Below are 115,343 nucleotides of genomic sequence, written 5' to 3'. Positions count from 1 at the left end.
AACTAAACTTTCTATATATTTTAGACCTAAAGAAGATGAGGCTTTCTTCTTTAATAAATCTATTATTTTATTGTATTCTAGAACTCTTAACGATTTCTCATTCATTTTTCTATATTCACCATCCTCAATATTTTAACTTTTTTCTTTAATATTTAAAATGTATGCTTTCCAAGCATTTTCAATAAAAACTGCAAGTTTTATTTCTTTTTTATTTCTAAATTTATTATATTTTTTCTCTTTTAGATATATTTTAAACATATTTTGTATTATACTATGTATGTAGCTATCTATATATTATACATAAACATGCTTTATTTGTAATATAATCTGTTAAAAAATCTTCTTTAATATTTTTTAAAGGAGTTTATTTTAGCTTATTTTATAAAAATAGCTACTTATATAGATAAATTAAGGAGGAACACAAGTCATGGGAAACGTATTAGAAGGATTAAAGCCAGAAAATGTTTTTAAAAACTTTGAGAAAATATCTCAAATTCCTAGAGGTTCTGGAAACGAGAAAGGCATAAGTGATTATTTACTTAGCTTTGGTAAAAATTTAGGGCTTGAAACTATCCAGGATGAAAGTTTAAACATAATAATAAGAAAGCCTGCTACAAAAGGATATGAAAATTGTCCAGGAGTAGTTCTTCAAGGACATATGGATATGGTTTGTGAAAAAGAAAAGAATGTTGAACATGATTTTCTTAAAGACCCTATAAAATTAAGAATTAATGGTGATATGATATACGCTACTGGAACTACTCTTGGAGCTGACAATGGTATCGCTGTTGCTATGGGTATGGCTATATTAGAAGATAATACTTTAGAGCATCCAGCATTAGAAGTTTTAGTTACTGTTAATGAAGAAGATGGTATGAATGGTGCTGATGCATTAGACCCAAGCTTAATCAAAGGTCAATATATCCTAAACATGGACTCCGAGGAAGAAGGATATCTATTAGTTAGTTGTGCTGGTGGTAAAACTTGTGTTGTTAGTCTACCTGTTGAGTACAAAGAAGTTGGAGCTGACAAGCAAGCTTTATTAGTTGAAGTTACTGGATTATTAGGTGGACATTCTGGTATGGAAATTGTTTTACAAAGAGCAAATGCTAACAAAGCAATAGCTAGAGTATTAAGCGTACTAGATGTTGATTACGAATTAGTTTCAGTTGATGGTGGTACTAAGCATAATGCTATACCTCGTGAAGCTAAATGTATAATAGCTGTTGATAAAGCTGATGTTGAATCTGCTAAAAAACAAATAAATGATATTTTAACTGCATTTAAACATGAGTTTACTACTTCTGACCCTGATATGGCTTATTCAGTAGTTGAAACTTCTGCAACTAAAGCTCTTACTAAAGACTGCAAAGAAAAAGTTATTCAAATGTCAAGCTTAACTCCTCATGGTGTTCAATCTGTAAGTCTTGATATAGAAGGATTAGTTGAAAGTTCTACTAACTTTGCTATAATTGAAACTAAAGAATCAACTATTGAATTCTTAACTTCTGTTAGAAGTTCTGTTATGTCTATTAGAGATGAGATAGCTGATAGAATAAGACTTTTAGCTCAAGCTTTAGGTGCTGACTATGGTCTTACATCTCAATATCCAGCTTGGGAATTTAAAAAAGGTTCTAAATTAGAAAAAATATGTAGTGAAACTTATGAGAAATTAACTGGTAAAGTTCCTACTGTTATGGCTCTACATGCTGGTCTTGAGTGTGGATTATTACTTGATAAACTTCCTCATGCTGAAGCTATCTCTATAGGACCAGATATGTTTGATGTTCATACTCCAAAAGAACACGTTAGTATACCTTCTATTGCTAATGTTTGGGATTATGTTATTGAAATATTAAAATCTATGAACCAATATTAAGACTAAGTTTTAAGAAGCAGATTTTAATTCTAAGTAAATCTATATAAAATTAACCTGTAAATTAATACTAATGTTAGCATCAAGTTTAATTTTAGTGTTAATTTATAGAAATAAAGCCTAATGATGATAATAACATACGTCATTGGGCTTTATTATTTTTACTTTAAAAAGATTTATTAGATACTTTTTATTTAAAAATTTATTATATTTTTATACTGAATCTTATATAAATTAATACATCTCTTTTATGTACAATTATACAAAACTCGTTCAATTGTATCTTATTTACAATTTTTATAGTAAATCTTACTAAAAATTATACTCCTACTATTTTAAATTTATTTCTTCCTTGCTTCTTAGAATCATAAAGAGCATCATCTGCCATTTGATATAATTCGTCATATTTCTGTCCATATTTTGTTATTACTACACCCATACTTATAGATATGCTTTTTCCACTTGGCAGTTTTATGAGGTGAATTTGTTTATATACTTCATTACATTTATTGACAAGTTCTTCCTTATTTATTATATCTTTAATATAGATACTAAACTCGTCTCCACCCAATCGACCAACAATATCATTTTTTTCAAAACTTCTAGCAAGTACTTTTGCAACATCAATTAATATTTTATCTCCAATTAAATGCCCATAAGTATCATTAATAGACTTAAAATAATCAATATCTAAAATTAACAAAGCTCCATTTTTGTTAGGAGATAAATTAGATAAACTTTCTGTAGTTAACTTTCTAATATATGCTGAATTAAGAATATTTGTTAAGCCATCTTTTTGAACCTTATCCAGTAACTTATCTTTTTCCTCTTTTTCAGAATCAATATTAGATATTTTTCCAATTACATACACTGGTACACTTTTTTCATTATAAATTATTTTTGAAGTAATTCTAATCCAGTGACAACTACCATCAGCGCATATAGAATACATTTCAGTCGTCCCATTCTCCTGTGACTTGATTACATCAAAAAACTTTTTATTATGTTCTATTTCAATCTCACTCATAGCACTCTTACTTATACCATAATAAGTACTAATTCCTTTCCCTTTCATAGAAACTATCAATTTATCTCGTTTATAATCATATTCAAAAAAGTATTCACTTGCCATTTCATAAACTTCAGCATGCTTTTTAAGTTCCAAAGATATTTTCTGATTCATACTTTTACGTGTATGCAGGCTCCATGCCATACCTCCAATAATGCAAAGTAATAAACTAGCAACTATTAAAATAGTTTCAATTGGATTTTGTTGCATAATATAAAGTAGTGAAAAGTCTTGTCTATATGTAGTGTTTTGATAGATAATTGATTGCATCTTTTCTGATGGAATGCTTATAATAGCTTTATTAAATATACCCAATAATTCCTGCTTACTTGGTTTAACTATTCCAAAGCAAATACTCTGTGATTCATAAGTCTGTGGAACTAAACGTACGTTTTTGTACTTAGGTTGATTAATATAGTACTGTATAGAATATCCTTCTCCATAAGTATAATCTGCAAACCCTTTGTTAACAGCTTCTATACACTCTTCCAAAGTATCATACCATATGACATCCCCATTAAAATAATTATCATAACCAGTCCCTTTAGGTAGAGCTAGACGTTTTCCATCTAAACTATTTTCATTTAATTTGTTATTAATCATCATAATATATTGGGTGGAAACAAATGGTCGAGACATAGTCACATTGTGTTTACGAGAATCTTCATAATCATAAATCATTCCTGCTACAATATCAATTTCATGATTTTTAGTCATTTTATCCAAATCTTTTTGTGACTTTACAGGCACCAGTTCAAACTTCAATCTAGTTTTATCAGATATGTGATTTAATAAATCTATTGATATACCCTTTAATTCTCCTGTTTTTTTATCTATGTTTTGAAATGGTGGCTTATTTAAAAGTACTCCAACTTTTAATGTATCTATATCTTTAATATATGTAGTTTCATCATCAGACAAAATCATCTTACTATTTTCTGGTGTAAAATATTTTTCATACAAAGCAGTCGAAAAATATGGGTCTGTCTGTTCGATATTATTAATTGCTGAATTGAGTCTTTGAGTTAAGTCTGTACTTCCTTTAGGTGTAATAAAATAGAATGGCTTTGGTGAGAATTTAGCTATAGTACGCACACCTTCCATTGGACTCACACTCACATTAAGCAGTGCATCTGCTTCACCAACCTTTAGTGCTTGTAATTGTTCTTCTTGTGACTTACAATATACCAATTTAGGTGATATTAAATTCATCTTGCAATATTCATTTAATTCTTTAAGCCTAGTATTAGAATTCTCTATTACAGCAATACGAATTTCTTTCATAGCTTCTAACCTTATACTATCAATAGCTGTATTTTCATATAATACTTGTAATACTGTATTTACTACTCCATAACTATTACCTGCATAATTATACAATTTTTCCATCTGCTCATTGTATAACATGCTTCCCATTATATCAATCTCACCTTTTTCTAACATGTTCATTAGTTTTGTAAGAACTTCATTTTCATCACCAGATACTTGAACAAATTCATAATTCCATCCAGTATATTGTGCAATTTCTAACAGATATTCGTATGTATATCCAGAGTACTTACCTTGTTTATCTAGTTCAGTTAACCCTTTTTGAATAGGATAAGCAACCCGAATAGTACGATTATCACTACCTAGAGCATTGACATTAAAAGGAAATATGCAAGAAGTGAATATGGATGCAATTACAATAATTAATAAAAGTAATTTTTTTGAATTCACTACACTAATCCTCCATATAATTAAGATTTACAATGCAAATTACTACTTAAACTTTTAGATATGAAAAAGTAGATTAGCATAAAAAAGGATATAAAAATTTACTTAAAAATTTAAATATCCTCACCATATACAATATACCTAGATTATAACTGATTTATTTGATTATTACAACAAATTTACTATATTAAATGTATACATTATCTTGTGCTAATCTCAAGTATATAATACATTCTAAGTTCTATCTTATTTCAAATTTAGCACTATTTCTATTTACAGTTCTCTTATATTTTACACTTGGGTATCCCAATATAAATGAAGTTATAACTGCTTCATTATCATTCATTCCCAATAATTCCTTTAACTTTGGCTCTACATTTGATGCCATAACAAAGAATCCATTGTAGCACATTCCTAATCCTTGAGAATAAGCCATAAGCTCCATATTAGACGCAGCTAATCCACCATCTACATATACACTTCCTCCTAAAGAAGTATCACCAACAACTACCATAAGTAATGGTGCATCATAGAATAGAGAATCATATCCTTCTTCTTTATATCTTTTGTACATTCTCTTAAATGTATTTTTATATATAGAACGTACAGGGTCTTCATCATCAGTATTTAATGCCAAGTTATAAAGCCCTTCTATTGCTAATTCTTTTACTTCTTTTAGTTTTTCTTTTACTAATATGTATCTTATCGGTTGTCTATTTCCACCTGTTGGTGTGTATCTTCCTGCTTCTACTATGTTTTTTATTTTTTCTTCTTCTACCTCTATGTCTTTATAGCTTCTTATACTTCTTCTAAATTTGATAAAGTTTAGTAATTTTTCAGGCTCTAGTTCAAAATTTTCATGATTGAATTCTAATACTTCATTTTTATCAAATCCCTGCATTTCTATTGCATCTGTTGGACATATAGCCATACAGTGACCACAATTAATACAGAGAATATTTTTCACCTTTGCTTTATCTTCTTTAACCCTTATTGCATTTACAAGGCAGTCCGACTCACACATACCACATCCTACACATTTGTCTAAATTTATGTCTATCATTCCAGATTATTCCTCCATTTTAAAATTTTTACTCTAGTATAAATCAAATAGTTGTCCTAGTCAATTTTTATTTTTTTAACAATACAGAGGCTTTAATTTTTTAATTAATCTAAAAAATTTACACTGTAATCTTTCAATTTACCATTATCATATGTTATCTTTGCACTAAAAATTTTGCCTTTTTTAGCCCAATCTAAAAATAATCTGTCGCCTTCCCACATATTTAAGTCAAATATTTTATCATTATCAACCCAAAGTAACTTGCCTTCTTTACAATTATCTAAATCTTTGTTAGATAAAGTTCCTTCAAATTCATCTGAAAAATACAAAAACATATACCAATCTTCTTCATCTTTAAATTTTGGAAAAGTTATCAATCCTTTGTATGTTAATGACTTAAGAGTAAGACCTGTTTCTTCTTTAACTTCTCTAACTATACATTCTTCTGGTGTTTCTCCCTGCTCAAATTTTCCACCAACACCTACATACTTACCTTCATGTACATCATCTTTCTTCTTATTTCTATACAACATTAAAGTCTTACTATCTTTTTCTATATAACAAATAGTCGTAAGTTTCATATACTTCGCCTTACTTTCTCTTTTCTATTTTTCATTTACTTATTTTATATATTTAAGTTTATTACTATAACTACTGATGCAAAGAATCACTATAATTACTCATTGCAGTCAATTATTAACAAGTTGACCTTAAGTTTATATTAATTATAGTCATTTATTTAAACTAATTATTTATCAATTCACATTTTTAAATTTATTGTTATTTTCCTTATTTACTCATTTTCATTGTTTTCAAGTACATCACTAATATTTTTCATTGCATTAAGAGAAAGCTCTGCAAATTCATCAAATGGAATCCCTATATCTTCTATACTTCTCATTGCATCTCTATTTACATTTGAAGCAAATCTTGTTTCTTTCATTCTTTTAATTACAGATTTTGTCTTTACACTCATAAGTTTTTTATCTGGATAAACTAAAGCTATTGCAGTTATAAATCCAGTTATAGGGTCTGCTGCATATATAGCTTTTTCCATTAAACTAGTTCTTGTAACCCCCATACCATCATGATGACCAAGTATTGCTCTATACATTTCTTCATCACCAAAATTTTCTTTTTTAAGAAGTTCTACAGTTGTTGTTGCATGACCTTCACAGATTTCTCCTGGCTTTCTTCCAACTATATCTGAATCCAAATCATGTAAAAGACCTGCAACCGCCCATTTTTCTTCTTTCTCTGGCTCTAGTCTTTTGGCTAAATCTTTCATAACTGCTTCAACTGCATAACAATGTTTTCTCATTCTATCAGTTTCTAAATACTTAAATAAAATGTCTAAAGCTTCTTCTCTCATTTTCAGTAATCCCCCTGTTTTTTCATAGATATGATATTTTTATATATTAATACACATAAATTCAAGAGTTTTTATATATTTATGTATATTTTTCATGTTATATCTATTCTACACCTTTATAGTAGTGTCCTGCAACTGTTCCAATTTCATCCAATTGCTTATATAAGTTAGTAGCTTTTTCTCCAAGTTTATAATTATTGTTTAAAACCTCAATATGAGCTTCAATAACTTTCTCTACCATTTCACTATTTTCCACTGTAAAATCTATTCTAAATACATCTACTCCAATCTCATCTAATTCATAAAGATTGTCCAACATACAGGTTACCTTTGAATTGTAAATAGTGCTTCTACAGAATATATCTTGTGTTATCCTATAACTTGCATCTGTAAAATCTCTTAGAGCATAACTGCTCTCCTTACATTTAGCTACTCTCTTATCTTTTTTACAATCTCTAACAACAACCCCCATAGGGCAGTATTCTGTGACCATCATAGGCGTATATCCATATATCACTGCTTCAATTTCTGCATCTGTATATTTTAATGTTTGTTCAATTTCACTTAAATTTAACTCCTGTGATAAACAAACCGTACTTGCTCCTGTATCCCTAAAGTGATTTATACTTTCACTATTAAAAGTATTCAAATAGCAATCTATATTTAGATTTTTATCTTTAAAATAATCCATAGAACCCCAATTACCAATTTGAATTTTATTAAGCCCTTTTATATTATCTAATACTTCAAACTGTTTGTATTCTCTATTTCTAATAATTCTTGGTGCTGAATAGATTAATCTATCTTCAAAGCTAGATGTTCTTTCACTTGAAACATTTACATCATCTATATTTAATGAAGAATTTACACTATCTATATTTGAACTTAAATTAACTGATTCTTTAGAAATACTTGAAGCTATTTCCAAAGCTTCAAATAGCGTATTTATATCTTCATAATAAATTAAATCTACATTATATTTTAGTACTGCTTCTAATTGCTCTAAATTCTTAACTTTAACTCTAAGTTTAGGAGTTGTATTAAATTCTTTATGTCGATTTATTTTAGCTGGTTTATATTTTAATTTACTTTCCTTAAATCTTCTCTCTTTTATCCTTATTCTTTCCTCATCCAAAAGCTCAATACAATCTCTTCTCATTTGATTTAATATACTTATAGGTATACTTACACCTTCGTCTAAATCAATGTCTATATCTTTTAATTTATAAGGCGTGTTTCCAAGTTTTTGAATCTGTGTTTCGATTTTTTCTTCACTTAAAGCAACTTTTATAGCTTTTTCAGCTACCTTTTCACCCTCTACAACTGCTTTATTACCACAAAAATCACTTATAGAGAGTACTGGCTTTTCACCCAATTTAATACTTACTTTTGCATTTATGTTAGTTTTTATAAGTTCTTTATCTTGATGAAATGTAGACTGTACTTTGTCCATTAATTCACTGTCTGAAGTCTTGAATATAAGTTGATTTCTCTTTGCTTCCCCAATAAAATCTAATTCGATTAAATCTCCTTTGTGTGCTATTGTAGTTATCTCTCCATCTTTTATAATTCTTCCAATAGTTCCTCCACCTAAGTTGATTCCATCTCCTTTTTTAAGGGTATTCTCTAGTATCACTCTAAGTCTCTTTGTTTTTCTATTATGGTCTAAGACTTTTCCAACATATAGACCTTGATTGTTAGGTCTATCAGAATTCATTATATCCTTACCAACTTCACCTAATATATATCCTTTAGTAAATTTTCTATTGAAGATAGTATACAAATTATTTATTATTTCCTCAGAAATATTTATTTTATTCTCACTTATAAACTCATTAATCGCTTCTCTATATCCTGAAACTACAGTAGCTACATATTCTGGCTTTTTCATTCTTCCTTCAATTTTTAGAGATAATACCCCTGCTTCGATTATTTTGTCTAAATCTTCTATAGTACTTAAATCTCTAGGGCTTAATAAGTAATCTCCATTACTATTTACAACTTCACCTGTATTTATATCTATTAACTCATATTTTTGTCTACATGGTTGTGCACATCTTCCTCTGTTTCCAGACCTGTTTCCTATCATACTACTCATAAGACATTGACCTGAATAACATACACATAAAGCCCCATGCACAAATACTTCTACATCTACAGTTGTATTTTCACAAATCCATTTTATCTCATCAACATTTAATTCTCTTGCCAAAACTACCCTATCAAATCCTACGCTTTTAAGGTATTTTACATCTTCTAGCGAATGAGCTACCATCTGAGTACTTGCATGTAATTCAAAATCAGGTAGTAATTTTTTTATAAGCCTTGCCATACCTATATCTTGAACTATTAATGCATCAATATCTATATCATATAAAAATTTTACATACTCGACAAAATCTTCTATCTCATACTGTTTTATCAATGTATTTACAGTGACAAATACTTGTACTCCTCTTATATGACAATATTTAACAGCTTCAATCAACTCATTTCTATCAAAGTTATTTGCAGATGCTCTCGCACTAAAGTCTTTTCCACCTAAGTACACAGCATTTGCCCCATTTTGTACTGCTGCTTTCAAGGAATCAAAAGAGCCAACTGGTGCAAGTAATTCTATTTTTTTCATATTTTTCTCCTCTATATATACTTGTTAAACTTAATGTTATCATGTCTATAATTTACACATTTACACTAAATTTATATACTACTTACTATATTTAAAGTATATCAAATAATGACTCTATTGTTTTGTTAATTTAAATTAAAAGAATCATCTTTATTGATAAACATAACTATAAAGACTACTGATAAAATAAGGAAACATATTAATATAGATTTTTCCACAAAAATCTTTGTAAAAACAGTTCCCAAAATAGCTCCCAAAATAAAGAATATAATAATAGCATAATACTGCAAACTCTTCTTTATCATAAAAATATTTTTAGTTTGCACATAATGAAATAGTGTTTCTGTAGCACTTCTTAAATTACCAGTACACATTGTTGTTGCAAATGTGTTGCCATTTACCTTTCTAAAACTCTCAACTTGCATTGAACAAATGAAAGATATAGCAACATTTACAAACATATTAAATTTTCCTTGAGGAATAAAAGAAACAATAAGTATAGTAATCATTTCAATTCCAATGATAACTTGTCGCCAATGAATCTTTCTATTATTATTTTTAAAATGATTTCTTATTTTTTCTGCTATCAACACCCCTAAAATAAAAGCCAAAATAGGAATAAAATAATAAAAAGATTTCCTGACATTACCTTCTGCTATGTTAAGACCAAATAAAACTATATTTCCAGTCTGTGCATTAGCAAATACTTTTCCTCTTACTACATAAGTATAAATATCTAAAAATCCTCCTGTTATTGCCAATAAAGCGCATAAGAAGAATGATTCAGACATCTGGCTCTGTTTTGTCATATATAAACATCTCACTTTCTATTGATAGATACCAAATCAAAATTCTTTTAGATATTATTTTTTATTTTAATATTTTAAAAAAATTTTATATTTACATATTATTTATACACTAGTTATATGTATACATTACATGTTATTTATATTTATTATTTATAAATTAAAAGAAGCTGTCTCAAAAAACAAGAGACAGCAAATCTTTTAATTTATTCCACGTTTTTTACATCATTATTTAACCCTGTACATTTTAGCTGTAAATCATAAGCCTTGTTTTGAAACTCAGAAGCTAAATTTTCAGCTATAGTAGCTCTTTCATTTGATTCTTCAAGCTGAGCAGTTAACTCTTCTATCTTGTTTTTATAAGCATCTAACTCGGCTTTAGAGCCTTCTGTTGTATTACTAAGTTCAAATATTTCTTGCTTTTTATTTTCTATAATCTCAATTAACTCTTTCATTTTAGCTTCAGTTTCACGATTTTCTGCTTCTTTTTCTGCTATTGTAAGTTTTAAAGATTTGATTTCTAATTGAAGTTCTTCGTTGGATGAACCAACCTTCTTGCTCAATTCTTCATTAGCTTTAATCAACCTCTCATTTTCATCTGAACATTCAAATAAAAGGTCTGATATATTTAATGCAGTTAATATTGCAGCAACTGATAAGCTTAGCTTCGGGTTTTGACGTGTTATCTTATCCATTTCTTTGTCAACAAAATCAGCAATACTAATCATAAATTTCTCTGACTTGTCTCCAACCATTGGATACTCAGCGCCATGGATTTTTACCATTACTTTGTTCATCCTAACCTCCCCGACATTAGTTGTTAATTTGATCTTAAGTTAGCATTCAATTTTTTGCTTAATTCACTTAATATCTTATCATGCACCTTAGCTACTTCTTCATCTGTTAGAGTTTTATCTTTACTTCTATAAGTTATTGAATATGCAATTGATTTATATCCAGCTTCTATTTGAGAACCTTTGTAAACATCAAATAATTTGTAGCTTTCTACTAATCCTTGGCCATTTTCCTTTATTATATCTTCTATTTGTTTTACAAATACATCATCCTTAACAATAAGAGCTATATCTCTAGATGTAGATGGATATTTTGGTAATGGTACATAATTCTTTGTTCTATCAGAATTATCAAATACAAAATCAATATCTATTTCAGCAACATAAACTCTTTGCCCTAGATTGTAGTTTTCTATAACATCTGGATGCAATTCACCTAATGTACCTACATATTTATTATTATACACTATTTTAGCACATCTACCAGGGTGGAAGGTAGTATTATTATCTTGAGGTTCAATTTCATAATCTTTAAATCCTACATTTACAAGTACAGTTTCTATAGCTCCCTTTAATGCAAAGAAATCTACATCTTTACCATACATACCTACACACATTCTATTTGCTTCCATAGGAAGTTCTGAATCTTGTGGTGTGAATATATGTCCACACTCAAATGCTGATACTTCTTCTATCTTATGAGATATATTAGTTGATAAAACATCTAACATATTTGGTATTAAAGTAGTTCTCATTACAGAAGTTTCTTCTCCTAATGGGTTCATCAACTTAACAAAGTTTCTCTTTATATTACCTTCTGGTACTCTTATCTTGTCAACTCCCTTAGGGCTTACAAATGAATATGTTAATATTTCATTTAATCCTACAGCAGTTGAATTATTTTTTAGCGCTTCCATGAATTTTTGTTTTGGAGTTTTAACCCCTGCTGTTGTATTTCCTTCTAATTGTACAGAAGGTATATTTTCAAATCCATAAATTCTAGCTATTTCTTCCCATACATCAGCTTCTTGCTCCATATCTGTTCTGAAACTTGGTACATCTACTTCTAGCTTATCATCAGCAATTAAATTGCATTTAAATTCTAATGATTCTAAAATTCCTACAAATTGTTCCATTGGTACATCTACACCTAAAAGATGGTTGATTCTTTGAGGATTTACTACTAATTTTTTAGGTTCTGGTTTATTTGGATATACATCAACAGTTCCTTTTAATACTTTTCCAGCACCTAACATTTCAACAAGTTGTACAGCTCTATTTGCTGCTATTTCTGCAAGATTAGGGTCTAAGGCTTTTTCATTTCTTGAAGATGCTTCTGACCTAATTCCCACTTTTTTAGCTGTCATTCTTATGTTTTCTGGCTTGAAATTGGCACTTTCGAAAAGTACAGTCTTTGTCTTGTCAGTTATTTCTGAGTTTGCACCACCCATTACACCAGCTAGACCAAGTGATTTTTCTCCATTTGTTATAACTAACATATCTTTGTCTAATGTTCTTTCAACATCATCTAGTGTTACAAGCTTTTCTCCATCTTTAGCAGTTCTTACTACTATTCTTCCTGTTTCTACTTGATTTATATCAAAAGCATGAAGTGGTTGACCAAGCTCTAACATTACAAAGTTTGTTATATCAACTATGTTACTTATAGGTCTTACACCTGCTTCTGTAAGTCTTCTTTGCATCCAGTATGGAGAAGGTTCTATTTTTACATCAGTTACCATTCTAGCAACATATCTTCTACATAAATCTGGATTATCTATCTCAACTTTGAAGTCTATTTCCTCGTCACTTTCTTTTACTTCTATTTCAGGATATTTTACTTTTGTTCCTATAGTTGCAGCTGCTTCTCTAGCTATCCCCATCATACATTTGCAGTCAGGTCTGTTTGAAGTTAATTCAAAATCTATTAAAGCATCATTTAATCCTAAAACATCTTTTACATCTTTTCCTAATTCATAAGAGTCTTCGTGGTCTAAAATATATATACCACCTCTTTTGTATTCTTCAATATAATGTTCATCTATACCTAATTCAGCTGCTGAACACATCATACCATCTGATAATTCACCTCTGAAGTCAGTCTGTTTAATTTCAACTCCTCCAGGTAATTTAGAACCATTTACAGCTACTGGAATATAATCTCCTTCTGATATATTTGTAGCTCCTGTAACTATTTGAACAACTTTATCTCCAACATCTACTTTAGTTACAACTAACTTATCAGCATTTGGATGTTGTTTTATTTCTAAAATCTTTCCAACTAATATATTTTCTACTTCTTCACCATAATAATCTATTGTTTCAACTTTAGTTCCTGTCATTGTCATTTTATCAGCGAACTCTTTTACATCCATGTCTATATCGACATAGTCTCTAAGCCATTTTAAAGATACTAACATCTACACACCCTCCTAATTAAAATTGATTTAAGAATCTCATATCATTTTCGAATAATAATCTAATATCATCTATTTCATATTTAAGCATTGCAAGTCTTTCAACCCCAACTCCAAATGCAAATCCACTGTAAACTTCTGGGTCTATTCCACAATTTCTAAGTACATTTGGATGAACCATACCTGAACCTAATATTTCTATCCAACCTTCATACTTACACATTGGGCAACCTTTACCACCACATTTGAAACAAGTAACATCAACCTCTGCACTTGGTTCTGTAAATGGGAAGTTATGAGGTCTAAACTTAGTTTTGATATCAGAACCAAACAATTTTTCAACGAAGATATCCATAGTTCCTTTAAATTCTGCCATAGTAACATCTTTTCCAACAACAAGTCCTTCTATTTGATGGAACATTGGTGAATGTGTCGCATCTGGTGAATCAAATCTAAAGCATCTACCTGGTGCTATTACTTTAATTGGTAACTCTTGGCTTCTCATAGATCTTACTTGAACTGGAGACGTTTGAGTTCTAAGTAATACACCATCATTGATATAGAATGTATCACTCATATCTCTTGATGGATGGTCTTTAGGAGCATTTAATGCATCAAAGTTATTTTCAACTGTTTCAACTTCTGGACCTTCTGCTATAGAGAATCCCATTCCGATAAATATATCTGTTACTTCATCTATAATTTGAGTTATTGGATGTTTCTTTCCAACTTTCAATACTTTTCCAGGTTGAGTAACATCTATTACTTCTTCTCTTAACTTTCTTTCTTTTTCAATAGCATTTATTTCTTCTTTTTTAGAATTTATGCTAAGTTCAATATTCTCTCTTACATCATTGGCAACTTTTCCAACTACTGGTCTTTCTTCAGCAGATAATTTACCCATCTCTTTAAGTATGGCAGTTATCTCACCTTTTTTTCCTAAATACTTAACTCTTAAACTTTCTACATTTTCTATGCTTTGTGCCTCTTTTATTTCAGCTAAAGCTGCTTCACGTAAAGCAAGTAATTTTTCTTGCACACATATCACCCTTTCGTTTTTTTGTATAAAAAAAGCCCCTCAATCCCTGTCTAGGGACGAAAGGCTATAGTTTCGCGGTACCACCCTAGTAGTTTAACAATCTAAAAATCATCAAACCACCTCTAACAAACTTAACGCGTTTTTCACGTCAAAGCCTACTATCAAATTTCAGCTTTGTTACTCTAGAGGGAACTTCTCCTGACCTCTTAGAAAACACTCCCAGCCTAGGTGTTTATCTCTTTACTAAGTTTAATCAAAATACTTTCCTCTTTCATTGCATTTACAATATTATATTGTTTATTTTAGTATTATATCATTTATATCTACATTTTGTGATTATCTATATGATTATTTTATTGTGACTATTTTAAAATACAATCATATAATATTTTTATCAATCATGCTTAAAATATATTGACTATTTTTGATACTCTACTATTTAATTCAAGATTATAACACGACATTATATTTATTACAATACATTAAATTAAGTATTTTTTTATTTCATACATCAATATAGCAGAACTTATTGCTGCATTTAACGACTCAGATTTGCCATATATAGGTATTTTAACCAAAATATCAGATTCTGATACAAGCTCTTCATTTATCCCATTTGCTTCGTTTCCTATCACCAAAGCTACTTTTGAACCGTAGTCTATTTTGTCATAAAAATTATCTGTATTTAAATAACTTGAAACTATATTAAATCCTTGTGATTTAAGTATATCCACAGTTTCATCTTGTATGGCATTGATTATATTCATATCGAAAATAGAGCCCATAGTTGACCTAATTACTTTTGGATTGTATATATCGACGCATCCCTTTAGTGCTATTATTGCATCTACTCCAGCAGAGTCAGCAGTCCTTATTATTGTTCCCATATTTCCCGGGTCTTGTATTCTGTCTAAAATTAATACAAACTTATCTTTTTCATTTATACTTTCTTTTAAATTTTTTTCCTTAAATGAAACTACACCTATTATACCTTGAGTATTTTCTGTGTCTACAAGTTCCTTAAAGTTTTTATTAGTAGTCTTATATATATTTGTGTTTTTTTTATCTAAGTTTTCTAATAATTCCATGTGTTCCTTTTTATTTTCAAAATCCTCATTGATAAATACATAATCAAGATTTGCATTACATTCAAGTGCAAGCACTACTATTCTGTACCCTTCTATTATGAACTTTGATTCTTTTGTTCTATTTTTTGACTTTAATAATGCTTTAGTATATTTTAATCTTTCATTATCCTTACTGCTTATAGTTGTAATCATTTTATATAAATGCTAACTTGATATTAGCACAACCTCCTTATCATTCTTTATCCTACTTCTAAAATCTTTATTTCTATTAAAATTCTATTCTCGATTGAAACTCTATTCTCGATTAAAATAAAAATAGTATCATATAACTATTCATAATTATATGATACTATCTACTTTCATTGCAATCAAATATATCTTAAATAATAAACTATCTTCTTCTAATTATACCCTTATTTCCAGATGTAATAGCTGTTATGCTAGTGTTTTGACCAATTATAACCAATATACTTCCAGCTGTAAGTTCCTCATCAGGAGAAGGTGTCACATTTATATTTTTACCAGTCTTGATGGCAAGCACAGTTATCTCATATCTAGCTCTAAGCTCAAGTTCTACAAGTGTTTTACCAACCCAACCATTTGGAGTTACGATTTCAACAATTGAATATTCTGGGTCAAGTTCAATATGGTCTAATATATTGTCAGAAACTAAATTATGTGCAACTCTTACTCCCATATCTCTTTCTGGAAATACAACTCTATCTGCACCAATCTTATAAAGAACTTTGGCTTGCAATTCATCTTTTGCCTTACATATTATTAACTCTACACCCATTTCTTTGGCTATAAGAGTCGCCATTATAGATGCTCTTATATCAGAACCTATTGCAACTACTGCTACATCAAAGTTACCTAAACCCAATGATCTTAATGCTTGTTCCTCAGTAACATCCACTATAAGTGAATGAGTTACTTTATCAGATATACTTTGAACTGAATCTTCATTTTTGTCTATTGCCATTACTTGATGTCCTAAAAGATGCATAGTAGATGCAACTGAACTTCCGAATCTCCCACATCCAATGACTATATATTGCTTCATCTCGAAACTTCCTCCCTAATACACAATTTGTATAATATCTATTAAATTAACTTTTATATAGATAAATTAATTTTAATATTTTTATTTTATTAATCATAGCTAAATTTATTTGCTAGATTATTTCTATCATTAATTGATTTATTTAATTGATTATATCTAAGTTCATTTTCCTAGATTATATATCATTATTAATAGATTTATCTAATAAATGGTACTCTAACCAACCATAATCTTGCCTTCTGCGTATCTAACTGGCTGACTCTTTCTTCTACCTCCAGAAAGTATAGCCATAAATAAAGTAAGAGAACCAACTCTCCCCATAAACATAAAGATTATTATTATAACCTTACCTAAAGCATTTAGATTTGCACTTCCAGCTAAACTTGAACCAACTGTAGCTAGTGCTGATGTAACCTCAAATGCTGATTGAACTAGTGTAAACTTAGGTTGAGTTATTGAAATAATCAAAGTTCCAAAAATAACTGCGGATATACTAATTACAAATATCCCTAGAGATTTTTTTATAGTTGTTGGAGCCAGTCTTCTCTCAAAAGTTTCTATATCAGATTTTCCTGATAAAAAACTTCTAACTGTAATTATTAAAACTGCTAATGTTGTTGTTTTGATACCTCCACCAGTAGATGCAGGTGATGCTCCAATAAACATCAAAATTATCATTATAAATACACTACTTTCTTGTAAAGTAGCTAAATCAAGTGTATTAAAACCAGCAGTTCTTGCTGTTACTGATTGAAATATCGCTGATAATATTTTCCCTTTTACAGGTAAATCTGCCATAGTGGCCTTTTGGTTAAACTCTATAAGAAAAATAAATATTGCACCTACTAAAATAAGTATTGCAGTTGAAAATAAAACAACTTTAGAATGCACATTTAATTTTGAAAATCTTCTTTTTCTTACAATATCAAGAACAACTGGAAATCCTAATCCACCTAACACTATAAGTGCACAAATAGTCATTGATACTATAAAATTGTTTACATAAGAATTTAGCGATGTAAATGGCCCACTTACACTACCCATTAAGTCAAATCCGGCATTACAAAACCCTGATATTGCGTGAAATACGCTATACCATATCCCTCTAGATAAACCAAATTGTGGAATAAAGACAGTTGATAAGACTAGTGCTCCTATTCCCTCTATGGTTATAGTTATTATTAATACAAACCTTGTAAGTTTTACTAGCCCTGATAAGTCTGCTTGGTTTAATGATTCTTGTATCAATAATCTTTCTCTTAGTTGTATTTTTTTTCGTGCCATAAGTGAAAACATTGTAGCTACGGTCATAAATCCAAGACCACCAATTTGTATCAATGTTATTATTACTATCTGTCCAAATAAACTCCAATAAGTTGCTGTATCTACCATAACTAGACCAGTAACACAAACCGCTGAAGTAGCTGTAAATAGAGCATTTAATAAACCTATACTCTCTCTACTCTGTGACGATATCGGGAGTGTTAACAATATTGCTCCAATTAAAATAGTTGCTGCAAACCCAGATACTATTATTTGAGTAGGTCGCATTCCATCTGCGTAGAGAATAAGTCTTCTAACTATTGTTTTCAACTTTCTTTATACCTCCTTAACATAAAATCATTACTGTTAAGACCTTTAATTTGTTTATTTTTAGAGTTTTCCTCTAAATTATTACTCTATTATAGTATAAATATTGTATAAAGACAATGATATGAATTTTTATAAATTTTGTTTAGAATATTGCAAATTTTTATATATGTCTTTTAATTTCAATTACATCAAAAATTTCTATATTTTTTGCATATAATAAGTCTAATAGTAGAATAGTTTTTCGTATTTTATACTTAAAATTTATTTATCATTTTACCAATACAATTTTCATATATTTTCTTGAAGTTAAATTTTTATATTATCTATAATCTTGTCCATATTTTTATATTAAATTTTCTTAATATGCATTTTTTATATTTAATATAGTAAAATAACTAATAACTATATCCATGATTGGAGGATTTCTATGATTAAATCCAAGAAAAGATTATTTATTTCTCTAATTTTAATTGTAATTTTTATTATATTTGCATTATACATAAAAAATTATACTAATGATTCAAAAAAAGATTCAGTTAGAGGAACTATTCCTTTTGAAAAAATGGAATATAAGCGTCCTGACATAAAGTCAGTATGCGAAAATATTAACACATATAACGATAAACTTTTAACATGTAAAAATGCCAAAGAGCAATTGAACGTATTTAGTAATGTCGATAAGATTTACCAAGACTTTTATAGTACACTTACTATAGCAAAACTTAGAAATAATATTGATTCATCAGATGAATTTTACTCTAAAGAATACAAATACCTTATGAGTAAATCTGTGGATGTCGATATGGCATACAAAGATTTTCAGGATACATTTGTAAATTCTAAGTTTTCTAAAGAACTAAAAAAAGAAATTGGAAAAGATGGATTTAATTATTTAAAAAACATTGGAAAGCTTAATTCAGAAGAAGTAGAAAGCCTACTTAAAAAAGAGCAAGACTTAGTTGTTAAATATGAAGACTTATTATCTAAGTCTACTGTATCAGTAGATGGAATGGAAATAGACTTTGAAGAAGCCATGTCAAAACCCAATCTCACTTATGAAGAATATGTAAAAATCTATTCAGATTACTTAAAAAAATACAACCCTATATTTGGTAATATTTTTTTAGAACTTGTACAGACGAGAACTGAAATAGCAACTAAGCTAGGCTTTAAGAATTATACAGATTATGCTTATTTAAATTTAAATAAAGATTACTCCCAAGAGGATGCAAGAAAATTTAGAAGTGAAGTAAAAGAGTACATAGTTCCATTATATAGGAAAGTTACATCACAACCTTCTGACTCTTCTATTTATATTAAGGCATATAAGAATCGTTCATTTAGAAAATTTGATAAAGTACTTGAAGATATATCTCCAAAATTAAAAGAGTGTTTTAACTACATGAAAAAGTATGACTTATACGATTATTCCTCTGGGAAAAATAAATCACCTGGAGGTTATACTACTTATATAACCAAGTACAAAGCACCCTTTTTATTTAATACATGGGACAATTCTTTTTTAGGTGTTACTAGCTTTGCTCATGAGTTTGGTCATTTTTTTAATTACTACAACAGTATTAACTCAAATAATACAATACAGCCAAGTATTGATATATGCGAAGTTCATTCAACATCTTTAGAAATTTTATTTTACAAGTATTTTGATGAATTCTTTGGAAAACAATCTGAAGCAATAAAAAAAGAACACTTATCGATTGTTTTAAACACAATTATTGATGCTTGTCTTTACGATGAGTTTCAAGAAATTATATATAAAAACCCATATATGAGCTTAAATGATATAAATAAACTATTTTTTGATTTAGAAGAAGAATATGGAGTATCTAATAAGATACTTAAAGATAAAAATGCTCCATTTTGGATACTTGTATCTCATAATTTCCAAGTTCCTTTTTACTATTTAAGTTATGGTCTTGCATCTGATGTATCTCTTCAAATATGGGAGTTATCACAAGGTGACTATAGAAAAGCTGTTGATGTATATATGGATTTTTTAAATCAAAATACAGATGCAGGATTTAAAGATGTAGTAGAAAAAGTTAATCTACAATCTCCTTTTGAAAGTGGAAACTTAGAGGAAATAAGCTCAGCTTTATATGATTATTTTGGTATAGAGAACCCTCTCAAACTAGAAAATGCTTCTTAGTATTTAATAACTTATGATATATCTAATAAATATTTATTAATACTTATTAACTCATGTTATGTCTAGTACGTACTTATTAATACTTATTAACTTATGTTATATCTAGTAAATATTTTCCATACTTAGTAACATATAATAAAACCGTCAGAAATTTTATAAACCTTTACCTTTATTACTTCTGGCGGTTTCATATGTTTGACTGATTAGATTAATATTTAATAACACTTGCACCAATAGTTATAAGTTTCATTTCACATCATCTCATTTGATAATATTTTCTATTAAAATATCAATAAATTTATCTCTCTGATGTTTAACTTTTATATTTGTACCACTATATAATTGAAATGATTCTGGTGATAAAGCCGCCATTTGTATAGGTAAAATAATTTGTAAGGCAATAGTTCTTAAACTCATTTCGTCTTTTTCGTCCCCAAATATATTACGAAGCATAGAAATGATAGCAAGTTGTGCCTGCATATTTCCATTGATTATACATTGATTCAATATAAAAGATAGTACCTTATCATAACCTACCTCCAAAACATTTACATTTTTCGTTCTAAACATGTTCAGTATAATATTTTTTTATTATTTGTCAATATATAATTTTTAGTTGACTCTACCACTATGATATGGTTTATATTGATATTGAGCTCAAAAATAACACCTTTATAAAGGAGATGTAAATATGTTTAAGATAGGCGATTTTTCAAAACTTAGTAAAATTAGTATTCGCATGCTACGTCACTATGATGAAATTGGACTTTTAACACCAACTCATATAAATAAAATTAATGGTTATAGATACTACAGTGCAAATCAACTTTCCACTACAAATAGAATCCATGCCTTAAAAGATATGGGATTTAGCTTATCTTCTATCAAAGAAATTTTGACGGAATACAATGATAGAGAAAGCTTGATAAGGTATTTAAATATTCACTATTCTCAAGTAAGAGAACATCTAGAAGACACGCAAAAAAAACTATTAAAAATAGAAACTACTATGGAGAGAATTGGAAGGACTGATATTATGAAAAATTATGATGTAACTATAAAAGACTTTGCTCCAAAATATATGATGACTTTAAGAAAAACTATACCTACTTATCAAGATGAAGGAATGCTATGGCATCAATTATTCTCAGAAACAAAAGGGCATAATGTACAAGTTGATGTTCCTAACTATTCTAAAGCAGTCTTTTATGATGTTGGGTATAAAGAAAATTATGTTGATGTTGAAATACAACTTGCTGTATCTGGAAATTATAAAGATACTGAAAATGTTAAGTTTAGAACTGTTCCAAGTGTAACTGCTGCAACTGCTATTGTAAAAGGAAACTTCAATCAACTTACAGATGCTTGTGAAGCTATTGGTAATTGGATATCTGACAATAACTATGATGTAGACGGCCCTATGTTTAATATTTATCATATAGGACCTGGTCAAGACAGTAATTCTGATAATTGGGTAACAGAAGTATGCTTTCCAGTTAGAAAAAATAAGTTTCAATGATGTTTTATTTATATAATATTTGTATTCTAGCTCTTGTTGTACTTTTTTATAAGTCTTTTAAACATAGATTCATACTTTAAGTACTACTTTTGAATAAACATCCCAATTAATGACTAAGAAATTGCTATAACCATAAATTACAATAGGCTTTAGATTCTTTAGGTTTTTCAAACTTTGCTAGAATGTCTGACAAGCTTCCTAACTAATAGGAACTTGTTGGACCTCACATTTTATTTCTTTACTGAGTATAAATATCCTTTGCTAAACTTACAACCTAGGGAATAATATTTATTTTTATTCTAATCTCTTATTTTCCAGACATCGAACTACTAATAGCAAAAGTATATTTTTTCATAGCATTGTTAGCTACTCTATTGAAAGTATCATATTCACATTCTCACCTTCTGGATAATCACCTTGACCCCATTTATCGAAGTATTTCCCATAATACTCTTTAGGATTAAAACAATCACTTACCACAAAACCACATTTTTCATAGGCCTTTATAGCACGAGAATTTTTAATCCATGGTCGAATAATAAATGTGCCTACCTCATAGTCTCTAGTCAAGCTGTCAATTAACAACTTCATAGCTTTTGAACCAATCCCCTTCCCAGTATATTTCATTGAACGCAACCACATATCTAGCTCCATATTAGGTATCTTACCATCATTGTATGCATGAGAAATGGTACCCACAATTTGATTATCATATTCTATAAGCAAGTATTTATTAATACCAGGATTACTACTAAAAAAGTAAGATTCTTCATCATGAATGTCAGACCAGTCAAAATCCTCTTTATTGTCAAACATTGACTTCCATATCTCATCTTCCTCAAATGCCATATCATATATTAGTTTTCTATCATAATCTTCAGCATAAAAAAGTTTTATTTTATCTCTCATTACATATAAATCTCGCTTCATAAAAATCACTACCTTCATATAAACAATATTATAAATTAAATAGCTGTCTCTCTATTCTGATACAAAATTATTAATTTCGCTTTGCAATTTACTTAAGAACATTTTAGTTGCCTTAGAAAAAACCTGATACTTTTTCCAGACAATATTTAAGTGTGCTTCTAATCTCGGTTCTAAAGGTCTAAAACAAAGATTGCTATTACCTGTTGTATTGATTAGCTTATCCAAGCAAAGAGCATACCCAACCCCTTCATCTACCATAAGAGAAGCATTGTAGACAAGATTATAAGTTGCCACTATATTAAATGCTTGAAAATCTTGCCCAGACCAACCAGAAATTACATTTTGAACCAATGTTTGACGTGAAGTTAAGATAGGAATTTCCTTCAAATCATCTGGACATACCGTTTTCTTTTGAGCAAGCTCACAATCTTTTTTCATAAGCAATCCCCATACATCATTAACAGGAAGTTTGATATAATCATACTTTTCCATGTTGGCAGGTTCGATTAAAATTCCAAAATCTAAAAGCCCTTTATCTAGTCTTTCCGTTACATCATCAGCATTTCCACTAAATAGATGATAACGGATATGAGGGTATTCTTTCTTCAATTCTTTCGCAGTTTTGGCAATAAAACGCATAGCATCTGTTTCTCCCCCACCAATATAAACATTTCCTCGTATATCATCACAATCATTGTTAAAATCTGAAGTAGTTTTATCTGTTAAGTCAATTATTTCCTGTGCACGTTTACGTAAAAATAAGCCATCCTCTGTAAGTGTGATTTTTCTGTTACCACGCAAAAACAACTTTTTCCCAAGTTCATCTTCAAGTTCCATAAGTTGTTTTGAAAGCGTAGGTTGTGTCACATTAAGTGATTGAGCTGCACTTGTAATACTTTCCTCTTTTGCAACTGCCAAGAAATATCTCAATACTCTAAGTTCCATTATCTATACCTCCTATTTATAGTGTACTTTTCCCTACTATGCCTGTCAACTATGGGAAGGCATTCTTTATAAGTATTTGCTATTATATTGTTTCGTTAATATAATAAACGTATAGAAACTATGATATAAATTTTAATAAAAACAATAACATAAAAAGGAGAAAAAAATATGAATTTTAATATGTATATACCAACTCGTTTTATCTTTGGAAATGGACGCTTAGATGAATTACATCAACAAAAACTACCTGGAAAGAAAGCCTTGCTTGTTATTTCAAGTGGAAAATCAACTAAAGAAAATGGTGCACTTGCCCGAACAGAAAAACAGTTAAAAATGGCAGGAGTAGAATTTGTGTTATTCAATGAAATAGACGCAAATCCTAATAAAAATTCTATCATGAACGGGGCTTTCTGTGCTCGTAAAACAGAATGCGATTTTATCATTGCCTTAGGTGGTGGAAGTGTCATGGACGCTTCAAAGGCAATTGCAATGATGGTGACAAATGATGGTGACTTATGGGATTATGTAAATGGAGGTACTGGAAAGGCTCAACCATTACAAAGTGAACCACTACCAGTTGTTTGTATTACAACCACTGCTGGAACAGGTAGTGAAGCTGACCAATGGGGAGTTGTTACAAATGAAGAAACCCATGAGAAAATTGGTGTTGGTGGTTATGACTCTTTATTCCCTGTTTTGTCCATAATTGACCCAGAATTAATGAAATCTGTACCACCTGAATTTACTGCTTATCAAGGATTTGATACTTTATTCCATGCCGTGGAAAGCTATATATCTTCTTTTTCCAGTGTTATGAGCGATATGTATGCTTTAACTGCTATCGAAAATGTAGGCAACTATCTTGCACATGCAGTAAAAAATGGTAATGATATGAAAGCAAGAGAACACATGGCTTTTGCAAATACAATTGCAGGAATTGTCATGACAATCAGTGTCACTACAGCACAGCATTCTTTAGAACAAGCTATGTCTGGTTATTACCCAAGACTTCCTCATGGTGCAGGTTTGATTATGATTTCTAAAGCTTTCTTTGGATTTTTTATAGAAAAACATGCTTGTGATGAACGCTTTGTACGCATGGCACAGGCATTGGGAATGAAAGATGCTAACAAAGCAGAAGATTTTATTACGGCTCTTAGCAAATTACAAGAAGCTTGTGGGGTTGCAGATTTAAAAATGTCCGATTATGGAATTACACCAGGAGATTTTAATCTAATAGCAAAAAGTGCACGAGAAACAATGGGAGGTTTATTTGCAGCAAATCCTTGTGAAATGACACATGAGGATTGTGTAGAAGTATTGAAAAAATCTTACAGTTAATCAGAAAGGATGTGCAAAATGAACTTGAACTTAAATACATTTTTAGAACACCTTAATCAAGGACTTACTGTTGTTGGAGGTTCAAAGTTACATCAGTTTATGAGTGAACTTAGCAATGAAGCCATGAAAATTACATCTAAATTAAACAATCATTATCATGAGCCGGAAGAAATTAGAACATTATTTTCAGAGTTAATTGGAAAACAGGTAGATGAAACATTTAACATGTTCCCTCCATTTTATACTGACTGTGGAAAAAATATAACAATAGGTAGAAATGTTTTTATAAATTCAGGATGTCGATTTCAAGACCAAGGTGGTATTACTATAGGAGACAATTCGTTAATTGGTCATAATGTAGTATTGGCAACTTTGAATCATGATTTTGCTCCAAGCAAACGAAGCACTATGCACCCAAAACCTATTAAAATAGGGAAAAGTGTCTGGGTTGGTGCTAATGTCACAATAACTCCTGGTGTAATAGTAGGAGATGGGGCAATTATAGCAGCTGGAGCTGTTGTAACAAAAGATGTGACACCTAATACATTGGTGGGAGGTGTACCAGCAAAGTTTATAAAAAAAATTGAGGAGGAATAAATAAATGAACAAAAAAGTCTTAATTATATCTACAAGCTTTCGCAAAGACGGAAATTCTGAAATGTTAGCAGATATGTTTTTAAAAGGAGCAAAAGAATCAGGAAATATTGTTGAAAAAATCTGTTTGTATGATAAAACTATTCACTTTTGTAAAGGATGTCTTGCTTGTCAGAATACAAAAACAGGACATTGTATAATGCAAGATGATGCCGATATGATTGTACAAAAGATGATGACTGCTGATGTAATTGTTTTTTCAACTCCAATCTATTTTTATGAAATGAGTGGACAGATGAAAACATTACTTGATCGTTCTAATCCACTATTTCCCTTAGAGTATTCTTTTAGAGATATTTATCTTCTAGCAACTGCTGCTGATAAAGAGGAACATGCAATGGATGGTGCAGTGAAAGGATTGCAGGGCTGGATTGATTGTTTTGAAAATGCAACACTTAAAGATGTTTTGCGCGGTACAGGTGCAGATGAATATGGTTCTATCTCTGCTTTACCTAATCTATTAAGTAAAGCATATCAAATGGGAAAGGTAGTATAATCATATGAAGCAATGTAATCATATAAAAAAGATTATAACCCTCATGTTAACTGCACTCTGTAGCTTTGCACTATTAGGTTGTACAAGTATTCCAGCCTCAAAACAAACAGTAAAACAAGAATCTAAAAATAATACTTTGACTGCAACTCCTATTTCTTATAAAGAAAAAGAAGTAATAACACCAACTGAAAATAAACCAATTAAAAATAACATTATAACTGCCAATCTTAAAATTGGAGATAAAGACTTTGTATTGAAACTTTATAATAATTCCTCTGTACAGGCATTAATAAAAAAAATGCCACTTACAATAGATATGAAAGATTTAAATAAAAACGAAAAATACAATTACTTTATAAAAGATTTGCCATCAAATGCAGAATCCGTAAAAAATATTAAAACTGGTGATTTTATGCTCTACGGCTCTGATTGTTTGGTTCTATTTTATAAAGATTTTCAAACCTCATATAACTACACTAAACTGGGGTATATTGAAGATACCAGTAAGCTTGCTGAAATATTAGGAAGTGGAAACATACAAATAGTACTTAGTATTATTGATTAAAATAATAGTGTCATCATGGCAAATGCATCTACTATGATGACACTATTAAACCAAACGTTCTCTAACTTACAATTCTATTTTTCCCATTATTTTTAGCTATGTAAAGTTTTGTATCAGCTCCTTTTACTATCTTCTCCATAGTCATATTTTCAACATACTCCTCTACACCACCGCTGACTGTAATTTTGTCCACTAAATCAAATAATTTTTTGTCACTAGAAACATGTATGCGAATACGCTCTGCTACCTCAACCGCTTTAGATTTAGTAAAGCTAGGCATTACCACTATAAACTCTTCTCCTCCATATCTTGAAACAATTCCATCATTTCCAACCTCTTCAATTAAAATCTCACTAAATCGAATTAATACATTATTTCCACATAGATGACCATATTTATCATTTATTTTTTTAAAATCATCTATATCAAATAACACAATGGACATAATTCTTTCTTCCAATGGTTTTTTTAATATATCGGACATATATTGTATTAAATATCTTCTATTATATAACTTTGTCAAATCATCTATAATTGCCTGCTTTTCAAGTCTTTGGTTCAATTTATATACTTTATCACGCTCATGAGAATACTCTTGTAAAACCACAATCATTACTATACATAAAAACAATGAAACTATAATAAAATTACTTATCGTATCTGATGCACGAGATTCACCTATAGACACAATTAAGTTTGGGTAATTAAATGCCAAAAATATACATATACTATACACAAGTGTAGATACAAATATTATAACTATTCTCTTAAGACCATTAAGAGTCAATGATATAACACATATTCCCAACAAGAAATAAAACATCATACCACTATCCACTCCACCACTTATAAAAAAGAGTACTGGAAATAAGAATATATTAAGTCCTATATTAATTACTAGGCACCCTCTATCAATATCTTGTGTTTTAAGAGAATAGATTGCCAATATTGACATGATACAAAAACAAGAAAAACTCCCCCATACAGATATACTAGGAAGATTACTAAAAAGAGCTGCAACAAAGGCTAAAAAGGAACAAACAACTCCAGCAAAACAAAAAAGATAAAAAAGTCTTTCTTGTAAGTTTAATTTTTTATTGAAATACTTCTCCATATAATCTTTAATAGACTGTTGTATAGATGCCAAATATTTAATCTCCTCCTTTATTAAGATATTTTAATTTAATTATACTTATAATATTATATCATATAATAAGTATGTTTAAATAATAGCTTGTATATCCAATATATGGAATTAAATTTATCTAATAAGTATATATAATAATAAAAGTATGTAGAAAAATATTAAAAGTAAAACTTATAAAAAATAACAGACAATTACATGTATAAAATAACAAAGCAAAGCACTCATATTATATTAAAGTGTCTTGCTTTGTTTATATATTCTATAAAAATTTATAACCTATAATTTTTATTCCAACTCAAATGCCTCTGTATAAAGACTATAATAAACAAAAAATGTAAAGGAAAAATATATTCGATTCTTTATAGATAAATTTACTGGTTTGTAAATAGAAAAAAGGGGTTTAAATAGAAAAAAAGAAGAACATCAAATATAAAGGTTCTTCTCTTTCATCTTAGTATACTATTTTTTAGTGTTTTAACTATATTCAAATATATTTTTTATATAAATATATTCTTACTAATAAATCTAATATTACATTGTACCTAATTGTATAATTATGGTATAAATTTGCTTTGTTTTTATTGATTTACTGCTTTATCAATTTACTTATTTATTGTATTAATTCATCTTTATTGTCTCACTTAATATTTATTGTTCTACTTCATTTTTATCGCCTTACTATATTTATTGATAATATTCCATGTCCCATTTTCTTTTCTTAATTCAAGACTTATTTTTGAATAATACTCTCCATCTTCACTAGATTGTGTCACTATAACTTTATTTCCAGACTTATTCTTATAGGTACGTTCTTTTATCTTATTTTTGGTATGCCCAACTACAATAGCATCTATTCCATCTACTGTAGTAGCAAGTTTTTTTATCTCGCTACTTGGATTTTTTAAATTTATATTATCACTATCTGAATGTACAACTGTGACAATTACATCTGGATTTTCTTTTTGCATAACCTTTACCCACTCATTTGCATCCTTCACTAAGTCATTAGTATATAATCTATTTGTTTTTTTAGAATTTTTTTCTGAACTCGAATCATTGGTATTTTTTTCATCTTTATCTATAGTAAGCCCCAATATTCCAACCTTTATATCACCTTCCTTAGTCTCAACTTTATGCATTATATAAGGTTTTACATAATTTTCTCCAGACTCATCATATATATTAGCTGATAAAACAGGAATTTTCATTTCCTCAAAGTTTTCTATAATAGAATCCAATGTAGACTTTTTTTCTTCAAAATCATTTTTTTCAGATAGAAGTTCATGACTACCAAGTACTACAGCATCATAGCCGAGATAAACAATAGGCCATTCGTTTATTCTTTTATGAATACCTTTTTTTGTATTATACTGCCATTCTTTAGACCATCTAGTCATTTCTTTTGTATTAGCATCAAAAAAGTCTCCAGTATCAATAAAGATTGGCTGTACAGCTCTATATCTTTCATTAAATAAACTAACTGCCATTTCATCTGAAAAATTTGAATGTAAACCAGATGTCGTAATTATATTTACTTCTTTTCCAAATACCTTTAATTCACTATGCTTATCTTTTATAAACCACTTATCATTCTTCTTATCCAACTTAAAATTAATCTTTGATACACTATCACCATGAGCTCCAGGCTGTGTCACTATCACTTCTTCACCAGATTTATTTTTAAATGTATGTTGCTCTATCTTTTCATGCGTATGACCAGCTACAATAGCATCTATTCCTTCTACTGTTGTTGCCAGCTCCTTTATTCTATTTCCTGGGTTTTTAGGATTTTTAGGCTCTTCACCTGAATGTACAATGGCAACGATTATATCTGGACTTTCTTTTTTCATGATTTTTACCCATTTTTGGGCGTCTTCCACCAAATCATTTGCATATAATTTACCTTTATATTGTGCTTGTTCTTCAAGTGCTCTAGCTTTTTTATCTTGCTCAAAGCTTTTAAATCTTGAACGTTCTCCTACTTCTTTTATAGTAAGCCCTAGTATTCCTACCTTTACATTCCCTTTTTCTGTTTTGACATCTTTCATTATGTACGGTTTTACATAGTTTTTTCCAGATTGTTCATATATATTTGCAGACACTAATGGTATGTTGTTATTTTTAAAATCAGAAACTAACCTATCAAGACCTTGCTTATCATTAGAAACGAACTCATGATTTCCAAATGTAACTGCATCATATTTTAATTTTGCCATTTCTTTAGCTATAGGAACTTCTCCTTCACGTGGCTCAGCTATTTTTTTAAATTCCGGCATCCCATCATTAAATCGTACTAGTTTTTGACCAGTAAACCATCCATTCATATCAATACTTTGTATGTCAAAAAAATCGCCTGCATCAACCATTAGCAAGTTTTCATCGTATTTTCTCTCTTCTTGCACATAAGAAACTAGGTTTTCTGGGACTATTGAGTGTAAGTCGCTTGTACCAAGTACATTGATTTCTATATCTTTAGTACTTTCACAGCCCACTAATAATATTATTAGAAATATTATTGATGTAACTATAATAAATTTTATTTTCATAAAAGCCTCCCCCTTAATTTTTTTGATGATAATAAAATTTACTCTTATACCTTATCTTTACTATATAAGTTTGTACTGTTTATTATACTAAAAAAACTATATGTAAATTCCTTTTTAAATAAATCTACATATAGTTCTTGATATTTTTCAGTTATAAAACAAGGCTTACTCTAGTATGCTAAAATTATTCAACCTCAATTGTTTTACTAGATTTATCATTAATAACCCATGAACCCTTTTCTTTTTTCACTTTAAAAGTAATTTTAGAATAATATTTACCATGTTCACCTGGTTGTGTCACTATAACTTTACCTCCAGACTTATTCTTATAGTCATGTTCATCTATCTTTTCATGAGTATGACTAGCAACAATAGCATCAATCCCATCTACTGTAGTTGCTAGTTCTTTTACTCTATTTCCTGGATGCTTGGGATTTTTAGGCTCTTCTCCTGAATGTACAACTGCAACTATTATATCTGGATTTTCTTCTTTCATCACTTTTACCCACTTCTTTGCATCTTCTACTAAATCATTTGCATATAATTTACCTTTATATTGAAATTGCTCTTGTAAATTTACATTTTTAAGACCTTTACCTACCTCTTTTATCGTAAGACCCAATATTCCTACTTTTACATTTCCTTCATTTGTCTCCACATCTTGTATGACATATGGTTTAACATAGTTTTGTCCAGATTGTTTATATATGTTTGCTGATAATACAGAAATTGTTGTCTGTTCAAAATCCTCTACAACGGCATCTAAAAGACGCTCATCTGCCCAAAATTCATCTTTCTCGGATACAAACTCATGATTGCCAAGTACTACTGCATCATACATGCCCTGATTCATAGCTATTGCCATTGGGCATCTACTAATCACTGTATCAGTATTATTATCCCTTATAGCCTTCCACTCTTTATACCATTCAATCATTTCATCTGTTTGAGGGTCTAAAAAGTCTCCTGCATCTACTACAACAGGTTCAATTGGCTTACTTCGTTCATTAACAAGGCTTACTAATAATTTGTCAGAAAAATGTGAATGTAAATCTGCAGTAGCAACTATATTTATTTCTTTATCAACTATTTTTAATTTGCTAGTTTTTTCCTTTATACCCCATTTACCATTCTTCTTATCTAATTTAAAGCTAATCTCTGACACACTATCTGCATGCGAACCTGGTTGTGTAACAATTACTTCTTTCCCAGATTTATTTTTATATGTATGTTGCTTTATTTTCTTATGAGTATGACCTGCTACTATTGCATCTATTCCATCTACTGTAGTTGCTAGTTCCTTTATTCTATTTCCTGTATTATCAGAACTCTTAGATTCTTCCCCAGAATGTACAACTGCAACTACTATATCTGGATTTTCTTTCTTCATCACTTTTATCCATTTCTTTGCATCTTCTACTAAATCATTTGCATATAATTTACCTTTATACTCAGCTTGCTCTCCAAGTTCTCTTGATTTAGTTTCTTTTTCAATATCTTCAAATCCTGAACTTTTCCCCACTTCTTTTATAGTAAGACCTAGTATTCCTACTTTTACATCACCTTTATCTGTCTTAACATTTTTCATCACATATGGTTGTATGTAGTTTTTTCCAGATTGTTCATATATATTTGCTGATACTACTGGTATATTATTATTTTTAAAATCAGAAACTAATTTATCAAGACCTTGCTTATCATTTGAAATAAATTCATTATCGCCAAGTACTACAGCATCATATCTCAATGGTATCATGTCTTTAACTATAGGTACTTCATCTTGACTATTCTTAACTATGTCTTCATATTCTGCTGTACCACTCTCTCTAATATTAACTAGTTTTTTGCCAGAGGTCCATTCCCACATTTCTTTACTCTGTTCACCAAAAAAATCTCCTGCATCTACCATAAGTATATTTTCATTCTTTGCTCTTTCTTCATTTACATATGAAACTAGAGAATCTGTCACAACTGAATGCAAATCACCTGTTCCTAATATTTTTACTTCTGTATCTGATACATTAACTTTTGTATCTTCTATTTTAGTTTCTTTATTTTTAGTACTTTGACATGCCACAAGCAATCCCACTAAAAACACTATCAATACCATTATAATAAATTTTATTTTCATAAAAGCCCCCCTCATAAATTTTTAGATTATAATAAAATTTAATATCATGCTTTATTTTAAACTATAGCAGGTTATAGGATTATGAGCAACATTCATTGGACTAGTAGATTATTACCTGTAAATATATCTATAATTTAAAGATATACATTTCATTTCTTATGTCATGGTATTTAAACATACTTAATAATATATTTAAATATACTATTAGAAAACTTTAAATAGATACTTCAAATAACAAACTTTTATTTAACACAGATAGCTATGATGAGATTGTAGCGATATTAAAATATATGGAGAAAATCGAGTATAAAATATTATTTGAACAGTTAAGTAACCAGAATAGTTGTAAAATTGATAAAGGGACTTGTGTATTTTTGACTGTATTACGTATATTTTATCTTATATTCAAAATATAGAAATACAAAGTAATTTTATATCCTCAGATATGATTGTTGCATATGTAAGCATCCTCAATATGCATGCTTATAGGAACTTCATTGTACCACTTCACTTTCTTATGTTAAAAGGTACAATGAAATTCTATTTTATTTATACTATCCTTTATAAATTAGAGCATTACTTCTTAGGATTTATAAGTTCATCAAGCAACATTGGAAGTAACTCGTCTATTTGTTCATCATTAAATTGGCAAGTCCCAACAGCTTTGTGACCTCCACCGCCATACTTAAGCATTAGACTACCAACATCAACATTTGAAGTTCTATTTAAAATACTATATCCTACAGCTACAGAACACCCTTTCCCACCTTTTCCATTTACAATCCAAGCAGAAATATTTTGTTCTGGATACATACTGTAAATCATGAAACGATTACCTGTATAAATTGGCTCTACTCCACGTAAATCAGAAATAATAACATCTCCTTCTGTACGTGTGTATTTAGCAACCATTTCTTTAAATTTATCTGTTTGCTCAAAATAAACTTCTATACGTTCCTTTACATCTGACAGATTTAAAATTTCTTCTGTATCTAAAGTTCTACATGCATCAATTAACTTTTCCATCAATTGATAGTTAGATATAGTAAAGTTTCTCCAACGCCCCAACCCTGTTCTTGGGTCCATAAGATAACCAATTAAAATCCATCCAGTTGGATTTTGTACCTCTTCTATAGTAAGATTTCCAGAATCAACTTTGTCTACTGCTTCTAACATTTCATTAAAATGAGAAAATTTTTCATTTCCACCATAATACTCATAAATAATTCTTGCACAAGAAGGAGCAATGCGACTTTCGCCTCTATACCTTCCTTTAAGCTCATTTCGCTCAAATTCACTAGAATGATGGTCAAACCAAAGACCACACCCTTCTACAAATGGTACATTGGCAAGACAATCATTTTCTGTCACCTCAACCAACCCATCTTGTAAATCCTTAGGATGAGCAAATTTCCAATCATCAATAATACCTGCTTCTTTTAATAATGCACCACAAACTAATCCATCAAAATCAGAACGTGTAATCAATCTCATATGTTTCAACCCCTTTGCTTTAAATATATGCCTATAGATATTGTAATTTTTTCCTTAAATATATAATATCACTTTACATGTCAGCTTGATATACATTTCAATATATACTAACAAAACTTATTTTTTGGACTATAAATAGCTTTATTTATTATCTAAAGTACAACGTTGTCTTTTACTAGGAATATAGTTATAACTTGCCTAACAACCAAAATTAAATCAAAATAAAATACTTATATTTTGTTGTAGTCTTAAATATAACCTATATCACGTTATATCAATTCATCATATAAATTTTATAAATTAACATAAAAATATCACTTATGTAAAGTTTAACATGCTAAAATAAAGATAGCAATTTGATATAGAAATCAAACTGCTATCTTTATTTTAAAACTACCCTCAATATTTTATTTAATCATACTAGCTTATATATTGTTTACACTGCACTTCAACAATTTTACTTTATTCTTCTTTAGGAGGTGCAATTATTAATCCTATAGAGTGCATTTTGCGTCCTTCTCCTGATGAGTTATTTCTTAAAGGTTCTAGTATATCACCAATCTTTCTAGCTACTTCAGTTATTTCTTCTAGATTCGCATATATTGGACAGACAGAAAAAACAGAGCCATCTTTTAAAATATCTTTTTCTTCTCTTTTAGCATAATCATAAAACTCCTTCATAAATGCCATCATATATTGAGTAAACAGCTGTACATATGCTTCTGCTGAGTTTTCATTTATCATTTTTTTTGCATCATCATCAATATCTGACTTAACAGCATATACCTTTTCAACAGTTCCTCGTATTTTATTTTCTTCAACTACCTTTAGAATATTATCCTTTAACATTTTATCAAGATAACGATAAAGTGTAGCTTGTGATATATCCTTAAACTTCTCTGCTAATTGCTTTGCTGTAGTTTGCTTATTTGAATAAATCTCAAGTAACAACTTGCATTTAACTGGATTTATGAAGCAATCCATAAGTTTATCATTCATATTATACTACCTCCTCATTATTATTAATAAGATAATATTATTATATTGATAATATTTAATCAAGTTTATTAAAAATTTTATATAAACAAATAATATTCAAAAAATAAAAAAAGCCCTTGAATTATGTAAATAATTCAAGGGCTTTTTTTATCATGATTTAATACTAAGCTAATTTTGCTTTAGCAACTTCTGCTAATTTAGCAAATCCATCTGGATCTTGTATAGCCATTTCAGATAACATTTTTCTGTTAACTTCAATACCAGATAATTTTAATCCATTCATTAATCTTGAATAAGATATTCCATTCATTCTAGCTGCTGCATTTATTCTTTGTATCCAAAGTTTTCTGAAGTCTCTTTTCTTTAACTTTCTTCCTATATAAGCATTTTTTAATGCCTTCATTACGAATGTATTTGCTGGTCTATATAATTTGCTTCTAGATCCTCTGAATCCTTTTGCAAGTTTTAATATTTTTTTATGCTTCTTACGAGCGTTCATAGCTTTTTTAACTCTTGCCATCGTTATGACCTCCTTTTATATCCCTCTTCTATAGTTATTGTTTATAATCCGTATCCTATCCTAGTATGGTAATAATTGTGCTATTCTCTTAGCATCTCCATCACTTACTAGAGTTGATTTTCTTAAGTTCATCTTAGTTTTTGCAGATTTTTTAGTTAATATATGTTTTTTATAAGCTTTAGCTCTCTTTAACTTTCCTGTTCCTGTTTTCTTTAATCTCTTTGCTGCACCTCTATGAGTTTTCATTTTAGGCATGACAAATTCCTCCTCTCAGTTAATCATCTATTTTTTTGGATCTATAATTACAACCATATTATTACCCTCAAATGCAGGGGCTTTTGTTGGTTCTCCAAACTCTTTTATTATCTCTAAAAACTTTAACATAACTTCTCTACCTATATCTTTATGTCCTAGTTCTCTACCTCTAAATCTAAGTTCAACTTTGACTTTATCCCCTTTTTTAAGGAATTTTATAGCATTATTAGCTTTCGTATTTAAATCATTTTGTTCAATACCTGGTCTAAGTCTTACTTCTTTTACAACTATAGTCTTTTGTTTTTTCTTAGCTTCTTTATCTTTTCTCGCTTGCTCATATCTAAACTTTCCATAATCCATTATCTTACACACTGGTGGATTTGCATTTGGCGAGATTTGAACTAAATCTAAGTTTTTACTAGTAGCCATTGCTTGAGCTTCTTTAGTAGGCATTACTCCAAGTTGTTCACCTGTAGGTGAAAGGACTCTTATTTCCTTGTCTTTTATTTGTTCATTGATTGCTAATTCTTTGCTAATTGTAGGACACCTCCAAAATTTTTATAAAATATAAAATAAAAAGCGGATGACATAATCATCCGCAATATAAGTTACCAAATTTAAACAAGCTTAAATTACTATTAAGCTTTAACTTATATTTACCTTACTAACCATCGGCGTAAGGTGAGAAGCGGACTTCTTCTTTGTTTTATTCTTACCCTATCTACTATATCATTTTATCAAATTTTTTGCAACTATTTTTTTAAGTTTAATAAATTTTTACTAAATTAACTGCTTTTTTATTTAAACCTACATATATTTATTATAAGGTACATAATATTTGCATTTAATTATTTCTTCCTAATACTTATTATATGCTTGTACTATTTATTTTGCTCTTATTTTTCAAAATTTAATTAAAAAAATTCAAACTTCAACTTTAAAATCTTTTATTATCCTACTACTCTATATAGTAAATACCTAAAAACACTTCTTTAGCCAATTTTATACTGAATACTTTACTTTACATCCTTTAATATCTATATTATGGTTTTTTCATCATTTCAATTTTATCTTGATTTGTCGTATTTTTTTAGTATATAAAGTTAATTTGCACATATTTATAAATGACTTTTTTCAGTTAAATTTATGAATTTATTTTTATTTAGATTGCATGTATATTTTTTCCATAAAAAATAAATAATAAAAAATAGTAAATATGGAAAATATAAAATTGATTAACAATAATTAATTACCTGAGGTGTGAATATGAAAATGCTAAACAACTTTTTTAAAAAAATTAACAATCCAGTTCCTGTCTTTGCACAGACAAAAATGGAAAGAGAAAATCAAACAGATGATTCACTTTCTACAAAACCAAAAACTACATTTAGAGATGTAGCTGGATTAGACGAAGTAAAAGAAGAACTATTTGAAATAGTTGATTTTATGAAGTCTCCACAAAAGTATCAAAAAATGGGTGCAAAAATACCTAAAGGGGTATTATTTTATGGTCCTCCAGGAACAGGAAAAACATTACTTGCATCTGCTGTAGCTGGTGAAACAAACTCATCATTTTTCAATGTTACAGGTTCTGAGTTCGTTGAAAAATACGTAGGTGTAGGAGCAAAAAGGGTAAGAACTCTATTTGAAAAAGCTAGAAAAGAAGCTCCAAGTATAATATTTATAGACGAAATAGATGCTGTAGGAGCAAAAAGACATCTTGAAAGTAACAATGAGAAAGACCAAACGTTAAACCAACTTTTAGTTGAAATGGATGGATTTAATAAAGACTCCAATGTATTAATAATAGGTGCTACCAATAGACTTGACTTATTAGATGAAGCTTTACTTAGACCAGGAAGATTTGACAGACACATTCATATAGGTGCACCAAATTATCATACTAGATTTGAAATTCTAAAGGTACATACAGATGACAAGCCTATAGACAAATCTGTAAATCTAGAACTTTTAGCTAAAAAAACTCACGGTTTCAACGGAGCCCATCTTTCAAATATAGCAAATGAAGCAGCTATATTTGCAGTTAGAGATGACAGTGAATATATTACAGCAGAACACTTCGACAAAGCACTTGAAAGAGTTATTGCAGGATTAGAATCTAAAAACTCTTCATTAGTTGAAAAAGAGAAAAAGATAGTAGCTTATCATGAGGCTGGACATGCTCTTGTAAGTGATATCGTTGGAATTTGTCCTATACAAAAAATATCTATAGTGCCTAGAGGACAAGCATTAGGTTATGTTCTTCAATTACCTGATGAAGATAGATATATTTATACTAGAGATGAACTGATTGGAAAAATAAAAATATTACTTGCTGGAAAAGCATCAGAAGAATTAATATTTAATCATAAATCTACGGGAGCAAAGGATGACTTAAAGAAAGTTACTGAGATAGCTAACCAAATGGTTTGTGAGTATGGTATGAGTAACTTAGGATTTATGACTATTGATGGAAATGATAAGACTTTCTTATGTGATAAAATTCAAAAAGAAGCTAATCGTATAGTTGAAAGTTGTTATAAGGAAACTTTAGAGATGTTAAAGGATAATCTTGAAGATTTACATTCTGTTTCTAAATTCCTATTTGAAAAAGAAACTATGACTCATGAAGAATTAAAAGATTTAATAGGAAAAGAAGCTGTAAATTAATTTGATAGTATTTTAAATAATTCTTACATTAAAATTAATAATTAATCTTAAAAAGAATTTAAATATTTAAAATGTACCAAAATACTTTAAGATGATATGTCTTGAGGCTGTAGATAGATTTGTGTAAAAACAAATTTACCTACAGCCTCTTCATTAATTTTATAGCCTCTGACTACTCTATTCTTTCTTCAAAATCCTATATTTGTGATTTGTCTTTATCAGTTACATCTATAGCAATTAGATTTTTGTATATTAAAGCTACACAACTTTATCCTTATGTAAATATGATAATCTCTTAATGTAAACATGACAATCTCTTATCTGATTTTAAGAATCATTTAGAGATTGTCTCTTTTTATTTATATGATTAATAATAAATGCTATCTTCCTGTAAACATAAGATTAACATTACTATGATATTGTTTTGTATATAAATACCAATAGACTAATATATAAGACACTAATAAAAAGTAAATTTTAAATGTTAAACACATAAATAATACATATAAAAAGGGTGAAATATCATGAATAAAAAATTAAATGCAAGAATTATATCTACAGGAATGGTTATGACTACACTAGTTACAGGAGTTGCTCAGGCACAAGAAACTGCTCAAGGTAATACTAATATAGAAAAGTCAGAAAAAACAACACAATCTAAAAGTAGAAAAGAAATTAAAACTAGTAGTACTACATATAGTCAACTAGCTGATTTTCTTTTACAATCAGCTAAATCATATAATTCTAATATAGATAAAAAGAAAATCCTGTCTGGATACGAAAAGAAAGAAAATCAAAAAGTTAATAGACTAGATGGTCTTATCATGATAAGTAGAGCTTTTGGAACTTTATCAGCTCCAAAAGGTCAAAATGAAAGAGTGGCAGATAAAAATGTAAGTTTTACAGATATCCCTGTTTCTGCTAAGTCTCATATAGATAACTTAATAAAGGGTGGAGTTATGGTTAACACTAAAGACAAAAAACTTCATGGTAGTGATGTTATTACTGTAGGAGAAGTTGATACTATGGTTAGACGTATCTGGGCATTTAAAGGTAGCAATCCAAAAGATGATTTTTATAATTTTGTAAATAAAAAGTCTTTGGAAGAATCAAAGCTTCCAAGTGACGAAGCAGTATCTGGTGGTTATGTTGATATTGAAAATGAGAACACAAAAAAAATTAATGCTATTATTAAAAAGATAGTAGAAGGGAATCATAAAAAAGGTAGTGAAGAGCAAAAGATTAAAGATTTCTATCTTAATATACTAGACATGAAAAGCAGAAATGAACTTGGAAATAAACCAATAAAAAAATATCTTGATGCTATAGATAAAGCAAAGAATGTAAAAGAACTTAGCGATATTCAAAAAAAATCACTTGAAGAAATAGGAACTGGTGGTTTGGTTACTCTTTCTTTAATGCAAGACAATGTAGGTGAAGCAAAATATGCTTTATATATAGGAACAATAGCTGATACACATTTATTTAGCTCCTATTCAAATGATGAAGTAATAGAAAATAGTAAAACATTTTTTAAAAAACTGTTAATTTTAAGTGGAGAAAGTGAAGCACAAGCTAGTAAGCATGTTGATGAGTATATAAACTTTGTAAAAAAAGTATCTGGAGGTGAAGAAAATATTGATAAGAGGATGACTTTAAAAGAGATGGAAGAAAAAATGCCAAACTTAGAGTTGTCTAAAATGCTTACTGCTGCTGGATATACTAATCTTCCTAAAGAAATCAAGCTAATGAATCCAAAAGATTTAGAACTATTTAATAAGGCATATACTAATAATAATTTAGAAGTTTTAAAAACACTTTTTAAAATAAAACTTTCTGAAGAAAATGCGCAATTTTTAGACCAAAAATATCTAAATGTTTGGGCTGAAAATTTTAATCCTGGTGCAGATGCTTCACAAAGTAAAATAACTGAAAAAGATGCATCAGTATTAACATCAGAAAGGTTCAATTCATATCTTGGAAAATTATTTGTAGAGAAATATTTTCCTGAAAAATCAAAGAAAGATATTGAAGATATGATTAAATCTTTTGTAGAATTATATAAAGAAAGAATTAAAAAACTTGACTGGATGAGTGAATCTACCAAAAAAGAAGCTATAAAAAAACTTGATAAAATGACATTTGTAGTTGGCTATCCTGATAAATGGGAATCTGATACAGAAAATGTAGACATTAAAAGTAAAGAAAATGGTGGAAATTATTTTGATAATATAACTGCTTTTAAACTTGCACGTCTAAAAAAGGATGCTGAAGATACAGGTAAGGTAGTACCAAAAGATAGATTTAATTTAGCAACATTTACTGTAAATGCAGTGTATGGAATGTATGATAATGCAATGACTTTCCCAGCAGGTATTTTACAAGCACCTTTATATGACCCAAAGGCATCAAGAGAAGAAAATCTAGGTGCAATAGGTGCAATAATAGGTCATGAAATTTCTCATGCATTTGACAACAGTGGAGCCAAATATGATTCAAGTGGGAAAAAACATGATTGGTGGACTAAGGATGATTACAGAGAATTTCAAGAACGTTGTAATGATGTAGTTAATTTCTATGATGGATGGGAAATAGCTCCAGGTGTAAAAGCAAATGGTAAGATAAGTTTAGGTGAAAATATTGCAGATATAGGTGGTGTAGGAGCAGCCTTGGGAATTTTATCAAAGATGGAAAATCCAAATTATGATAAGTTCTTCAAGAGTTATGCAAAGTCATATATTAGATTATACACAAGAGAATATGCAAAGAACTCTACAGGAGATGAGCATAGTCCAAATACTTTAAGAGTAAATCGTGTCTTATCAAATTTCGAAGAATTCTATAAAACGTATAATATAACAAAGAATGATGGTATGTATGTAGCTCCTGAGGATAGAGTAAATTTATGGGATAATCTAGACACTAATGTAAAATCTAAAAAAATGACTGGAGATGACAGATTCGAAACAGCAGTAAAAGTATCTAAAGAAGGCTGGAAAACTTCAAATACTGTAATAATTGTAAACGGTACTGATAAGCACTTAGTAGATGGATTATCGTCTACTCCACTTGCAAATACAAAAAATGCACCAATGTTACTTTCTAATGGAAATAATGTAGATAAATCAACAATGGATGAAATTAAAAGATTAAAAGCATCTAATGTAATAGTTGTAGGTGGTGAAGCTTCAATATCCAATTCAGTTGTTAACCAACTAAAAGGTGTTAATAAATCTATGAATGTAAAAAGAATAGGTGGGAAATCAAGATATGAAACGTCTTTAAATATAGCTAAAGAAATGTCTGGTAATAACAATATTGATACAATATATGTAAGTGCTGGAGATGGAGAAGCTGATGCACTCTCTATTTCATCAGTAGCAGGAAAAAATAACTCTCCTATAATACTTACACAAAAAGATGGTTTAGATAAAGATACATATGATTATATTAAATCTAAAAAAATAAAAACTTCTTACTTTATAGGTGGGGAAACTAAAATCTCTCAAAAAGCTATAGAACAAATTAATAATGTAACTTCAAATGATGTATCAAAAAATAGAATTGCTGGAAATGACAGACAAGAAACTAATGCCCATGTTATTGAACGTTTCTATAAAGATAATAGCATAAATGGGGTGATATTAGCTAAGGAAAATAATCTGATTGATGCTTTATCAGTAGGTCCATTTGCCTCAAAGGAAAATATGCCAGTTGTAATAGCCACAAGTAGTTTAAATAAAGAGCAAGAAAATATATTAGATAAAAAAAACTCAGAAAAAGTATATCAAGTAGGTGGTGGCATAAAATTATCTGTACTTAATAAATTGAGACTTTTATTAAACAAATAATATAAATAAAAAAATATACTATAAATATAGGTTTACTAAATTAATCACAAGTATTCAAGAAAGTATTCTTCATTTTGAATTTGAAGAATACTTTTCTTGTTTATACAGTATTATTAGTATATCTTTAATATAATTTTATCCTAAATGGTAGAATCTCTTTTAATTAATTCAGGCTTAAGCATTTCAACTACTGGCTCACAATCATCTTCTTCTAATAAGATTTTAAGTATATTAATCGTTTTTCCAATTAATAAGTCTAATGGTTGTCTAATCGTTGTTAAACTATAACTTTTCCATGAAGCCATCTGAATATCATCATATCCCATTACTGATAAATCCTCTGGTATCTTCAATTTATACTCAAATCTTGCAGCATCCATTACACCCATAGCTATCAAATCACTTGTACAAAAAATTGCTGTTGGAGGACTTGATAATGCTAACATTCTCTTTCCAGCTTCATATCCAGAATCATAATCATAATTTGCAGATTCTTCTTTAAGATTGTGAATTCCGTTTTGTCTTAATTTAGAATAAAATCCAATTTTCTTTTCCATTTCCTCACTTGTTTCTCTTGTAAATTGAATGTATCCTATATTTTTATGTCCCCTATCAATTAGGTATTCAGCAGCCATTCCTCCACCTTCAATTGGGTCTACATAAACTGTACTTATTTTTATACCTGGTATAAAACGATTAAAAAGAATCACAGGAATATTATTTTCTTCACATGTCTCAGCCATTACCTTATTCATAGCTGAAGCTGTAATAATCACAGCTTCCACTTGAAACTGAATTACTCTTGAAATTATATTATCTATTCTTTCTTGTCTAGGAACCTTAAAAACAAGACACTGTTTACCTATTTCTTGAATCTTTTCCACGAATAAGTTAATAATTCTGTTGTAAAACGGACCTAGATTATCACCAACTATCAATCCTATAACATTTGTTTTGCCACTAATCATTCCTCTTGCAACTAAATTAGGAACATATCCAATTTCATCTGCTACACGGAAAATTTTTTCTCTTACTTCAGGTTTTACACCTTTTCCATTTGCACTACCAAATGCCCTTGAAACTGATGACTGCGATACTCCTGCTAATTTTGCAACATCTTTTGAAGTAGCCGATTTATTATAATGAACTTTCTTTTGATTCATTTAGTATTTCTCCTTAAACATCTTGTATTTCTTTTTAAACATCTTGCATTTCTTTTTAACGCCCTTTACTTCTTATTAAACATCTTGCATTTCTCATTAAAATTGTATTAAAAATAAGATTATATATTGGACAACGAAAAAAACTAACACAATTAACTCTTGTTTACCTAAAGAAAATGGCAATACAGACACTCCATCTACTTTATCTATTCCTTGTGAAATAAGTTCTTTTCTCATACCAAATACAGTATATTTTTTAATATCTTCTATATTATGATTATTCTTTAAAATGATACTAAAAATATATCCAAATATTAATGTTATTGTAGCACCTATTGCTGGATTCCACAACCAACTCACATTATATTTATTAGAAATAAAAAATCCTAAAACTAATCCTATGATAAAACCAATAGATACCCCTTTATCATGAGTTTTGTATGTAAACATAGCCAATATAAATGCACCCGTAGCTGGACCAGCAAAATATGAAATATAGTTACCAACAAGGTCAAGAATTGATTTGATGCTTCCTCCAAATCCCATAATAATAAAACATGTCATAACAATACCTATAATCATTGTTATAATCATCGTGACTTTTAATGACGATTCCTCATTATCTTTTTTAAAATAAAACTCATAAATATCCTTTGTAAAAACAGTTGTCATACTATTTAATATAGAGTCAATACTAGACATAGCCGCTGCAAATACACCAGCAATAATAATTCCAATTGCCCCTACTGGAAGTTCGTTCAAAATAAAAGTAATCATTATTTCATTTGAAGTTTCAAATGTTCTTCCCTTATAATAAACAAATAAAATCACTCCTACTAATAACATAAAATAGTAAGCTAAATTCATAACAAATGCACTAACTACAAAAGAATTTTTGGCTCCTTTTAAAGATTTAGATGTCAAAACTCTTTGAACTTGAGATTGGTCAAAGCAAAAATATCTTATCCACATTACAGTTCCGCCAATCAGAGTAGCCCAAAAAGTATTTGTAATTGAAACATCCATATTAAAATCAAATGTATTTAATTTACCACTCTGTTGTGCAATTTGCAATGTATCAAAAAAGCCAAGATTCATTCCTTTTAGTGCTGTCATACTTACTATAAATACAGCACCTATTACTACTAACATTTGAATACTATCAGTCCATATAACTGCTTTAATTCCCCCTAGTAGTGTATATATAATTGCTACACATACAACTATTGGAACCAAAATATAAAGTGACCAACCAGTGATTATTTGAATAATAAGTACTGGTATATACACCATAGAACTCGCTTGAATCAATGAATTGATAAAAAATTGAATAATAGTTAAGCCCCTTGAATAATTGCCTAAACGAAGTCCCATATATTCATATACAGATGTTATTTTTAATCTATAAATAACTGGGGTGGTAATGCTCAGTGCAAAAAATATTGCTAAAGGGACTGTAATGTTAACCATTACTGGATACATTCCATCCATATATGCCCATCCAGGCCCCCCTATAAATCCATTAGCACTAATCATAGTAGCAGCAACTGACAAAGCGATTGGAATCCATGGCATTGACCTACCTGCTAAGAAATAATCTTCTTGATTTTTATTATCTTTTCCTGAATAATAACCAATAACCAACATTAACAGCAAATATCCTACTATAATACACACATCAATTACTGAAATCATAAGCCACCCCTTTCTAACCAACAAAATAGTTCTTAGAATTCTACTCTTTCTTGTTTAATGTTTCTGGTAAGAACAGCCATACAATAGCACCTGCTACAAATACTGCTGTTGATATATAAAAAATAGTTGTCATACCTAAAGCACCAGAAGCTGTACCAGCTATTGCAGGAATTGCAAATGTAGATATAATTCTTCCTCCATTAAATGACATTCCAGAGGACAATGAACGATATTTACTTGGGAATAACTCTGTATAGTATGCTCCCCATGCTCCAGAATACCCAACAGCAATTCCTAATAATACTGATATCATATAAAATGCTGTTGTATTATTTCCTCCTAGTTTTGTATATATAAATACAAATACTGCTGCTAATGCCATCCCTATAAAAGGTACTTTTCTTCCAAATTTATCTGCTATTGAACCCCAAAATAAATATCCTACTAACTGCCCAATTCCTTGTAAACTATATATAGAACCTGCTACTGCTGCTGTCATTCCTATCCCTGTTACCAAATATGTAGTTGCATTGTTTGAAAATGCTGAGTATGCTGTGAAGTTAGCACCTGATAAAATAATTGTTCCTAGTCCAATCCACAAATATTTCCCCTTATACATACTTACATAGCTAATTTTTTCACCTGTTTCTTTTCCTTTTTTAACTAATTCTCTTGTATACTCTGAATCATCTGGTACAAAGAAAAATGCCAAAATAGCTCCAACTATAGGTGGTATAATCGCAGTATACATTAATATTTGCCAATTTGCATCACCTAAAAATCCATACACTTTCCCACCAAAAATCATAGCTAGTGAAAATAATGCAGTTAATACAGCAGCTAACTTACCACGATATTTGCTTGGAAACATATCTGCAACTAGAGGCATAGCTGTTCCAAATACACCACCCAATACTACCCCTGTGCATAAACGTGCAATTTTCCACAATATAATATTTGTAGGAGATAACATTGGAATAAAAGTCGTCAACCCAATTAATAAAGCTACACTAATTAAAGTTTTCTTTTTACCAAGCTTTGTAGAAATTACTCCAAAAATGAATGTACCTGGAATTGTACCAAAGGACATGACAGCAAATATTTCTTCTGTCTGTTTTAATGAAAACCCAAATCCACCTTCTGCCAAAGTATAAATCATTGTTGGTTTAATAAAGGTACCTACCATAAAGTTATAGCAATAGAAAAAGTATATTAAAGCAATCGAAAAAAATGCAATTCCCCTTTTTAGATTTGAATAATCTTTTCCTAGTATAATATCATTTTCTATCACATCTGTTGTTTTCATATTATTCATAATTACCCCTCCCTTACTATTAAGCATACTATTGCTAAAACTTTAAATTTTTACTTTTCATACATATTTCTTGCTTAAATTATATAACAAGAATACTTATTATATAATTTCTAAAAATATTTATACTCTAAACTATCTTACTCTTCTACACCCATGTACATCTGCTTCAAAACATCCATACCATCAAAAGTCATCCATTCTTCCTTTACCTTACCTTGTAGTACATGATAATGATTAATTCCCATTACCTCTACATGCTTACCAGAAGGTTGTCCAAAAAATCCAATGCCTTCATTTATTCCACGTAGTCTCCATCTCACAGATACATCATATCCTTCATTTTTTTCCTTTTGATTACAAGTTACTCTTTCTACTTCATAACTGCCATTTGGAATTGAAGCAAGTAAACTTACAATCATTCCTTGAATCTCATCATACCCATTTAAATCTTTATCACATATGAAATGTACTACTGCATTATCGTGATAGTACTTTTTAACTTCATTTATATATTTATAATTGTAAATACGACTTGTCATCTCAAGCATCATTTCACCAACAGAATCATCTTTAGCTTGATACTTTGCTGGCATAAATTGACCATCCATAGACTCACAAATACCATAAGTTGATTGTAAACTCAATACTTTAGATGCACTTGCCTTTGCCATATTTTTTGCCACTTCTTGAGGATTTAACCCTAACTGAGTAACAATCCATAGATTATCTCTAACTAGCCATTCTTCATGGATTCTATTATTCGTAGTAGCACAATCAATTACAGTTCTAAAATTTATCTTTTTTCCAGTTGCTGGAGCAAAATTACTGTCACCTAAATTAGTTGCTGTAGACAAAACACGATGAGAAGACAAAAAACCATCAGCACCAAAATTAGACCATATTACATTTTGACCAATCAGCCTTCTATCTGGAAACGCATGTAAAGTTTGAAGAGTATTTGAGATAACATCTTTTATACCAACTAAATTAGAAGAACCACAGTGCATTGTTACATTATTGTGATATGTATCATAAATAACTCCAATACCTTTTTCTTCCCAAATATTATGTGTAATTTTCATAATATAGTCTACAAAATCTCTATATTTGGAATCAAATCCAGGTAACTTCTGCTCCCTTTTTGTTTGATTTGAAAAATCATTATAATCCATTACTCCAACAGGTGTTACTTCTAGTGAATCTCCATAGTAAATTTTTGTAGACTCCATATTTGTTTCTCCCTTCAATGTAATTTCTTCAGCTTTTTTAATAGTATTATTCTCATTGATTTTATCTATATTAGCTTTATTTACTTCAACATTATTAGCTTTATTTACTCCAACATTACTTAATTTAATCTCATTTATATCAACTTCTTTTGCTTTTGCTTTTTCTTTATCTTGTTCTCTTACATCATTTTTATCAATATACTTCAATTTACATTATCTCCTTTCTTGAATACGTATTCAAAATTAATTATTAAAAATTAAACATTAAAAATACTTTTAGTTCTTTCAAGAATATCAAGACCTTGTTGTTTTAACCAGTATGGAATATCAATCAACACCCAATTTTCTTTAAGTTTATCTCCTTTACGATAGTAAACATCAACGACTTGCATATCTGCCTTAACCTCTCCACCTGGCAATCCTAAAAATCCTCCACATGGGATATTGCTTAAGTTAGGCCATCCAAAGAAACAAGCAAAATTACCTTCTGCGAATCTACATACATGTCCATTAAAAGTCTTTCCTTTTAAATTATTTCTAAATGGCAATTGATGTTGTTCTTGATATCTAGGTATAGTATAAGAAGCTCCAATCCCCCCTGGTCCATACCAAATCATATCTTTAGCCCATGATTTTTCAAGTATCTCTGGTGGGCATCCCATAGAACCACTGTCATTTAGTTCAGACAAATCATCTACCATTTTATTGACTAATGCTAAAGTCTTAACCCCCTCTACTTCATCTGCATCTTCAAAAAGTAATCCATTATGGTCAATTGGTCCTGGATATACAAAATATGAACCTGTTTGTGGTGGCAATGGATTGACACCTGCCTGAATCATAAATCCAATTATATCTACAAATAATCCAGTTTTGGAAATTCTACCATCCTGCACACAGTTAAATTCCGCATATCTTAAGCTAATCATCTTGCGAGTATGCTTAATCCCAAGCCAATCATTATCAAAAAGTCCCATAAAATGACCCATACTCATTACCCACTCACTGTTATCAATTTCATTAGTACCTGCAATGAAGATATCTTGTCGTCTTTGCATATTACTCAATGAATGCTTTAAAGGCTTCCAAAATATATCTGCTACATTTTCAACTCCTTTTTGTTCACGAAATGGATATACGCCTCTCCAGTCATAATCTGACTTCATGTGCTGTTTTAAAATTTTTTTAATTTCATCTCCATTGGCATTTTCTAATGCTTCAAAGTAATTTCTTACAACTCTTTTTGATTCTTGATATTTTCCCATGATTATATCCTCCCAAATTTATAAAGTATAATCTAACTTTATTGACTTGTCATTGCATACGTTTTCTTTTTTACAACCTTTTTATCTATTTTTAGGCTATTTTATGAATACATATGCATTTTTCTAAATATTAACATATATCTAAAAAATTGTAAAGAAAATGTTATCATAAAAATGTAAATTGTAACTTATATCTACTCAAATTTATATGTTTTTAATCATTCCTAATAAAACTAATCTTTATCTCCCATATTTATTGAAATACTTGCACCAATAAACAACTATAAAAAAATAAAGGTGACAGTCTTTTTAAAGCTATCACCTTTTTGATTTAGTCAATAATATGTTTTTATTTGTATTCTGATATTTATTTTTTAACCTTTAATTTAATTGTTTATTTATTGAATTTCTAACCCTATTTTTTATCAGTATCTTTTTTTTCACCTTTAATTTCTTCTTTAGTATTATTTTTCTTAACCTCTTCTACTTGTTCATCAGTTGCTGTTTTAGATTCATAAATTTTTTCATATTCTTTTATATTATTTTTCTCAGTATCTGATTTATTTTCAGACACTATTTTTTCATCTACATTTTGGTTTTCAAATCTTCCACATTTCTGATATTCATTGTTTTCTTGATAATTTTTAGCATCAAATTCTTCATTTTCTTTAAATTCTCTGTAAGTTCTTTCATGACCACTTGGTGCAAATCCTTCATGACCTCTATATTCTCTATTGCCATGACCTCCTTCGTATCCTCTTGGTGCAAATCCTTCATTGCCTCTGCATCCTGCATGTTCATGAAATTGCTTGTATCCTCTTGGTCCAAAGCCTTCATGACACATCATTTCAAATATTTTGCACCCTTCACATACATGATTCCATGGATGTCTATGAGGACCTCCATATCCCACTTGAGCATGATGTTGTGAATATTTACTATCTTCTCCATGATGTTCTTGGTGTTTATGATGTCCTCTCATTTCAAAATCTCCATATCCTCTAAATCCTTCTCTTTTATCTTTGTAATAATTCATATTAACTCCTCCCAATTAACTCGATTTTTTCTATTAATTTATTTTTTAAATTTTATTAAGGTACCTTATCTATTTTTAATTATAAAGGTACCTTATAATTTTGTCAACACTATTTTTAAGGTACCTTTGTATTTTCTTCAATTTCTTTTATTTTCTATTTTCAAAATGAAAAAAATTAGGGATACTCCTACTAATAAAATAATTATTTAAAAAAAGTGAACCATTTATAGTAAAATTTTATCTAATAAGTGTAAGGCAAAAAAGTAGCGCTACGATTTGCATAGAAAGGTAGGAGTACAATTGGATAAAACTACATTTATTAATAATATTCTTGAGTCAGAACAGACTTTGTATCGCATATCTAAGTCTATTTTAGGAAATGACCAAGATTGTGAGGATGCTGTCAACAATGCTATTTTAAAGGCATATGAAAAATTAGACTCACTAAAAGAACAACAATATTTTAAGACTTGGTTGATTAGAATAGTCATAAATGAATGTAATTCATTAAGACGTAAACAGTTTAACCTTCTACCCTTTGAAGAAATTCTCAAGAACAAAAAAGTAGAAGAAGATGATGATTACAGTGATTTATATATTGCTATTCAAGGTTTATCTAAAAAAATTAAGATTCCAATAGTTCTTTATTATATCGAGGGATATTCAATAGATGAGATTAAAGAAATATTAGATATACCTCAAGGAACTGTAAAAAGCAGATTATCAAGAGGTAGAAAATTATTAAAAACTAAATTAGAAAATGTGGAGGTAATGTATGAACAAAAACAAATTAAATAATTCATTTCCGAAAGCTCCAGAAAGCTTTCATAATAGATTAAATAAAACATTAAATAGTCTACCAGAAAGAGGGGAAAATTATAAAATGATTAATAATAAAAAACATAAATTACCATTTAATTTATCATTCAAAAAAGGATTAATTGCAACTTTTGCTGTTACTCTACTTTTGGGTACAACAGTTCTTGCTACAGGAGAGATATCTAGTATAATTGGAAAATCAAGTACTAGGGCTACCTATACATCTATCCCAACTACAGAACAAGTAAAAAAAGACTTTAAATTTGCCCCTAATATAGTTTCTGAATTTAGTAATGGATATAAATTTAAAGGAGCTTATACTATAAATGAAAAAGGACTTGATAAGGAAGATAACATTTTAGGCGAATTAAAAGCACTTGATTTTACCTATGAAAATGGTAATGATGAAATATCTCTTAAAACATCAAATAATGTACTTGGAAAAGATTCTGAGAATATAAAAGTTGTAGATACATACAAAGATGTAAATATTTCTTATGAGGAATTCAAGCAAAAGTATGTACCAGAAGGTTATAAAATGACAGAACAGGATAAACTTGATGAAAAATCAGGTAAATATGTATTTAGTGAGTGGTCAGGTGATGTGGAAGTTAATGAATATAAATATTTGAGCTGGAAACAAAATGGAGTTTATTACTCATTTATAGTTCAGGACTCAGATTTATCTATGAATAATTTAGTAGAGATGGCTCATGAAGTAATAGATACAAAATAAAGATAAGTAATATAAAACATAACTAACAATTGAATTATTTATGAGTCTATTATTTGTGACTTTAATTTATTTATTAGTAAACATAACCATCTATTTTATATTAATATTTTTTTTAGAATTTATATATCAGATTTTAACTATTTAACTGCTATACAAATTCTAACTAAATAATACTACTAAAAAAGCCCTTAAAAACCATCTATTTTGAATTTTAAGGGCTTTAACTTTATCATAAAATACTCATATAAATATTCATTACAAGTACATAATAAATATATAATAATCCTAAAAAATTAGAAAAGAATTAAAATTTCATTATTTTAATATTATTTTAATATTATTTTAATATTGTTTTAATATCGTTTTAATATTACTTTAATCTTACTTTAATATTGTTTTAATAAAGAACTTATCTCATCTAAATAATATATGTTTAGTACATGAAGAGCTCTTGTACAACAAGTATAAAGGAGCAACCTTTCATCTTCATTATTATAATTTTTATTGCTTGCATTATATATAATAACCACATCAAATTCAAGCCCTTTAGATAGGTATGAGGGCATTATTAACACACCACTTATATACTCATCATCATCTTTTGTTATACACTGTACATCAACATCATTCTCTTTTAAGAACTCGTATACTTCTCTAGCTTCACGAACTGTTTTTGTTATGATACCAACAGAGTTATAATTTTTCTTTTTATAACTTTTTATATCTTCAATAAGTTTTTTATTCAGTTGATTTTTATCTTTAAAACCGATTATCTTAGGCTCATCACCATGTCTTTCAACATATTCATCATTTATATATTCAGTAAGAAGTTTTCTTGAAAATCTAGTAATTTCCATTGTTGAACGATAGGTTTTACTTAGATTTATTATACAAGTATCATTCTTTAATATATCATGAATATTATTGTAATCTCCAATATTCATAAATGGATTGATTGATTGGTTGATATCTCCTAATATAGTCATATTTGCAGAATTAAAGAGTTTATAAAATATTTCATATTGTAATGGACTGTAATCCTGTGCTTCATCTATGATTACATATTTAATTTGTGATGTATTTGGGATACCTCCAAGAACCCCTTTTAAATATAAAAGAGCAACTTGGTCCTCATAATAAAGGCTCTTTACACTCAAATTATCCATTGTATAAGTTCTTATATTATCTATAAGATTTTTATCATACTCAATATTCGTTTTATCTAAAAACAGCTCCAAATTCTCAAATAGATTTTTATAAGTGTCTATCAAGTCTAGCTCTGTCATTTTTAAAACTTTAGAATAGATTTCTTTCAAATTTTCTTTTACAATAAGAGTACTTTTTTCTATCATTTCTTCTTTTTCTATATAATCTCCAGATTCTTCAAGTTCTTTAAATATTTCATCAACCCAAATTTTTTCATATGGTTCAATTAGAAACATTATTCTTGATTTTATCTTTTCTAATCTTCTCTTGATTGGTAGATTTGAATAATCATTGGAAAACAAATCTTGCAAATCCTTAGATGAAATTATCAACTTGCCTCTCACAATAATATCTTCAAAGCATCTATCCTCTGTCTCTAGATGAGTTATATATTTTTTTAATATATCCACAAACTCTGAAGATGTTTTAAATTCTATATTTTCTATCCTATCTCTATATGTTATTTTTTGATTATTATCAAATATATACTCCATCATTTCTGATGGACTTTCTTTTTTAAAATCATTTCCTAATTCTTGATGCATATAGTCTTTAAATGTGGTCTGGCAAATATTATCTTCACCAAGTTGTGGTAATACATTTGATATATAATCGTTAAATATGTTATTTGGAGAAAATATTATTATATTTTTAGATGTTATTTTATCTTTATGTCTATATAGTAAATATGCAATTCTATGAAGTGCTATAGATGTTTTTCCACTTCCAGCGGCCCCTTGTACAATTAAGTTTTTATAATTTTCATTACGAATCACTTGATTCTGCTCTCTTTGAATAGTTGTAACTATAGTTTTCATTTTCTCATCAGAGTTTTTGCCTAAAAGTTCTTGTAAGACATCATCATCAATATTTAGATTGCTGTCAAACATATACTCAATTTTTCTATCTTTTATTTTATATTGTCTTTTCTTAGTTATTTCTCCAGAGATTAATCCTTCTGGGCAATCATAACTTGCTTGTCCAATCTCATAGTCGTAAAACATACTTGAAATAGGAGCTCGCCAATCATATACAAGAAAATCATAATCATCATCAATGAGATTTGATAGCCCAATATAACACTTTTGAGTATCAACTTCATTATCTTCAGTAAAGTCAATTCGTCCGAAATAAGGAGATTCAATCATTTTTTCGTATTTATCTTTGAGCTTTTCAGTAAATTCATGGCTCCTTTTTTGATGCTTCATAACATCCATAAATGACATAAACTCAGAAAGTTGTTCTAATCCATTTTCAATAGAAATAGCCCCCAAATCACTCCATAATTCCCTTTGAGTTTCTATAGCATCTTTTTTTAGTTTATCCTTTTCTCTACGTTTTTCCTCAAGCTGTTTGTTAGCTTCTTTAAGAACTTTTTGGAGCCATTCATTTTCAAGATTCAATTCAAAATCATTTAGATTCATATTATAATCCTCCTCAATTGAAATTAACGTTTAATCCGCTATATCAATTATATAGAAATGAGGATATATTCATAGTCTTAAAAAAACTTTTTATTTATGATATAATTATAGTGGGAAGATAGATAGTTTCTAATCTTCATTAACATCCTTTTCGCTATACTTTTCATCCTTAGATACATTCTGCTCATCAAATTTCTTATTCTTGAAAAACTCTGGATGTTCTTTTGCTATCTGTTCAAAAAATCCTGGATGCTGTTTCGTCATTTGTTCAAAGAATTCTTCTCTATTAAAAAAAGCTTGAAATGCTTCCATATGTGGATTGTAAAACTCTTTTTCTTCTTGAGAACTTGGATGTGGTTCCTCATGTGGATTTGGATGTGAACCCATATGCCCCATTCCAAAACCTTCTCTTCCATTAAAACTTAAGCGTTGACCAGGATATGGTCTTGAGTGTGCTCCCATATGCGCCCCATCAAAATTAATATTATCATCATTTTTTATAGTTCTCTCCAACTCATTAGTAATCTTAGTAAGAATATCACTTAGAATACTTTTTTCTTCTTTTTCTAAAATATCGAATATTTTATTAGTTGGGTCTTCTTCCTGCTCAATTTTATTAATTTCATCCATACCCTTTGATGTCAGTCTTACTACCATTACTCTACGGTCTTTTTCTGAAGGTGTACGAGTAATAAATCCTTGATTTTCTAGTTTTGAAAGCAACTCGCCTAAAGATTGAGGTCTCATATCAAGCAAATAAGATAGTTCTTTTTGAGTAATTTCTGGTTTTATTTTTAGCATAGATAATACTCTTCCTTGACCTCTATGCGTTCCTCTAAAAAAACCATGTGATTTATGATTTTGAAGGTGAAATTTATGTAGTAACGATTGTACTTTAAAAAATTGCTCTAATAAATTTTCATCTTGAGTTTCATTCATGATTTTTACCTCCTAAATTAATTATTAATTTTGTAATCATACATTTTACTAATTATATGATTTTTTTCGAATAAGTCCTTTAAAAAGGTACCTTACTTGTATTGAGTATAAGAGCAACCCTTCGATTTGTCAAATATTTTAACACTTTATTACACTTTAACTGTACTATATTTTAAACTTTTACTAATATTATGCCCCGATTATACTCTACTCATATTTCTTATGTTTAAGCTTTTCTCTCAGGCATTTTGTAGCCTTCTAAAGCTTTATTAATATAATCATTAAAAGGTTTCATAAGTAAGAATTTATCAGTAACCATTTTACAAAATTCATATAAATTGTCTAAGTCACTATCCTGTAAGTGATATTCAATATACCAGCTTTTGTGTTTTAAATACTCTCCTTTAGTAAAATCTTTTGGATATCCTCTTGGAATATTTTTTAGTTTTTCGCCATCTAAAGTAAAATTCTCTGAAAATTTATGATTATACAAAATAGATTCTAATTCAACTGAATGTTTAAGTATATAATCCCTCACTCTTGTTGTTGCATCTGAAAGCTGTGGTGTAAAAAGTCCTGCTCCTAAAAATATATTTTGTGGAGAAATATCTATGTAATACCCTACTGGAATTGGTACTCGTCCAGCAGATGAAATATGTGCTCTAAATGATGGGTTATAAGGTGATTTATCATTACTAAAACGAGTATCTCTATTCAACCTAAATATTAAATCTTTTGCATTTAGATGTGCAATAGATTTATCTTGATAAGCTAAAGTATTAATTATATCTTGTACCAACTGTTCAAATTGCAATGTAGCTTCTTTTTTCCATTCTTTGTTTTCCATCATCCACTCTCTTGAATTATTGTTTTTCAGTGCATTTAAAAACTCTAATATACAATTTTTTTTCATAATTTTCTCTCCCTTTTATATTAATTTTATTAATATTTTTAAAAATTATTTAAATACTTGATTGATACTCAAATACCATATAGCTATTTTAAAATACTCATTAATTAATTTTTAAAATTACATATCTAAATAACTTCTAATATCCATACTTAATACTTATTAAAGTTTTGCATCATATTTTAAAAACTTTCTAAGTATTTATAAATTTTTAATTATTGAGTAGCAGTCTGACTGTAAAAAATCTATTAGAAATTTTTTTAATTTTTCACTAGAATAATATGATGGAAGTCTTGAAAATACTGTTGAAAAATTTTCAGCTTCCTCCATAGCAGATTTAAATTTAAATATAGTATTATCATCATCTTTTTCTAGACTAGAATACTCCAAGTTTTTAGGATTTATACGGTGATTAACTATTGCATAATTAATACGCTTCTTGCACTGACATACCCCTTTTCCACTTAATCCACAATACTCATCTAAAAATGAGGCCATTTTCTTCCTAATTCGTGATAGCCTCTGTCTATATGCTTCAGAAGATATATCCAAAATATCAGCAGCAACTTTACTATTTAGTTTAAACATTGTACCTAAAATAAAAATGCATCTACTCTCTACATCCAAGCATTGTAACATTACATTTGTACATGAATATTTTAGTTCTTCTTCAATAATAGAAGTTTCAACATTTTGAGATAAATCAGGTATATCTTTTGATTTGCCATTTTTGATATCAGCTCCATAATATTCAAAACTTAAATGCTGTTTAGAAAACATACTTTTTTTATAATTTTGTAAATGATTGTATGCTATTCTAAATACCCATGTAGAAAAAGAACTTTCTTTTCTAAATGTAGATAGATGAGTAATTACACGTATCATAATTTCTTGACTGGCATCCTCTGCATCCTGTACAGTACCTAACATTCTTAAGGATAAATTAAATACTAAATCCTGTACATCCAATAACAAAATTTCAAGAGATTTTTTGTCTCCTAAAATAGCTCTATCTATCAAATTTTCTATTTCATCTTTTTTTACATTATTTTGTGTACTTTCACTCATAATTTCACCCCCATATTAAATTAGACAATTTAAAAAGTACTTTGTGACATAAAATTTTTATTTTTAGTATATTATTACAAAATAAAAATACCCAATCAACCTAAATAGTCCAATTGGGTATAAATTCTCTAAAAAATCATTTTGTATTTAAATAATTATCTTTGTATTTGAATAATTATTTTTATATTTGAATTTTTATCTAACTCTAATCTTTATCTAATTCAAATCTTTATCAAGCTCTAGTCTTTATCTAACTCCAACTTTTATTTAACTCTAGCTATTAGAGAAATTGTATTAAAATACTTACCATCTTCTACTTCCATCATTTTTTTATCATTTTTTGCATAAGAATTATCGCAGTTTAGCCAATCTTGCCATGCTTCTTCATGACAACTTAAAGCTTCACATTTCTCTAAAATCACAGACTCTGATTCTGACCAAAGCTCATTCCACCATTTAAGAGAATGAAAATTCATGTTATCTTGCCAAAATGGAATAAGTTCATCAGGTATACAATCTACAAAATCTTGTTTTAATCCTGGCATTGCCATTGCAATTATTCCACCCTCTTTTACAAGAGGTGATATGTGATTTTCTAAAAAACCTTCTTTATTTCCAAAGTAGTGATAAGAATGAACACTTATTACTGCATCAAAAAAACCTTCTGCGTAAGGTAATTCATGTGCCTCTGCTTGTATTGGAAATATTTTATTATCTAAATTAAAGTCCTTAAATCTTTCATAATTCTCAGTTGGTTCTATCCACAAATCTGTTGCAAATACAGTTGCATCAAATTCATTTGCTAAAAATATAGAAGATATACCTCTTCCACATCCTAAATCTAAAATACGCATTCCCTTTTCTAATTTTATCTTATTTGTCAGTTCCTCTAGTATTTTTATACAATTAGGTCCCATCATATTTTTCATGAGGAACTCTTTGTCATACTTATTACTTTTCGTAAATACCATTCTATCTTTCCTTTCCTTATAAATTATTATTTATTTAAATTGTTTATATTTTAATGTATATACTAATTAATCTATTTAGTTTAGCGGATATTTGACACTTTACCTTTTATTATACCATTTATTCTCATAAATATAATAATTCTATTATTTTAAAATTAATATTTATAATAATTTAAAATAAATACTTATAAAATATAGTTTATCATAATAATACTATAAAAAAACATCGAAAAATAAGTATTCTATAGTGAAATAGGAAAAATAACCTTGATATATGTTAGCTATAAAATATGAACAAATAAAGAAGCAGATATGAATAGATTTTGGAATATCTAAAAAATCTAACTCCAAGACAATTTTTTTAAATTCTCCAGAGAGTATTACGATACTACATTATAAAGCTAATTAAGATATTATTCTAAAAACAATAAAATAGGCAGTCAGTAAACACAAATTTTTACTGACTGCCTATTTTTGTTTAATATCTATTATAAATCTTCTAAATAATACTTTCCTTCCAAGAATTCTGATTCTAGCCCTAGATTTTTGAAGTAATTAACTAAAGACATACATGCAAATTTTTCTGTAGAATAATGAGTAGCACCTATAACATTAATTAAATTCTCTTTTGCAATTCTATGAAATTCTAATACTGGTTCAAAATGTTTTAAAGGCTTGGTAAATCCAGTAATATATAAATTTATACCAAGCTCATCAACTTCACTTGCTACAAATGGGTAACTTCCTCCCCCTGCTGCAATAGCTACTAAACCATCTTTTAAAACAGAGCTTCCATAATCATATAGTTCCAACTGCTTTTTTAACAAGCTCCTTAATCTCTCCTACTGACTTTAAGGATGTTTTACATATAACTCCTACCTTGATTTTATCATCATATTTGCAGAATGGTTTGACAATTTCAAGACCTAAAGCATTTGCAAAACTAACAGAAGTTGAATAATCACTATAATTGTCTAATGGAGAATGTAATACATAAAAAGAAATTCTACGTTTTTTCATCTCTTCCATATAAGATAGTGGAATATCATGAAATGGAAAACCTTCATCAGATGCTATATACCCCATTGCATGGTGTGAAAAAAGTAATATATCTCTTTCATCTTTATCTATGATTTGCTGAATTATTTCTTTATCTGGAAAAGTAACTGTATATACTTTATTAATGTCTTGAGCATTATCTAATACTAAACCTATGTATTTTTTCTTAAACTCTGGAGTAATAAAATCATTTTCAAAATTCATAAAACTCCAATCATCATCAATATTTTTAATATCAAATTCTAAGTCTAACTTTTTATAAAGTTCTTTTGCTTTAATACTAATCACTCCTTTACAATAATATTTAACTAATATCTATTTATACAAAAGTTCTATAGTATACTTATACTTTAAAAATCAACTATATCTCAAAACACTATAAATATTCACTTATTTTAAAGAATAGTTTATTTTTCTAGTATACATTCTATCTCAATACTCTTGTCTAGAAATATCTTTTCATTTTAATTTACATCATTAATCTTGTCAAATACGATTATTTTATATGATTAGATTTTTTAGAGGCTTTTTCTTAACTTCAATAATCTTTAAAATATCATCAAGCTCTTTCTCATTCTCCACTCTATAATTTATCCATCCTCCACTTCCACAAGGGTATCGCTTATCCCAAAATTCATTTGTCTTTGGCAATAAGTTATCCAGTATATCTAATAGCTTGTCTACATCATTACTTCCAATTTGAATAGTTGCCGTAAAGCAATCTTTCTCAAAAAACACATAAAATAGATGCATTGTTTTATGTGAATACTTATATCCCCAGCCATAATTATTTCCAAAAGGAAATCTTAATTCTTTACGCAAATCATATTTTTTATCTAATAAATTCTCAAGATGCAAAATAAGATTAAAATGTTTTTTGCCAACATACTCAGAAATCTCTTTTTCTGATGGCATGACACTTTTATTCAACATTCTTTCATACAATTTTAATCACCACTTTTGATTTATTTTTAATCTAAAAATACTAGTAACAAAATTATTCACTCCTTTTACATTCCTCTACAAATTCAATTGGATGTTGAATAATCTTAGAAACTTCTTCTACAGAATACCCTTCATCTAAGTATCTTCTGGCTATAACTTCCATAGCTTCTCCTACCTCAATAATATGCTTATCAGGGTCATAAATACGCACTACTCTCTGTTTCCATTCATATTTTAGTGGTTGGTGAACATACTCTACATCTTTATATGATTTAAGTTTTTCAATAAATTTATCAAAATCATCAGCTTCAAAATAAAGTTCCATATTGTGTGATTTTTTCACAACTGTATCTGGATTTAGTCCTGTTAACCATGCGAAATCCTCTTGTATTGCAAATCCTCCACTAAAAGTTATATTTTTCCCTAAATCTAACACAACTTTTTGGTCAAACAATTCTCCATAAAACTTTTTTGACACTTCTACATCATTTACTGCCAATAATGAACATTGATATTTCATAAATATCCCCCCTAATTTTTATTATTATTTTATTGTACCAATTTAAACTTGAAAGCTATATGTCATATTTATAAAAATTATGAAATTATGTATTCTACACAACTACAATCCATATGCAAAAAGCTACCCTAAAATATAGTTATTTAATTGATAACTAAAGGTAGCTTTTTATATTGAATTAATAGAATTGTCCATCATTAATTTACACTCATATTTAATTTTATTTTGGTTCATATTACAATCCACTTATAATTTATAATTTTCAAATACAGATATACTACATATCATAAATATACTGTATATGATTTATGTTTATATTATACAAAATTTTGCTTTAATTTTGCTTTAAGATTGTATTTTTATAATATTTAATTTACATATAATCTATTAAATTACATAAATCACCAATCTAATGTTTTACTTATATTATACAAGCTCACAAAATTTCTAAAAATAAGTTTTCATATTTTTAGATATCATGTTTTATTTTACAAATAGCTACTATTTTTCTTTAATCTTATTTTCTTATTTTTATTTAATACTTCTTAACCACTCTTCAATAAAAAGTATATCTTTTTCACTTATATTATCATCTGCATGAAGTGATAATAATAAGCTTTTTATAGAGGAATCATGAATATTACTAAAAAATTCTCTCGTTTCAACATTCAAGTAGTCCTTTTTATTAATTAAAATCTCATACTGTGTATGTTTATTTACCTTTTTAGAACTTAAAAATCCTTTAACTACTAATCTAGATAAAATAGTTAAAGTTGTCGTTTGCTTCCATTGATATTTTTGCTCCATAGCTAAAATAATATCTTTTGATGTTATTTTGGAATCTACTTTCCATATAAATTTCATTATCTTCAATTCTGATTGTGGCAACTTTTTTATTGGCATAATAAACCTTTGCTACTCAGAATACAGACAAGCAATATTCACAGTAAAACTTTCATCAATTTAATTGATGTTATATTCATTTAAATTACTGTAATTTTATAAGATTTTCTCAATCTTAAATTCTAAAGTTAGCTATTTGTACATAATAAACATGTGTAAATAGTGTCAGAATTACTTTATATTGCTTAAGTTTTATGAAATATCTTGTACTCAGCTATATACTTCTGGATACTTGTCTCAGTAGCTCTCCCTTCTTTTAAATTTTTCTTTCTAGTTTTAAGCATTTATATTTTAGTAATCTTACTTCTTTTAATTTTGACTTATTGCTTCTCTAGCTTTTAAAAAAAGAATCTCTCATTTATGATTTTTTTAATCCAAACCTTTTCCTCAACAGCTCTTTATAGCTCTAATTTAATTCAACATATCTAGACATCTATACTTTATATCACTAAAAATCAGACACCAAAACTCTACTTTAGTAGAGTTTATATGGTCAAAAAATGTCTATTTAAGATGCTCTTTCGCTCTAAATACAAGGTTCTAATAAAATATTCCTCTAATAATTACATAAAAGTTCTTCTAATTAAATCTGCTCTTAAAATCTGGTTATCTTCTTCTCAAAATTAAAAACTACTATATTATAATTCTATTTTAGTAGAATATTTTTGTCAATAATATTTTAAGTATTATTGAAAAATATTAAAAAAAAGGGAACTATTTAAAGAGTTTAACAGTCTTACAATAATTCCAAAATATATTATTCCTATGAAAATTTTGATACCATGAGTAACTTAGCTCTAAGCGCATAAAGCAAAAGTTACTATTTTATTTAATAAAACTTGACAAGAAAAGAATTTATATTTATTCTACTACGATAGAACATTTTTGTCAATAAATAATAAAATTATTTTCAAAATATTTTCATTGTTCACGCTTATTTATTATTTTATCATAAAATTTTACTTTGCTAGTGGTAATTTTAAAGTTATTTTTAGACCATGACAATCATCACTTGTGATATTTAATTTACCTTTATGTGCGTTTATAATACCTGCTACTATTAAAAGACCCAGACCATGATTCTGACCTTTAGCATATGCATCACTCAAATTATATTGATTATTCAATAAATAACTAATTTTATCTTTGCTCATACCTTTTCCATCATCTTCAATAGTTATATAACAAAAATCTAAATCAGACCTTGAAACTACATTTATATTACACCCATGTTGATTGTGAGTTATACTATTTTGTATCAAATTGCTAATAGCTCTTTTTAATAACTTTTTATCTGCATCTATAATAATATCTTCATCCAATATATTAATCTCAATATAAAAGTTATTATCCAAATTATTATTTATAAAATCAGAAACAACCTCTCTCAAGAAAACAGAAACTCTAATTTTACCACAATCCAATGGTTGCATATTGTATTCCAATTTAGAGACTAAGTTAAGGTCGCTTACTAATTCCCTAATCTTAATACCTTGATTACATATAATAGATACTTGCTCATGTTCTCTTTGAGAAAGATTTTTACTTTCCTCAAGCTCTCCAGCATATCCTATTATCATTGAAAGTGGTGTTCTTATATCATGAGATATTCCTGCAATCCAATTAGACCTAGCTTCTTCTCTTTTTCTAAGCTTTGCATTTTTTTCCTGTAATTCTCTAGATACAGAGTTAATAGATTTTGAAATATCACTAAGTATTCCCTTTTCTTGAAGAAATACTGGCTCGCCCTTTGAAATAAGCTTCATCCCTGTAATAATTGGCTTTATAGATTTTACCATTTTTAATCCTATGAACAAAGCTATTAAAAAAGTAATTATTGCATTAAGCAAAAGCATAACTAATATTAACCTTGGAAATTGCTCTATTTCTCTAATGGTATAAGTAAGGTTAAACCTAGTATACTTGTCTTTTGGATATCCTGTAACTAGAAGCCCCTCAGGATGCTCCCATACATACACAGGATAGTCTTTTAAAAAGAATTTTGAAAATTTAGCTACATCCGTTAAAGTATAATGCTTTGGTATTTCTTTGGGTAAATCATACTCCCATATTCTGTCCCCATTATCATCAATTAACATCGCCCAAGCTTGATTTTTATGTAACACATCTTTGCTAGATTCATCCAAAACAAATTTACCATCTTTTGAGGTTAACTTTTCTTCAAGCATCATTAAATTTGCTTTAGTCTCTCTGCTAGTGCTTATATCCGATTCTCCCAAGTATGGATATATAAAGGTTACGTATGAAAATATCAAAAATCCTGTTATGTTTAAGATAATTAGAAATAATGAAATCAAGATGCTTGAACCTATAAATCGCCTCAATATATATTTTACACTATCCAAAGTTAAATCACTCCTCTTGAAATCTTCCTATGGCATAAATCAATTAACAATTAATTTATATCCAAGCCCTCTTACTGTAAGAAGATGCTTAGGAGAAGATGGTGCTTCCTCTATCTTTTCTCTAACTCTCCTAACATGTACCATAAGAGTATTTTCATACCCATACATGTCATCTCCCCATATAGCTTGACATAGTGCATCACTAGTAACAATTCGCCCTTTATTTTCATACAACTTTAAAAGCAGGGAATGTTCTTTAGCAGTTAAAGATATTTCTTGTCCATCTTTTTTTACACATGCAGTATTTAAATTTACGACAACAAAATCTCCTAGTTTAAATACTGGCAACTCCTCTTCCTTCATAGGAATATATACACGATTTAGTATACCTATTAACCTTAAAGTAAGTTCTTTAGGTAAAAATGGCTTTACTATATAATCATCAGCTCCTAAACCCAAACCAATCAATCTATCTTCATCCTCTCCTCTTGCAGAAAGAAAAATAACTGGTATCTTAGACGTCTCTCTAATTTTTCTCATAATAGAAAATCCATCTCCATCTGGCAATACTACATCTAAAATTGCACAGTCTGGTTTTATATTTTTAAATACTTTCACAGCTTCTTCATAACTAGAGGCTAGAAAAATTCTATTAAATCCATCTTTTCTTAAGATTTCATCTATCATTTTTAATAATTCTTTATGGTCATCAACCACAAGTATTTTTTTATCCTTTATTGTTTCCATAATTATCACCCTCCATAAGTATATCATATACCCATTTTTATAACTTTACCCCAATAGACTATTTAAGGTTATCGTAAGGTAAACTTCAGCTATCTGAAATGTAAGTACTTTATTGTATTAATATAAGCTACAAACACTACTATATGTAAGTCATAAAAATTCATACTAAATTATAGAAAAGAGGATAAAACATATGGAAATGATAGTTAAAACAAACAGACTTTCAAAAGAATACAATAAAATATTTAGAGTAAAAGACTTAGACCTTAGAGTACCAAAAGGAGCTGTATATGGCTTTTTAGGCCCTAATGGTGCTGGTAAATCTACTACTCTTAAAATGCTACTTGGACTTGCAAAACCTACACAAGGAAATATTAGTATTTTAGGTAAAGAGTTAAATGATAAAAACAGAATATCAATTTTAAATGATATTGGCTCATTGATAGAATCTCCATCATATTATGGACACTTGACAGGGCTTGAAAATATGACTATTATGCAAAGACTATTAGATTTACCTAAAAAAAATATACATGAAGCCTTAAAAATAGTAAGACTAGAAAATCAGAAAAATAAGAAGGTCAGTCAATATTCACTAGGTATGAAACAACGCCTTGGCATTGCCATGGCAATAATGAAGTTTCCAAAACTATTGATACTTGATGAACCTACAAATGGACTTGACCCAGCTGGAATTGAAGAAATTAGAGAACTAATAAAATCTCTTCCAGAAAAATATGGCATGACAGTTCTTATTTCTAGTCATCTTCTAAGTGAAATTGACCAAATCGCCACATCAATAGGAATAATAAATCATGGTGAACTTGTTTTTCAAGATAGTATAAAAGAACTTCATGATAAAGGTCAAAGTCATATTGCTATTAAAACACAAAATCCAATATCTGCTCAAAAACTTTTAAATACACAAGGATATATGTCACTTATACAAGATGGATATTTAACTATTGAAAATTTAAAAGATACAGATGTAGCTAAAATAAATAACATACTTGTACATTCAAATATGGATGTATTTAGAATAGAAGAACATAAAAAGAGCTTAGAGGATATATTCCTTGAACTTACTGGCAAGGCGGTGACTTTATAATGAAATATCTTAGTTTAGAATTTTATAAAATTAAAAGAAAGAAAATTATTTTGATGACATTTTTATTTGTAGCTGTTGAAATAATATGGTGTATCATGAATTCAAGTAGAGCTCTTACAAAGAATCCAGACATGCTAAGTGGATTTGAATATTCATACATGATTATGAGTTTTACAAGTTTAAATGGATTATTTTTTCCTATCTTAATATCAATAATTACTTCCCGAATAAGCGATATAGAGCATAAAGGAGATACATGGAAACTTTTAAAGTCTTCTGCTACACCCTTAAATAGTATTTATTTTTCTAAATTTTTATGCTCTACTATTTTGATATCATTATCTATACTTATACAAATATTGGCTATTTTAGGTTTTGCATCTTTTAAGGACTTTATCGAACCATTTTCTATGTCCTTAATTATCAAATATACCTTAGGTACGATACTAGTTAGTATAGCTATAATAGCACTGCACCAATGGGTTGCAACTGTATTCCAAAATCAAATGCTTGCTGTTACACTTGGTATGTTAGGTAGCTTTATAGGTTTAACATCAGGACTATTTTTTCAAGGTATTCGTAGATTATTTATATGGTCTTATTACATAGAATTAACGCCTCTAAATTATGCTTATGACACTGCCCTTGGTTCATCAGTTTACAAAGTAAATATGAATTTTTCAATGACTGTTTTAATCTTCTTTGTTGGAATGTTAATTTATTATATTGGAAAAAATCATTTATTAAAAAAGGAAATATAGGAGGGATTTAAATGTTAAGAAAATCAGTTTTGGGAGAAATCCTAAAGTTAAAAAATTCTTTTATATGGTATATATTATTGGCTTTACCACTTCTAAGTGTGCTAATTGGTACTGGAAACTTTTATCTAAATCAAGATATCCTTAAGAAAGAATGGTATAGCTTGTGGACTCAAGTTAGTCTATTTTATGGTGAGTTTTTCTTTCCTATATTAATAGCAATCTTTTGTGCCTATGTTTGCAGACTTGAACATATGAATCATAATTGGAATAATGTAATGACACTTCCAATCAATTTAAAAAACATTTTTTTATCTAAACTTATAGTTATTTCAATACTTACGGCTATCACTAAAATTGCTTTCGTTATTTTTTACATAGTTGCTGGAAATATGATTGGATTTTCCCAAAGTGTACCTAATGAACTCACTGGCTGGATTGTTAAGGGTTGGATTATTTCCATTTCAATAGCTTCTATACAACTATACCTATCTATAAAGATTAGAAGTTTTGCTACTCCTATTGGTATCAGTCTTTGCCTTTCTCTATTTGGAATGGGCTTACTAATAGCACAACCTTCTATTGGTATATTTTTCCCATACTCTATGTTAGGAAGTGCTATGGGTATTATAAAACAATCTGCTTTAAACGTTAATGATACTATAGTTACAATATGTGTTGCATTTGCCACTACTATAATATTTTCTGAAATCGCTAAGAGAAACTTTAGAAAAAATGATGTTATATCTTAGCCTTACAATAAAATTATATATGACAAGATGGTGTCATCCTATTGTATTATAATAAATCAAGGATATACGATAAATAATTCAAATCACCTCTTGACCATCTAATCAATAAAAAAGACTTTCATGATGTAGTATGGTAAAATATAAAAAAGCTTGCCTATATTTTATGAGGAGGAAATATAACTATGCTTACATTTAGTGGAATAATCTTTTTATTAATACTAATACTCATAGCAGGTATACTTGTAGGTGTTATTAAAAAAAATAAACCAATATTAGTTACATCCTTAGTTACTTTATTAATTCTACTTACTACTATAATCATAATTTGGAATTCTATTCCAGATACATGGTAGTAAGATTATATAAAAATCACAACCGATAAAGTTGTAATCAACGAGTTATTATATTGGATGTTCTTTAATCTATAAACTTCTACTTTATATAGTATTACATAAATTTTTAAATATTAAAGTCAAGGAAAGCATTATACAGTTTCCGCATTATGTTAGCAAAGTATACAATTAGAAATTAGAATTGGTGAGGTGAATGAGTAATTTATTCATTACGAAAATTAGAAGAAAAAGATATTGAGATGGTTAAATCATGGTTATATCAAGAATATATTGTAAAATGGTTTGGGGATGCTTCTGATTGGTTAAATGAAATAAAAGGTAGAAATAATGAATATAACTTTATACATCATTTCATTGTTGAATCTGAACACAAAGCTATTGGTTTTTGCCAATATTATAATTATAATCAAAGTCCCCTTGAGGATTCAGAAATTCCACAACCCAATGGAACGTATGGTATTGACTATCTAATTGGTGAAAAGAATCTGTTGGGAAAAGGCATTGGAAAGCAGTTGGTAAAATTGATTTCTGACAAAGTTATTGAAGAAAATAAAAACGTCGTTCGTATTGTAGCTGACCCAATAATCGAGGAAACAAGAACGAATGTAGCATCTATAAAAGTTTTAGAAGCAAATCAATTTTGTTATGATGAAAAATCTAATCTATATAAAAAAGATATAAAAGATATATAAGTAAATTTAATTTTGTTCAATTGATATCTGTTTAAATAGCTTAATATTTACATATCAATATTGGTATTTAATTATCGATAATATTTATATAACTGAATATTTACACATTAATATTAATGTATAACTATCTATACATGTACTAAATCTTGATACTTCTATTTAAAGATTTTTGATATAATTTGGAGGCAATAAATGAACACTATAGATTATGAAGATAGCAAAATAACAGAACTTTGGAATGAATATGCAAATACAAGAAATACAGGATTAAAGAAATTAGCAAACAAAAAACTAGACTTTTTAATCGACTACATATTAAAATTACCTGAAAATAAACAAAAGCATTTTGTTACATATATTTGTAAGGAGCGTTTTGATAAAAACAACATAAAAGAATTTCAACAACCTTTAGTGGTCAAATTAATTTTTCCAATAGTTGAAAAAGCTGTTTTAAATAAAGAAATGCCTTTTCTTAGGTGGGGATATCAATTAAATCTATTTATTTCTTTAAATAAAGAGAATTATGATAAATATAGATACTACTCTTCTGAGGATATGCTAAAAGATGCTTTAAAATTAGATGACACAGATATTAAATCTGTCGAACTATTATTAAATAAATATATAGATGAGTTATGGTTTGCTTCTCATCATATACAAGAAAGTGTAATTCTAAACCCTAAAAAAAATATTAAAGAAGATTTAGAAGAATTAGATAGACTACTTACAAAATATAAAGGAAACCTAGATTATTATGATGAATATTTAAAAGAAAAAACATACTATCAAGAATTATATTACTTATGGTTTCAATATGATGAAAGTAGCAAAAAAATTTCCTTTCCTGAATGGTTAAAAATTAGAGGATATAACTATTCTTGGTGTAATGCATTTTATTATGAAAAGTGATAAAACTATTGATAAGGCTATAGTACACTGCTATTTTCATTTTCTAGAATTAACCTTAATAGAATTAGCTTTAATATAACAGATAAAAAAATTTAATCCACAGGAGTATAAATTAAAATGATAATTAGACAAGAAAAAGCCAGTGACAAAGATAAAGTATATGAAGTCATTAAAGCTGCATTTACAAATGAAGAATCTTCTGACCATGATGAACAAAACCTTGTTAATCGATTAAGAAATAGTACTAGATTTGTTCCAGAACTTTCACTTGTTGCTGAAGATGATGGAGATATAGTTGGGCATATTCTATTTACAGAAATAAAGATTAAAAATGATGTACTACTTGCACTAGCACCAGTAGCAGTTTTTCCAAGTGTCCAAGGCAAAAAAATAGGTTCAAAGTTAATTGAAGAAGGACATAAAATTGCAAAGTCAAAAGGATATAAAGGTTGTGTAGTTTTAGGTCATGACAAATATTATCCTAAGTTTGGCTATCAAGTAGCAAGTAAGTTTAATATAAAAGCTCCATTTGAAGTGCCAGATGAAAATTTTATGGCTATAGAGCTACTAGACAATGGATTGAAAGAAGTGTCTGGTACTGTAGAATATGCAAAGGAATTTTTTGAACAGTAGTTATAAACTATGATTGGTAATTCTATTTAATATTTAAGATATAAGGAGTGATATAATGGGTGAACTTTCTAAATTACCAAATATAGGTCCTGTAGTTGAAGGTCAATTAAACCAAGTTGGAATCACAACCTATGAACAGTTAAAGGAAATAGGTAGCAAGCAGGCATGGTTAAAAATAAAATCTATTGATGCTTCTGCATGTATTAACCGTCTATATTCACTAGAAGGTGCAATTCAAGGCATCAGAAAAAGTCAATTATCTTCAGATGAAAAGGAAGAATTAAAAGAATTTTATAATATATTTAAGTGTTAGAAAAGGAGAGTTTATATGTTTGAATCAAGATGTGGTGTACTCTGTAACAGTTGTGCAAGAAAAGAGAAAGTAAATTGTAAAGGATGTACTCAAATGAAAGGTCCATTTTGGGGTGGTGAATGTAAGGTTAAGACTTGCTGTGAAAGCAAAGAACTTAATCATTGTGGAGAATGTGATACTTTTCCTTGTGATATGCTTTCAAATATGGGGAAAGAGCAAGGTTTTGACCCTACAATAAAGATTGAACAATGCAGAAAATGGCTATCTGAAGAAAAATCTTTAAATGATTCTCTTAATTAATTTAATTCATTGATTGAAATACATATTATGTTAAGATACATATGATGAGTGAGGTATTATAAAGGAGCTAAATAATAGTTTTAATTATTATTCAAAACTGATATTTAACTCTTTTATAATCACTCTTTAGTCTTTTATAATTATTCTTTAATCCTTCATAATTATTCTTTAGTCTTTCCAATACCACCACTTTAGTTTTTCTGGGTCTGGGTTTTCTGTTGATGCAAAATATATTGCACAGCGGTATACATATAGTTGACATCTATCTATATGTTGCCCACTCATTAAGCATTCTTTTTGGTACAACTCTTCTGGATTGGCATCTTTAAGGGATTCAATTGTTGTATATCCCAACATTATTAGGTCTTTTTCAGTTTCCTTTCCTACCCCAGGAATTTTTCTCAATTCTCCCATGTTATACCTTCTTTCTAGGATATGTGTTTTTATATTTTATTGTATATTAAATATTATTTTTATGCTACATCTAATATTGAAATTTCATAGTACTTAATTTATATTTTTTAATATAAATTAATAATGCTGACTAAATCCTACTTTTTTGATATAAAATATTATTATTGTATGCTTTTTAATAAAATAAATTACTTAGTTACAACCTAAGTGATACCAAACACTTCACCTTTCAATTAATATTTACTTTCCCATAAAAATGGTCATAGAAAATCAGTTCTTTATACTTCACTTTTTGCCTATTTTTTGATATTATTATGTTAAGAAAATTAATATAATTTAGTATTATCAAATTAAATTAGTTTACATTTTCCTAAAAAGTTTATTTAAACACCTTATATGACGTCTATTAAAAGCCTATCTTTCCTTTTAAAAATTTTTAGCTTAAAATAGGAGGTAAATATTGTGCATAATAAACTTTTGTCAATTACCCAATTAGCAAAACTTAGAAACCTTACAAGTGAAACACTAAGATATTACGACAGAATAAATCTTATAAAACCTAACTATGTAGACCCTAATACTAAATATAGATATTACTCTATTCTTCAATATGAAGAGTTAGGAACTGTAAAAGAACTAAGACAATTAGGAATGTGTATTAATGATATTACAAGTTATTTTAATGACAGAAATTTCAAAAAATCTATTGAAATTTTTGAAAAATACCAGGAAACACTTCACTCAGAAATCAGAGAAAAAATAGAGCTTGAAAAGGTATTAAATAAAAAGGTTGAATTTTTAAAACAACTAGATTCTCTATCTCCAGTAAATACAATTACAGAACTTACACTTCCAGATAGATATATGATTACCTTTGATAAACCAACTGGTGGACCTCATGAATTAGCTCTTGCTGTAACTGAATTGGAATCTCATTTAAATGAGATTGCTCCAATTGTTGCAAGTGATAGAGTGGGTGCTTATGGTAATGATTTAATTTTAGACGAATCTAAAGATTATATTCCTTTATCTCCATTTATATTCATAGAAGATGATGATATACAGTCCCCTTTAAAAAAACTTGTTCCAGGGGGGTTATATCTTTCTATGTATTATGATGGTGATGAACTTGAAAGATACCATCCATCTTTTGATTTTATAAAAGAGTATATGAGTGAGCACAACCTATGCCTTAATGGCGATATTTATCAAATATTTAAAATAGATGTGACTCTTACTAGTTACTTAAATGAAACGCTTATGGAAATTCAAGTTCCAGTAAAAAAAATATAGTCTATTACATAAAGGCTATGATTGTTAGCTTATCATAGCCTTTTTACTTACTTTTCTCCATAGTCTTTTTATTACTTTTGTGATTCCCAATCTGCTGGGTATGTTACATATATAAACCTAGCATAATTAGGTACTGAAAACTTTATACTACTTCCTTTTGGTATGAGTATTAGCTCCCCTTCAGATGCTGTTATCTTTCTGCCATCGATTAATATGTCTAAAGTTCCTTCTATTATATAGTCTACTTCATCATAATTTAAGGTCCAATCGAAAGTTGTTTCTTTCATTTCCATAATTCCACAACCTAGTCTTGGACTTTCTTCTAAAGTAATTAAATCTTTTGTATAAACTATATCATTTGGATTACCAGTATCTAATCTATTACTTTCATCTACCTTTACTCTTGGTAATTTTATAGAAGTTATTCCACTTATATCTTTGTGTCTATTAAAATCTATATTATTTTTAGAACCATTTAAATTTTCTTCTATTATTTGTCTAACTAAGACTTCCAACATATCTTTGTTTAATGTACTTATATCCATCTCTTATTACCTCCTTAACCTTATATCTCTATATCACCAATACTTTTACTCATTTGTTATTCATCCGCAAATTCAAGAGAATCGACTATACCAACTATAGTTGCATCTATTGGAACACTCTGTCTTTCTATTGAAGTTCTAGCAGCAGAACCTCTAGTTATAAGAACTAAATCTCCATTCCCTGCCCCTGCATTATCTGCTGCTACTAAAAAACCTTCTTTATATGTATCTTTAGCATTTAATAGTTTCACAACTAAGAATTTTTGTCCATTTAACTTTTCATCTTTTCTTGTTGCCCATACATTACCAACTATTTTTCCTATTTCCATAAGTCTCCTCCACTATATTCTTTTTACTGTTATATTATGTATTCTTATAAAATCAATAGCTAATGGAGTTATTATACTATTTTTGCTTACGATAATATCCTTAGTTCCACTTATCATAGGCTTTCTCAAATCAGACTCAGATATAAGCCTTTTTTGTGTCAAATCTATGCTAAAATTATCATCTATTTTTACTTTTTCTTCGTTCAATATTTCTTCATTCAATATTTCTTTATTCAATATTTCTTTATTAAACGTTTCCTCACTTAATGTTATCTCATTTAAATTCTTTATAATCTTTACTCCATACCTACAAATATCCTCTTCATAAGCTCTGTATTTATTGTATAGTGCTTTAGGTGCAGTGTCTTTATAGAGTTTGTATTCTATTCCTTCATCTAACACATATACTTTCTTACCTTTCATAAGCATTTTTAATAGAAATCTTTCTTCATTTGAAAAACTATTTCCTAATGCTAAGTTGCAAATACCCCTCATACAAAGTTTTGATACTATTACTGCATCACAATCTTTTGTAGCACTATCAAACATTTCTATATTAAACTTATCATTTAATAAGTCAAATTTACTTTTATCATTTTCATATAATATAATTACTTTTTTTCTATTTTCATTTTCTATATATCCAGCATTCATAGTATTTATTTTTTTGTAAAGTTCTTCTACTATAATCTCTATAATATTGTTGTAATCCATAAGCTTTCCTTTCTAGATATATAGCTATCTCTTTATTATCCTTGCAATACTTCCTTTTGAATATGCGCATGCATTTGCCTCATCGTAATCTATGTGCATATAAGTTTTAAACTTATCGCTAACCCTAACAACTACATCATCAAATATTAGAGGTCTTTTACCAAATACTTTAACTTCAACTATCTCATTGTCTCCCACATTAAATTTTTTGGCATCTTCTATCGACATGTGTATATGTCTTTTTGCTACCATAAGACCTTTTTGAAGTTCAATCTCTCCTTTTTCTGTAGCTATTTTAATACCTAAGGTATCTTCTAAATCTCCACTTTGCTTTATTGGTGGCTTCAATCCTAATATGGAACCATCTGTTAGTGATATTTCTACTTGTGTTTTCTTTCTACAAGGTCCAAGAACTACAACATTTTTTAATGTACCCTTTGGTCCAATTATTGTAACTCTTTCTTTACAAGCATATTGACCTGGTTGAGATAAATCTTTTAATTTTGTTAATATATATCCTTTACCAAATAATTTTTCTACATCTTCTTCACTTAAATGTACATGTCTTCCTGACGCTTCAACTTCTATAAATACTTCTTTTTTAACTCTACTTACTACTTCTTTTACTATTTCATTTAATAGGTTTTCCATAAACTTCCCCCAACTACTGGTATTGTCCAGTTCTTATTTTATAAATTATAATCCAGAACACTGATGACAATCTATTAAGAGCTTTTATTAAATCTTCTCTCTCAACTTCTCCATATTCACCTTTAAACGCTTCATATGCACAGAGTTCAGCTTCCCTAGTACTAGTTCTTATACTATTTATGAGTACTACTTCTTCACCCATTTTATAAGTTGGAAATTCATGACCTATACCAAAATATTTTTTAGGATTATGAGAATGCTCTCTCAACTCTTTTTCAGATAGACCTAAAAGCTTAAAGCTATCTAATTTTTCTTCTAACACTTCACATCTCATTATTTTCCTTACAAACTCTAATATTTCTTGTAATTCATTTACTAATTTTCCAAGACTCTTTTTGTTGCATAAAACTTGAACTTCTAGTATTTTTGATTCTAACGAGTCTATCTTTCCCCTTAAAATTATCCTTTTATGGTCTTTAAATACTAATATATCTCCATTTAAATGAGTCATATGTTCTGGCTTTTCATTTAACTTAGCTCCAAATACAGTTTTGTACTTATAAGATTCTTCTCTTACTGTTTCTTTTATAGCTTCCTTATTCTTATTCTTATTATTTTTATTATTTTCATTTGAAATATTATCAATATATTTTATTTCAATCTTTTTTTCGGCTAAAAAAGACTTTGCTAAAGGAGTTATAATTTGACCTTTTTCAATGTAATATTCAGTTATATTCCCTTTATTTTCACGCATTTCTTTTCTTATTTGATTTTCTGTTAAAACACTCATCTTATCACATCTCCTATTAGATGTATAAAAGGGGACCCCTCAAAATATATTGACATCCCCTTTTTATCAAATTTAAATTTTATTTACTATATAAACTTATTAATCAACATTTACTTTTGGTAATATAGCATCTACTTCAAAGTGTGGTCTTGGTATAACATGAACAGATACTAAATCTCCAACTCTCTCCGCAGCAGAAGCACCTGCATCTGTAGCAGCTTTAACAGCTCCAACATCACCTCTTACCATTACTGTAACTAAACCTCCACCTACTTGCTCTTTTCCAACTAATTGAACATTGGCAGCCTTAACCATTGCGTCTGCTGCTTCTATTGCTCCTACTAATCCTTTAGTTTCTATCATCCCTAATGCGTTTGCATTTGCCATAATGCTTACCTCCAAAATTTTATATTAATATTTTTTAAAATTATTTTAGTTTTTCAAAATCTAACATAGCTCTAAAGCTATCTTTTTTACTAATACATTTATTAGTTCTTCTCTATCCATAGAGTCAAATATTGATTTTTCTACTTTAGAATTTGTACCTCTAAGTTCTTCTATTTCTTTAACTCCATAGGCTATTTTCTTTATATTTAATAAGTCTAATGGTCCTACATTATTTGAAGTTGAACTTCCACCTATAGCTCCACACCCTAATGTTAAAGCTGGTGATAAGTTTGTTGCTCCACCTATTCCTCCAAGTGCAGATGGTGCATTTACTATTATTCTTGATACTGGCATATTAAGTGCAAATTTCTTTACAAGTTCCTCATCATTAGCATGCATTGAGAATGTGTGACCAGCACCTTCATTTAAAAGTATCTCTCTAGATTTTTGCATAATAGATTCAATATTTTCCTCTACATAAAATGCAAGTATTGGAGTCAGTTTTTCTCTAGAATAAGCTACATCATTTCCTACTCTAGATTCTCTTGCTATAAGTACTTTAGCATAACTTGGCACATTACTTAAATTAGCTAATTTAGCAAGTGTTTCTACACTCTTTCCAACTATTTGAGGATTCATTGTTCCATTTGCTCTTAATATAAATTTAGACAGCTTTTCACTTTCTTCTTCATTTAAGAAATAAGCCCCTTGATTTTTCAGTTCATTAACAATTATATCTTCCATAGATTTTTCTACTATTATAGATTGTTCAGATGCACATATTACACCGTTATCAAAAGTTTTAGAATCTAATATTCTTTTAACTGCTAACTTAATATCTGCACTCTTATCTATAAATGCTGGTCCATTTCCTGGTCCTACTCCTATGGCAGGTGTTCCTGATGAATAAGCAGCTCTAACCATAGCCTCTCCGCCAGTTGCTAAAATAAGTTTAGTATCCTTATGCTTCATTAATTCATTAGTACCTTTAAGGCTGGGATTAGTTATACCTAATATAATATCCTCTGGACTTCCTGCTTTTATAGCTGCCTCACTTATTATTTTTATAGTCTCAAGTATACATTTTTTTGCATTTGGATGTGGTGAGAAAATTATTGAATTTCCTGATTTTATAGAAATCATAGCTTTGTAGATTACTGTTGATGTTGGATTTGTTGATGGTATAAGCCCTGCTACTACTCCTACTGGTGTAGCTATATCAACCGTTCTTTCTGCCTTATTTTCACCTATTATCCCAATAGTCTTCATATCTTTTATTGCTTCATATAACATTTTAGATGCAAATGTATTTTTAACTATTTTATCTTCATATTTTCCAAACCCAGTTTCTTCATTGGCCATTTTAGCCAATTTAGCGGCATTTTCATATGCTGCCTCTGCCATTGACTTAACTATTTTATCTATTTGTTCTTGGCTCATTCTGGAAAGTTTAACTTGAGCTTCTTTAGCTTTTTTTACAAGATTTCTAACTTCTTGTATAGATAATAAATCTTTATCTAAAATTTCCATCTTTATTTATCCTCTCTAATCAATTTATAAACTAAATCTACTAGGTCTTCTTTTCTCAAAGAATTTAATTCTTTATTAGTCAAAGAAGAATCGTATTCTCTAGCTAAAGTTTTTAATTCTTTTATATTCATATTTAATAAATTTCTATTATTAGTGACCTCATCTTTTACTGGTTTTACTTCATTTAAAGTTTCTATATTTGTATTTTCATTTTCTTCAATTTTTATGTCTTCTTCTAAGGTTTCTGTATTTTCATTTTCTTCAACTTTTACATCTTCTTCTAAAGCTTCTACATTTGTATCTTCATTTTCTTCTATCTTCATATTTTCTTTGATTGGTATTTCGCTAACTTCATTATATTTCTGAGTAATTCTTTCTTCTTTTTTAAATAAATTATCAGCTACTTCTTTATGTATCCTTGGTATTACATGAGTTGCTCTTAATACTCCAACCTTGTTTACAGCTACTTCTCCAGCTTCTATAGCTGATTTAACTGCGCCTACATCTCCAACTATTGTTAATGTAACTATTCCCGCTCCTACTTTTTCAATGCTAAGTATATTTACACTAGCAGACTTTACACATGCATCACATGCCTCTATTGCAGCAACATATCCTATTACTTCTATTAAACCTACAGCATTCATTTATCTTTAAAACCTTGTTGGGTCATCAGCTACAGATTTAACAGCTTCAGCAAAAGCATCACAAGCTGCTTTACAAGCTGATTGAGAACCTGTAAGTAATGCTCCACCAAAGTTTGTTTCAGTTGGAGGTGCAAATAATTCACATAGACTTACATCTGCTGCTTTTAATGCTGCATCTAGTGCATACATAGCTTCTAAAGGTGGTGCTACTAAATAAGCTATGGCTTCTCCTTCTTTGATTCCTGCCACTTTAGAAAGATATGTTCCTGTTCTAGATACACAGTGAGCATAATATACTATTGAATCATCATCATTTGCACTTATAAAAGTTGCTCCGTATTCCATAAAATCAACTACTGCATTTAATCCACTTCTTACTTCAGCTGGGCTTGGTCCTGCTATTATACCTAATACCTCACCAGCAAGTTTTGTTGAAGCATTTGTAGCACCTGCATACATTGACTTTGCATATACAACATCAACTTCTGAAGCTTTAGTTGCTTCATCAAGGGCAGTATATGTCACATCATCACAATCAGCAGTTATAAACCCTAAACTTTTATGGTCAGAATTTAATTCTAACTTTTTTGCCATTTCTGGACTTATGTTTGAAATCATTTTAATTCCCAGTATTTTAGGACGAATTACATCATTTTTCATAACTTGTACTCCTTTAAGTTATTATTTTAAATCAATTCCAGAAGCTTTCTTATCTAAAATTGTTTTTATAAGTTCAGCTATATGTGCACCTGCTTCAACAGCAGTAGTTCCACCTTTATGGATGTTTGACACCACTGTTCTCTTGGCTTCTGCTATACCAACTTTAGGCTTATATGTAAGATATGCTGACATAGATTCTGCTGTAACAAGACCTGGTCTTTCTCCAATTAACACACATACAACTTCACAGTCTAACTCTTCACCTAAATGGTCCATAGCCCCAACTCTACAATGTTTAACAAATACAATATCTCCTACTTCAATTCCATACATCTTTAAACCTTGCTTTATAGCCATAATACAGTCATTTGAATTGGCTTCTATAGCAGCTGAACTTAGTCCATCTCCTGCCATTATTAATACCTTCTGATTTGTTCCTATTTGTGTTTTTATAAAATTTATAGTTTCACTTGAAAACTTTCTTCCAAGGTCTGGTCTAGTTAAAAATTCATCTTTATCCTTACATAAAGTTTCTATTTTTATTAAGTTGCTATTTTCCACAAAATCTTCATCTACATAAGAGAAAACAGCATCTTGTGCAGCAGCATGGTCTGCTCTAAATCTTAAAACTGTTTCTGTTTTATATCTAGCTCCACATCTACCTATACCTATTCTTGCAGGAGTTTTAGATTTCATATCTAAATAGGCTTCTGCATCCTTAGGATTTTTTACTAATAATTGCTTTTTTAAATCTACTTCCGTTATATCTTCTATGCAAGCATCATCGTCTATTGTACTTTTATTTACTTTGTCTACTGTATTTTCAACAACTTCATTTACAACACTAGAATCAATTTGACCAGCCATTTGATTTACTAACTGCTCTACTAATGCTTTTAAATCTTTTTCATTCATACTTAAGACCTCCTACCCTAATAATATTGATGCATCTCCAGCTTTTTCTGTTAATTTACCATCTTTAGAGAAGCCCATTTGTTCCATCCAAGCATCAAACTCTTTTATTCCTGTAAGTCCAAACATTTCTCTAAGTGATGCTGTCTCATGGTATCCTGTAGTTTGGTAGTTAAGCATTACATCATCTCCATGAGGTATGCCCATAAAATATGTACATCCAGCTGTAGTTAATAATATCGCTAAATTTTCCATATCATTTTGGTCTGCTTTCATATGGTTTGTATAGCAAACATCAACACCCATTGGTAATCCATGTAATTTACCCATAAAGTGGTCTTCTAGTCCTGCCCTCATTACTTCCTTTGCATCATATAGATACTCTGGCCCTATAAATCCAACTACTGTGTTTACTAAAAACGGCTCAAACTTTTTAGCAAATCCATAACATCTAGCTTCCATAGTAACTTGGTCTATCCCATGATGTGCTTCTGAAGAAAGCTCTGAGCCTTGCCCTGTTTCAAAGTACATTACATTTGGACCAGTAGCTGTTCCATGCTTTAAAGCTAAATTTCTTGCTTCTTCAATAGTTTCTGAATTAAATCCAAAAGCTTCATTTCCTTTTTCAGAACCAGCTATTGATTGGAATATTAAATCTGTTGGAGCACCATTTCTTATAGCTTCCATTTGTGTTGTAACGTGTGCCAACACACAAGTCTGAGTAGGTATTTTATATTTTTGTTTTACTTCCTCAAATCTCTTTAATACTTTAGTTACACTTTCAACTGAATCATCAACTGGGTTTAATCCTAGTACTGCATCACCTATTCCAAAAGTTAATCCTTCTAGAAGTGATGCAAGTATTCCATCTGGGTCATCTGTTGGATGATTTGGTTGAAGTCTAACTGATAAAGTACCTTCTTCGCCTATTGTTGTATTACAATGAGCTGTAACTTTAATTTTTTTTGCTGCATAAACTAAGTCCATATTTGACATTAGCTTTGCAACTGCTGCTATCATTTCTGAAGTTAATCCTCTTGAAACTCTTTTTATATCTAAACTACTTGTTTCACTATCTAATAGCCACTCTCTAAGTTCTGAAACAGTCCAGTCCTTTATTTCACTATAAACTTTTTCATTTACTCCATCTTGAATTATTCTTGTGACCTCATCTTCATCATAAGGAACTGCGGGACTGTTTCTTATATCCTCTAATTTTATATGAGATAAAACTACTTTTGCTGCCACTCTTTCTTCGGCACTTTGAGCTGCAAGACCAGCTAACTTATCACCAGACTTTTCTTCATTTGCTTTTGCCATTACATCATATAATCCTTTGAACTGATAAGTACGCCCAAATAATTTTGTCTTTAAAATCATCTCCTTACCCCCTTTTTTAATTAAAAACTAATGTCTTTATTACTACAGGTAACACCTTACCTTCAGCTATTGGCTTTCCAATATCTATGTAGTCTCCATTTTCAACATTAATACTATCTATACAAATAATATCTTTTTTGTAATCTAAAACTGCACAAATAGATTGTCCTAATACTTTTGCCATGTCATTTTCTATAATTACTACAAATGGCAAGTCATTTTCTATAATTTCTTCCATACCACTCACTAATCCACGTGCATACTCTTGAATTTCTAAAAAGCTTGGATTTTTACTTCCTTCTATAGCGATAACAATTTTTTGTAAGTCATTTTCTAACTTAAACCAATTTAACTTATTTTTTATACTTTCACTTAATGCCTTTTCATTGCTAGTTTCTTCTTCTCGTGATAGTTTTAAAACAGGTAAGTTTTTAAGTGGAAAATCTTCACTTGTATAAGTTATAGTACTTCCACTTACTTCAGTAGTATGAGAACCAGCACCTACTACTGTAGCTCTAATAGTTTCTAATGGAGTTATTACATTTATTTTTTTTAGTTCATCACAATTTTTTATCGCTTGCCCTAATAAAATACCTAAGTCTCCATATTTAAAATATTCATCTATTTTTTTATCATAGTAGATATAATCAGCGACCCCACCAGAAAAAGATATGTTATCTATCTTTTCACTTAAGTTTATAGATTTATTAGTTACCATAAACTCAAATAGACTCGTTTTCTTTTTTATTCCTATACTTTGTAATATTAAATCAACCATTATATCTATTATTGGCTTTGTGTTTTCTATGGTTGCTATAGTTCCTATTTGAAGACCTAAATTATAATCTTTTATGATTTTTTCTATCTTAGGTGATATATAAGTTATTTTTTTACTATGCTTGTCTATTTTTATAAGTCTCCCACCTATATCTAGACAGCCAGTATCTAATACTTCACCTCTTCTAAATAAAGCTAAATTGCTAGTTCCTCCACCTACATCTAAATTTACAACATTAGTTGAATGATTTTTAGAATAAATATGGGCCCCTGCTCCTTTGCCAGATATGATACTTTCTAAATCTGGTCCTGCTGTTGCCACCACAAAGTCTCCTGCAAACCCACTTAAATTATGAAGTACATAATTTGCATTTTCTTTTCTTGCAGTTTCTCCAGTTATAATAACTGCACCTGTATGTATGTCTTCTTTAGATATATTTGCTTTTTTATATTCACTATCAACTATGTTTTTTATTTCATTTCCATTTATCTCATTGTTGGAGATAAGAGGTGTAAAGTATATTTCACTTTTATATACAATTTCTTTGTCTATTATACTTATCCTAGGTACTGAAAAACTAGATGCAGTGTTTTCAACTATCAATTTAGAAAATATTAGTTGAGTAGTACTTGTCCCAATATCTATCCCAACACTTAATAACTCTTCTCTCATTTTCTCACCTCATAATTTAAAAGTATTTCTTAAACAAAGAAGTTAGATTGTTCTATAGACTATCAATATTTTTCTTCCAATGAGCTTATCTCATTTAAATATTCAAATAATTCATCTATACCTACATCATCTATTGTGTCTACTTTAAATATTTTATTGACTCCTGCTAACGTTAATCTTTCTATTCCTAAATCTATTTGATTTTTATCTAATTTATTTATCTTAGTCATAATGCCTATAGTTTCTTTACAAAATATACTTGCAAAACCTGGTGCCATATAATTTTCTTCTTGAGTTGCATCATAAACTATAGCCACTACTTTAGCATCTACAGCTGTAGTTATTAAAGCATTATACAATGCTCTATTTTCCATATATTCACCTGGTGTATCTATTGCATTTTTATAAATTTCTATTGACTGTGTTTTCTTATATTTAATCTCTAGCTCATCTAGTTTTTGGCAAAGAGTCGTCTTTCCACTACTTGTTTTTCCCATAAAAATTATATTTTTCATTTTATGTCCTCGTTATCTTAGTTGATGAAAAATTCAACATCTCACCTAACACTTCTAATACTTCATTTAATGCAGATTCTACAGAACTCACATCTCCAGATATTACTAAAGACCCACTAAATCTATCTATAAATCCAAGCGTTATATCTGATGATTTTGTTGCTACATCTGCTGCTATTATTGAAGCTTCACTCGGTGTTATTGTAAGAATACCTATTGCATCTTTTCTATCTAGTATTAATCCTAACTTTTTGTATATATCCTCATTTGGATTAGCTATTATATGAGCAAGTGTTACTTGCTTTCCTGGAACATATTCTTGTATAATTCTTTGTTTAGTTTCTTCGTTCAATTTTGCCCCCTAATTTTTATCACATTTTTACTTAATTTTATTTAGTATTTCTATTATGTCTTCTTCTATGGGAACTTTAGGATTTGCATTAGTACATCCATCTTGAATAGCCAAAACTGCTATTTCACTCTGTAAATTACTTAGTTCTTCAAAACTTACATTGCATTCTCTCAATTTAGTTGGCATGTTTAGTTCTTTTTGTAATTTCTTTATTTCATTAACTAAACTCTTTACACCACTTCTTGTATTTGAGGTACTCAGTCCTATTAACTTTGATATTTGTGTATATTTTTTTGCTGATAATGAGTAGTCTGTATTTAAATATCCTGTGATATTAGCATTGTATTCTATTACATGTGGCAATAATATTGAATTTGCTCTTCCATGTGGTATATGAAACTTTCCACCTAGAACATGTGCTATGGAGTGATTTATTCCTAATGATGCTTGATTAAATGCCATTCCAGCTAGACAAGATGCATTATGCATTTTTTCTCTAGCCTCTAAATCATTTCCATCCTTATATGCTTTCAATAAATATTCAAATACTAGTTTTATTGCCTTTTCAGCAAGTGCATCAGAAAAATCATTAGAATTTACTGATACATATGCTTCTAATGCATGTGTCAAAACATCCATTCCAGTATCTGCTGTTATAAAATCTGGCACTGTTTTAACCAACTCTGGGTCTAGTATTGCTATGTCTGGAATTAATTCATCTGACACTAGAGGATACTTTGCACCTTTTTGCTTATCTGTGATTACAGAAAATGATGTTACTTCTGAGCCAGTTCCACTTGTTGTTGGGATAGCAATAAATTCGATTTCATTAGTTCTTAAAATTTGCTTTGAAAAATCCTTTATAGCTTTGGCTGCATCTATTGCAGAACCTCCACCTAAAGCTATTACTGTATCTGGCTTTATATTTTTTAATACTTCTATGCCTTGTACTACTGTATCTATAGGTGGGTCTGGTACTATATTACTAAATACTTCATATGTACTGTGTTTTAAATTTACTAAGATTTTATCTATAGTTTTTGATTTAACCATAAAAGGGTCTGTTATAACCAACACTTTTTTATCTTTTATCTCTTGTAAATATTCTAAAGAACCTACTCCAAATTTTACTTTGGTTTTTATTTCAAAATTATTCAATCTAATCTCCTCTTTTATAAAAACTTATTTAAAATTAAACAATTGTTAAGCAAAAGCCCCACAGAACAATCTATGGAGCTTTTATTAAGCTTTCAATATTTCGTTATGACATTATTTTAGTAAATATTGGATTTTAGTAAAGTCAAGAATCTTGTATATTAATACTTTATGTTATGCTTTTTCTTATAAGCTATATGAGATATAAATTCATACATTATACCCGCAGCTGTAAGTGAAGTAACATTTCCAGCATCATATTGTGGCGCAACTTCAACAAGGTCATAGCCTACTATATTTAACTCCTTTAATCCTCTTATTATTTCTAATGTTTGGGCAGATGAGAATCCGCCTATAACAGGAGTTCCTGTCCCTGGTGCATATGCTGGGTCAACAAAATCTATATCAAATGTAAGGAATGCTTTTGAATCACCAACACGTTGTTTAATTCTTTCTATTATTTCTTCTGTAGTCATCTTATGACATTCAACAGCTTTTAAAACTTCATACCCTAAATCAGTTGAGTGGTACTTATCTTCTTCACCATAATAACCTTCTCTTATTCCAACTTGAATTGATTTAGATGTATCAACAAGATTTTCTTTAGCAGCATGGTAGAAAGGTGTTCCATGACTATAAGGCTTTCCAAAATATTCTGCTATTGTATCATAATGAGAGTCAAAGTGTATTAAAGCAACTGGTCCATGAACCTTATGACAAGCTCTTAATTCTGGTAATGTTACACTATGGTCTCCTCCCATAGCTATTGGAACTACACCATTTTCAAAGATAGGTAACATCCCCTCTGTAATTACATCAAATGTATCTTCTACATATCCTGGTACAGAGCCTAAATCACCATAGTCTACCCCAGAACAATAGTCAAATATACCAACATCAAGAACTGGATTATATGGTTTACAACCTAGAACTGACATTTCTCTTATTGATGATGGACCAAATCTAGCACCAACTCTAAATGTAGCACATGAATCAAATGGTATACCAACAACAGCAAAATCTACATCGTCTGTTGTAACTACATTTTGTAATCTCATGAATGTTTTAATTCCTGCAAATCTAGGTGATTTTAAAGAATTTATTGTTTTATATTTAATCATAACTACTCCCCTTAATTTTCTTTGTTTTTGTTATTTTTTTATCAATTTTACTCTAAGCTTCATCTACCTCATCTTCTTTTTCCATCTTAAGAACGTATGGAACTGCAATTAATTTTGCAAATATTATACCTATTACTCCACCTACTATTTGACCAACAAGTATTGCAATAACCAAGTTTGGTTGGAAATTGACATTGAAAGCTATAAAATCTCCTAAAGAATATCCTGCACAAACTAAAAACGACATAGATATTACTTTACTTGTTGGTTTCATATCTTTGACTAGTCCAAAAATTGCGATACCATTTGCCATACATGCAACTAATCCAGCACTACCAGCACTATCTAGCCCAGCTATTGAACCAAGCTTTTCCAGTGGCTTTTTAAAATACTTACGTATAAGGTAAACCATTGGGAATGCTCCACAAAGCATCATTGCAATACTCCCTAGAAGCTCAATAGACCTAAACATTTCTTTCTCATCTGCAAACATTGGGTCAAATCCCCAACTTCCAAATACTTTAGTGAAAATACCTGTATAGTGTTCAACAATAGATGATACTACGACTATTATTAATATGCTTGTAAGACCTTTTCCAAAATACATGAATCCTTTTATCATTCCATTAGGGAACAATTTTAACCCTAATGCAAGCAACACACACACCACAACAATAGGAATTAGATTTTGGAAAATCATTAGCATACTTAAATTTAAAGTATAATTAGAATTTCCTACTGTAGAAAGTGTTGTACGTATTGTAGGATTTGTAAGTAATGCAACCATATATGACGTGAATACTCCAAAAGGTACTGATAAAAATCCAGACATAGCTCCTAAAGCTAGGTACTTGTAATCTTTTTTATCTAAAATTGAAAGTCCTATTGGAATATTAAATGCCACTGTCGATGCACACATAAATCCAACTGCTAATACTATCACTAATATTTCACTTGTTTTCCCAATTTCTATAGCTAAAGCATATGAACCGCAATCTGGTGGCATAATCATAGCTGCTGCTACCACTGGGTCTGCGCCAAACATACTAAACAACTTTCCAAATATTTTCTCTACCCCGACCTTTAGATACGGAACAGATACCATAAGACCTACTATTGGTATAAACATCGTTGCCATAGTATGTAAGCCTTCATCAAAAGATTTAGCTAGCTCCGATTCTTCTTTGAAAATCTTTGCTAAACCTCCAGCTACACAACAAGCCATGATGATATACAGTACTGAGTCTCCTAATAATTCCATACAGTATACCCCCTATGTACTAAAAACATTAATCAGCTCTTTATTACTTAATTTTTATTTAATATTTCTCATAATAAATACTTCTTATGCTAGTGGTTCTACAGATTCTGTAAAGTTAGGGTCATTTATTATATCTAAGTAATGTTCAAAGTTTTCATCCTTCATAAACTCTATACAATCAGCTGCACGAGTTCTTCCATATTCCCAATAGAAGTCATGGTCTTTACCATATGTTATTTGAACTAATGACCATAAAGACCAGTGTGCATTAACTAAAAACTTACTTGTAAGCAATCTTGCTCTTTGTTCTTCTGTTGGTTCTCCGCCAAAGTATGTTCTTACATAAAGCTCCTCTTTATCTTTTGGAAGAGGATTTTCCACACACACACATGCCATATCGTAAAATCTATCATTTGTTCCACCGTATTCCCAGTCTATTACACGCATAACTTTTCCATCATACATAAAGTTTTCTGCTAGTGTATCATTGTGACAAGGAACTAATTTTTGTGGATTATTTTGATAAGCAACTTCTATTATATCTACTTTTTCTGTTATGCTATCCCATCCATCATATCTCTTATCAAAACCATTTTCTTTAAGTATTTGTATGTACTCTTTCATCTTAGCTATTGGGTTAAATACACTTTTAAACTCCATTCCACTATCATGGTATTTTCTCATAATTTCTGCTGATTTCATGACTACATCTGAATTATTTATAAAATCCTCTGCATGCATTGTATCTGATTTTATAAATTCACAAAGTTGTGAACCTGTTTTTGGGTCATAGTAATATATTTCTGGAGCTATTCCAAGACATGACATTAAAGAAGCATTGTGCTTTTCTGCTGGACGATTTATATATCCTGCTGTTCCTACTCCTGCTACACGCATTGCTATTTGAGTGCCATCTTCAATCTCAAGCTTAAAGTTTTTATTTGTAAGCCCGCCTGGCATTATTTCTATTTTGCTAAGTTCTTGGCTAAATGCTGTTTTTGTTAAATTGATTAACCTAAGGAAATCTTGAATTTCATAAGGTTGTATTACCTCTCCAAATACTGACATATTTTCTCTTATACTTTCATTTTTCATAATAATTTCTCCTTTGTATGATTTGTTTTTGGTCAAAACTTTTTCTATTAAAAACCATTTTCCTTTGATTAGAATTCTATATCTTTGTGCAACACAAAGGTCAATACTATTTTTGTTTAATTTTTTGTTATAATGGATTTTTTTATATATTTTTGGGATTCTATCTCTATTTGTGGAAATAAAAAAACTTTTAAATAAAGTTATTTAAAAGTTTTTCATCATATTATTAAAATTATGTATACAAAAAATATTTATTATAGTATTGTTTTATTTATTCAATTTATAATTCTCTACTTTATGAACTTTATAAAATTGATAATTCTTTTGTCTATTTTTATTTATCAACCTTTATATTTCCATTTCGACTTTCCAGCTTAACTGTAACATTTGGTGCAACTCCAACACTTCCTTTTAGAATATTATCATTTATAGATAATTTGTCTTTGAATGATGTGGAAATAGCCCCATTAAAAGTATGAATAATACCAAACACCAAGAACTTAGTATCTAAAGCCACATTTTTATAACGAAAGACCCCTTCTTTTATACCCTGTTCTACAATTAGAATTTTATTAAAGCTATTGCACTAAAAAAAGAAACCACATTCTGTTTTTATATAGAATATAGTTTCTTGAACTTTAAATACTTAAAAGCAATATTTTATTTATTTTTTGAATTTTCTAATTTTATAGTAGACAACTTTATTAGTTAACTCTTAAATTTTTATCTTCTCTACAAAACTTTCTTCTTATTAAGAAATATGCAGAGATTACAACAAGCTCTATCGCTAAAAATATACCATAAGTAGCTATAGAATCTATGCTGTCTATACCATTTCTAAAGAAAACTAATGCTATTCCTGCTGCTATAATTCCTATAGCATTTTTACCTATAGCATTCTGACCAAAACCATAAAAAGAAGGGAAGTTTCCTTTTATCTCAACAAATGTCAAAATTAATCCAATTACTATAAACAATACTCCTACAACTTCCATAATCATACTAGCCATTTTACACCCTCCTTATTAGAGAATTAACCACTACTATAAAAATAGCTTGCTTTTATAATTACATTATATATTCAATTGGACATTTTTGGAAGTATTAGTTAAAAATAATTTTATATTCTATTTAAATATATCTTTTATATTAAAATCATCTCAATTTTTATATAAATATTAATCTAACCTTTATAGTTTTATAAATTAAACAGGTTTAGCATAACCATCTTCTATTATAACTTGACCAATATTTTTAAGATGGATGGTAACAATAGCTCAATAACTCCAGTAATAATCAATGAAAATATTATTGATACCAAAAACGAAGTATAAATCAAACTTTCTGCTTTTTTATGCTCTTTTGCCCCCAATTGCTTGCTAAAGTAAAATAGATATACCATTTGTAGCCCCAATAGCTATAGATGTCAGAGTTAAAATAATTGGCGTGGAAGTTGTAAGTACTGCCATAGCAGTCTCTCCTAATAAATTACCAATCCATATACTGTCTACTAGATTATATGCCATGTTTAAAAACATAGCTACTATTAATGGCAAAGACATCTTTGTTATACATTTTTTTTATCCTCTGTGATAAAATCCATTTTTGTACTCATGTGTCCTCCTCTTTATGAATGAATTTCATTCATTAATTAATTTTAAAAAATACCTGAGATTTAAACAGGTTTGAGTTAAAAATTTACAAAATTATAAAGTATCATATTTTTTATTTTTTATGTATTTTTTTATGTTTTATGTTTTATTTTATGTAATTTTCTTTATATGTTTTTCTCTATGTGTTTTTCTTTTATACTTTCTTATTTTATGCTAGTCACAATATATGAAGTATGATTCACGCTCTTCCACACAATGTTTCTAAAATCTACAGCTAACAATTTACATATTTCTTTTTCTGAGTACATTTTTACATCTCCATCTTTATTGTACTTCATAAAAATATTCATTATATGTCTAAATAAAAATGGTTGCCAGCAGTCACAAATTATTAGGGTTCCTTCTGGCTTTAATACCCTACATACCTCTGACAATACCTTATTAGGTTTAGGATAATGATGAAAAGAATCATTACAATATACAACATCAAAAAATTCATTTTCAAATGGCAAATACTCTGAATCTCCTAAAACTAAGGTAGCATTCCCTTTTAGTTTATTTTTTGCTATATTTAGCATATTCTCAGAAATATCAATTCCATAAGCCTTCTTCCTACAATCTTCATTTAAAATAGCTTGCAATACTGCTCCTGTTCCACACCCTAAATCTAAAATAGTATCATATGAAATATCTGAAAGTGTTTTAAGTAAAACTGGATAAAGATTTCTTGCATGTTGTCCCTTTATATCTTGGTCATAGGTATCTGCTTGATTATTAAATGTTTTTCTTGATTTTTCTTTTATATTTGTCATATCTAAACTCCTCCTTTCTTGTATTGTTCACAGTATATCATGGGTAGTTCTTTATGTCAATGAATGATATTCATTCACTACTAATGTTAATATAACTATATTAAGTTCTCTATAGTTATATTAACATTCAATTTATACTATGTGTATTATGATTAAGTTATATTATGCATACGATTCTTAAATTATACTATGTGTATTACGTTTAAGTTCCATCATTCACATTTTTCTTAAGTTATACTATATATATTATATTTTTGGTCAATTTGACCTTTTAATGTTTTTTCTTTCTTTCTTCTAACTTTTATAAAATAATACTAAAATAAAGTATCATAATAATTACTCATACTTATCATACATTTTGCTGTTTTATCGTGACCTTTTATCCTGTCTCTGTAAATTTCACAATTAATACCTTGCCCTAACTAGCTCCTACCTTTAAAAATTTACTTTTAGAACCTATCAATTTTATTCTTTAATTTTCTCTTTACTTTAAAGATAAATCGGTCACAATACTGTTCGTTTTTTACCAACAGCTCATATGCATCCATAATCCCAATGGATTGTACGAAACCAAAAATACCAACTGCCAATCCCAAAAATACAAGTAAATGATATTCTGCCCATTCAATGTACCCTCTAACTGTTACTGCGATAATAAGAATACCAACCACAAACAAAAATGTACTTGGGATAGCAACTAACTTATATTTTTTCTTGATTGAAATATATTCCTTTGATAATTCTTTCAAAAACTCATAATCAAATAACAGTGGCTCTTTTCTCAAGATTTTATAATCTTCTTGTTCTGCAAACATTCCAAGTATAACAGCACCAATACCTAAAACAACACAAACTGCAATTCCTAAAATACGCCAACTTGTATGAGTTGGAAACATTACATAAGGAATACCTGCTAATACCCAAAACAAAAAACCTAACCCCAAATATTTGCATTCTCTTTTCTCATTGATGAGATAACCCCTTGCCACTTCCTTGCTTACATAATATCCCTTTTCATTTGCTCCTTTTATTGATTTCTCATCTTTTAATAAAAAATCAGTTGATACTTCAAAAATATTTGATAGTAGTAAAAGTTTTTCTGTTTCTGGAAATCCCTGATTGTTTTCCCACTTACTAACCGCCTGTCTTGTTGTTCCAACTTGTTCTGCAAGTGCTTCCTGTGATAATCCTTTTTCTTTTCTTAACTTAAATAATTTTTCACCAAAATTCATATATTATTACCTCCTGTGATTTGATATCCAAATATTATCAAACTATACTGTTAAATTCTATATTTTAAGAAATGCACATTGTCAACTTTAAGTTGCACTCATGTAATTTGTTGCTAAAACATGATTTTGTAATAATTTTTGCCTCTCTTTTTGTATTATAGCATCAATGGAAATCTAAATCCTTTCCTTTATATTTTGAAAGTAATATTTATCAAAATATGATTTTATTAAGTGTATAACCATTTGATTGACAATAGGTTTTTTACAAACTATTCTCTAATATACTGTTTTATAGTAATAGAAAAGCACATCTTTTCAGACGTGCTTTCTGCAACACTTTATCTACTTTATCACGATTCTTTATTTTATATATGACACTTTATCTTCTCATTAGCATCTAGAATTTATATTCTAAATACAGCATATCCACACACTGAGATTCCCCTTCAAAAATTGGCTCTGGATAATTATCTATAAAAAAGTTTTTAATCTTATGTGAATAAACAAATCCAAATTTCTCATAAAACGGGATTCCACTTTCAGCTGTACCCACAATCATTGATGAATACTGTTCACTATAAACATCTAAAATATGATTTATCATCTTTGATGCATAACCCCTATTTTGAAAATACTCATATGTAGCAATATTTTTTAATTCACAGGTTTCTTTAGAAATTTCAATTACAACTGCTATACAAGTAAGTTCATCATTATCATATAGAGCATACATAATGCCTTTATCAAGATACTTATCAATCATTACCTCATATGGGTCAGCTCGCAACAAAAGGTCAATATGACCTTTTTTATTTTCATCTATAGTTTTTATTTCTATCATATATATCCCCCTTCCTTTTAACATATATTTCCTTTATGTATTTAATACACTTCACTATTCTTTACATATTTGATACACTTCACTAAATGATAATACAATTGAAACATTGAATAATTATTACTATCTAATTTCATTGTATTTATTGTTTTTTAGTTTTTACTTTTTACTTTTTGCTATTTAATTTATAATAGAATAAATTTTTAGAAGAATGAATAGTAATTGCAACTTATAGCTTAAAAAAACTTTAATTGCATATCTGATTTCTTATACGCTTCTATAATATCTTTCATCTCTGTCAAAATACCATAACGAGCACATTCTTTTTTTAGCACTTGTTCACATCTCTTTCCATTCAAGCTAGGACATACATAATTTAAGCCATACGTTTTTTGATACTGAAATACTAGTTTTGGTGATATATTCTTTAAATGCTTATAAAAAAATTCTCTCTGACCATTACGCATTGTCATTCCATACATACAATAGATAAACTTTGCATTAGCCTTATGTGCTTTTTCAACAATTGCTCTTATTTCATTCTCATTGTCAGTCAAAAATGGTATCAAAGGTGTCAATAATATACCACAAAATATTCCAGCATCATTGAGCTGTTTTACTGCTTCAAATCGTTCAGAACTTAGACTCACATTAGGCTCGATTTTCTTTGCTAACTCATCATTTGCAGTGGTTATAGTAACTTTGACAATAGTAGAATTGTTTCTTGTTATTTCCTTCAAAATTGGTATATCTCTAACTACCAAACTACTTTTTGTATCAATAGATACTCCAAAATGATTTTCTGAAATTAAATTCAAGGCTTGTTGAGTAATGCAAAGGTCTTTTTCAAAAGGATTGTATGTGTCAGACATAGCTCCAATACCAACAACTCCTTTTTTTCTCTTTGAACGTAGCTCCTTTTTTAGAGTTTCTATCACATTTTCCTTATATCTCACTTGGTCAAAATTTTCTATGTTGTATACTGTGCTACGACTGTCACAATAAATACAACCATGAGGACAACCACGATAGAGATTCATATTATAATCAATCCCAAACCATCTTGAGTTGTCAAATTTAACTTTCTGTAAAATTTGTTTTGCTGGTATGCTTTTAATCATTATCTTATCCCTAATTCCATCATATAATTTTTTGTTATCCATTGGGATATCTTGTAATCAATACAAATCCTACTCTTTTCAAGAAAATACTATTACACTTTGTCCATCTTGTTATAAGTGGCTGTACATAAGGAGTATTTTCAAATAAGTTTTGGCAGGATAAATCGTAAATATCCAATGAATAAAATTCAGATGACCATTTTCTAATTTGTTTCTTAATTGCTTGTAGTAGGTCATCAATCATTTTAGTCAAAATCCTAGCTTCATAATATCCATTTTACCACAATGAGATTGCTAATTCAGATTGCTAATTCATGATGACCTTTATATTACTTTGCAATCTCTCTTAGATGAGTGAGGTTAATCTCTTTCACTGTCAACATCTAGAATAACCTTTAGAGAATTCACCCATGTTTCTAATGTTTGAGCTAATACCAATTGCTGGTCTAAAATAGCCTTACCTGTTTCTGGTACATTCGATTTTGTATTTATATTTTCCTCTATATACGACTTCAATACTTGTATATTTTCTTCAATACTATTAAGACACAACTTTTGCTTTTCTGGTGTAAGACTGTATAAATTTACTATTACAGCATTGAAATCCAGAAAAATATTTACTGGCTTTGAAGCTGTATCAAACATTAAGTCTAAAAAATGTTTTTCACCCAATTCTGTTAAAGAGTAAATTGCTTTTTCTGGCATTCTCCCCTCTCTTACAATTGTGCTTTGGATATAACCTTTTTCTTCTAGTTGAATTACCTTCTTATAAATTGATGGTGTACTGATTTTAACCCAACGTGATATATTTCTATATTCCACCACTTTTTGAATATCATAAGCACTCTGAGGCTGTTGCTTTACTATACCCAGTACAATTAAATCTATTGTTGCCATAAAAATTCTCCTCTCGTTTTCTCTCTATTGACAAATACTATAATTTATAGTAGCATTTTCTTTATTACTATAATTTATAGTAATATATTTTAGAGCTAATGTCAATAGAAAGGGAGTGTTTAGCATGAAAGAAATCAACAAAAAAATTGAATTATTAGGGTCTGCCCCAATACCAAAAGCCTTGTTATCTATGGGATTACCTACTATGATAGGTATGATGATAACTGCATTGTACAATTTGGTAGATGCATACTTTGTAGGTGGTCTTGGAACAAGTCAAATGGGTGCTATATCCGTTGCATTTCCACTAGGTCAGATTATTGTGGGATTAGGATTATTATTTGGAAATGGAGCTGCTTCCTACATTGCCAGACTCCTAGGTCATGGAGATAAGGAAAAAGCAGGCAAAGTTGCTAGTACAGCTATTTACAGCAGTATAATAGTTGGTATATTATTTATTATTGTCATTATGATTCTTCTCAATCCTGTTTTAAAATTATTAGGAGCTACAAAAAGTATTATGCCTTATGCAATGTCTTATGCTAGTATCTATGTCGTATCATCTATTTTTAATGTATTTAATGTCACTATGACTAATATTGTCACAAGTGAAGGAGCTGCTAAAACAACCATGTGCGCTATGCTATTAGGTGCATTGCTTAATATAGTTTTAGACCCAATATTCATTTATACCTTTGGCATGGGTGTAAAAGGGGCTTCCATTGCAACTGCTCTTTCTCAGATGATTTCAACACTTGTTTATATCAGGTACATTTTTAGCAAGAAAAGTATGTTTAGTTTTAGAATTAAAGAATGTTGTTTTTCAAATGAAATCATGTCAGAAATTTTAAAGATTGGTGTACCTACTTTAATATTCCAGTTATTGACTAGTCTCGCTATCACATTAACTAATATGGAAGCTACAAAATATGGTGACTCTGTGATAGCTGGAATGGGTGCAGTAACACGAATAATGTCTTTGGGGAGTCTTATCGTATTTGGGTTTATAAAAGGCTTCCAACCAATTGCTGGTTATAATTTTGGCTCAAAGAACTATGATAGATTACACCAAGCAATAAAAACATCTATAGCATGGACTACTCTATTTTGTGTAGTACTTGGTCTTGTAATGGTGTTTTTTCCCACAGCTATAATTTCACAATTTACAAGTGGTGATGTGTTATTAATTGAAAATGGTAGTAAGGCTCTTAGAGCAAATGGATTTTCATTTATGTTATTTGGTTTTTATACAGTATATTCTACATTGTTCCTTGCACTAGGAAAAGCAAAGGAAGGTGGGTTACTGGGTATGTGTAGACAAGGTATATGTTTTATTCCTATAATCTTGATTTTTCCTATATTTTTGGGATTAAATGGTATTTTATATGCACAACCAATAGCTGATTTTGCTGCTGCAATAATCGCAGGTTTTATGGCAATAAAACTACATAAAGAGCTTCATATTTTAAAAATAAATTCTATTTCTTCTAAATAAATATACTTCAAGATATGTTCTAGTTATACAAATCTAATATATATATTAGTTATACAAATCTACCATCAGAAAAGATATAAAATTATTTCATGCATTTTGTAGGCTCAAAGAATTGTATGATAAATTCTTTATCAAACATCTCTTTCAGCTTACAAGATATGTATATTATAATTCATTAATTTACATGCTTAATATGACTTAATCTACTTACAAATAGGCAATAATATATATTAACATATATTTTCTACACAAATCATACTATTAATATACAATTGAATAATCCTTTTTCACAAACTACTTGTTATTTTATCTATTCACTTGTATTATTGGATTATAATTATTTTAGGAAAGGAATCACTATATGCTTTCACAAAACGATATTGATATACTTACACAAAGTTTATCTTTTTGGGATAAACTCACTAACTCACAAAAAAGCTTATTAATCTCTTCAGCCAATATATCCCACTTTAAAAAAGGAAACTCAATTCATTGTGGTGATAGTGATTGTATTGGTATTTTGATTATAAAGTCTGGAACAATACGTACATACATACTTTCAGATGAAGGGCGTGAGGTGACACTTTTCCGTCTTGATAATGGTGATGTATGTATCTTATCAGCATCATGCATTCTAAACACAATAACTTTTGATGTATATGTGGATGCTGAGACAGATTGCGATATTATACAAATTAGTTCTTCTGTTTTCTCAAAATTGTCTACAGAAAATATTCACGCAGAATTGTTCTCATATAAGCTAGCCACTGAACGTTTTTCTGATGTTATGTGGGCAATGCAACAAATCCTTTTTATGAGTTTTGATAAGCGTTTGGCATCTTTTTTAGTTGATGAAATAACCAAAAACAATAATACTACTATAAATATGACTCATGAGCAAATTGCTAAGTATATGGGAAGTGCTAGAGAAGTTGTGTCTAGAATGTTGAAATATTTTGCTAGAGAAGGTCTTGTATCTCTATCTCGTGGTGGTGTAAAAGTATTGGATAAAGATAGACTTCGTTCTTTAACATTATAAGGAGATGTTTCAAAATAAGAATTTGAATCATCTCCTTTTTATCTCCTTTTCATCTCTTTCTTCAACTTCTTCTTTAAAATTTCCACTTTTATTCATAATGTAAGTACCCTTTTTTATTCTATCGATTCTTCATTAATTTAATCTTATTCTCCATATAATTGCCTTCCACTTTTATAAATACTCATAAATTTAATTTGAACTTTTATTTGCTAATAAAATAGCTTAGTTTTACTTCTATTAGTAATATGAAATAAGTAGTAATATGAAATAAGTTTAAATTTTTTTTAAAGTTTACTCTTATGATTAGTATAACTTACCTGCGACTTTACCTGAAACTTCTCTATCCATTTCATCAAGAATATAAGAATATATATCTTTTATTGTTATGTTAACAATTCAAACACTATATTTCAATCGGAAATATTGCATTTCAAATTGAAATATTATATTTCTATTTGAAATATAATATAAAGAAATATAATGTTATTTTATCAAACTAGAAAAAAATATTTTAATAAAATTGTATCAAAGTAATTTGATTAACAGTTAAATTACAATAAATCACATAAAAAAACAAATAAAATATTATTAATCTAAAAAGTTGGCATATTTCGTGCTTTTATAATTTAGTATAAATCTAAAATTAAATAAGGAGAAGAAAATGAATAAAAAACAGTTGATGAAATTCTTACTTGTTGCAGCTATACCAATAATTATATGGAATTTACCTGCACCACAAGGATTAAAAAAAGAAACTTGGGATATTGTTGCTTTATATCTAGGTTTACTAGCAGGTCTTATTATTAAACCATTTAAAGAACCAATCATTACTTTAATCATTGTAGGTGTAGCACTTATGTTTATGGATGAGTCAATACTACTTCATGGATATTCAGATAAGATGACTTGGTTTTTAGTTGTTGTAACTATTGTCTGTACAGCTTTTGTAAAGACAGGATTAGGAAAACGTATGGCATACAACCTTTTGCTAAGAGCAGGAGATTCTACCTTAGGACTTGGATACCTAATGATGATAAGTGATTTAATACTTAGCCCTGCTACAGGTTCAAATTCATCTAGAACAACTATTATCTACCCTATATTTAGAAATATAGCAGAAGGTGCAGGTTCTAAACCTGATGATGAGCCTAAAAAATTAGGTGCATATTTAACAGTATTAACATATGTAGTATCTCAAGGAACAGCAGCATTATTTTTGACAGGTATGGCAACCAATGCGATAACAGTTTCTTTGGCAGCAAGTATGTTAGGTGTTAACTTAACTTGGGGAACTTGGTTTATGGCATCAATCGTACCAGCAGGTTTATTCTTACTAGTAGCACCACTTATAGTATATAAGATATACAAACCAGGTTTAACTCATTTAACAGATATTAAACCACAGATAAGAAAAGATTTGGAATCATTAGGTACTATTACAAAACATGAAAAGATACTAGTTGTATTCTTTATTCTTGCTATTCTTGGATGGATGTTTGGTGAAAAAATACCTTTTGTAAACTTAAATATGCAAGTAGTAGGATTTGTATTCTTAGCATTAGTTCTTATAGCAGGCATTTTAGATTGGGATGATGTTATTGGTGCTAAAGGAGCATGGAATATATTTATATGGTATGGTGCATTTTATGGTATTGCTGGCTCATTAGCTGATGCAGGTTTTTACACTTGGTTAGCTGATAAATTAGGTACAGTATTAAATCTATCAGATGTAAATGGATTATTAGTTACAATAGTACTATTGTTAGTGAGTTTGGCAGTTAGATACTTCTTTGTATCAAACAGTGCATTTGTAGCATCTTTTTATCCTGTACTATTTGCAATAGTTTTATCTACTAAGGCAAATCCGATGGTAGTTACATTATTACTAGCATTCTTTGCAAGTTATGGAGCTTTATTGACTCATTATGGAAATGGAGCTGGTCTTATAGCCTTTGCATCAGGATATGTATCTCAAAAAGACTTCTGGAAAGTAGGCACTATCATGGTAATGGTTGCATTAGCAATATTCTTAGTAATAGGATTACCTTACTGGAAAATAATTGGATTATGGTAAGTACACATTAAATTTATATATTGGAGATGAATAATTATGCTAGATTTACTTATTGTAAATGGACATGTAGTAGACCCTAAAAATAATGTAAATGGCAATAAAACAATTGCTATATACAATGGAAAAGTAACTGAATATAAACATGGTGATAAGGCAAAACACACAATAGATGCAAGAGGTAAATTTGTTTTTCCAGGGCTGATTGATGCACATGCTCATATGTTTGCAGATGGAACTGAAATTGGTATATATCCAGATAGCACATATCTTCCAACAGGCGTTACTAGTGCAATTGATTGTTCAGCAGGAGTAGCAAACTACCAACTCTTTAAATCTTCAATTGTGGGTAGAAGTAAAGTAAATATAAAAAGTTTCTTACAAGTTTGTTCAGCGGGATTAGTAACTACTAGCTATCATGAATGTATTGACCCAAAGTATTTCAATCATGAAAAAATAGAACGAATATACAATGAAAATAAAGATAATATATTAGGTCTAAAAATAAGATTAAGTGAAAATTTAGTAGAAGGTCTAGGAATAGAGCCATTAAAGGAGACTATTAAAATAGCTGAAAAAATAGGATGCCCTGTTGAGGTGCATTGTACAAATTTACCAGTTCCTACAGAGGATGTGTTAAATATCTTAAGACCAGGAGATATATTTGAACATGTATATCAAGGTGTTCAAAACACTATCCTCGACTCAAATGGCAATTTATACGAATGTGTAAAGAAAGCAAGAGAAAGAGGAATCATATTTGATACAGGAGAAGGTAGAAAACATGGTGATTTTGAAGTCATGCAAAAAGCAAAAGAACAAGGATTTATAGCTGATATTTGTAGTACAGATTTGGTATTGGAAAGCATGTTTAGAAGACCTATATTCTCTCTACCAAATCTTATGTCTAGATACATATGTATGGGAATAAGTCTATATGATGTTGTAAAAATGACAACACAAAATCCAGCTAAACTTATGAAAATGGAAAATCAGATAGGATGTCTATCAGAAGGTGCAAATGCAGATGTAGCAATATTTGACATTATGGATGTTAAACAAACTTATACAGATTGGAAAGGTAGTAAATTCGAGGCAGATAAATTATTAAAAACAGAAATGACAATTAAAAATGGATTTATAGTATATTGTGCCCCAGATTACATATATGAAAATTAATTAGGAGGAAAAAAATGGGTTGGAAAATATTATTACCACAAGAAATAATGCAAGAAGGAAGAGATTACTTAGAAAGTAGAGGACATGAACTGATAACTGGTTCAGGCATGGAGACTAAAGATATAATAAATGATATAAAAGGTATTGATGCAATTATAGTTAGGTTATCTAAAATAACAAGAGAGGTATTTGAAGCTGCTGATAACTTAAAAGTAATAGTACGTCATGGAGCAGGATTTGATACTGTAGATTTAGATGCAGCAAAAGAATTTGGTGTTCAAGTATTGTATTGTCCAGTAGCAAATAGTACTTCTGTTGCAGAAGTAACACTAATGTATATGTTATACTGCTCTAGAAATTATACAAAAGTAAGAAAAAGTTTTATAGAGGACTATTATAAAGCTAAGCTGAGAACTCCTAAATGTGAGCTTGATGGAAAAACTGTAGGAATTATTGGATGTGGAAACATAGGCTCAAGAGTTGCTAAGATGTGTATGGATGGATTCAATATGAAAGTGGTTGCATATGACCCATATAAACCATCTAAAGACTTCCCACAAGGTGTAGAAGTAACTAGAGATATAAGCAAAATATATAAAGAAAGTGATTTTGTTTCTGTTCACTGTCCAACAACTTCTGTCACTAAACATTTTATAGGAAAAGAACAGTTTAGTATGATGAAAGAAACAGCATTTTTTATAAATGCAGCAAGAGGAAGTGTTGTAGATGAACAAGCTTTATATGAAGCATGTAGAGATAATATTATAGCAGGTGCTGGCTTAGATGTATTACAACAAGAGCCAGTAGATTCTAAAAACCCTATATTGTATTTAGATAATGTTGTGGTATCTCCTCATATAGGAGCAGCAACTAAAGAAGCTACTAATAGAGCCTCTTTACACTCTGCAATTGGAGTTAATGAGGTATTTGAAGGTAAAAACCCTACTTGGCCAGTAAAATCAATAGATTGGGACAATGCAACGATATACAATGATTAGTAAACAATAAACACTTATTAGGAGGAACTTAAAATGACAATAGGAAATAGAGTATATTTAAAAAGAGATTTACCAGATAAAGAACTTGTAAAAAGATTTAGTGTATTACCAGCAGCTAATGTAGGAGATTGTATGTATAGGTCAAGTGCATTAAGTTCAGAAATAAAGTTAATGTCTTCACCAAAAAACAAAATGTGTGGAGTTGCGTTAACAGTAAAATCAAGACCAGGAGATAATTTAATGCTTCATCAAGCTCTTAATATAGCTCAAGAAGGCGATGTAATAATACTATCTAATAATGGAGATAGAACACAAGCCATCATGGGAGAAATCATGTACAAATATCTTGCAGATTTCAAAAAAGTATCAGGAATTGTAATAGATGGTCCAATAAGAGATATTGATGTTATATCAAAGTCTAGTTGTCCAATATATGCTACAGGAACTACTCCAGGTGGCCCATATAAAGAAGGTCCTGGTGAAGTGAATGTACCTATATCTATAGGAGGAATTGCTGTTAATCCAGGAGATATAATATTAGGAGACAAAGATGGTGTAATCGTAATCCCTAAAAATGATGCAGTAGACCTTATTGATAAAGCAGAAGCAAATGCTAAACAAGACCATGCTAAAGTGGTAAAGGCTTCTGAAGGAACTGCAAATAGAGAATGGGTAAATGAAACATTAGAAAAAAAAGGTGTACAAATTATAGATGATGTTTACAGAGTTTAGTAATAAATGACTTCTACTCTATGTATATAAAATATTTATATATAAAAATTTTAAAATAACAGGTGCTGTTACACAACAATTCTAAATTGTTATGTAACAGCCTCTTTTATTTTATTCAATAAATATTTAATCTGAAAGTTGATACTTTTTAAGTTTACGCCAAAGAGTAGTAGTACTGATACCCAACTGACTTGCAGTAACAGATTTTACTCCATTATTTTTCTCTAACGTCTCAAGAATTAATTTTTTTTCATAATCTACGATTTTATTCTCTTCCAAAATAGGAGAATAATCTATTGTAGGAGTTAAACTTATATCCTTTCGAAAATGTGGCTCAGAAGTTAAAATTTCAGAAACTAAGTACTCATCTATAAAATTATCATCACACATAACTACTAGTCTTTCTACTATATTTTTTAATTGTCTTATATTACCAGGAAAGTCATATCTACTTAAAATTTTAAGTGCAGAATCAGATATTGACACTGGTTTGTTATAATGAGATATAATAGCATATGTAAGTTGTTCGATATCTTCTTTTCGCTCTCTAAGAGGAGGTAAATCTAACTTCAACACACAAAGTCTGTAAAATAAATCTTCTCTAAAATTATTATTATCAATCTGCTCCACTAAATCTTTATTAGTAGCTGTTATAACTCTTACATTAATAGGTACAACTTTAGTATCCCCTATTCTAGTGACTTCCCTCTCCTGTAATACTCGAAGTAGTTTGACTTGAACATCTTTAGAAATTTCTCCAATTTCATCTAAAAATATAGTCCCATTATGTGCCAATTCAAAGACACCTGCTTTCCCTTCATTTCTAGCACCTGTAAAAGCTCCCTTTACATATCCGAATAATTCACTTTCAAGTATATTTTCAGGTATAGCTGCACAGTTTATAGCCACAAAAGGTCCATTAAATCTATTGCTATAGTTATGAATACTTTGAGCAAATATTTCTTTTCCAGTACCAGATTCACCAGTAATTATGATTGTAGAATTAGATTTAGCAAATTTCTTAGCCATGTTTACCGAGTGCATTAATGCATCACTTGAACCCAATATATCGTTAAAATTGTTCTTTGCACAATGAGATTTTGAAATTAAACTCTCTCTTATTTCTTTTTCTGTTGATTGAATATTTTCGATATCTTGTATGGTTGCAACACATCCAAAATGCAAACTATCAATTATAATCGGGAAACAATCAAATGTAAGGGAAGAACCTTTAAAATTAATTATATTGTTACATATAGAGTGCCCATTTTTTAGTGAATCTGAAATATCACCAGAAGTTAAATAATCTTTTATAAATTTATCAACTTGGTTAAATAGTAACCTTTTTGCTTGATTATTTATAAAAAGTGGTGAGTGATTTTTATCAATGGCAATTATACCACTATGTGTACATTCTAGAATTTCTTCTGTAATAGAGTTATTTATTCTCTTTTCAATTCCTATGTTATATAGATGAATTGCTTCATTGATAGACGCATGAATAGAAGACTTTTCAACTTCAGTCTCTATACAGAGTTTATTGTATTTAGAGGTGATTTCTTTTGTTGTTTTACCACCTATGAAAATCTCAGTGCCATTATCAATTAATTCTTTTATTGTATCTTCAAATTCAGAAAGAGAATTTAACTTAGGTATTTCTAAATCAAAATTGGAGATTTCTTTAAATCGTTTAGCAGTTTTATATGATGATTCTAAACCTATAAATCCTATTTTTGAAGAATACTTAAGTGCTTTTTTATATGAATAAAATATGTCTTCGTATTTGTATCCAACATCCACTATAGGAATTGAGACATGTTTACGCAATAAATCAACATTTTGTCCACGAGTAATTATTACTTTAGTGCCTAAGTTAATTATGTTATCTGCTAGTTCTATAGTTTCTTTACCTGTAGCAATGTATGATGGAATTTTTATATGTAATTCTTCAAGTACTTCATATACAGTATCTGAAAATAACTTAGAGGGAGCAATGACTACTATCTCATTTTTCATATCATAAAACCTCCTTTTGTTAGTCTATTTTTTATATTATTTTTTCACACAAAATAATGTCTTCAGAGTGACACTCAATTTTCTACTCACAGGATTTTAAAAATATTCACCTCAGAATTACTTTACTATTTACTTTTGCAGTAATTTTCTCAATTGAAATTGTTTTTCTTTCAAAATCTACATTCTCCCATGACGGACGTAATATTTTGGATGTTCTCATACCCAGACTAATATTTAAGTTTATGTGAAGTTCTAATTCAGTATCTTTGCATACTTCTAATAGTTTTATTATTTACTCTTCATCATAATTTTTATTTTAAATTTGTTTTGATTTAACTAAATCTACTCCTTTAGTTGGATTCTTATCATTTTTAAATCAAAAACACTTTCAAATACAAGCTTCATTATATTGATGTAAATTTTTAATGACTTGAAACTTAGTATATCTGATAAATTATTCACATAACGATATATATGTATTGTATCAATATCTTATACTCTCATTTTACCATGATAAAAGGTGATGTCTCAAAATAAAAATTTGAATCTTCTTCTTTTTTTATATAAAAACAGAAAAGGAGTTCCTAAGAACCCCTAATCTATATGATAATTGCTCTGTTAAAAAACAAAACTCACATTATAATTATATCGACTATGAATATTATAATTAATCGACAGTACCATTAGACATTGAAACAATTCTCCTCTAAGATGATTCAATAAGATTACTTAGCCTAATTATATATATCCATAAATATAAAATACTATTAGTCACAAACAATAAGTAAAAATAAATATATTATATATACATATTATAAACCTCAAAAAATTCTTCAGTCGTAACTGTATCTAACCATTTTTTAGAAGGATATAAAAACTTATACTGATTATCTTTAATAAGACTATCATCTATAGTATCATAGATGCAAGATAGTAATGATGCAGACTTCACAAAAGAATTACAAAACTCCTTAGATACAAGAGATTTTAATACCTCTAACATAGTCTTTTCGTCTAATGATTTACTTGCAGTAATATAAGATGGCAATGCTATAGCCCCATCATCAGGATATGACATAAATAAATCTTCATTATTAGCACGCTTTGCATATATACTAGGAGTTATAGCTAATCTATCCGAACCATTTTTTACATCATTAAATGATTGTATTGGCATATCTAGTATAGTTGAATTGGACAAAAATCTCTCTACATACTCTTTTCCATACCTACTCCAAATGGCTTTAACAACAGATTTCGCACCAGAGTTATTTATACCACCAATGACAGTTTTTGTATCAGTGTCAATTACGTTTTTTATAGAATCTATCAAACCCTTGTAATTCTGGTTATAAGAAAATACTAATGGTATAACTAAAAATGGAAGTAATCTTTCATCAAAATATATAGATGATGATTTAATCTCACTCTTAATATTGAAATAATTCGATAATGGATATAAGTTACTTGAAAACTTTGAATAGATATTCTTGTCTTCATACACTTCTAAATCTGTAGAAACTATAATATCTGGAATTAAAGCGTCTGTTTTTTTTAAATATTCATTAAGTTTGTAAGGATAACCTATACCAAAATAAGTTACCTCTAAATTAATATCCTTCTCTTTTAAAGACATAATTAAATTATCTAAATAGTTTTTCTCATATTTATGAAGTATACAAATATTGCTCCAATACAACCTAACATTTTTCATGAAGAGTCTCTCCTTTTCTTAATTTATATTGACATTCTAGTTGAAATTCATATATATCTTTAAGTTTGCCTAAGATTTCTTTTTCTTCGTTAGTCTTATTGATTACTTTGAAGATTGAACCATTTTTCATTATTATACGCTTCTCTGCTATAAGTGCTGTATGAGGGTCATGAGTAACTATAAAAATCAGTTTATCACTTCTCAATAAGATGTCTAAAGCAACATTTTTATTTATTCCAGCATTCTCTATTTCATCTATCAAAACAATAGGATTATTTGAAATGAGAGCAACATCTGCAATCATTAAGGCACGTGTCTGTCCCCCACTCAATGATGTAAGGTCTTGAGATAGGGAAATAGGTTCTGCTGTTATGGAATTTGCTACATCTAATACTTCTTTTATTGAGACAGAAGTATTGTTTTTACATTCTTTATGTATAACTAAAAATTCCTCGACTGTAGAATCAAGAACAAACCTCATATTTTGGCTAAGATGAGAAATGAGATTTGTAGAAAATTTATTTCTTTCCTCAATAGCAACTTCCATATTATCAATGACTACTTTTCGATTAGTCAAAGAATCTTTATTGACAAACTGCTCTATATCTTTGATTAACCTGCTTTTACCAGAACCAGTATTACCTACAATGGAATAAATATGACCTCTATAAAAAGTTAGAGATTCAAAGTTCTCTGTATTACCAAGTTTGTTTTTTCCAGGATATATGGTTATACTTTTCATTAAAATTCACCTCTAAAATTCATTTTAGAAACTATGCCTTGTTGGAATTCATCACCAATTCTACATTCTCCAATACAATAAGAACACACCCCACTTGGCATTGTATGTCTCAATAAATGTTCGTCATTGTTTAGAATATTAGCATTGTTTATATAGTTTGAAATTAGCTCTACACCAAAACCAACTAATCCATCTATAAAGAATATATTAGAATTAGGATTTATTTTTTTTATATTGAATGATATTATCTCTCTTTCTGCTTGTGATACCATGTCTATTTTACTTAGAACTATGGCATCACTTTCACTTAACATAGGACCTAGTTTTTGAGGAGTCTTAAAGCTAGATGTACAATCACATACACATATGTGTAGTGTTTTATTTGTTGCAGGTGAACACCTATTGCAAAGCCCAGCAGTTTCTATTAGTAAAATATCGCTACTTTTATTTTTAGCCCAAAGTATAAGTTCGTTTATGTTTGATATAAGAAAATGGTCTGGACATATGTCTTTACTAAGTCCAACAATATAAGGTATATTCAATTTTTTATATATTAAATCATCATCAGTAGCTAAACAATCTATCTTACATATTGAAGGGTTAAGCCCATTAGACTTAAGATATGGAATTAAATGTTTTATTAAAGCGGTCTTCCCTACAGAGGATGACCCAGAAATTAATATAGTTTTCATGGCTTATGTAAAGTCTCCTTTCATATTTTGTTAAGAGATATGATAGCATTAAAAACTACTAAAAATTGTATCAGATGAGACAATTAATAAATAAACTTGATTGAAAATAATTATCAATATTATTGAATTTTGGTAAATACTGTGATATTATTGCAATCAAAGTGAATATTTATCAGAAAAGGTGATGACTTTGAATGAGAAGGAAGTACTAATAAATAGTAAGTTATTTTCTGAAAGATACATTGTAGAAGATAAGATAAAAGCAAAGAGTTATAAAAAAGGTCAATTTATAAGTGATTTTTTTGATAAAGAATATTATGTAGGTGTAGTTAAAGCAGGACAAGTATCCATCTATTGTATATCGAGTGATGGAACTGAAGTTAACATGTCTATTCTAAAGGAAGGAGATGTTTTTGGAATTTCTAATATATTTGATGAAGAATCCTTAGATACTGTACTAAAATGCAAAAGTGATGTTTATGTAGTTTTTTATCCAAAAAAATGCTTTATAGATATGATGAAGTTGGACATTTCTGTAGCTTTAGAGTATTCAAGATATTGTAATAGAAAAATACAATTTTTACTGAGAAAGATAGAGTTTTTAAATATACAGTCTAGTAAAAAGAAAGTTATTGAATATTTACTAGAAAAAACTAGTAAAAATGACACTATCCTATTAGAATGTTCTAAGGAGGAGTTAAGTAAAAGGATTAGTGTAAGTCGAGCATCTTTATATAGGGAATTACAATCATTACAAAATGAAAATTGTTTAGAGTTTGGTAAAAAGTGTATAAAAATATTGAATAAAGAAAAGTTAACACAAATTCTATATGAAATATAAACTTAAATAACAGATTCTATATAAAATTAAATACTAGGAGGAAGGTTTTATGAAAAAGAAATTATCAATATTATTACTGGCATCATTAATAATAATTTCATTGGTAGGTTGTGCATCAAACCCACCAGAAAAACAAACAAAAGAAGAAACTAAAGTAGTTGCAAAGGTGACAGCACTAAAAGGTCCTACAGGAATGGGAATGGTTAAGATGATTGGCGATGAAAAGGATAAAAAAGAAAAAGATTATGAATTTTCAATAGCAAATTCTGTTGACGAAATTACACCTAAGCTTGTGAATAAAGAACTAGATATTGCTGCTATTCCCGCAAATCTATCATCTGTTTTATATAATAATAGCAATGGTGAAATAGAAACACTAGCCATTAATACTTTAGGAGTTTTATACATAATTGAGAATGGAAATTCTATAAACAATGTAAATGATTTAAAAGGCAAAACTATTTATTCTAGTGGTAAAGGCTCTACTCCTGAGTATGCTTTGAATTACATATTGAAAGAAAATGGAATTGACCCAACTAAAGATGTCAACATAGAATACAAATCAGAACATACAGAATGTTTGGCGGCATTATTAAACGATAAAAATGGAATAGCACTACTTCCCCAACCTTTTGTAACAACAGCATTGACTAAGAGTGATAACTTAAGAGTAGCTTTGGATTTGACAAAAGAATGGGATACTTTAAATAAAGATAAAAATACTGAAAGTGCTTTAGTAACAGGAGTTGTTGTTGCACGAAAAGAGTTTGTTGATAAATATCCAGAAAAGGTTAAAAGTTTCTTAGAAGAATATAAGGAATCAGTTGATTTTACAAACAATAATATAGAAGAAGCTTCAAAACTTATTGAGGAAAATGAAATAGTTCCAGCACAGATAGCAAAAAAAGCAATTCCAAAGTGTAATATAACATTTATAGAAGGTAATACAATGAAAGATAAATTAAGTGGATACTTACAAGTACTTTATGATGCTAATCCAAAGTCAATAGGAGGAAAGATGCCAGGTGAAGATTTCTACTATACACAAGAAAATTAGTAAAACTCATATACTAGCAATAATCTTTTGGCTTATCGTTTGGCAAATAAGTAGTATGATAATTGGTCAGGAGATACTTTTAGTATCTCCTTTTTCATCTTTGAAAAGGTTATTCGAATTATCTATGAAGTTTGAGTTTTGGCAATCTATACTCTTTTCTTTTCTGAAAATAACAACAGGATTTATATTAGCCTTTATCATTGGAATAATATCTGCCATAATAGCATCTAATAAAAAAAATTTTAGGATACTTATTGAACCCTTAATACTTACAATACAATCTATACCAGTAGCTTCGTTCATAATATTATCTCTAATATGGATATCTTCAAAGAACCTGTCTATTTTTATATCCTTCTTGATGGTATTGCCAGTAGTATATAGAAATATCCTAGATGGAATAAATAGTATATCTAGAGAGTTAAATGATATGGCAAAAGTATTTAAAGTCAGTAAGATAAAAAAAATAAGGTACATATATTTGTCTGAGGTAGCACCATATCTAAGAGCAGCATGTAGTGTTTCTTTAGGTCTATGTTGGAAATCTGGAATAGCAGCAGAGATAATAGGAATGCCTGCTAATTCTATAGGTGAAAACTTATACAAAGCTAAAGTATACTTAAATACACCAGATTTATTTGCATGGACTATAGTTATCATTATAATAAGTATTTGCTTTCAAAAGGGATTTTTATCATTAATAGACTATTTATTAAAAAGATTGGAGATAAACTAAATGGATATAGTAATTGAGAATCTAAGTAAAAAATATAATGATAAGGTTGTTTTAGATAATTTTAATAATGTATTTAAAGATAATGCTATCTCATTTATAACAGGAACCTCTGGTATTGGTAAGACAACATTGATAAGAATATTAATGGGTTTGGAGAAAGCAGATAGCGGAAAAATTGTAGGTATTAGTAATAAAAAGATTAGTGCAGTATTCCAAGATGATAGTTTGTGTGAAAATCTAAGTGTGTCATTGAATATAAAGTTGGTATGTGAAAATCTGGGTAATTCAGAAATTGAAAGTGCCTTAGAGGTATTGGGCTTAAATGGTTGTATGAATAAAAGAGTAAGGGAATTAAGTGGTGGTATGAAAAGAAGGGTTGCAATATTAAGAGCTTTATTATATGATTTTGACTTGCTTATAATGGATGAGCCATTTAAAGGGCTGGATACAGAAACTAAGTATAAGGTTATGGATTTTGTAATAAGAAAGATGGAAAATAAGAGTGCTATAATAATTACTCATGATATGGATGATATAAAATACTTTAGAAATCATGAAAAATTAATAATTGACTTTAAAATGCCTTCAATATATTGATTTTAAAGTCAACTAAAGTTTTTATATGAATGTTATTTCAAACTTACTAATTCTGTATACCAAAAAGGCTGTATGCAAATTTATTTTTACATAAAAAAGTACCTGCGATTAAAACAAGTACTTTACATATTTTTTCTAATTTGTGATATAATAAAAGCAAGAAGAACTACAATCTATTTGCAGTAGAGTGGAGTTCGTAAATTAGTGTTTCTTTTTGAACTTAATCTTTAGTTCAAAACTAAAGTCACTCCTGCCAGAGTGGCTTTTTACTTTTTTAAACAATTTATCAGTTAAGTAAACTATTAAACTGGCAACTAAACTTGCTAGTACACCTTGTAAAAAATTATCCACACATACTCACCTCCCTTCTATACGTTGGGAGGATAACCTTTTGTATGAACTCCACTCTATAAATTGTAGATTACATCTTCTTGCTAAAACTATTATAACATATAATTCCTACATATTTTACCTATTATATAGTTATTTTCCTATCTCCTTCACCCTCTTTTTCTTTCCCTTTCTGCCTCTTTCATTGCTTTATATTCTATCTTATTATTTAATTATTATTGCTATCTAAATTCCTTGTATCCACTCTTTTTAATTTATCTACTTAATTAATGCTCTTACACATAAAAAAGAAGCATAGACAAGTTTATTTTATACAAACTCTATCTATACTCCTTACATATTCACATAAACTCTATCTATATAGACTTACTCTTTGCCTTACATATCATCTGAGTCATAGTACCCATAGGACAATAAACACACCATGAACGAGGCTTAAATAGTATCATCGTAATCAATCCAAGAACAGTCGATGTAAGCATAACACTATAAAAACCAAACGCAAACTGTACCACCCAAGGTGAAACTAAAGTCCCATGATATGCCCATTGCCAAGGCATCTTTATAGTCCAAAGCAAAGTCACTACCTCTTTAAAATTTCTACTACCCTCAAACACTAGATAAGTTGAAAAAAGCATATTAGCGAACATCACCATAAAAAACGTCAAAAAACCATATCTAAACCACTTACTTCTAATAAATTTAGGAATATCTTTATTTCTTGACAACTTTAATTTATTTCCAAGCAAATTAAACAGCTGTCCTCTTCCACAATACTTATTGCAGTACGCTTTATTTCCTTTAATAATAGAAATAAGTAATGGAACAAAGAAACAAATTAACCCAATCCAAGCGAAAATAATATTTACAAATCCCAATATCAAATATATAGAAGAAAAAATCCATAAATAGTCATACCAGTGTTTTTTATTATTCATGACACTTACCTTCTTCCTCTTTTAATATTGTTATAATCTCAATCACAGATGCTGGACATACCTTCTTACAAATACCACATCCAACACATAAGTCTTTATCAATTTTTGCACTAATACCATATGGTACTGAGATAGCTCTCCTTGGACAAACTTTTATACAGCTACCACAGGCTACACACTCATTTTCTAAAATATTTGCATACTTCTTTTTTTTATTAGACATAATAACCTCCCTGTATTATTAATCTATAAGAATTATAACAATATATTTACTTTTTATCTGTGACTTAATCACATAAGATATCGAGATTAGAAATTATACTCTAATTGTAGAAGGATTTTAAGTAAATAAGCGACATTGAGTTGTTCAAATAATCATAACTTTATACACAGTCTTACTCTATTATTCACAGTTTAAACTTATTTATAGTCGTAACTTTATACACATCACACTTACCTTATCCACAATATATCTATTTTTTTCTAACAATGTACCTGACATTAATAACACTCATATCAAACATTCTAGCTAATTCCATATAATTTTTTCCATTAAACAATTTAATCATAAGCTCATTTCTAGCCTCTTTTAAAGCACCCTCCACTGTCTTAATATAAAAATATGTTCCCCCACTTTGTTGACACAATTTCAGATACTCCAATAAATTATACTTATGTAACTCCTTTGGAATACTCACTTCTATATTGTGTTCTTCAAGCAATTCTATGATTTCCTCTAATTCTAACATCTTTTCACCTCATATTTTATATTATTTTTCGACTTTCAATAAGCTTGTTATGGCTATCTCATTACTCTAATAATTTAGTTCTTGAAAATGCAACCTATCCCCATAGTAACAAAAATGCTTATGCCTAGTCTGTCCATCCCTACACTTCGCAACTATTAAATCAACAATCTTAATTCCCCTGTACTCTGCTTCTCTAACTAATTCCTCACTTTCTCTTATATCTTTTACTGCTTCTTCATAATCACTCCCTTTTAATTGATGTATATAAACCACATTGTTGCTATCGTGGTAGATGGCTTTACTATCCCTCATAGGTCTATCTCCATAAGGTCTAAAATCTTTCATTTCATCATTTAATTGACTTAACTGAATTATTGGTATATCAAAATCCAAAGTCATACTTTTTAATTCTCTAGAAAAAGTGGCTACTTCTCTTTCTCTTTTTTCCATACTTTTTTGAGATGTAAGAAGTTGCACATAATCAACAATTAATAAGTCTGGCTTTATTTGCCTTATCCTCTTTCTAATTGCACTGATTGTGTCTATCTTGTCATTTATATAAATTAAGTTATTCTCACGTAAATCCCCTATTGCATTTACAATTAGTTTCCAATCACTTTCACTTATCTCTTTAGATTTCATATTTCTTGTACTTACTCCTGTTATCTTGCATATATTTCTCATAAACACTTGCTCACTTGTCATTTCTCTACTTATAAATAGAGTCTTTTTCCCTTGCTTGGCCGAATTTAACATTATTTGAAGAGCTAAAGCAGTTTTTCCAACCCCTGATTTAGCTGCTATTGTCGTTAGCTCTCCTTTAAAAATACCTCCTATAGTCGAATCAAGCAAACTTATCCCAAACTTAAATCCAACATCCTTTTTACTTTCTAAAAAATCAAGGACTTTTTCTGCTATGCTATGTACATCATCATTTTCATAAGTATCTTTATCCAAGATTTTTCTTATATTATTTTCAAATTTATAGATGCAAGTATCAATATTTTCTCCAAAGTTTATGCCTTCCAAGAGTCTTTGACAATTTTGATTTATGCTTCTTCTTGCTAAGTTTTCTTTTAAAATTTTTATATAACCATCAATACCAAAAGTTTGACCCCATGTAATTACACTAGTTAAACTACTCATTTTAATTGCTAAAGATTTCTCATCTATCTTTGATTTTACAGTTGCTACATCAATTATTATATTTTCTTTTCTAAGTTCTTTCATGATTTTAAATATTTCAATGCATGTAGAATTCATAAACATATTTTCATTTAAGTCATCTAGTTTGTAGTTTAATTTATTGTCTAAAATAATTGTGCCTAAAATAGCCTGCTCTATTTCAACAGCTTTTGATTTAACCATATAAATTAATCTCGCTTTCCTCTTAAGTTTTATATTTTAATATTATTAAGTCTTTTATTTTTATATTAGATTGCAACGATATTGTCAGTTAGAAATATACTTTTAATTATAAAAGATATAAATATATTACTAGTTAGAAATGCATTATCAGCTATAAAAAGGTATAAATGCATGGTCAGTTGTAAAATGTGTAAATACATGTTAGCTAGAAACACATTATCATCTATAAAATATATAAATTCATTCCACCTATAAACGCATTATCAGACTAATTAAAATTCACAGATTGGATTCCAATACCTTGCATTTTCATGTTTTTTTCTTTCACGATTGCTGTCGTCATACGTGGTATAGTCAGAATACATATAATTATTACTGCTATTATTGTTGCTCTTTTTACACTGATAAACATTACTTTGATTTTTTACAGATATGTTTTCATTAACATAGGATTCAAATTTATGGCTAAATAAGGTCTCTGGTCTTATATACATTTCCATTATGGTATCTTTCCACTTAGCTACTTTTACCTCAATAACTTTGTAGAAATCTTCTAAGACATAACCTTCCTTTAGTCTTTCGTTGATAAGTTTTATGCTCGTTGGAGAATTGATTTTAAAATTTTTTCCTGTTTTTTTATTTAGCATATTTATAATGCTTTGCTGTATATTTTTTTTATTAAATTTATTTAAGGATTCTTTTTTATTTGTTACAAACTTATCTTCTTTTTGTGTATCATGAATATTATCAAAACCACTCTTTTTACCATCTCTATTCATGCTACTAAATACTTTACTATTACTTAATTTTATAGCATTTTTACTTTGATTATCTTCTATGTCATTTTTAGTTATTTTATCTATGTCATTACATGTTTCATTAAATCTAACATTTGAAGACCTCGATTTTAAATTAGAGTTTTCGATTTTAAGTTCTTCTCCAATAAGTGTTTTTTTGGTATAATCTTTAATTTTATTAGTTACATTAGTAAAATTAATAACAGATTTTTCAGAGTTGATATTTTCATTGTTGATATTTTCATTATTAGAACTAGTATTTTTACTAGAATTTTTTATTCCACTAGAAGCTAAGTCATTGCTTTTTTTATTAGCAGAATTATTCTTACTACTTAATATATTACAGTCAGCACAGTTACTACATTCTGTATTATCATAAGCACTATTGTACTTTGACATTCCACCACCATAAATACAATCTTCATCAATACAACCTTTATTTTCAATATTTCCATAATTATACTCTAAATTACTGAATTCATAGTTCTCAACACTGTTATAGTTAAAATCTATAGTTTCATCACTATCAAGTAAATTTTCACTAGTACTATCAAATAAATCTTCACTAATTTCTGAACTGATATAGCTATATATAGAATGCATCTTCCCCCTTGTTCCCTTAGAC

Annotated in this window: 111 protein-coding genes and 2 other annotated features (2 of these 113 running past the window's edge); of the genes, 31 read left to right on the top strand and 80 right to left on the bottom strand. The window is 28.9% G+C overall.

The window, feature by feature from the left end; translation table 11 throughout:
• Nucleotides 1-105, bottom strand: the 5' portion of a protein-coding gene (locus IC758_RS03925; RefSeq protein ID WP_227483008.1) for an endonuclease MutS2. 2,274 nt of this gene lie to the left of the window's left edge; the window shows 105 of its 2,379 coding nt (coding positions 1-105); the start codon lies at nucleotides 103-105; its stop codon lies off the left edge, out of view.
• A gap of 322 nt (nucleotides 106-427) precedes the next feature.
• Between IC758_RS03925 and IC758_RS03920 the strand changes: the two genes are divergently transcribed.
• A complete protein-coding gene (locus IC758_RS03920) occupies nucleotides 428-1,879 on the top strand; it encodes an aminoacyl-histidine dipeptidase (RefSeq protein WP_227824723.1) in 1,452 nt (483 codons plus the stop codon).
• Nucleotides 1,880-2,195: 316 nt separating this feature from the next.
• Here IC758_RS03920 and IC758_RS03915 read toward each other — a convergent pair whose 3' ends face one another.
• From IC758_RS03915 to IC758_RS03860, 12 genes are all read right to left on the bottom strand, one after another.
• Entirely contained in the window at nucleotides 2,196-4,664 is a 2,469-nt protein-coding gene (locus tag IC758_RS03915; RefSeq protein WP_227860772.1) for a diguanylate cyclase domain-containing protein, read from the bottom strand.
• Nucleotides 4,665-4,902: 238 nt separating this feature from the next.
• A complete protein-coding gene (locus tag IC758_RS03910; protein WP_227824721.1) occupies nucleotides 4,903-5,724 on the bottom strand; it encodes a nitroreductase family protein in 822 nt (273 codons plus the stop codon).
• A gap of 104 nt (nucleotides 5,725-5,828) precedes the next feature.
• Nucleotides 5,829-6,305: an NUDIX hydrolase gene (locus IC758_RS03905; RefSeq protein ID WP_227433465.1), complete on the bottom strand. Its 477-nt coding sequence runs from the start codon at nucleotides 6,303-6,305 to the stop codon at nucleotides 5,829-5,831.
• 212 nt (nucleotides 6,306-6,517) lie between these two features.
• A complete protein-coding gene (locus IC758_RS03900) occupies nucleotides 6,518-7,096 on the bottom strand; it encodes an HD domain-containing protein (RefSeq protein WP_227824720.1) in 579 nt (192 codons plus the stop codon).
• Nucleotides 7,097-7,199: 103 nt separating this feature from the next.
• Nucleotides 7,200-9,725, bottom strand: coding sequence for a U32 family peptidase (locus tag IC758_RS03895; RefSeq protein ID WP_227860771.1), 2,526 nt, complete (start codon nucleotides 9,723-9,725; stop codon nucleotides 7,200-7,202).
• Between the two features lie 125 nt (nucleotides 9,726-9,850).
• The gene (locus tag IC758_RS03890) at nucleotides 9,851-10,534 is read right to left on the bottom strand and encodes a YoaK family protein (RefSeq protein ID WP_227433468.1); all 684 of its coding nucleotides are present in this window, start codon (nucleotides 10,532-10,534) and stop codon (nucleotides 9,851-9,853) included.
• Between the two features lie 203 nt (nucleotides 10,535-10,737).
• Nucleotides 10,738-11,328 (bottom strand): cell division protein ZapA, encoded by a 591-nt coding sequence (gene zapA / locus IC758_RS03885; protein WP_227433469.1) that lies wholly within the window; start codon nucleotides 11,326-11,328, stop codon nucleotides 10,738-10,740.
• 23 nt (nucleotides 11,329-11,351) lie between these two features.
• Nucleotides 11,352-13,745 (bottom strand): phenylalanine--tRNA ligase subunit beta, encoded by a 2,394-nt coding sequence (gene pheT, locus IC758_RS03880; protein ID WP_227824718.1) that lies wholly within the window; start codon nucleotides 13,743-13,745, stop codon nucleotides 11,352-11,354.
• Between the two features lie 16 nt (nucleotides 13,746-13,761).
• Nucleotides 13,762-14,781 (bottom strand): phenylalanine--tRNA ligase subunit alpha, encoded by a 1,020-nt coding sequence (gene pheS / locus IC758_RS03875; protein WP_227433471.1) that lies wholly within the window; start codon nucleotides 14,779-14,781, stop codon nucleotides 13,762-13,764.
• Between the two features lie 49 nt (nucleotides 14,782-14,830).
• Nucleotides 14,831-15,065: a binding site (T-box leader), on the bottom strand.
• Nucleotides 15,066-15,263: 198 nt separating this feature from the next.
• Entirely contained in the window at nucleotides 15,264-16,061 is a 798-nt protein-coding gene (locus IC758_RS03870) for a TrmH family RNA methyltransferase (protein ID WP_227834739.1), read from the bottom strand.
• 199 nt (nucleotides 16,062-16,260) lie between these two features.
• Nucleotides 16,261-16,932, bottom strand: a complete 672-nt coding sequence (locus tag IC758_RS03865) for a potassium channel family protein (protein WP_227433473.1) — start codon at nucleotides 16,930-16,932, stop codon at nucleotides 16,261-16,263.
• Between the two features lie 216 nt (nucleotides 16,933-17,148).
• Nucleotides 17,149-18,525 carry a TrkH family potassium uptake protein gene (locus IC758_RS03860; RefSeq protein WP_227433474.1) on the bottom strand — a complete coding sequence of 459 codons (1,377 nt, stop codon included), beginning with the start codon at nucleotides 18,523-18,525 and terminating at the stop codon, nucleotides 17,149-17,151.
• Nucleotides 18,526-18,952: 427 nt separating this feature from the next.
• Between IC758_RS03860 and IC758_RS03855 the strand changes: the two genes are divergently transcribed.
• A complete protein-coding gene (locus IC758_RS03855; RefSeq protein ID WP_227834740.1) occupies nucleotides 18,953-20,695 on the top strand; it encodes a peptidase M3 in 1,743 nt (580 codons plus the stop codon).
• 261 nt (nucleotides 20,696-20,956) lie between these two features.
• On the opposite strand, the gene IC758_RS03850 is transcribed toward IC758_RS03855, so the two are convergent.
• Nucleotides 20,957-21,265: a hypothetical protein gene (locus IC758_RS03850; protein WP_227834741.1), complete on the bottom strand. Its 309-nt coding sequence runs from the start codon at nucleotides 21,263-21,265 to the stop codon at nucleotides 20,957-20,959.
• Between the two features lie 121 nt (nucleotides 21,266-21,386).
• Here IC758_RS03850 and IC758_RS03845 point away from each other — a divergent pair, with 121 nt between their 5' ends.
• Nucleotides 21,387-22,214, top strand: a complete 828-nt coding sequence (locus IC758_RS03845) for a MerR family transcriptional regulator (protein ID WP_227834742.1) — start codon at nucleotides 21,387-21,389, stop codon at nucleotides 22,212-22,214.
• Between the two features lie 366 nt (nucleotides 22,215-22,580).
• Here IC758_RS03845 and IC758_RS03840 read toward each other — a convergent pair whose 3' ends face one another.
• Both IC758_RS03840 and IC758_RS03835 read right to left on the bottom strand, forming a co-directional pair.
• Complete coding sequence (locus IC758_RS03840) at nucleotides 22,581-23,144, bottom strand: GNAT family N-acetyltransferase (RefSeq protein ID WP_227433478.1); 564 nt, start codon at nucleotides 23,142-23,144, stop codon at nucleotides 22,581-22,583.
• A 51-nt stretch (nucleotides 23,145-23,195) separates the two neighbouring features.
• Nucleotides 23,196-24,089, bottom strand: a complete 894-nt coding sequence (locus IC758_RS03835) for a LysR family transcriptional regulator (protein ID WP_227433479.1) — start codon at nucleotides 24,087-24,089, stop codon at nucleotides 23,196-23,198.
• 168 nt (nucleotides 24,090-24,257) lie between these two features.
• Here IC758_RS03835 and IC758_RS03830 point away from each other — a divergent pair, with 168 nt between their 5' ends.
• Genes IC758_RS03830 through IC758_RS03815 form a run of 4 tightly spaced genes read left to right on the top strand, consistent with a single transcriptional unit; the run spans nucleotide 24,258 to nucleotide 27,145 of the window.
• Nucleotides 24,258-25,430 (top strand): iron-containing alcohol dehydrogenase, encoded by a 1,173-nt coding sequence (locus tag IC758_RS03830; RefSeq protein ID WP_227834743.1) that lies wholly within the window; start codon nucleotides 24,258-24,260, stop codon nucleotides 25,428-25,430.
• A gap of 24 nt (nucleotides 25,431-25,454) precedes the next feature.
• Nucleotides 25,455-26,027: a DapH/DapD/GlmU-related protein gene (locus tag IC758_RS03825; protein ID WP_227824794.1), complete on the top strand. Its 573-nt coding sequence runs from the start codon at nucleotides 25,455-25,457 to the stop codon at nucleotides 26,025-26,027.
• Between the two features lie 4 nt (nucleotides 26,028-26,031).
• Nucleotides 26,032-26,580, top strand: a complete 549-nt coding sequence (locus IC758_RS03820; protein WP_227433481.1) for a flavodoxin family protein — start codon at nucleotides 26,032-26,034, stop codon at nucleotides 26,578-26,580.
• Nucleotides 26,581-26,584: 4 nt separating this feature from the next.
• Entirely contained in the window at nucleotides 26,585-27,145 is a 561-nt protein-coding gene (locus IC758_RS03815) for a cyclophilin-like fold protein (RefSeq protein WP_227831296.1), read from the top strand.
• A 61-nt stretch (nucleotides 27,146-27,206) separates the two neighbouring features.
• On the opposite strand, the gene IC758_RS03810 is transcribed toward IC758_RS03815, so the two are convergent.
• The 8 genes from IC758_RS03810 to infC all read right to left on the bottom strand — a co-directional run bounded on the left by IC758_RS03810 (nucleotide 27,207) and on the right by infC (nucleotide 36,774).
• Complete coding sequence (locus IC758_RS03810) at nucleotides 27,207-28,292, bottom strand: GGDEF domain-containing protein (RefSeq protein WP_227831297.1); 1,086 nt, start codon at nucleotides 28,290-28,292, stop codon at nucleotides 27,207-27,209.
• 656 nt (nucleotides 28,293-28,948) lie between these two features.
• Complete coding sequence (locus IC758_RS03805; protein ID WP_227845527.1) at nucleotides 28,949-30,838, bottom strand: metallophosphoesterase; 1,890 nt, start codon at nucleotides 30,836-30,838, stop codon at nucleotides 28,949-28,951.
• Nucleotides 30,839-31,022: 184 nt separating this feature from the next.
• Nucleotides 31,023-32,969 (bottom strand): metallophosphoesterase, encoded by a 1,947-nt coding sequence (locus tag IC758_RS03800; protein WP_227483021.1) that lies wholly within the window; start codon nucleotides 32,967-32,969, stop codon nucleotides 31,023-31,025.
• Between the two features lie 576 nt (nucleotides 32,970-33,545).
• On the bottom strand, nucleotides 33,546-34,463 hold the full coding sequence (locus IC758_RS03795) for an exopolyphosphatase (protein ID WP_227433486.1): 918 nt from the start codon (nucleotides 34,461-34,463) through the stop codon (nucleotides 33,546-33,548).
• A 462-nt stretch (nucleotides 34,464-34,925) separates the two neighbouring features.
• The gene (locus IC758_RS03790) at nucleotides 34,926-35,462 is read right to left on the bottom strand and encodes a helix-turn-helix domain-containing protein (protein WP_227824702.1); all 537 of its coding nucleotides are present in this window, start codon (nucleotides 35,460-35,462) and stop codon (nucleotides 34,926-34,928) included.
• A 163-nt stretch (nucleotides 35,463-35,625) separates the two neighbouring features.
• Complete coding sequence (rplT, locus tag IC758_RS03785; protein ID WP_227433488.1) at nucleotides 35,626-35,982, bottom strand: 50S ribosomal protein L20; 357 nt, start codon at nucleotides 35,980-35,982, stop codon at nucleotides 35,626-35,628.
• A gap of 60 nt (nucleotides 35,983-36,042) precedes the next feature.
• Entirely contained in the window at nucleotides 36,043-36,237 is a 195-nt protein-coding gene (rpmI, locus tag IC758_RS03780) for a 50S ribosomal protein L35 (RefSeq protein WP_003418222.1), read from the bottom strand.
• A 27-nt stretch (nucleotides 36,238-36,264) separates the two neighbouring features.
• Nucleotides 36,265-36,774, bottom strand: coding sequence for a translation initiation factor IF-3 (gene infC, locus IC758_RS03775; protein ID WP_227433661.1), 510 nt, complete (start codon nucleotides 36,772-36,774; stop codon nucleotides 36,265-36,267).
• 28 nt (nucleotides 36,775-36,802) lie between these two features.
• Nucleotides 36,803-36,945 (bottom strand) — a sequence feature (ribosomal protein L20 leader region).
• Between the two features lie 558 nt (nucleotides 36,946-37,503).
• Between infC and IC758_RS03770 the strand changes: the two genes are divergently transcribed.
• Together IC758_RS03770 and IC758_RS03765 are read left to right on the top strand one after the other, a co-directional pair.
• Nucleotides 37,504-38,907, top strand: coding sequence for an ATP-dependent metallopeptidase FtsH/Yme1/Tma family protein (locus tag IC758_RS03770; RefSeq protein ID WP_227433489.1), 1,404 nt, complete (start codon nucleotides 37,504-37,506; stop codon nucleotides 38,905-38,907).
• A 524-nt stretch (nucleotides 38,908-39,431) separates the two neighbouring features.
• On the top strand, nucleotides 39,432-42,758 hold the full coding sequence (locus IC758_RS03765) for a cell wall-binding repeat-containing protein (protein WP_227860770.1): 3,327 nt from the start codon (nucleotides 39,432-39,434) through the stop codon (nucleotides 42,756-42,758).
• A gap of 140 nt (nucleotides 42,759-42,898) precedes the next feature.
• On the opposite strand, the gene IC758_RS03760 is transcribed toward IC758_RS03765, so the two are convergent.
• From IC758_RS03760 to IC758_RS03735, 6 genes are all read right to left on the bottom strand, one after another.
• On the bottom strand, nucleotides 42,899-43,921 hold the full coding sequence (locus IC758_RS03760) for a LacI family DNA-binding transcriptional regulator (protein ID WP_227433491.1): 1,023 nt from the start codon (nucleotides 43,919-43,921) through the stop codon (nucleotides 42,899-42,901).
• Nucleotides 43,922-44,017: 96 nt separating this feature from the next.
• A complete protein-coding gene (locus tag IC758_RS03755; protein WP_227433492.1) occupies nucleotides 44,018-45,616 on the bottom strand; it encodes a sodium:solute symporter in 1,599 nt (532 codons plus the stop codon).
• A 40-nt stretch (nucleotides 45,617-45,656) separates the two neighbouring features.
• Complete coding sequence (locus IC758_RS03750; protein WP_227483026.1) at nucleotides 45,657-46,931, bottom strand: MFS transporter; 1,275 nt, start codon at nucleotides 46,929-46,931, stop codon at nucleotides 45,657-45,659.
• Nucleotides 46,932-47,068: 137 nt separating this feature from the next.
• A complete protein-coding gene (locus tag IC758_RS03745) occupies nucleotides 47,069-48,367 on the bottom strand; it encodes an ester cyclase (protein ID WP_413927701.1) in 1,299 nt (432 codons plus the stop codon).
• Nucleotides 48,368-48,417: 50 nt separating this feature from the next.
• On the bottom strand, nucleotides 48,418-49,425 hold the full coding sequence (locus tag IC758_RS03740; protein WP_227855441.1) for a nuclear transport factor 2 family protein: 1,008 nt from the start codon (nucleotides 49,423-49,425) through the stop codon (nucleotides 48,418-48,420).
• Between the two features lie 415 nt (nucleotides 49,426-49,840).
• Complete coding sequence (locus IC758_RS03735; RefSeq protein WP_227860769.1) at nucleotides 49,841-50,461, bottom strand: hypothetical protein; 621 nt, start codon at nucleotides 50,459-50,461, stop codon at nucleotides 49,841-49,843.
• A 300-nt stretch (nucleotides 50,462-50,761) separates the two neighbouring features.
• Between IC758_RS03735 and IC758_RS03730 the strand changes: the two genes are divergently transcribed.
• Together IC758_RS03730 and IC758_RS03725 are read left to right on the top strand one after the other, a co-directional pair.
• Nucleotides 50,762-51,259 carry an RNA polymerase sigma factor gene (locus IC758_RS03730; RefSeq protein WP_227433496.1) on the top strand — a complete coding sequence of 166 codons (498 nt, stop codon included), beginning with the start codon at nucleotides 50,762-50,764 and terminating at the stop codon, nucleotides 51,257-51,259.
• Nucleotides 51,237-52,016, top strand: coding sequence for a hypothetical protein (locus tag IC758_RS03725; protein WP_227433497.1), 780 nt, complete (start codon nucleotides 51,237-51,239; stop codon nucleotides 52,014-52,016). Before IC758_RS03730 ends, IC758_RS03725 begins: the two co-directional genes overlap by 23 nt.
• 386 nt (nucleotides 52,017-52,402) lie before the next feature.
• On the opposite strand, the gene helD is transcribed toward IC758_RS03725, so the two are convergent.
• From helD to IC758_RS03665, 12 genes are all read right to left on the bottom strand, one after another.
• Nucleotides 52,403-54,646, bottom strand: coding sequence for an RNA polymerase recycling motor HelD (gene helD / locus IC758_RS03720; protein ID WP_227860768.1), 2,244 nt, complete (start codon nucleotides 54,644-54,646; stop codon nucleotides 52,403-52,405).
• 129 nt (nucleotides 54,647-54,775) lie between these two features.
• Nucleotides 54,776-55,585 carry a MarR family winged helix-turn-helix transcriptional regulator gene (locus tag IC758_RS03715; protein ID WP_227860767.1) on the bottom strand — a complete coding sequence of 270 codons (810 nt, stop codon included), beginning with the start codon at nucleotides 55,583-55,585 and terminating at the stop codon, nucleotides 54,776-54,778.
• Nucleotides 55,586-55,811: 226 nt separating this feature from the next.
• Complete coding sequence (locus IC758_RS03710; protein ID WP_227845522.1) at nucleotides 55,812-56,498, bottom strand: DUF2461 domain-containing protein; 687 nt, start codon at nucleotides 56,496-56,498, stop codon at nucleotides 55,812-55,814.
• A 198-nt stretch (nucleotides 56,499-56,696) separates the two neighbouring features.
• Nucleotides 56,697-57,563, bottom strand: coding sequence for an RNA polymerase sigma factor (locus tag IC758_RS03705; protein WP_227824696.1), 867 nt, complete (start codon nucleotides 57,561-57,563; stop codon nucleotides 56,697-56,699).
• 263 nt (nucleotides 57,564-57,826) lie between these two features.
• The gene (locus IC758_RS03700) at nucleotides 57,827-58,534 is read right to left on the bottom strand and encodes an SAM-dependent methyltransferase (RefSeq protein WP_227433502.1); all 708 of its coding nucleotides are present in this window, start codon (nucleotides 58,532-58,534) and stop codon (nucleotides 57,827-57,829) included.
• Nucleotides 58,535-59,022: 488 nt separating this feature from the next.
• Nucleotides 59,023-59,361 (bottom strand): Nif3-like dinuclear metal center hexameric protein, encoded by a 339-nt coding sequence (locus tag IC758_RS03695; RefSeq protein ID WP_227860766.1) that lies wholly within the window; start codon nucleotides 59,359-59,361, stop codon nucleotides 59,023-59,025.
• Nucleotides 59,333-59,881 (bottom strand): Nif3-like dinuclear metal center hexameric protein, encoded by a 549-nt coding sequence (locus tag IC758_RS03690; RefSeq protein WP_227860765.1) that lies wholly within the window; start codon nucleotides 59,879-59,881, stop codon nucleotides 59,333-59,335. Before IC758_RS03690 ends, IC758_RS03695 begins: the two co-directional genes overlap by 29 nt.
• A 213-nt stretch (nucleotides 59,882-60,094) precedes the next feature.
• A complete protein-coding gene (locus tag IC758_RS03685; protein WP_227860764.1) occupies nucleotides 60,095-60,538 on the bottom strand; it encodes a DUF3788 family protein in 444 nt (147 codons plus the stop codon).
• A gap of 52 nt (nucleotides 60,539-60,590) precedes the next feature.
• Nucleotides 60,591-61,058, bottom strand: coding sequence for a VOC family protein (locus IC758_RS03680; protein WP_227834752.1), 468 nt, complete (start codon nucleotides 61,056-61,058; stop codon nucleotides 60,591-60,593).
• 531 nt (nucleotides 61,059-61,589) lie between these two features.
• Nucleotides 61,590-61,961, bottom strand: a complete 372-nt coding sequence (locus tag IC758_RS03675) for a BlaI/MecI/CopY family transcriptional regulator (RefSeq protein ID WP_227433507.1) — start codon at nucleotides 61,959-61,961, stop codon at nucleotides 61,590-61,592.
• Nucleotides 61,962-62,920: 959 nt separating this feature from the next.
• Nucleotides 62,921-64,327 carry a sensor histidine kinase gene (locus IC758_RS03670; RefSeq protein WP_227845518.1) on the bottom strand — a complete coding sequence of 469 codons (1,407 nt, stop codon included), beginning with the start codon at nucleotides 64,325-64,327 and terminating at the stop codon, nucleotides 62,921-62,923.
• Nucleotides 64,328-64,366: 39 nt separating this feature from the next.
• Complete coding sequence (locus IC758_RS03665) at nucleotides 64,367-65,074, bottom strand: response regulator transcription factor (RefSeq protein WP_227824693.1); 708 nt, start codon at nucleotides 65,072-65,074, stop codon at nucleotides 64,367-64,369.
• 193 nt (nucleotides 65,075-65,267) lie between these two features.
• On the opposite strand from IC758_RS03665, the gene IC758_RS03660 reads away from it, so the two are divergent.
• From IC758_RS03660 to IC758_RS03620, 9 genes are all read left to right on the top strand, one after another.
• Nucleotides 65,268-66,182 carry an ABC transporter ATP-binding protein gene (locus IC758_RS03660; protein ID WP_227433510.1) on the top strand — a complete coding sequence of 305 codons (915 nt, stop codon included), beginning with the start codon at nucleotides 65,268-65,270 and terminating at the stop codon, nucleotides 66,180-66,182.
• A complete protein-coding gene (locus IC758_RS03655; protein WP_227433511.1) occupies nucleotides 66,182-66,943 on the top strand; it encodes an ABC transporter permease in 762 nt (253 codons plus the stop codon). The genes IC758_RS03660 and IC758_RS03655 overlap by 1 nt, the downstream gene beginning before the upstream one ends.
• Nucleotides 66,944-66,954: 11 nt before the next feature.
• The gene (locus tag IC758_RS03650) at nucleotides 66,955-67,692 is read left to right on the top strand and encodes an ABC transporter permease (protein WP_227860763.1); all 738 of its coding nucleotides are present in this window, start codon (nucleotides 66,955-66,957) and stop codon (nucleotides 67,690-67,692) included.
• Between the two features lie 182 nt (nucleotides 67,693-67,874).
• Nucleotides 67,875-68,045 carry a hypothetical protein gene (locus IC758_RS03645; protein WP_227835887.1) on the top strand — a complete coding sequence of 57 codons (171 nt, stop codon included), beginning with the start codon at nucleotides 67,875-67,877 and terminating at the stop codon, nucleotides 68,043-68,045.
• Between the two features lie 239 nt (nucleotides 68,046-68,284).
• Nucleotides 68,285-68,737, top strand: a complete 453-nt coding sequence (locus IC758_RS03640) for a GNAT family N-acetyltransferase (protein ID WP_255630951.1) — start codon at nucleotides 68,285-68,287, stop codon at nucleotides 68,735-68,737.
• A gap of 192 nt (nucleotides 68,738-68,929) precedes the next feature.
• Nucleotides 68,930-69,646 (top strand): hypothetical protein, encoded by a 717-nt coding sequence (locus IC758_RS03635; RefSeq protein ID WP_227860762.1) that lies wholly within the window; start codon nucleotides 68,930-68,932, stop codon nucleotides 69,644-69,646.
• 117 nt (nucleotides 69,647-69,763) lie between these two features.
• The gene (locus IC758_RS03630) at nucleotides 69,764-70,279 is read left to right on the top strand and encodes a GNAT family N-acetyltransferase (RefSeq protein ID WP_413927700.1); all 516 of its coding nucleotides are present in this window, start codon (nucleotides 69,764-69,766) and stop codon (nucleotides 70,277-70,279) included.
• 55 nt (nucleotides 70,280-70,334) lie between these two features.
• Nucleotides 70,335-70,592, top strand: a complete 258-nt coding sequence (locus tag IC758_RS03625; RefSeq protein ID WP_227433515.1) for a TfoX/Sxy family protein — start codon at nucleotides 70,335-70,337, stop codon at nucleotides 70,590-70,592.
• Between the two features lie 15 nt (nucleotides 70,593-70,607).
• The gene (locus IC758_RS03620; RefSeq protein WP_227831318.1) at nucleotides 70,608-70,892 is read left to right on the top strand and encodes a DUF3795 domain-containing protein; all 285 of its coding nucleotides are present in this window, start codon (nucleotides 70,608-70,610) and stop codon (nucleotides 70,890-70,892) included.
• A 168-nt stretch (nucleotides 70,893-71,060) separates the two neighbouring features.
• Here the strand turns inward: IC758_RS03620 and IC758_RS03615 are convergent, their stop codons facing one another.
• Nucleotides 71,061-71,306, bottom strand: a complete 246-nt coding sequence (locus IC758_RS03615; RefSeq protein ID WP_227433517.1) for a helix-hairpin-helix domain-containing protein — start codon at nucleotides 71,304-71,306, stop codon at nucleotides 71,061-71,063.
• A 462-nt stretch (nucleotides 71,307-71,768) separates the two neighbouring features.
• Here IC758_RS03615 and IC758_RS03610 point away from each other — a divergent pair, with 462 nt between their 5' ends.
• Entirely contained in the window at nucleotides 71,769-72,599 is an 831-nt protein-coding gene (locus IC758_RS03610) for a MerR family transcriptional regulator (protein WP_227835886.1), read from the top strand.
• 71 nt (nucleotides 72,600-72,670) lie between these two features.
• Here the strand turns inward: IC758_RS03610 and IC758_RS03605 are convergent, their stop codons facing one another.
• From IC758_RS03605 to IC758_RS03475, 27 genes are all read right to left on the bottom strand, one after another.
• Complete coding sequence (locus tag IC758_RS03605) at nucleotides 72,671-73,144, bottom strand: cupin domain-containing protein (protein ID WP_227834759.1); 474 nt, start codon at nucleotides 73,142-73,144, stop codon at nucleotides 72,671-72,673.
• Nucleotides 73,145-73,200: 56 nt separating this feature from the next.
• Entirely contained in the window at nucleotides 73,201-73,473 is a 273-nt protein-coding gene (locus IC758_RS03600) for a EutN/CcmL family microcompartment protein (RefSeq protein ID WP_227824686.1), read from the bottom strand.
• Between the two features lie 12 nt (nucleotides 73,474-73,485).
• On the bottom strand, nucleotides 73,486-74,187 hold the full coding sequence (locus IC758_RS03595; protein WP_227834760.1) for a TIGR02536 family ethanolamine utilization protein: 702 nt from the start codon (nucleotides 74,185-74,187) through the stop codon (nucleotides 73,486-73,488).
• A 24-nt stretch (nucleotides 74,188-74,211) separates the two neighbouring features.
• Nucleotides 74,212-74,838, bottom strand: coding sequence for an ethanolamine utilization phosphate acetyltransferase EutD (eutD, locus tag IC758_RS03590; protein WP_227834761.1), 627 nt, complete (start codon nucleotides 74,836-74,838; stop codon nucleotides 74,212-74,214).
• 13 nt (nucleotides 74,839-74,851) lie between these two features.
• Entirely contained in the window at nucleotides 74,852-75,628 is a 777-nt protein-coding gene (locus tag IC758_RS03585) for a cobalamin adenosyltransferase (RefSeq protein ID WP_227834762.1), read from the bottom strand.
• A gap of 99 nt (nucleotides 75,629-75,727) precedes the next feature.
• Nucleotides 75,728-76,015 (bottom strand): BMC domain-containing protein, encoded by a 288-nt coding sequence (locus IC758_RS03580; RefSeq protein ID WP_227824682.1) that lies wholly within the window; start codon nucleotides 76,013-76,015, stop codon nucleotides 75,728-75,730.
• Nucleotides 76,016-76,075: 60 nt separating this feature from the next.
• A complete protein-coding gene (locus IC758_RS03575) occupies nucleotides 76,076-77,545 on the bottom strand; it encodes an acetaldehyde dehydrogenase (acetylating) (protein WP_227834763.1) in 1,470 nt (489 codons plus the stop codon).
• 2 nt (nucleotides 77,546-77,547) lie between these two features.
• Complete coding sequence (locus tag IC758_RS21120; protein WP_285891629.1) at nucleotides 77,548-78,192, bottom strand: BMC domain-containing protein; 645 nt, start codon at nucleotides 78,190-78,192, stop codon at nucleotides 77,548-77,550.
• A gap of 6 nt (nucleotides 78,193-78,198) precedes the next feature.
• Nucleotides 78,199-78,852 (bottom strand): ethanolamine utilization microcompartment protein EutL, encoded by a 654-nt coding sequence (gene eutL / locus IC758_RS03565; RefSeq protein WP_227834764.1) that lies wholly within the window; start codon nucleotides 78,850-78,852, stop codon nucleotides 78,199-78,201.
• Between the two features lie 21 nt (nucleotides 78,853-78,873).
• On the bottom strand, nucleotides 78,874-79,767 hold the full coding sequence (gene eutC / locus IC758_RS03560) for an ethanolamine ammonia-lyase subunit EutC (RefSeq protein ID WP_227834765.1): 894 nt from the start codon (nucleotides 79,765-79,767) through the stop codon (nucleotides 78,874-78,876).
• Nucleotides 79,768-79,779: 12 nt separating this feature from the next.
• Entirely contained in the window at nucleotides 79,780-81,144 is a 1,365-nt protein-coding gene (locus tag IC758_RS03555) for an ethanolamine ammonia-lyase subunit EutB (RefSeq protein ID WP_227824678.1), read from the bottom strand.
• A 16-nt stretch (nucleotides 81,145-81,160) separates the two neighbouring features.
• Complete coding sequence (gene eutA / locus IC758_RS03550; protein ID WP_227860761.1) at nucleotides 81,161-82,594, bottom strand: ethanolamine ammonia-lyase reactivating factor EutA; 1,434 nt, start codon at nucleotides 82,592-82,594, stop codon at nucleotides 81,161-81,163.
• Nucleotides 82,595-82,656: 62 nt separating this feature from the next.
• Nucleotides 82,657-83,109: a EutP/PduV family microcompartment system protein gene (locus IC758_RS03545; RefSeq protein ID WP_227834767.1), complete on the bottom strand. Its 453-nt coding sequence runs from the start codon at nucleotides 83,107-83,109 to the stop codon at nucleotides 82,657-82,659.
• A gap of 1 nt (nucleotide 83,110) precedes the next feature.
• Nucleotides 83,111-83,461 carry an ethanolamine utilization microcompartment protein EutS gene (gene eutS, locus IC758_RS03540; protein ID WP_227824675.1) on the bottom strand — a complete coding sequence of 117 codons (351 nt, stop codon included), beginning with the start codon at nucleotides 83,459-83,461 and terminating at the stop codon, nucleotides 83,111-83,113.
• Between the two features lie 27 nt (nucleotides 83,462-83,488).
• A complete protein-coding gene (locus IC758_RS03535) occupies nucleotides 83,489-84,619 on the bottom strand; it encodes a 1-propanol dehydrogenase PduQ (RefSeq protein ID WP_227831328.1) in 1,131 nt (376 codons plus the stop codon).
• A gap of 158 nt (nucleotides 84,620-84,777) precedes the next feature.
• Nucleotides 84,778-85,737, bottom strand: a complete 960-nt coding sequence (speB, locus tag IC758_RS03530; RefSeq protein ID WP_227824673.1) for an agmatinase — start codon at nucleotides 85,735-85,737, stop codon at nucleotides 84,778-84,780.
• Nucleotides 85,738-85,789: 52 nt separating this feature from the next.
• Nucleotides 85,790-86,998, bottom strand: a complete 1,209-nt coding sequence (locus IC758_RS03525; protein WP_227831329.1) for an ethanolamine utilization protein EutH — start codon at nucleotides 86,996-86,998, stop codon at nucleotides 85,790-85,792.
• Nucleotides 86,999-87,082: 84 nt separating this feature from the next.
• Nucleotides 87,083-88,093 (bottom strand): choline/ethanolamine kinase family protein, encoded by a 1,011-nt coding sequence (locus IC758_RS03520; protein WP_227824671.1) that lies wholly within the window; start codon nucleotides 88,091-88,093, stop codon nucleotides 87,083-87,085.
• A gap of 334 nt (nucleotides 88,094-88,427) precedes the next feature.
• Nucleotides 88,428-88,610: a hypothetical protein gene (locus IC758_RS03515; protein ID WP_227831330.1), complete on the bottom strand. Its 183-nt coding sequence runs from the start codon at nucleotides 88,608-88,610 to the stop codon at nucleotides 88,428-88,430.
• A gap of 187 nt (nucleotides 88,611-88,797) precedes the next feature.
• A complete protein-coding gene (locus IC758_RS03510; protein WP_227433518.1) occupies nucleotides 88,798-89,103 on the bottom strand; it encodes a hypothetical protein in 306 nt (101 codons plus the stop codon).
• Nucleotides 89,104-89,472: 369 nt separating this feature from the next.
• Complete coding sequence (locus IC758_RS21185) at nucleotides 89,473-89,655, bottom strand: MATE family efflux transporter (RefSeq protein ID WP_413926926.1); 183 nt, start codon at nucleotides 89,653-89,655, stop codon at nucleotides 89,473-89,475.
• A gap of 254 nt (nucleotides 89,656-89,909) precedes the next feature.
• Complete coding sequence (locus IC758_RS03500; protein ID WP_227860760.1) at nucleotides 89,910-90,518, bottom strand: class I SAM-dependent methyltransferase; 609 nt, start codon at nucleotides 90,516-90,518, stop codon at nucleotides 89,910-89,912.
• A 449-nt stretch (nucleotides 90,519-90,967) separates the two neighbouring features.
• Nucleotides 90,968-91,750 (bottom strand): helix-turn-helix domain-containing protein, encoded by a 783-nt coding sequence (locus IC758_RS03495; protein WP_227860759.1) that lies wholly within the window; start codon nucleotides 91,748-91,750, stop codon nucleotides 90,968-90,970.
• A 397-nt stretch (nucleotides 91,751-92,147) separates the two neighbouring features.
• Entirely contained in the window at nucleotides 92,148-92,591 is a 444-nt protein-coding gene (locus IC758_RS03490) for a GNAT family N-acetyltransferase (RefSeq protein ID WP_227860758.1), read from the bottom strand.
• A gap of 233 nt (nucleotides 92,592-92,824) precedes the next feature.
• The gene (locus tag IC758_RS03485) at nucleotides 92,825-93,751 is read right to left on the bottom strand and encodes an SPL family radical SAM protein (RefSeq protein ID WP_413927304.1); all 927 of its coding nucleotides are present in this window, start codon (nucleotides 93,749-93,751) and stop codon (nucleotides 92,825-92,827) included.
• A complete protein-coding gene (locus IC758_RS03480) occupies nucleotides 93,744-93,953 on the bottom strand; it encodes a DNA alkylation repair protein (protein WP_227831334.1) in 210 nt (69 codons plus the stop codon). The genes IC758_RS03485 and IC758_RS03480 overlap by 8 nt, the downstream gene beginning before the upstream one ends.
• A gap of 116 nt (nucleotides 93,954-94,069) precedes the next feature.
• Nucleotides 94,070-94,606, bottom strand: a complete 537-nt coding sequence (locus tag IC758_RS03475; RefSeq protein WP_227824665.1) for a PadR family transcriptional regulator — start codon at nucleotides 94,604-94,606, stop codon at nucleotides 94,070-94,072.
• 124 nt (nucleotides 94,607-94,730) lie between these two features.
• Between IC758_RS03475 and IC758_RS03470 the strand changes: the two genes are divergently transcribed.
• From IC758_RS03470 to IC758_RS03445, 6 genes are all read left to right on the top strand, one after another.
• On the top strand, nucleotides 94,731-96,101 hold the full coding sequence (locus IC758_RS03470; RefSeq protein ID WP_227860757.1) for an MATE family efflux transporter: 1,371 nt from the start codon (nucleotides 94,731-94,733) through the stop codon (nucleotides 96,099-96,101).
• Between the two features lie 361 nt (nucleotides 96,102-96,462).
• Nucleotides 96,463-97,140: a Crp/Fnr family transcriptional regulator gene (locus IC758_RS03465; protein ID WP_227860756.1), complete on the top strand. Its 678-nt coding sequence runs from the start codon at nucleotides 96,463-96,465 to the stop codon at nucleotides 97,138-97,140.
• 661 nt (nucleotides 97,141-97,801) lie between these two features.
• Entirely contained in the window at nucleotides 97,802-99,214 is a 1,413-nt protein-coding gene (locus IC758_RS03460) for a DASS family sodium-coupled anion symporter (protein ID WP_227835872.1), read from the top strand.
• A gap of 36 nt (nucleotides 99,215-99,250) precedes the next feature.
• Nucleotides 99,251-100,390 (top strand): amidohydrolase family protein, encoded by a 1,140-nt coding sequence (locus IC758_RS03455; protein ID WP_227860755.1) that lies wholly within the window; start codon nucleotides 99,251-99,253, stop codon nucleotides 100,388-100,390.
• A gap of 14 nt (nucleotides 100,391-100,404) precedes the next feature.
• Nucleotides 100,405-101,388 (top strand): hydroxyacid dehydrogenase, encoded by a 984-nt coding sequence (locus tag IC758_RS03450; protein WP_227831337.1) that lies wholly within the window; start codon nucleotides 100,405-100,407, stop codon nucleotides 101,386-101,388.
• Nucleotides 101,389-101,421: 33 nt separating this feature from the next.
• Complete coding sequence (locus tag IC758_RS03445) at nucleotides 101,422-102,120, top strand: RraA family protein (protein WP_227433529.1); 699 nt, start codon at nucleotides 101,422-101,424, stop codon at nucleotides 102,118-102,120.
• A gap of 126 nt (nucleotides 102,121-102,246) precedes the next feature.
• Here the strand turns inward: IC758_RS03445 and IC758_RS03440 are convergent, their stop codons facing one another.
• From IC758_RS03440 to IC758_RS03425, 4 genes are all read right to left on the bottom strand, one after another.
• Nucleotides 102,247-104,136: a sigma 54-interacting transcriptional regulator gene (locus IC758_RS03440; RefSeq protein ID WP_227483054.1), complete on the bottom strand. Its 1,890-nt coding sequence runs from the start codon at nucleotides 104,134-104,136 to the stop codon at nucleotides 102,247-102,249.
• A 799-nt stretch (nucleotides 104,137-104,935) separates the two neighbouring features.
• Nucleotides 104,936-105,850, bottom strand: coding sequence for a hypothetical protein (locus IC758_RS03435; protein ID WP_227831338.1), 915 nt, complete (start codon nucleotides 105,848-105,850; stop codon nucleotides 104,936-104,938).
• Nucleotides 105,837-106,592: an ATP-binding cassette domain-containing protein gene (locus IC758_RS03430; protein ID WP_227835869.1), complete on the bottom strand. Its 756-nt coding sequence runs from the start codon at nucleotides 106,590-106,592 to the stop codon at nucleotides 105,837-105,839. Before IC758_RS03430 ends, IC758_RS03435 begins: the two co-directional genes overlap by 14 nt.
• Complete coding sequence (locus tag IC758_RS03425; protein WP_227433533.1) at nucleotides 106,592-107,284, bottom strand: GTP-binding protein; 693 nt, start codon at nucleotides 107,282-107,284, stop codon at nucleotides 106,592-106,594. Before IC758_RS03425 ends, IC758_RS03430 begins: the two co-directional genes overlap by 1 nt.
• A 190-nt stretch (nucleotides 107,285-107,474) precedes the next feature.
• Here IC758_RS03425 and IC758_RS03420 point away from each other — a divergent pair, with 190 nt between their 5' ends.
• The 4 genes from IC758_RS03420 to IC758_RS03405 are packed head-to-tail and all read left to right on the top strand — an operon-like array spanning nucleotide 107,475 to nucleotide 110,515.
• Nucleotides 107,475-108,125 (top strand): Crp/Fnr family transcriptional regulator, encoded by a 651-nt coding sequence (locus IC758_RS03420; RefSeq protein ID WP_227433534.1) that lies wholly within the window; start codon nucleotides 107,475-107,477, stop codon nucleotides 108,123-108,125.
• A gap of 49 nt (nucleotides 108,126-108,174) precedes the next feature.
• Nucleotides 108,175-109,182 (top strand): ABC transporter substrate-binding protein, encoded by a 1,008-nt coding sequence (locus tag IC758_RS03415; protein WP_227831340.1) that lies wholly within the window; start codon nucleotides 108,175-108,177, stop codon nucleotides 109,180-109,182.
• Entirely contained in the window at nucleotides 109,151-109,918 is a 768-nt protein-coding gene (locus tag IC758_RS03410) for an ABC transporter permease subunit (RefSeq protein WP_227433536.1), read from the top strand. The genes IC758_RS03415 and IC758_RS03410 overlap by 32 nt, the downstream gene beginning before the upstream one ends.
• Nucleotides 109,919-110,515 carry an ATP-binding cassette domain-containing protein gene (locus IC758_RS03405; RefSeq protein ID WP_227433537.1) on the top strand — a complete coding sequence of 199 codons (597 nt, stop codon included), beginning with the start codon at nucleotides 109,919-109,921 and terminating at the stop codon, nucleotides 110,513-110,515.
• A gap of 201 nt (nucleotides 110,516-110,716) precedes the next feature.
• Here the strand turns inward: IC758_RS03405 and IC758_RS03400 are convergent, their stop codons facing one another.
• From IC758_RS03400 to IC758_RS03375, 6 genes are all read right to left on the bottom strand, one after another.
• Nucleotides 110,717-110,866 carry a type I toxin-antitoxin system toxin gene (locus IC758_RS03400; protein ID WP_227433538.1) on the bottom strand — a complete coding sequence of 50 codons (150 nt, stop codon included), beginning with the start codon at nucleotides 110,864-110,866 and terminating at the stop codon, nucleotides 110,717-110,719.
• A 356-nt stretch (nucleotides 110,867-111,222) separates the two neighbouring features.
• A complete protein-coding gene (locus IC758_RS03395; RefSeq protein WP_227433539.1) occupies nucleotides 111,223-111,804 on the bottom strand; it encodes a 4Fe-4S binding protein in 582 nt (193 codons plus the stop codon).
• Nucleotides 111,797-112,027 carry a 4Fe-4S dicluster-binding protein gene (locus tag IC758_RS03390; RefSeq protein ID WP_227824657.1) on the bottom strand — a complete coding sequence of 77 codons (231 nt, stop codon included), beginning with the start codon at nucleotides 112,025-112,027 and terminating at the stop codon, nucleotides 111,797-111,799. The genes IC758_RS03395 and IC758_RS03390 overlap by 8 nt, the downstream gene beginning before the upstream one ends.
• Nucleotides 112,028-112,277: 250 nt before the next feature.
• Nucleotides 112,278-112,553: a Mor transcription activator family protein gene (locus IC758_RS03385; RefSeq protein WP_227433541.1), complete on the bottom strand. Its 276-nt coding sequence runs from the start codon at nucleotides 112,551-112,553 to the stop codon at nucleotides 112,278-112,280.
• A gap of 66 nt (nucleotides 112,554-112,619) precedes the next feature.
• Nucleotides 112,620-113,921 (bottom strand): replicative DNA helicase, encoded by a 1,302-nt coding sequence (locus IC758_RS03380; RefSeq protein WP_227860754.1) that lies wholly within the window; start codon nucleotides 113,919-113,921, stop codon nucleotides 112,620-112,622.
• A gap of 272 nt (nucleotides 113,922-114,193) precedes the next feature.
• Nucleotides 114,194-115,343 carry the 3' portion of a conserved phage C-terminal domain-containing protein gene (locus IC758_RS03375; protein WP_227860753.1) on the bottom strand. 245 nt of this gene lie beyond the right edge of the window, so only the last 1,150 of its 1,395 coding nucleotides appear in the window; its start codon lies off the right edge, out of view; it ends in the stop codon at nucleotides 114,194-114,196.

Origin of the sequence: Clostridioides sp. ES-W-0016-02, from assembly GCF_020641035.1 — a bacterium.
Classification (GTDB): domain Bacteria; phylum Bacillota; class Clostridia; order Peptostreptococcales; family Peptostreptococcaceae; genus Clostridioides.
Note: the sequence above shows the minus strand (reverse complement) of the source record. Positions and strands in the feature narration are given on the sequence as shown.

Coding starts and splice junctions, on each gene's coding strand:
- IC758_RS03920 (WP_227824723.1), top strand. CDS start 428: ATGGGAAACGTATTAGAAGGATTAAAGCCAGAAAATGTTTTTAAAAAC.
- IC758_RS03910 (WP_227824721.1), bottom strand. CDS start 5,724: ATGATAGACATAAATTTAGACAAATGTGTAGGATGTGGTATGTGTGAG.
- IC758_RS03905 (WP_227433465.1), bottom strand. CDS start 6,305: ATGAAACTTACGACTATTTGTTATATAGAAAAAGATAGTAAGACTTTA.
- IC758_RS03900 (WP_227824720.1), bottom strand. CDS start 7,096: ATGAGAGAAGAAGCTTTAGACATTTTATTTAAGTATTTAGAAACTGAT.
- IC758_RS03895 (WP_227860771.1), bottom strand. CDS start 9,725: ATGAAAAAAATAGAATTACTTGCACCAGTTGGCTCTTTTGATTCCTTG.
- IC758_RS03890 (WP_227433468.1), bottom strand. CDS start 10,534: ATGACAAAACAGAGCCAGATGTCTGAATCATTCTTCTTATGCGCTTTA.
- zapA (WP_227433469.1), bottom strand. CDS start 11,328: ATGAACAAAGTAATGGTAAAAATCCATGGCGCTGAGTATCCAATGGTT.
- pheT (WP_227824718.1), bottom strand. CDS start 13,745: ATGTTAGTATCTTTAAAATGGCTTAGAGACTATGTCGATATAGACATG.
- IC758_RS03870 (WP_227834739.1), bottom strand. CDS start 16,061: ATGATTACAACTATAAGCAGTAAGGATAATGAAAGATTAAAATATACT.
- IC758_RS03865 (WP_227433473.1), bottom strand. CDS start 16,932: ATGAAGCAATATATAGTCATTGGATGTGGGAGATTCGGAAGTTCAGTT.
- IC758_RS03855 (WP_227834740.1), top strand. CDS start 18,953: ATGATTAAATCCAAGAAAAGATTATTTATTTCTCTAATTTTAATTGTA.
- IC758_RS03850 (WP_227834741.1), bottom strand. CDS start 21,265: ATGTTTAGAACGAAAAATGTAAATGTTTTGGAGGTAGGTTATGATAAG.
- IC758_RS03845 (WP_227834742.1), top strand. CDS start 21,387: ATGTTTAAGATAGGCGATTTTTCAAAACTTAGTAAAATTAGTATTCGC.
- IC758_RS03840 (WP_227433478.1), bottom strand. CDS start 23,144: ATGAAGCGAGATTTATATGTAATGAGAGATAAAATAAAACTTTTTTAT.
- IC758_RS03835 (WP_227433479.1), bottom strand. CDS start 24,089: ATGGAACTTAGAGTATTGAGATATTTCTTGGCAGTTGCAAAAGAGGAA.
- IC758_RS03830 (WP_227834743.1), top strand. CDS start 24,258: ATGAATTTTAATATGTATATACCAACTCGTTTTATCTTTGGAAATGGA.
- IC758_RS03820 (WP_227433481.1), top strand. CDS start 26,032: ATGAACAAAAAAGTCTTAATTATATCTACAAGCTTTCGCAAAGACGGA.
- IC758_RS03815 (WP_227831296.1), top strand. CDS start 26,585: ATGAAGCAATGTAATCATATAAAAAAGATTATAACCCTCATGTTAACT.
- IC758_RS03805 (WP_227845527.1), bottom strand. CDS start 30,838: ATGAAAATAAAATTTATTATAGTTACATCAATAATATTTCTAATAATA.
- IC758_RS03800 (WP_227483021.1), bottom strand. CDS start 32,969: ATGAAAATAAAATTTATTATAATGGTATTGATAGTGTTTTTAGTGGGA.
- IC758_RS03795 (WP_227433486.1), bottom strand. CDS start 34,463: ATGAGATTGATTACACGTTCTGATTTTGATGGATTAGTTTGTGGTGCA.
- IC758_RS03790 (WP_227824702.1), bottom strand. CDS start 35,462: ATGAATGATAAACTTATGGATTGCTTCATAAATCCAGTTAAATGCAAG.
- rplT (WP_227433488.1), bottom strand. CDS start 35,982: ATGGCAAGAGTTAAAAAAGCTATGAACGCTCGTAAGAAGCATAAAAAA.
- rpmI (WP_003418222.1), bottom strand. CDS start 36,237: ATGCCTAAAATGAAAACTCATAGAGGTGCAGCAAAGAGATTAAAGAAA.
- IC758_RS03770 (WP_227433489.1), top strand. CDS start 37,504: ATGAAAATGCTAAACAACTTTTTTAAAAAAATTAACAATCCAGTTCCT.
- IC758_RS03765 (WP_227860770.1), top strand. CDS start 39,432: ATGAATAAAAAATTAAATGCAAGAATTATATCTACAGGAATGGTTATG.
- IC758_RS03760 (WP_227433491.1), bottom strand. CDS start 43,921: ATGAATCAAAAGAAAGTTCATTATAATAAATCGGCTACTTCAAAAGAT.
- IC758_RS03755 (WP_227433492.1), bottom strand. CDS start 45,616: ATGATTTCAGTAATTGATGTGTGTATTATAGTAGGATATTTGCTGTTA.
- IC758_RS03750 (WP_227483026.1), bottom strand. CDS start 46,931: ATGAATAATATGAAAACAACAGATGTGATAGAAAATGATATTATACTA.
- IC758_RS03740 (WP_227855441.1), bottom strand. CDS start 49,425: ATGGGAAAATATCAAGAATCAAAAAGAGTTGTAAGAAATTACTTTGAA.
- IC758_RS03735 (WP_227860769.1), bottom strand. CDS start 50,461: ATGAATTATTACAAAGATAAAAGAGAAGGATTTAGAGGATATGGAGAT.
- IC758_RS03725 (WP_227433497.1), top strand. CDS start 51,237: ATGAACAAAAACAAATTAAATAATTCATTTCCGAAAGCTCCAGAAAGC.
- helD (WP_227860768.1), bottom strand. CDS start 54,646: ATGAATCTAAATGATTTTGAATTGAATCTTGAAAATGAATGGCTCCAA.
- IC758_RS03715 (WP_227860767.1), bottom strand. CDS start 55,585: ATGAATGAAACTCAAGATGAAAATTTATTAGAGCAATTTTTTAAAGTA.
- IC758_RS03710 (WP_227845522.1), bottom strand. CDS start 56,498: ATGAAAAAAAATTGTATATTAGAGTTTTTAAATGCACTGAAAAACAAT.
- IC758_RS03705 (WP_227824696.1), bottom strand. CDS start 57,563: ATGAGTGAAAGTACACAAAATAATGTAAAAAAAGATGAAATAGAAAAT.
- IC758_RS03700 (WP_227433502.1), bottom strand. CDS start 58,534: ATGGTATTTACGAAAAGTAATAAGTATGACAAAGAGTTCCTCATGAAA.
- IC758_RS03680 (WP_227834752.1), bottom strand. CDS start 61,058: ATGAAATATCAATGTTCATTATTGGCAGTAAATGATGTAGAAGTGTCA.
- IC758_RS03675 (WP_227433507.1), bottom strand. CDS start 61,961: ATGCCAATAAAAAAGTTGCCACAATCAGAATTGAAGATAATGAAATTT.
- IC758_RS03665 (WP_227824693.1), bottom strand. CDS start 65,074: ATGGAAACAATAAAGGATAAAAAAATACTTGTGGTTGATGACCATAAA.
- IC758_RS03660 (WP_227433510.1), top strand. CDS start 65,268: ATGGAAATGATAGTTAAAACAAACAGACTTTCAAAAGAATACAATAAA.
- IC758_RS03655 (WP_227433511.1), top strand. CDS start 66,182: ATGAAATATCTTAGTTTAGAATTTTATAAAATTAAAAGAAAGAAAATT.
- IC758_RS03650 (WP_227860763.1), top strand. CDS start 66,955: ATGTTAAGAAAATCAGTTTTGGGAGAAATCCTAAAGTTAAAAAATTCT.
- IC758_RS03645 (WP_227835887.1), top strand. CDS start 67,875: ATGCTTACATTTAGTGGAATAATCTTTTTATTAATACTAATACTCATA.
- IC758_RS03640 (WP_255630951.1), top strand. CDS start 68,285: ATGGTTAAATCATGGTTATATCAAGAATATATTGTAAAATGGTTTGGG.
- IC758_RS03635 (WP_227860762.1), top strand. CDS start 68,930: ATGAACACTATAGATTATGAAGATAGCAAAATAACAGAACTTTGGAAT.
- IC758_RS03630 (WP_413927700.1), top strand. CDS start 69,764: ATGATAATTAGACAAGAAAAAGCCAGTGACAAAGATAAAGTATATGAA.
- IC758_RS03625 (WP_227433515.1), top strand. CDS start 70,335: ATGGGTGAACTTTCTAAATTACCAAATATAGGTCCTGTAGTTGAAGGT.
- IC758_RS03620 (WP_227831318.1), top strand. CDS start 70,608: ATGTTTGAATCAAGATGTGGTGTACTCTGTAACAGTTGTGCAAGAAAA.
- IC758_RS03615 (WP_227433517.1), bottom strand. CDS start 71,306: ATGGGAGAATTGAGAAAAATTCCTGGGGTAGGAAAGGAAACTGAAAAA.
- IC758_RS03605 (WP_227834759.1), bottom strand. CDS start 73,144: ATGGATATAAGTACATTAAACAAAGATATGTTGGAAGTCTTAGTTAGA.
- IC758_RS03600 (WP_227824686.1), bottom strand. CDS start 73,473: ATGGAAATAGGAAAAATAGTTGGTAATGTATGGGCAACAAGAAAAGAT.
- IC758_RS03595 (WP_227834760.1), bottom strand. CDS start 74,187: ATGGATTACAACAATATTATAGAGATTATAGTAGAAGAACTTTACAAA.
- eutD (WP_227834761.1), bottom strand. CDS start 74,838: ATGGAAAACCTATTAAATGAAATAGTAAAAGAAGTAGTAAGTAGAGTT.
- IC758_RS03585 (WP_227834762.1), bottom strand. CDS start 75,628: ATGAGTGTTTTAACAGAAAATCAAATAAGAAAAGAAATGCGTGAAAAT.
- IC758_RS03580 (WP_227824682.1), bottom strand. CDS start 76,015: ATGGCAAATGCAAACGCATTAGGGATGATAGAAACTAAAGGATTAGTA.
- IC758_RS03575 (WP_227834763.1), bottom strand. CDS start 77,545: ATGGAAATTTTAGATAAAGATTTATTATCTATACAAGAAGTTAGAAAT.
- IC758_RS21120 (WP_285891629.1), bottom strand. CDS start 78,192: ATGAATGCTGTAGGTTTAATAGAAGTAATAGGATATGTTGCTGCAATA.
- eutL (WP_227834764.1), bottom strand. CDS start 78,852: ATGAAAAATGATGTAATTCGTCCTAAAATACTGGGAATTAAAATGATT.
- eutC (WP_227834765.1), bottom strand. CDS start 79,767: ATGAATGAAAAAGATTTAAAAGCATTAGTAGAGCAGTTAGTAAATCAA.
- IC758_RS03555 (WP_227824678.1), bottom strand. CDS start 81,144: ATGATTTTAAAGACAAAATTATTTGGGCGTACTTATCAGTTCAAAGGA.
- eutA (WP_227860761.1), bottom strand. CDS start 82,594: ATGAGAGAAGAGTTATTAAGTGTTGGGATAGATATTGGGACAAGTACT.
- IC758_RS03545 (WP_227834767.1), bottom strand. CDS start 83,109: ATGAAAAATATAATTTTTATGGGAAAAACAAGTAGTGGAAAGACGACT.
- speB (WP_227824673.1), bottom strand. CDS start 85,737: ATGATTAAATATAAAACAATAAATTCTTTAAAATCACCTAGATTTGCA.
- IC758_RS03525 (WP_227831329.1), bottom strand. CDS start 86,998: ATGGAATTATTAGGAGACTCAGTACTGTATATCATCATGGCTTGTTGT.
- IC758_RS03520 (WP_227824671.1), bottom strand. CDS start 88,093: ATGAAAAATGAAAGTATAAGAGAAAATATGTCAGTATTTGGAGAGGTA.
- IC758_RS03510 (WP_227433518.1), bottom strand. CDS start 89,103: ATGGCTAGTATGATTATGGAAGTTGTAGGAGTATTGTTTATAGTAATT.
- IC758_RS21185 (WP_413926926.1), bottom strand. CDS start 89,655: ATGTCTTTGCCATTAATAGTAGCTATGTTTTTAAACATGGCATATAAT.
- IC758_RS03500 (WP_227860760.1), bottom strand. CDS start 90,518: ATGACAAATATAAAAGAAAAATCAAGAAAAACATTTAATAATCAAGCA.
- IC758_RS03495 (WP_227860759.1), bottom strand. CDS start 91,750: ATGAATTTTGGTGAAAAATTATTTAAGTTAAGAAAAGAAAAAGGATTA.
- IC758_RS03490 (WP_227860758.1), bottom strand. CDS start 92,591: ATGATAGAAATAAAAACTATAGATGAAAATAAAAAAGGTCATATTGAC.
- IC758_RS03485 (WP_413927304.1), bottom strand. CDS start 93,751: ATGGATAACAAAAAATTATATGATGGAATTAGGGATAAGATAATGATT.
- IC758_RS03480 (WP_227831334.1), bottom strand. CDS start 93,953: ATGATTGATGACCTACTACAAGCAATTAAGAAACAAATTAGAAAATGG.
- IC758_RS03475 (WP_227824665.1), bottom strand. CDS start 94,606: ATGGCAACAATAGATTTAATTGTACTGGGTATAGTAAAGCAACAGCCT.
- IC758_RS03470 (WP_227860757.1), top strand. CDS start 94,731: ATGAAAGAAATCAACAAAAAAATTGAATTATTAGGGTCTGCCCCAATA.
- IC758_RS03465 (WP_227860756.1), top strand. CDS start 96,463: ATGCTTTCACAAAACGATATTGATATACTTACACAAAGTTTATCTTTT.
- IC758_RS03460 (WP_227835872.1), top strand. CDS start 97,802: ATGAATAAAAAACAGTTGATGAAATTCTTACTTGTTGCAGCTATACCA.
- IC758_RS03455 (WP_227860755.1), top strand. CDS start 99,251: ATGCTAGATTTACTTATTGTAAATGGACATGTAGTAGACCCTAAAAAT.
- IC758_RS03450 (WP_227831337.1), top strand. CDS start 100,405: ATGGGTTGGAAAATATTATTACCACAAGAAATAATGCAAGAAGGAAGA.
- IC758_RS03445 (WP_227433529.1), top strand. CDS start 101,422: ATGACAATAGGAAATAGAGTATATTTAAAAAGAGATTTACCAGATAAA.
- IC758_RS03440 (WP_227483054.1), bottom strand. CDS start 104,136: ATGAAAAATGAGATAGTAGTCATTGCTCCCTCTAAGTTATTTTCAGAT.
- IC758_RS03435 (WP_227831338.1), bottom strand. CDS start 105,850: ATGAAAAATGTTAGGTTGTATTGGAGCAATATTTGTATACTTCATAAA.
- IC758_RS03430 (WP_227835869.1), bottom strand. CDS start 106,592: ATGAAAAGTATAACCATATATCCTGGAAAAAACAAACTTGGTAATACA.
- IC758_RS03425 (WP_227433533.1), bottom strand. CDS start 107,284: ATGAAAACTATATTAATTTCTGGGTCATCCTCTGTAGGGAAGACCGCT.
- IC758_RS03415 (WP_227831340.1), top strand. CDS start 108,175: ATGAAAAAGAAATTATCAATATTATTACTGGCATCATTAATAATAATT.
- IC758_RS03405 (WP_227433537.1), top strand. CDS start 109,919: ATGGATATAGTAATTGAGAATCTAAGTAAAAAATATAATGATAAGGTT.
- IC758_RS03395 (WP_227433539.1), bottom strand. CDS start 111,804: ATGAATAATAAAAAACACTGGTATGACTATTTATGGATTTTTTCTTCT.
- IC758_RS03390 (WP_227824657.1), bottom strand. CDS start 112,027: ATGTCTAATAAAAAAAAGAAGTATGCAAATATTTTAGAAAATGAGTGT.
- IC758_RS03385 (WP_227433541.1), bottom strand. CDS start 112,553: ATGTTAGAATTAGAGGAAATCATAGAATTGCTTGAAGAACACAATATA.
- IC758_RS03380 (WP_227860754.1), bottom strand. CDS start 113,921: ATGGTTAAATCAAAAGCTGTTGAAATAGAGCAGGCTATTTTAGGCACA.